This window comes from Pseudomonas sp. 1176_21, from assembly GCF_052850635.1.
In genome coordinates this window covers 55144-170486 of the sequence record NZ_VXCV01000003.1, presented here as the reverse complement: position 1 = coordinate 170486, position 115343 = coordinate 55144, and the positions used below count along the sequence as shown (strand labels likewise).

Below are 115343 nucleotides of genomic sequence, written 5' to 3'. Positions count from 1 at the left end.
CTGAGCGCCGACAAGACCCTGCAAGCCGAACCGACCAGCCAGCCCGGCGCCGACTGACCAAGGAACCGCCATGGCCTTTACCGACCCGTTCATCCGTCGCCCGGTGCTGGCCAGCGTGGTCAGCCTGCTGATCGTGCTGCTGGGGTTCCAGGCCTGGAGCAAGCTGCCGATCCGCCAGTACCCGCAGATGGAAAACGCCCTGATCACGGTGACCACCGCTTACCCAGGGGCCAACGCCGAAACCATCCAGGGCTACATCACCCAGCCCCTGCAGCAGAGCCTGGCCAGTGCCGAAGGCATCGACTACATGACCTCGGTGAGCCGGCAGAATTTTTCGGTGATCTCGATCTACGCGCGCATCGGCTCCGACAGCGACCGGCTGTTCACCGAGCTGCTGGCCAAGGCCAACGAGGTCAAGAACAAGCTGCCCCAGGACGCCGAGGACCCGGTGCTGAGCAAGGAGGCCGCCGATGCCTCGGCGCTGATGTACATCAGCTTCTACAGCAAGGAGCTGAGCAACCCGCAGATCACCGACTACCTGTCGCGGGTGATCCAGCCCAAGCTCGCTACCCTGCCCGGCATGGCCGAAGCCGAGATCCTCGGCAACCAGGTGTTCGCCATGCGCCTGTGGATCGACCCGGTGAAGCTGGCCGGCTACGGCCTGAGCGCCGGCGATGTGACTGCCGCGGTGCGCCGCTACAACTTCCTGTCCGCCGCCGGCGAGGTCAAGGGCCAGTACGTGGTCACCAGCATCAACGCCACCACCGAACTCAAGTCGGCCGAAGCCTTCGCCGCCATCCCGCTCAAGACCAAGGGCGACAGCCGCGTGCTGCTGGGCGATGTGGCACGGGTGGAGATGGGCGCGGAGAACTACGACACGGTCAGCTCGTTCGACGGCACGCCGTCGGTGTACATCGGCATCAAGGCCACCCCGGCCGCCAACCCGCTGGACGTGATCAAGGAGGTGCGCAAGCTGATGCCGGAGCTGGAAGCGCAGTTGCCGCCCAACCTCAAGGCCTCCATCGCCTATGACGCCACGCTGTTCATCCAGGCCTCCATCGACGAGGTGGTCAAGACCCTGGTCGAGGCGGTGCTGATCGTGATCGTGGTGGTGTTCCTGTTTCTCGGCGCGCTGCGCTCGGTGCTGATCCCGGTGATCACCATCCCGCTGTCGATGATCGGCGTGCTGTTCTTCATGCAATTGATGGGCTACTCGCTGAACCTGTTGACGCTGCTGGCGATGGTGTTGGCCATCGGCCTGGTGGTGGACGATGCGATCGTGGTGGTGGAGAACATCCACCGCCATATCGAGGAGGGCAAGACGCCGTTCGACGCCGCGCTGGAAGGCGCCCGGGAGATCGCCATGCCGGTGGTCTCGATGACCATCACCCTGGCGGCGGTGTACGCCCCCATCGGTTTCCTGGAGGGCCTCACCGGGGCCCTGTTCAAGGAGTTCGCCCTGACCCTGGCCGGGGCCGTGGTGATTTCCGGCATCGTCGCGCTGACCCTGTCGCCGATGATGTGTGCCCTGCTGCTGCGCCCGGAGCAGAACCCCAGCGGCCTGGCCCATCGTCTCGACCAACTGTTCGAGCGGCTCAAGCGCCGCTACCAGACGCTTTTGCACGGCACCCTCGAGACCCGGCCGGTGGTGATTGTGTTCGCCCTGATCGTGCTGTGCCTGATCCCGGTGTTTCTGATGTTCAGCAAGAACGAGCTGGCCCCGGACGAAGACCAGGGCATCATCTTCATGATGGCCACCGCCCCGCAACCGGCCAACCTCGATTACCTGAACGCCTACACCGACGAGTTCATCACGATCTTCAAGTCATTCCCCGAGTACTACTCCTCGTTCCAGATCAACGGCTTCAACGGCGTGCAATCGGGCATCGGCGGCTTTCTGCTCAAGCCGTGGAACCAGCGCAGCCGCACCCAGATGGAGTTGCTGCCCGAGGTGCAGGCCAAGCTGGCGACCATCAGCGGCCTGCAGATCTTCGGCTTCAACCTGCCCTCCCTGCCGGGCACCGGCGAAGGCCTGCCATTCGCCTTCGTGATCAACACGCCGAATGACTACGTGTCGTTGCTGGAAGTGGCGCAGCGGGTCAAGGACCGCGCCCAGGCCTCGGGCAAGTTCGCCTTCCTGGACATCGACCTGGCATTCGACAAGCCGGAGGTGGTGGTGGATATCGACCGGGCCAAGGCGGCGCAGATGGGGGTGTCGATGGATGCCCTGGGCGGCACCCTGGCCACGCTGCTGGGCGAGGCCGAGATCAACCGCTTCACCATCGAGGGGCGCAGCTACAAGGTGATCGCCCAGGTCGAGCAGGCCTACCGCGACAACCCCGGCTGGCTGAACAACTACTACGTGAAGAACGAGCAGGGCCGGATGCTGCCCCTGTCGACCCTGATCAGCGTCAGCGACCGCGCGCGGCCGCGCCAGCTCAACCAGTTCCAGCAGCTGAACTCGGCGATCATCCAGGGCTTCCCGCTGGTGAGCATGGGCGAGGCCCTGGAGACGGTGCGCAGCATCGCCCAGCAGGAGGCACCGGCAGGCTTCGCCTTCGACTACAGCGGGCAGGCACGTCAGTTCGTGCAGGAAGGCAGTGCGCTGTGGGTGACCTTCGGCCTGGCGCTGGCGATCATCTTTTTGGTGCTGGCGGCGCAGTTCGAGAGTTTCCGCGACCCGCTGGTGATCCTGGTGACGGTGCCCCTGTCGATCTGTGGAGCATTGATCCCGCTGTTTCTGGGGTGGTCGAGCATGAACATCTACACCCAGGTGGGGCTGGTGACGCTGATCGGTCTGATCAGCAAGCACGGCATCCTGATCGTCGAGTTCGCCAACCAGTTGCGCCTGCACAAGGGGCTGAGTGCGCGGGATGCCGTAGAGGAAGCGGCAGCGATACGCCTGCGGCCGGTGCTGATGACCACGGCGGCGATGGTATTCGGCATGGTGCCGCTGATACTGGCGACGGGCGCCGGAGCGGTGAGTCGGTTCGACATCGGCATGGTGATCGCCACCGGGATGTCGGTGGGCACGCTGTTCACGTTGTTCGTGTTGCCGTGCGTGTATACGTTGCTGGCCAGGAAGGAAATGCCAAGTACGGCGCTGGAATCGAGTTGAACGCATCGCGGGTCAAGCCTGCTCCCACAAGGATCACTGCAACCCTATGGGAGCGGGCTTGACCCGCGTGGATACACTTCATCACCCGTTGGAGCGCAGCCCCCGGCTCATGCCGAACAGGAACAACAGCAGGTCATGGTCCGGTTGCGCCGTGACGACCGGCTTGGCCGTCCGCGGCAGCGGACACTGCGCGCCCAGGTCGATGGAACTGAGCACCTGCGGACGCGGCTCCTCCCACGCGGCGAAAGCCACCGAAGCCACCGCCAACGCCACAAGCAGAAACAAACCTCGTGCTATTTCTAGTTTCATTGCTCTAAACCTTTGACAGCGCTGCCAAACGCCACTTCGTAAAAGTAGAGCAACTTCTTCCAGTCCGCATCGTTCCACGACGAATGGCGGCGCAGTTGCTTCAGGTCATTGGCGGCCGCACGCTGGCAGCTGATGCGCCGACGGCACTTCTCCAGGTCCAGCAAGGCGACCTCGGCACGCGCATCCGCGCCCTCGCCGGTCACCTTCACGAAAATATGCTTGCTGTACAGGCAGCCATGCTGCCAGTGCCCGCGGTGCATGCGCGCCAGGTTGCCGGCCAGGTCCTCGAGCACCCGGTCGTGCAGCACCTCGCCGTGCTGCTCGCGCCCGCCGCCGGCGTACCACAGGTCGATCTCCTCGAAACCGTCCAGCGCCTCGCTGACCAGCAGCGCCCGCCACTGGTGCTGGGCATCGCGCTCCACGCCGCAATAGACGATATGCGGCACCCGCACGCCCAACTGCTCGAAACTGCTCAGGGCAGCGAACTCACGCAATACCGTAGGGCGACCGAAGGGGTGCAGCAGGCTGCGGTAGATATGCCCGACCTGGCGCTTGGCATACAGCAGATGGCCCGTCTCGTCGCTCAGGCGCTGCACGCCGCTTTCGCCGCCACGCCGCTGGTTGGGTGCCTCCACCCATTCGCCCTGGCGCTGCCAGAAGTAATCGAATTGATCCGAGACCGCCGTACCGCCCGTTCCTTCCACAGCCATTCCTTCACCCCTTGCGCAATACGTAAACTCGCCACATCGCATAGAACGGCAAAAAGTCCATTCGTTCCTGAATACGGAAACCTGCGGCCTCGAACTCCTGTTCAACCGTAGCAGCTGGTAACACAAAACGGTTCTGGTAACTGCCATCGGCCTGCCCGTTGTTACGGCGTGCTTCCAGGCGTTTACGCCGCCAGGCCTTGATGTTGCCGTCCACCCACAACGAGATGATCACGCTGTCGCGGCTAACCCGTTGAAACTCCGAGAGAATCGCCTTGCGATGGGCCGCTTCGCCAATGTGGTGGAACAGCCGCATGCAGAAAATGCTGTCTACCGCGTTGTCCGGCAGATCGATGGCGAAGGCTGATGTCTGCAAGGGCCGTACCCGTTTGACCACTTCTGCCGGTTGCGACCCGCAAGCGATCTGCAGCATGGCGGCGGAATTGTCGGCGCCGATGATCACGCGGTTGGCCTTTTCGGCCAGCAGCGGCCAGAAACGGCCGGCACCGCTGGGCAGGTCCAGCACCAGGCCAGGCTCGCCGGCCAGCGCCAGGGCACGCCGGGCCAATTGCTCGTCACGCTGGTGGGACAAGCGGCGGGCAATGCCGTCCTGGTGCTTGTGCAGGTACTGTTGAGCGTGCTGCTCGTCGTACTTTTCGGAAAACTTGAGCTTGATGGGACTGCGCATGGTGCATCTCCTGACTCCAATGCCGCCTACCTTAAGCAGGGCGACGTTGGCGTCAGGTCATGCGAACGTGAAAAAAATGTCAGGTTGCGTCGCTAAGTTACAAGGTGTTTCCGGAGGCCTGCGACCCGTCCGTGCCCAATTTCACATGGAACCGGCAACCATGGGGTTCGGCGGCGCTCAGGCTGACGCTCCAGCCCTGGTCCTCGCAGATCCGCTGCACCAGAGACAGGCCCAGCCCGAGCCCTTCCCCGCGTTTTTCGCCGCCGCGCACGAACGGCTGGAACATGGCCTCGCGATGCTCCTCGGGAATTCCCACGCCGCTGTCCTCGACGGTGAAGCCATCGGGCTCCAGGGTGAGGCGGATGTACCCCTGGTCGGTGTAGTGCGCCGCATTGCGCAGCAGGTTGCCCATCACCGATTGCAGGAACGTGGCGTTGTACAGGGTCGGCAGCGCGCCGGTGTCGTGGTAGGTGAGGGTCAGCCCCTTCTGCTCGATGGTGTCGCGCCAGACGCCGATCAGTTCGTTGCCCACCTCACGCAGGCTTGCCCGCGAAGCGACGGCACCCTCGTCGCGCTGGGCGCGGGCGAGCATGAGGAAGGTCTGCACCAGCTCGCGCATTTCTTCGGTGGCCCGCGAAATGCGTTCGACCTGGGCGCGGGCGCGATTGTCGATGGCCGGGTTCTCCAGCAGCAGCTCGCACGAGCTGGCCAGCACCATCAGGGGCGTGCGCAGTTCATGGCTGACATCGCTGGTGAACAGCCGCTCGCGGGTCAGTGCATCGCGCAGGCGCCCCAGGGTGGCGTCGAAGGCCACCGCCAGTTGCCCCACTTCGTCGGCCGCGTAGTCCGGCGCCAGGGGCGGCGCCAGGCCCAGCAACTGGTCGCGGTGGCGCACCTGGCGCGCCAGCCGGATCACCGGGGCCATCACCCGCCGTGCCAGCACCCAGCCGAGGAATACCGCCAGTGCCAGGCTGAGCACGAAGCCCACCACCACCACGGCGAACAGCACGCGCTCGCGTTCTTCGAAATCGCTCTGGTCCTGCAGCAGCACGTAGTGCCGCCCGTCCACCACCTCGACCATGGCGTGGTACGACAGGTGCTCGCGAAACACTTCGTGAAACCCCGGGGTGAGGTGGCGCAGGTCCTTGGGCAGGTCGAAGTCGTCGCGCCCGCCACTGTAGTAGAACAACTGGTCGGGCCGCGGGCGGTGGCTCCACTCCGATACGCTGTCCATCAGCAGCATGCGCTTGAGGTCGCCCCCCAGTACCGAGGAAATCAGGCGCTCTTCCACCAGGTGCACGGTGGCCACGATGCCGAAGGCGAAGGCCCCGGCCACCAGCGCGCTCATCAGCGCGAAGGCGATGATGATGCGCTGGGCAAGGCTTTGCTTAAACTCCATCACGACCCTCGGCCAGTCGATAGCCAACACCGTGCACGGTATGCAGCAGGGGCTTGTCGAATGGCTTGTCGATCACCTGGCGCAACTGGTGGACGTGGCTGCGCAGGCTGTCACTGTCGGGGCAGTCGTCGCCCCACAGGGCTTCTTCCAGTACCTCGCGGCGCAGCACGTGGGGGCTCTTCTGCATCAGCACTGCAAGCAGCTTGAGGCCGACCGGGTTGAGCTTGAGGAACTTGCCCTGGCGGGTGACCTCCAGGGTGTCGAGGTCGTAGCTCAGGTCGCCGACGTTCAGGCTGCGCCGGCCACCGCCCTGGGCCCGGCGCAGCACCGCTTCGATGCGCGCGGCCAGTTCCGACAGGGCGAACGGCTTGAGCAGGTAGTCGTCGGCGCCGGAGCGAAAGCCCTGCAGGCGGTCGTCGAGCTGGTCGCGGGCGGTCAGCATGATCACCGGGGTATCGCGCCGGGCATCCTCGCGCAGGCGCTTGCACAACGTGTAGCCGTCGATGCCGGGCAGCATGATGTCGAGCACGATCAGGTCGTAGTGCTCGGTGGCAGCCAGGTGCAGGCCCGACAGGCCGTCCTGGGCGCAGTCGACGGTGTAGCCCTTGAGGCCCAGGTAATCGGCCAGGTTGGCCAGGATATCGCGGTTGTCTTCAACCAGTAGAATTCGCATCGGTACCTCTCCCCCGTCCTCGTTTGCCTGCTTGGCAGGCGCAGCTTAAGGCCATCGTCCAGGCCCCGCCAGCGCCGCATGGATTTAATCGCAACTGACATTTTTTTCACCCCAGCTTCACACATAGCGTAGGCGCGCCGGCACACAATCGGCAGTTTCCATTGCCTGCCTGGACCCTGCCATGCCTGCCACTCCCCCTTTGCCCGCGTCCCGCCCGCTTAACCTGTGGATTGCCCTGGGCATTCCGCTGCTGACCGCCGTGTGCCTGATCCTGCTGGAGCTGACCGACCTGGACATGGCCCTGGCCAACCTCGCGTTCGACCCGCAGGCGGGCCAGTTCATCGGTCGTCACAGCTATTTTCTCGAAGACATCCTGCATGACCGCGCCAAGGAGCTGGTCATCCTGTTCGCGGTGCTGGCCATCGTCGGCTTTGCCGCCAGCTTTGTGCTGCAGCGTCTCAAGAGCTGGCGCCGGGAACTGGGTTGCCTGGTGCTGGCGATGGGCCTGTCGACCGGCTTCGTGACGCCGCTCAAGGCCGCGACGGCGGTGCAGTGCCCCTGGAGCCTGAGCGAATTCGGCGGCCAGGAAACCTACAGCAAGCTGTTAGAGGCCCGCCCCGCCACCGACAAGCCAGGGCGCTGCTGGCCGGGCGGGCATGCGGCCACGGGGTTTACCCTGTTTGCGCTGTTTTTTGTCCTGCGTGATCGCAAGCCACGCCTGGCCAAGGCCGCGCTGGTGTTCGCCTTTGGCCTGGGGGTGGTGTTTTCGGTGGGCAGGATGCTGCAGGGCGCCCACTTCTTTTCGCACAATGTGTGGACAGCGGTGTTCTGCTGGCTGATCGGGTTGGGGTGCTACTGGCTGGTGTTGTATCGCAAGCCGTCACTGGCCGCTTCGCCAGCCAGGCTGGCACCTACAGGATTCGCTGAACGTCTGTAGGAGCCAGCTTTGCTGGCGAAGGGTTTCTGCCAGACATAAAAAAGCCCCGCACAAGGCGGGGCTCTTCTTCAAGCGGGTAAGGCTGGCTTACATCATGCCGCCCATGCCGCCCATGCCACCCATGCCGCCCATGTCAGGCATGCCACCGGCAGCCTTGTCTTCAGGCGCATCGGCAACCATGGCTTCGGTAGTGATCATCAGACCACCGATCGAGGCCGCGGCCTGCAGAGCCGAACGGGTCACCTTGGCAGGGTCCAGGATGCCCATTTCGATCATGTCGCCGTACTCGCCGGTAGCAGCGTTGTAACCGAAGTTGCCCGAACCTTGCTTGACCTTGTCGACTACCACGCTTGGCTCGTCGCCGGCGTTGGCAACGATCTGGCGCAGTGGGGACTCGACGGCGCGACGCAGCAACTGGATACCCACGTTCTGGTCTTCGTTGTCGCCCTTGAGCTCGGCAATGGCCTGCAGCGAGCGAACCAGCGCCACGCCACCGCCAGGTACCACGCCTTCTTCGACGGCTGCGCGGGTAGCGTGCAGAGCGTCTTCAACGCGGGCTTTCTTCTCTTTCATTTCAACTTCGGTGCCGGCACCGACCTTGATCACGGCAACACCGCCAGCCAGCTTGGCCAGACGCTCTTGCAGTTTTTCACGGTCGTAGTCCGAGGAAGTCTCTTCGATCTGGGCACGGATCTGCTTGACGCGTGCTTCGATGTCGGCTTCAACGCCAGCACCGTCGATGATGGTGGTGTTTTCCTTGGACAGGGTCACGCGCTTGGCGTTGCCCAGGTGCTCCAGGGTGGTCGACTCCAGGCTCAGGCCGATTTCTTCGGAGATCACGGTACCGCCGGTCAGGACGGCGATGTCCTGCAGCATGGCCTTGCGGCGGTCGCCGAAGCCAGGTGCCTTGACCGCAGCCACTTTCACGATGCCGCGCATGTTGTTGACCACCAGGGTAGCCAGCGCTTCGCCTTCGACGTCTTCAGCCACGATCAGCAGCGGACGACCGGCCTTGGCAACGGCTTCCAGTACTGGCAGCAGTTCGCGGATGTTGGAGATCTTCTTGTCGACCAGCAGCAGCAGCGGGCCGTCGAGCTCGGCAACCATGGTGTCCGGCTTGTTGACGAAGTAAGGGGACAGGTAGCCACGGTCGAACTGCATGCCTTCTACAACCGACAGTTCGTTTTCCAGGCCCGAGCCTTCTTCGACGGTGATCACGCCTTCTTTACCGACTTTTTCCATGGCTTCGGCAATGATTTCACCGATGGAGGTGTCGGAGTTGGCCGAGATGGTACCGACCTGAGCGATGGCCTTGGAATCGGCGCATGGCTTGGACAGGTTCTTCAGCTCTTTGACGATGGCGATGGTGGCCTTGTCGATACCGCGCTTGAGGTCCATCGGGTTCATGCCGGCAGCAACGGCCTTGAGGCCTTCGCTGACGATGGCCTGAGCCAGAACGGTAGCGGTGGTGGTGCCGTCGCCCGCTTCGTCGTTAGCCTTGGAGGCCACGTCTTTCAGCAGTTGGGCGCCCATGTTCTCGAAGGCGTCCTTGAGTTCGATTTCCTTGGCAACCGAAACACCGTCTTTGGTGATGGTTGGCGCGCCGAAGCTCTTGGCCAGAACCACGTTGCGGCCTTTCGGGCCCAGGGTCGCTTTTACCGCGTCAGCCAGAACGTTGACGCCAACCAGCATTTTCTTACGGGCGGAATCGCCGAATTTTACGTCTTTAGCAGCCATGATCGTTTAATCCTTGAATACTTTGGAGTAACGGGAAACCAGCGGATCAGCCTTCGATAACGGCGAGAATCTCGTTCTCAGCCATTACCAGCAGGTCTTCGCCGTCAACTTTCACAGTGTTGCTGCCCGAGTACGGGCCGAAAACCACCTTGTCACCCACTTTCACGGCCAGCGCGCGCACTTCGCCGTTGTCCAGGATGCGGCCGGTACCCACGGCGACGATTTCGCCACGGTTGGGTTTTTCAGCGGCCGAGCCTGGCAGAACGATACCGCCAGCGGTTTTCGATTCTTCTTCGCTGCGACGGATGACGACGCGGTCATGCAGAGGACGAAGCTTCATTGTCGATCTCTCCTGATAGTGGTTTTCATCGGCCGGTATCGTTACCGGCGTGTTGATGCTTTCGGCGTAGCCGATCGTGGACCGCGGGGCGGGCCACGCATGTATTGTCTGGGGCAAATGCCCAGAAACCTTGCGGTGACCCATACATGAGGTCGGCCAAGGCGATTACAAGGCTTGCCGATGAAAATTTTTGCAGGCCGGCGCGCCAAATGAAAAACGGCCCCGAAGGGCCGTTTCATGCTACGCGGGCGAGCGCTCGCGTCACGGGTCACGCTTTTCGTATTCGCCTTCGATCACATTGGGCTGACGCGGTGCGCCGGGCGGCGCATTGAACGGGTCGTCGCCGAAGGCGCGCTGACGCATGGCCTGGGCTTCGGCGCGCTGGCGAAGCTTGTTTGCCAGCAACCGGCGGCTGAACGGCAACAGCACGATCAGGCCGATCACGTCGCTGATGAAGCCGGGGAGCAACAGCAGACCGCCACCCAGGGCCAGCATCAGGCCGTGGAACATGTCTTCGGCCGGCAATTCGCCGCGCTGCAGGCTCGCCCGCGCACGCAGCGCGGTGGCAAGGCCTGCGACCCGCACCACCAGCACACCAAGGGCCGAGCCCGCGATGATCAGCAGCAGCGCCGGGAAAAATCCGATCGCGGTGCTGACCTTGAAAAACACATACAGCTCGAGCACCGGGAAAAGCAGAAACAGCAGTAGAAAAGCACGCATCAAGGGTTCCTCTACGCAAGATGTCCTTGCAGGTACGACCTTAAATGGTTGCTGGCCGTTGCAATTTCAACCCTCGACCGCCTCGCGATCAGGCCACTGTTCGGCGCGGGCCAGCAAAACCAGGGCTTCGCGTACTTGTATCGGTGTATTGCAAGACCTTGGAAACGCCAGCCAGTGCAGCCCCTGGCCGATGCGCAGGTGCATGCCCTCGGTATCGATCCCTACCAGCGAGGCCGGTGCGCTGGCAGGCAGGCCGCTGAGTTCGACGTAGTGCGCGATGGCGTTGGCATGGTCGTCGTTCATGTGCTCGACCATGCTCACCTCGGCCTTGCCGGCGAACGGGTTGGCCAGGGTCACGTCGTCCAGCCAGTGAATCGCGCCGAAGCCGCCGATATAGCGATGGCGCACCGGCCTGAGCACCCAGAAGTCGAAGTCGTGGGCGCTGTGGTACTGGCTCGATTCGGGGAAGTAGCGGTAATAGCGCCCGGCGGCGGCCTCGATGGCCTCGGGGTCGGCCAGCTTGTGGGCCTCGGCCATCACGGTAAGACGACCCACCGCCTGCACGTCCTCGGCATCGCGCTCGCCTACCAGCAGCGAACACTTGGGGTCTTTTTGCAGGTTGTGGGTGTGCTGGGCAATGCGACTGATCAGGATCAGCGGGTTACCGTCGGCGTCCAGGCAATACGGCACCACGGAACCGAAGGGGAAGCCGGGCATCGATTTGGAATGGGTCGAGAGTACGCCACGGTACTCCTTGAGCAGCAGCTCTCTTGCCTGCCTTGCAGCCTTCGCGCTCACGGGGGTGCTCCTGGGAAAGGTGTGATCGCGACAAGCTAATCATTATCAGTGGCGATTGCCAAGGGGCCTGCAGGCGCCGGCCCCTGAATGCGAAAGCGGTTTACCAGGCCACGCCGAAGCCGACGGTGTAGCGCGTCTTGTCCAGGTCGCTGTCGCTGGTGCCGCTGATGATGTCCTTCTCGGCCTTCAGGTTCAGCGATGCCCATTCGGTGACCTTGTAGCGCAGGCCTACCTCGGCATCCAGGCTGTAGTCCGCCACGCCGCCCAGCGGCTTGCCAACCTCGCCGTTGGTGAACAGCTCGACCGACTTGCCGATCAGGTAGCGGTTGTAGTCCCACTTCACGCCCAGCGAATAGAAGTTGTCCTTGCCGCCGTCGCTGTACTCGTAGTCGGTGCGGTTGAGCAGCGAACCCAGCGAGAACGCGCCCAGCTCGTCGTCCCAGAACTGGTAGCCCGGGCCGGTACCGACCGTGCGCTGGCGGGTCAGGTCTTCGATGTGGTCGCGCTTGTAGTTCAGGCGCCCCTGCCAGAACCACTGCTCGGTAATGAAGCGGTCCAGCGCGTATTCGGCGCTCCAGTTGTTGGTGGTGGTCGTGTCGTTCTTGGTCTCGCGGTTGTACTCGCCCTCGGCGTTATGCCGCCAGCGACCGTGACGGGCAGTGGTCTTGAAGTCGACGTCGTAGTCGTCACTGTCGGTCTCGGCGCGCTTGTAGTCCAGCGCCAGGTCGACGTTGCCCTTCCACAGCATGTCTTCGACCAGCGGCTTGGGCTTCATGATCTGCTGGATGCTGGCCAGTTCAACCGCCTTGGGCGCCTCGCCATTGGCCAGGATCACCTGGCCGTCTTCACCGGCCTGCAGCGACTTGGCCTTCTCGCCGGTGTAGGCGTCCTGCTTGACCAGCAGTTCCTGGTCGCTCTCCAGGGTCTTGACCTTCTTCCAGTCCAGCGCGATGGAGCCACCGTATTCGGTCTGCAGCACCAGCTTGCCACCGTCGAAGACCTTGATCTTGCCGCTGAGCCGGTCGCCGTTCTTCATCCATACGGTATCGGCCACCGCAGGGGCGCAGACACCGGTCATCACAAGGCACAACAAGGCTCTAGAATACATAGGCAGTACAGAAACTCGGGTTCGCAGAAAAATCGGGCATTATCCAGATACCCGCCAGCAGAACAAGGACTGACCCAGCCAATGCCGATGAGTTCAATTCGTATTTGTGCGCCCTGCCCCCTTCACTGCCCCGCAACGCCCCGATGAGCGCGGCCTTGACCGACGCGCAGCAGCGCGCAGAAGACCGACGGACGGCGCTCTACCTGGTGCTGGGCCAACTGCCGCCAGGCAAGGTGGTCAGCTATGGTGAACTGGCGGCCATCGCCGGCCTGGGCCGCGCGGCGCGCTGGGTGGGGCGCACCCTCAGCCAGTTGCCGAGCGACACTCGCCTGCCCTGGCACCGCGTGCTGGGCGCCGGCGGACGCCTGAGCCTGGCCCTTGGCACGCCCTCCGGGGATGAGCAGCGGGCCCGCCTGCGGGCCGAAGGGGTGACCGTCCGGAACAATCGTGTGGATATGTTGCGCCATGGCTGGCGCCCGATGGAGCACAGCGGTTAGAGTGCGCGCTTTGTTTTCGCAAACTTGAGGCAGATGTTGGCCCATGCCCCGTAAAACCTGGCGCGCTGCGCTCGCTGCCTATGCCAGCCCGTCGACCCTGGTGCTGTTGCTGCTCGGCTTTGCCGCCGGCCTGCCCTATATGTTGGTGTTCTCGACCCTGTCGGTATGGCTGCGCGAAGCCGGGGTTGCCCGTGAAACCATCGGTTATGCCAGCCTGATCGGCCTGGCCTACGCCTTCAAGTGGGTATGGTCGCCACTGCTGGACCAATGGCGCCTGCCATTGCTGGGCAAGCTTGGCCGACGCCGTTCCTGGCTGGTGCTGTCACAGATCCTGGTGGTCATCGGCCTGGTCGGCATGGGCTTTTGCGACCCGCAGAAGCACCTGTCGTGGCTGATCGCGCTGGCGGTGCTGGTGGCCTTCGCCTCGGCCACCCAGGACATCGCCGTGGATGCCTACCGCCTCGAGATCGCCGGCGACCAGCGCCAGGCCGCCCTGGCCGCCAGCTACATGGCCGGCTACCGGGTCGCCGCCCTGCTGGCCACCGCGGGCGCGCTGTTCTTTGCCGAAGGGTTCGGCTCCACCGGCTTCAGCTACAAGCACAGCGCCTGGACCGGCACCTATGTGCTGTTCGGCGTGCTGATGGTGCCCGCCCTGATCACCAGCCTGCTGATGCGCGAGCCGCCCGTACCCCTGCGTACCCAGCTGTCGGCGGCGCGCTACGGCTTCGGCCACCAGCTGGCCTCGGTCTTCGTGCTGATCATTCTGCTGGTGTCGGTACCGGCGATGTTCACCCAGCTGTACAACACCGATTTCGCCAGCGTGCTGTTCGAAGGCGCCAGCCTGCTCGACCTGCTGCTTGAAGACCGCGCCTTCCTGCGCGCGATCCTCTACATCACCCTCACCACGCTGTGCCTGTCGTCCATGGGACGACGCGGGCTGGCCCCGGTGCTGACCCCGGTCAACGACTTCATCGTGCGCTACCGCTGGCAGGCGCTGCTGCTGCTGGGGCTGATCGCCACCTACCGCATGTCGGACACGGTGATGGGCGTGATGGCCAACGTGTTCTACATCGACCAGGGCTTCACCAAGGACCAGATCGCCAGCGTCAGCAAGATCTTCGGCCTGTTCATGACCCTGTTCGGGGCCGGCATGGGCGGCCTGCTGATCGTGCGCTTCGGCATCCTGCCGATCCTGTTCATCGGCGGTGTGACCTCCGCCGCGACCAACCTGCTGTTCCTGATGCTCGCCGATATGGGGCCGAACCTGCAGATGCTGGTGGTGACCATCTCGCTCGACAACTTCAGCTCGGGTCTGGCGACCTCGGCCTTCGTGGCCTACCTGTCGAGCCTGACCAACCTGAAGTTCTCGGCCACCCAGTACGCCCTGCTCAGCTCGATCATGCTGCTGTTGCCGCGCCTGATCGGTGGCTACTCAGGCGTGATGGTCGAGAAGTACGGCTATCACGACTTCTTCCTGATCACCGCGATGCTCGGGGTGCCAACGCTGATCCTGATCGCCTTGCACTGGCACCAGGAACTGCGGCGCGGCAAGCTGGCCCCCGTGGAGCCCGAGACCACCGAGCGCCCCGGAGCCTAGGCCAGCGACGCCAATTCGGCGTCGTCCTGCAGCACCGTGCGCAACGGCCACAGCGCCAGCAACCCGGCGCAACCTGCCGCCAGGGCGAAGCTCAACAGGCTCGCCCCTGCCCCCAGCATCGCCAGCAAGGCGCCGCCCAGGCCCAGCAAGGCGATGGTGATCATGCCCAGCATCGCCGACACCAGGCCCTTGCTCTGCTCGCTGGAGAACAGCGTCATGCGGTACAGCACCGCGTTGGCGATGCCCAGGCCCAGTGCGTACAGCGACATGCCCGCCACCAGGCTGAACACCGAAGGGTACAGCCAGGTGCCCAGCATGGCCGCGCCCAGGCCGATCAGATACGGCCACAGGGCCTTGCGGATCAGCGCGCGCAGGCTGTAGCGCTCGGCAATGCGGTTGATGATCAGGTTGCCCGCAATCAGGCCGCCGAACACCGGCAATTGCCACAGTGCATAGTCCAGGGTGCTCAAGCCCTCGTCATGAATCAGCAGCACCGGCGACAGACCGATCCAGCCGATCAGCGGCAGGCCCACCAGGCCCAGGGCAGCGCTGCCGGCAACGAAGCGGCGGTTGCCCAGCAGTTGCCCGTAACCGGCCAGCAAGGGCAGCAGGTGGATGGGCTGGAAGGCCAGGCGCGTACCGTCGCGCCGCTCCACCCCCAGGGTTTCAGGCATGAAGCGGTACAGCGCGCACCAGGTCAGCACGGCGAACCCTGCGAACAGTACGAACAGCCAGCGCCACGAGACCCATTCCAGCAGCACGGTGCCTACCAGTGGGCCGAGCAGCGGCGAAAGCAGCGCGATGTTGGCCAGCAGGGCCATCATGCGCACCGCATCCGCCTCGCTGAAGGCTTCGTTCAGGGCCGGGTAGCTGACCGTGACCACAAAGCCCAGGCCAATGCCCTGTAACAGGCGCAGCAGGTTGAACAGCTCGATGCCCTCGACCCAGTAGGTGGCCAGGCAGGCCAGGCAGAAGACGGCGCACCCCCACAGCAGCAGCGGACGCCGCCCGTAACGGTCGGCCAGCGGGCCGATCAGCCACTGCAGCAGCACACCGCCAAGCAGGTAGAGGTTCAGCGCATGGGGGATGAATTCGGGGCTGGCATTCAGGTCGCCCACCACCGTGGGCATGGCAGGCATCACCACGTCGCTGGCCAGGTAGGTCAGCAATTCGAACAACGCCAGGGTCATGGCGAAACAGAATGCCCGGAACGGGGTGATGTTTATCAGCGGGGTAAGCATGGCAAGGCCTGGCAGGGAAAATCAGCCAGCCTGTATGCCAGAAAAGGCAAAGGTCGGACAGTAACAAGAAGTGAACAAGTGTAATCGGTGCACCCGAATCGCGGGGCAAGCCGCGCTCCCACGCGGTAATCACTGTCTCCAGACACATGATGTACCTGTGGGAGCGGGCTTGACCCGCGATGAGCTCGAGGCGTGTTACTGCACGGCCGCTTCCTGCACCACACGGATTACCCGCTGCGGAAACGGGATGTCGATGCCCTCGGCCTTCAACCGGTCGCGCGCATGCTCGTTGAGCATGAACATCACGTCCCAGTAGTCAGCCGTCTTCACCCAGGCTCGCAGCGACACGGTGATCGAGCTGTCGCCCAGTGCCGAAATCACCGCCTGGGGCGCGCCCGGTTCCTGCAGCACCCGCGGGTCATTGGCCAGGTCCAGCAGCACCTTGCGCGCTACCTGCAGGTCGGCCTCGTAGTCCACGCCCACATCGAACACCACCTTGCGGGTCGGCTGGCGGTTGGTGTTGGTGATGATGCCGTTGGACAGGCTGCCGTTGGGCAGGATCACCGTCTTGTTGTCACCGGTACGCAGCACCGTGTGGAAGATCTGGATGCTGTCCACGGTACCGCTGACCCCCTGGGCCTCGATCCAGTCGCCCAGGCGGAACGGACGGAACAGCAGGATCAGCACCCCACCGGCGAAGTTCGCCAGGCTGCCCTGCAAGGCCAGGCCGATGGCCAGGCCGGCGGCACCGATGGCGGCCACGAACGAGGTGGTCTCGATGCCGATCATCGAGGCCACGCTGACCACCAGCAGGATCTTCAGAATGATGTTCGCCAGGCTGCTGATGAAGCCTTGCAGCGCCAGGTCGGCGTTGCGCAGGGCCAGCAGCTTGCCCAGGCGGTAGGTGACCTTGTTGATCACCCACCAGCCGATGGCCAGGGTCAGCAGCGCCAGCAACAGGCGACTGCCGTATTCCATGATCATCGGGATCCAGGTCTGCGAAGTCCTGACCAGCTGATCCACTTCAGCGTTCAAATCCATAGGTTGTCTCCTGATGCCGGGCGGCAAAAAACGGGGAAAGCGTGGCGCCGCAATCGTTTCAGCGGCCGCAGAAACCTCGGACGCCGAAACGGCGCCAAGGTTCCGGGTGCACGGGGATCAGTCGCGGAAGTTGTTGAACTGCAGCGGCATGCCGAACTCCTTGGCACGCAGGGCCGCGATGGCTTCCTGCAGGTCGTCGCGTTTCTTGCCGGTGACACGTACCTGCTCGCCCTGGATGGCGGCCTGGACCTTGAGCTTGGCGTCCTTGATGTGGGCGACGATCTTCTTGGCCAGTTCCTTGTCGATGCCTTCCTTCAGCGTCGCTTCCTGCTTCATCACCTTGCCCGATGCGAAGGCATCCTTGACCTCCAGGCACTGCACGTCGATCTTGCGCTTGACCAGCGCCAGCTTGAGGATGTCGATCATCGCCTCGAGCTGGAACTCGGCCTCGGCGGTGAGGTTGACGGTCAGTTCCTTTTCCTTGAACTCGAAGCTGCCCTTGCCCTTGAGGTCGTAGCGGCGGTCGAGCTCCTTGACCGCGTTTTCCACGGCGTTGGTGACTTCGTGCTTGTCCAGTTCCGATACCACGTCGAACGACGGCATATCCATTCTCCAAAAAAATAAACGCACGCTCATGGGCCCCTGGTCGCAGAGCATGATGGAGCGTGCCGGGTTTGACGGTTAAAATGCGGGTTCATTATAACGGTTGCGAAACGCAGATGAGCAGCACCTGGCATATTCTCGGCGCCGGCAGCCTGGGCAGCCTCTGGGCCTGCCGCCTGGCACAGGCCGGCAAGGCGGTCCGCCTGATCCTGCGCGACCCTGCGCGCCTGCACGCCTACGAGGCGGCGGGCGGCCTGAGCCTGGTACACAACGGCCAGGCGCAGCGCCACGCGATCCCCGCCGAAACCGCCGATGCAGGCACGCCTATCCACCGGCTGCTGGTGGCCTGCAAGGCCTACGACGCGCCCGCGGCAGTGGCGCAGCTGGCGCCCCGACTGGCGCGCAATGCCGAGCTGGTGCTGCTGCAGAACGGCCTGGGCAGCCAGGACGATGTCGCCAGCCAGGTCCCCCACGCACGCTGCATCTTCGCCTCCAGCACCGAGGGCGCGTTTCGCGAAGCCGACTGGCAGGTGAACTTTGCCGGGCATGGCTTCAACTGGCTGGGCGACCCGGCCAACCCGCTGCCGCCCGATTGGCTCGACGACCTGACCGACGCCGGCATCCCGCACCAGTGGACCCCGGACATCCTCACCCGGCTATGGCGCAAGCTGGCGCTCAACTGCGCCATCAACCCACTGACCGTGCTGCATGCGTGCCGCAACGGCGGCCTGGCCGAGCATCACTGCGAGGTGGCCACGCTGTGCGCGGAGCTGGCCGAGCTGCTGCAGCACTGCGGCCAGCCCGAAGCCGCCACCGACCTGCAGGTCGAGGTCGAACGGGTCATCCAGGCCACGGCGGCGAACTACTCTTCCATGTACCAGGACGTGCGCCAGGGCCGACGCACCGAGATCCACTACCTGCTCGGCCACGCCTGCCGCGTTGCCGCCCGCCACGGCCGCCATCTGGCGCACCTTGAACGGCTGCACCGGCGCCTGGTCGAACACCTGAACGCACGCGGGTTGCCCAGCGACTGAGGGCAACGCTACCCTGCCCCTCCACCCACAGGATCACGCCGTCACCATGCCCTTGCGCGAACGCCTGGAAAACCTGCCGGTCGGCCAGAAGCTGCTGGCCGCCCTGCTGGTGCTGCTGATCACCATTCTGCTGGTGGCCAACCTGACCTTCATCAGCGCCGCCTACTGGATCTCCCAGGAGGCCATGGCGCCCCAGGCCCTGCAGACCATCGGCCGCCTGGTATCGCACCCGGAGCTGGCACAGCGCGCCGCCGACTCGCCAGAGGCGGCCAACGACCTGCTCAAGGAACTGGACAGCTACACCCCGCTGCGCGCCGCCGCGCTGTATGGCAGCGACGGCAAGCTGCTGGCGCAGTTGCAGCACGGCGAACCCCTGGCAGTACCCAAGCGCTACCGCAACATCGAAAGCTGGCGCCTGACCGAGTTTCGCAGCACCCAGCTGGTAACCCTGCCGCGCCCCGGCAGCCCGCCCGGGCATCTGCTGCTGGTGGCCAGCAGCGAGCTGCCGATGGCCTTCTATACCGGCACACTGACCGCCAGCCTGGGCATCCTGGTGTTCAGCATCCTGCTATGGATGCTGATTGCGCGGCAGATCAAGCGCCTGATCACCCAGCCGATCTACCAGCTCGAACAGCTCTCGCGCCAGGTAACCCGCGAAGAGAACTATGCCCTGCGCGCGCGCCCCGGCAACCGCGACGAAATCGGCAGCCTGGCCGAGGCGTTCAACACCATGCTGTCGCGCATCGAAGCCCGCGAACAGCAACTCAAGCGCGCCCGCGACGAATTCCAGACCGCCTATGACCAGGCCCAGGGCCTGGCCGAGGAAACCCGTCACACCAACCGCAAACTGGAACTCGAAGTACAGGTGCGCAGCAAGATCGAGCGCAAGCTCACCGGCTTTCAGAACTACCTCAACAGCATCATCGACTCCATGCCCTCGGCACTGATCGCCCTGGACGAACAGCTCTACGTGACCCAGTGGAACCAGGAGGCCAGCGCGCTTTCCGGCACGCCGCTGGACGAGGCGCTGAACCAGCCGATCTTCCTCGCGTTCGAGCCGCTCAAGCCGTTCCTGCCGCAGCTCAAGGAAAGCGTCGAGAAGCACCGCGTGGCCAAGATCGAGCGGGTCACCTGGACCAGGGGCGACGATGCGCGCCACTACGCCCTGACCTTCTACCCGCTGATGGGCGGTGGCGGGCGCGGCGTGGTGATTCGCATCGACGACATCACCCAGCGCCTGTCGCTCGAAGAGATGATGGTGCAGTCGGAGAAGATGCTCTCGGTCGGTGGCCTGGCTGCTGGCATGGCGCACGAGATCAACAACCCGCTGGGGGCGATCCTGCACAACGTGCAGAACATCCGTCGACGCCTGTCCCCCGACCTGCCGAAGAACCTGGAGCAGGCCAGCGAAACCGGCATCGACCTGGGTACGGTCAACCAGTACCTGGAAAACCGCCAAGTACCCCAGTTGCTCGATGGTATCCAGCAGGCCGGCGCACGGGCGGCCAAGATCGTCACCCACATGCTCAGCTTCAGCCGCCGCAGCAACCGCCAGATGGCACCGTGCGACCTGCCGGCACTGATCGACCAGGCGGTGGAGATCGCCGGCAACGACTTCGACCTGACCGAAGGCTTCGACTTCAAGGGCCAGGCCATCGTGCGCCAGTTCGACCCGGCCCTGGGCCCGGTGCCCGGCACCGCCAACGAGCTGGAACAGGTGCTGCTCAACCTGCTCAAGAACGCCGCCCAGGCGATTCACCAGCGCGAAGACGACAGCGAACCGGGGCGTATCATCCTGCGTACCCGGCTCAACCCGCCGTGGGCCGAGATCCAGGTCGAAGACAACGGCGTGGGCATGCCCGAGGCGGTGCGCAAGCGCACCTTCGAGCCGTTCTTCACCACCAAGGAAATCGGCCAGGGCACTGGCCTGGGCCTGTCGGTGTCGTATTTCATCATCACCAACAACCACAAGGGCCAGATGGAGGTGCAGTCGGCGCCAGGTCAGGGCACGTGCTTCACCTTGCGCCTGCCGCTGAGCAACCTGCCGATGCCACCCCCCGGCCCGCCAACGATGGAGTCATGAGCATGGGTTTTCGCTTGTCGAAGATTTACACCCGCACCGGCGACAAGGGCGAAACCGGCCTGGGCGACGGCCGTCGCGTCGCCAAGGACCATCCGCGCATCGAGGCCATCGGCGAGGTGGACACGCTCAACAGCCAGCTGGGCGTGTTGCTGGCAGGCCTGGCCGAGCAACACCTGGACGAGGTGGTCGAAGTGCTGGCGCCGTGTCAGCATCGGCTGTTCGACCTGGGTGGTGAGCTGGCGATGCCCAGTTACCAGGCCTTGAACGAGGCCGAGGTGCAGCGCCTGGAAGCGGCGATCGACCACTGGAACGAAGAGCTGGGGCCTCTGGAGAACTTCATTCTGCCGGGCGGTTCGGCGCTGATTGCCCAGGCCCATGTATGCCGCAGCCTGGCCCGCAGTGCGGAGCGGCGGTGTCAGCAGTTGAATGCGGCAGAGCCGCTGGCGGGGGTGGGGCTGGCGTACATCAATCGGCTGTCGGACTTGCTGTTCGTGGCGGCGCGGGTGATTGCGCGGCGCCAGGGGGTGGCGGAGGTGTTATGGCAGGCTGCGGCCAGGCCATGACGCCGCTTCGCCGGCAAGGCCGGCTCCTACAAAGGTCAGCGCCGTCTGTAGGAGCCGGCCTTGCCGGCGAGGCTTCACTCAGGCCTCAGGCCAGAACGCCCGAATTCCGGCCACGCCTTGGGCGCCGAACTGCCAGGCCCGCTCGCAATCAGCCGGCCCCACGCCACCCAGCACATACACCGGCCGGTTGAAGCCTTCGATCAGCTCGCTGGCCTGCTCCCAGCCCAACGGTACCGCCTCGGGATGCGTCTGGGTGGCCTGCACCGGCGACAGGGTGACGAAATCCACCCCCATCTGCTCGGCCAGCGCCAGTTCTTCGGCGTTGTGACATGACGCGGCCAGCCAGCGCTCCCTGGGGAACGGTCGGCCCTTGGGCGCGTATTTGCGCAACTGCTCGGCCGTAAGGTGCCACCCTGCCGCCGGGAAATCGCCCAGCCACTCCAGCGGCCCCTTGAGCATCAACTGCGCCTTGCCGGCACACAGCCCCACCGCATCCACCGCCACATCGCGGTACTTGGGGTCGTAGCCGTTGGGCGCACGCAACTGCACCAGCTTGATCCCGCCGGCAATCGCCTTCTGGATGCCGCGCAGCAACTGCGGGGCTTCCAGTTCGCCCGGGGTGATCAGGTAGTGGCCAGGCAACCGCGCGGCCGCCACGATGGGCTGGTTGGCTTCAGGGAAGTCGTATTGCGGCAGTTCGCGTGGCGACACCCAGGCCAGTGGCTGGCCTTCGGCGCCATGGGGCTCGCCGGTAAAGCCGTCGACCTCCCACACGTCCAGCAGCACCTGCTTGTCGGGGTAGTCGTGACGCACCTTGATCAAGGGCCGTGCACGGGTCACGACGATGCCCAGTTCCTCGTGCAGCTCGCGGGCCAGGGCGATCTCGACCGCCTCCCCCGCCTCCACCTTGCCGCCGGGAAACTCCCACAGGCCGCCCTGATGCTGGCTGTCGGCACGGCGCGCAATCAGGATGCGCCCGTCGGTGCCACGGATCACCGCAGCGGCAACATGCACCCGCTTCACGACGCACGCTCCGCCAGCGCAGCCTGCTGCCAGGCCTGGAAGGCCGGCCACTGGTAGATGGCCTCGACGTAGGCGGCGGCTGCCGCTGGCAGTTCGACACGGTAGCTGCGCAGGCGCACCGCCACCGGGGCGAAGAAGGCGTCGGCCAGGCTCAGTTCGCCGAACAGGTACGGGCCCGGGGTCTTGGCCACCAGGCGGCACTCGGACCACAGCGCGACGATGCGGTCGATGTCGATCTGCACCTCGAGTGGAATGCTCTCAAGGGCCTGATCGTGGTCCAGATTCATCGGCATGGTGCTGCGCAGGGCGAAGAAACCACTGTGCATCTGCGCACAGGCCGAACGCGCCTGGGCCCGGGCAGCGATGTCGCTGGGCCACAGGTTGGCTTCAGGGTGGCGCTCGGCCAGGTACTCGGCGATTGCCAGCGAATCGGCGATGGTGCCGTGTTCGGACTTGAGCAGGGGCACCTTGCCGGTGGCGGAGTGCGCCAGGATGCGCTGGCGGGTATCGGGCTGGTTGAGGGTGATCAGCAGTTCGGTGTAGGGCACCCTGGCCAGTTCGAGGGCCAGGGCGGCGCGCAGCGACCAGGAGGAATACAGCTTGTCGCCGATGATCAGTTGGTAGCTCATGGGTGGGCTCCATCGGGATGTGCGGGGGCCTATTGCGGGTCAAGCCCGCTCCCACAGGGTTACTGCAATCCTTGAGGGAGCGGGCTTGACCCGCAATACGGTCAGGTACGGTATTCGGCGTTGATCTTCACATACTCATGGGACAGGTCGGTGGTCCAGATCGTCTCGCTGCAGTCGCCACGCCCCAGGTCGATGCGGATGGTGATCTCTTCCTGGGCCATCACGGCCGAGCCCTGGGCCTCGGTGTAGGTGGCGTTGCGGCCGCCTTTGCTGGCGATGCACACATCGTCCAGGTACACGTCGATCAGGCTCACGTCCAGGTTCGGCACGCCAGCACGGCCCACAGCTGCCAGGATCCGGCCCCAGTTCGGGTCGGAGGCGAACAGCGCGGTCTTGATCAGCGGCGAATGCGCCACGGCATAGCCGACGTCCAGGCATTCCTGATGATTGCCACCACCGTTGACCTGAACGGTCACGAACTTGGTCGCGCCTTCACCGTCACGCACGATGGCCTGGGCCACTTCCATGCACACCTCGAACACCGCCTTTTTCAGCGCGTCGAACAGCGGGCCGCGGGCTTCGGTCACTTCAGCCACGTCGGCCTTGCCGGTGGCGATCAGCATGCAGCAATCGTTGGTCGAGGTATCGCCGTCGATGGTGATGCGGTTGAACGACTTGTTGGCGCCGTCCAGCAGCAGGTCCTTGAGCACGGCCGGCGCCACCTTGGCGTCGGTGGCGATGTAGCCGAGCATGGTCGCCATGTTCGGGCGGATCATCCCGGCGCCCTTGCTGATGCCGGTCACGGTGATGGTCACGCCGTCATGCTGGAACTGGCGGCTGGCACCCTTGGGCAGGGTGTCGGTGGTCATGATGCCGGTGGCGGCCTCGGCCCAGTTGTTTTCCGACAGGTCGTCCAGGGCGGCCTGCAGCGCGCCTTCGATCTTCTCGACCGGCAGTAGCTCACCGATCACACCGGTGGAGAACGGCAGCACCGCATCGGCGTCGACACCCGCCAGCTCGGCCAGCCTGGCGCAGGTGCGCTCGGCAGCGGCCAGGCCGGGGGCGCCGGTACCGGCGTTGGCGTTGCCGGTGTTGGTCAGCAGGTAACGCACACTGCCCTGCACGCGCTGCTTGGCCAGGATCACCGGGGCAGCGCAGAACGCATTGAGGGTGAACACGCCGGCAACGCTGGAGCCTTCGGCGCAGCGCATTACCACAACGTCCTTGCGCCCGGGGCGCTTGATGCCCGCAGAGGCAATACCGAGTTCAAAACCTGGAACCGGGTGCAACGTTGGCAAAGGACCAAGACCGACAGCCATGAAAGCGCTCCTAGAAAAAAGGCGCCGGCTCGAGATACCGGCGCTTGAGATGGAACAACGCCGCGACGGTTGGGCCCGTCGCGGCGCGGTGTTCAGATATCAGCAGGGGGCAACGGCGGTGCGATCAGTCGATCTTGCCGTGGCACTGCTTGAACTTCTTGCCCGAACCGCACCAGCAGGGTTCGTTGCGGCCCAGCTTCTGCTCGTTGCGCACCGGCGCTGCGGCCACGGCGACGTCGGCACCCTCCTCAAGCAGCTCGCCCGCTTCCAGGCCAGGGGCCTCGGCGTGCTGGAACTGCATGCGCTGGGCCAGCTCTTCGGCTTCGCGGCGCAGGCGTGCTTCCTCTTCGATCGGGTCTTCGCGGCGAACCTGAACGTGCGAGAGCACGCGGATGGTGTCGCGCTTGATCGAGTCCAGCAGTTCCTGGAACAGGGCAAACGACTCGCGCTTGTATTCCTGCTTCGGGTTCTTCTGGGCGTAGCCACGCAGGTGGATACCGTGGCGCAGGTGATCCATGGTCGACAGGTGGTCTTTCCACAGGTCGTCGATCACACGCAGCAGGATCTGCTTCTCGAAGGTACGCAGGGCATCGGCGCTGGCCTGCTCTTCCTTCTCGTTGTACGCCGCCATCAGCTCGGCCATCAACTTCTCGCGCAGGGTCTCTTCGTACAGGTGGTCGTCTTCGTCCAGCCACTGCTGGATCGGCAGCTTGACCCCGAAATCGCTGGCCAGGGCCGCTTCCAGGCCCGGCACGTCCCACTGCTCGGGCAGCGACTGTGGCGGGATGTGCTGGGCCACGGTGGCATCGAGCACTTCCTGGCGGAACTCGGCGATGGTGTCGCCGATGTTGGTCGCCGCCAGCAGGCTGTTGCGCATGTGGTAGATGACCTTACGCTGCTCGTTGGCCACGTCGTCGAATTCGAGCAGTTGCTTGCGGATGTCGAAGTTGCGACCTTCGACCTTGCGCTGGGCCTTCTCGATGGCGTTGGTGACCATGCGGTGCTCGATGGCCTCGCCGGACTGCATGCCCAGGGCCTTCATGAAGTTCTTGACCCGGTCGGAGGCGAAGATGCGCATCAGGCTGTCTTCCAGCGACAGGTAGAAGCGGCTCGAGCCCGGGTCGCCCTGACGGCCGGAACGGCCACGCAGCTGGTTGTCGATACGGCGCGATTCGTGGCGCTCGGAGGCGATCACGTGCAGACCACCGGACTCGATCACCTGCTGGTGACGCTTCTGCCAGTCGGCCTTGACCTGGGCAACCTGCTCGGGCGTCGGGTTGTCCATGGCAGCCACTTCGACTTCCCAGTTGCCGCCCAGCAGGATGTCGGTACCACGACCGGCCATGTTGGTGGCGATGGTCAGTGCACCCGGGCGACCGGCCTGGGCGATGATCTCGGCTTCCTTCTCGTGGAACTTGGCGTTCAGGACCTTGTGATCGATGCCTTCCTTGATCAGCAGGTTGGACATGTGCTCGGAGGTTTCGATGGTGGCGGTACCCACCAGCACCGGACGCCCGGAAGCCATGCTCTCCTTGATGTCGGCGATGATCGCGGTGTACTTCTCTTCGGCCGTCAGGTAGACCAGGTCGTTGAAGTCCTTGCGCGCCAGCGGCTTGTTCGGCGGGATCACCATCACGTTGAGCTGGTAGATCTGAGCGAATTCGAACGCTTCGGTGTCAGCGGTACCGGTCATGCCGGACAGCTTGTTGTACAGGCGGAAGTAGTTCTGGAACGTGGTCGAGGCCAGGGTCTGGCTCTCGGGCTGGATGTTCAGGTTTTCCTTGGCCTCGATGGCCTGGTGCAGGCCCTCGGACAGGCGACGGCCCGGCATGGTGCGGCCGGTGTGCTCGTCGATCAGCAGGATCTGGCCGTCCTGCACGATGTACTCGACGTTGCGGTGGAACAGCTTGTGGGCACGCAGGCCGGCATACACGTGGGTCAGCAGGCCCAGGTTGTGCGCCGAGTAGAGGCTCTCGCCCTCGGCCAGCATGCCGACCTGGGTGAGCATCTCTTCGATGTACTGGTGGCCGGCTTCGTTGAGTTCGACCTGGCGGGTCTTCTCGTCGATGCTGTAGTGGCCTTCCTGGGTGACCTGGCCTTCGACCTCTTCGATGTGCTGCTTGAGCTGCGGGATCAGCTTGTTGATCTCGATGTACAGCTTGGAGCTGTCTTCGGCCTGGCCGGAGATGATCAGCGGGGTACGGGCTTCGTCGATCAGGATGGAGTCGACTTCGTCGATCACGGCGAAATTCAGCTCGCGCTGGAATTTCTCTTCCATGCTGAACGCCATGTTGTCGCGCAGGTAGTCGAAACCGAATTCGTTGTTGGTGCCGTAGGTGATGTCGGCGGCATAGGCGATGCGCTTTTCTTCCGGCGGCTGGAACGGGGTGACCACACCCACGGTGAGGCCCAGGTATTCATACAGAGGGCGCATCCAGTTGGCGTCGCGGCGGGCCAGGTAGTCGTTGACCGTGACCACGTGCACGCCCTTGCCGGACAGCGCGTTGAGGTACACGCCCAGGGTCGCCACCAGGGTCTTGCCTTCACCGGTACGCATCTCTGCGATCATGCCCTCGTGCAAGGTCATGCCACCGATCAGCTGTACATCGAAGTGACGCATGCCCATGACCCGCTTGCCGGCCTCGCGCGCAACGGCGAAGGCTTCGGGCAACAGTTGGTCAAGGGTCTCGCCTTTGGCCAGGCGCTCTTTGAACGCTGCGGTCTTGGCCCGCAACTGCTCGTCCGTCAGGGCGACCATCTGCTCTTCGAAGGCATTGACGATCTGTACCGTCTTGAGCATGCGTTTGACTTCACGCTCGTTCTTGCTTCCAAAAAGTTTTTTTAACAAAGGCGCAAACATATTGGCAGGATCTTCCACACGTAGGGATGGAGGGCGGCCCCGTGAGTCGCCCGTGCAGCCCTTATGGCCGCATGCGAACGAGCATTCTACCCGGAAACGATGGTGAGGAAAGTGGCGGATTTCCACGATGCTGGCACAGCGCTTTTGACGGGGCTTTTTTACAATAAGGCCTTTTTCGCCAACTTCAACCCATCGTCACATGAAGAATTACCGGCGGGGCGATCTGTTAAGATGGCACCACTGTATTTTTCGGACCCTGCCCATGGCTTTTCGCCCCCTGCCCGCCCGTGCACCCGCCGTGCTTTTGCGTGAAGCGCGACCGCTCAAGGCCCTGTTCAGCCAGGCCCAGCGCCTGGCCCAGCTGCAGCGCCTGGTAGAGAGCCAGTTGCAGCCGGCAGCGCGCGAGCATTGCCATGTGGCCTCCTGGCGCGAGGGTACGCTGCTGCTGATCGTCACCGACGGGCACTGGGCCACGCGCCTGCGCTACCAGCAGAAACGCCTGCTGCGCCAGTTGCAGATGATGGAGGCCTTCAGCAGCCTGACCCGCATCAATTTCAGGGTGCAGCCGGTGGCCGGTGTGGCACCCGCGGCGGGGCACCCGATGGACATCTCGACACGTTCGGCGCAGAACATCCACGCTACGGCCGAAGGGATCACCGACCCCAAGCTCAAGGCGGCGCTGGAGCGCCTGGCCAGGCACGGCAAGGGATAGACGAGCGCACAGCGCTCGCAAACCTGCGACTGCGCTGCAATAAAAAAGGGCCACCCGAAGGCAGCCCCAAAAAATAACTAAAGAAGAGAGAGTTCGTACTTACACTGCCGCAACCGGACGCATGTAAGAGATCGGTGCCGTGCTGGCATCTTCGAACGTCACCACTTCCCACGCATCGGTTTCCTCGATCAGCTTGCGCAGCAGCTGATTGTTCAGCGCGTGTCCGGACTTGTAGCCCTTGAACTCGCCGATCAGGCTGTTGCCCAGCAGGTAGAGGTCGCCAATCGCATCGAGGATCTTGTGCTTGACGAATTCGTCTTCGTAGCGAAGGCCGTCTTCGTTGAGCACGCCATCCTTGTCCACGACGATGGCGTTTTCCACGCTGCCGCCGAGGGCGAGGTTGTGCTTGCGCAGGTACTCGATGTCACTCATGAACCCGAAGGTACGGGCGCGGCTGACTTCCTTCACGAACGAGGTGCTGGAAAAGTCCACGCTGGCACTCTGGGTCCGGTTGTGGAACACCGGGTGGTCGAAATCGATCTCGAAACTCACCTTGAACCCTTCGAAAGGCAGGAAAGTGGCGCGCTTGTCGCCGTCTTCCACTGTCACTTCACGCAGGATGCGGATGAACTTCTTGGCTGCGTCCTGTTCTTCCAGGCCGGCAGATTGAATCAGGAATACAAAGGGCCCGGCGCTGCCGTCCATAATTGGCACTTCGGACGCGGAGAGCTCGACGTAGGCGTTATCGATGCCCAGGCCAGCCATGGCCGAGAGCAGGTGCTCTACCGTGTCTACCTTGGTATCGCCATTGACCAGTGTCGTGGACATGGTCGTCTCGCCGACGTTTTCCGCACGGGCAGGGATCTGCACCACAGGGTCGAGGTCGGCACGGCAAAATACGATGCCGGTATCCACAGGGGCGGGCTTGAGGGTCAGGTAAACCTTTTCCCCGGAGTGCAGGCCGACACCTGTGGCACGGATGATATTTTTCAGGGTGCGTTGTTTAATCATGGCATTGGCCGCTTCAGCGCAAATTGCGAACTGGTATCAACAAAGGCTGAGGATAATAGCAGACCCGGCCTTTGCTGAACACCAATCACCTTCATAGCCCTGATAAATTCCATTAATCGGCCTGACGACGCAGGAAAGCCGGGATATCCAGATAATCCAGGTCGTCCTGCGGGTTCAGCTTCTGTGCCGCAGCGGCCCCGGCGTGAGCCTGGTTGCGCATGACGGTCGGACGCTCCAGATCGCGGTAGTTGACCGAAGGTTGCTCCGGACGGGCCGGTGCAGGGGCTGGGGTCTGTACAGCGGACGCTTGCAGGGTGTTGTCGATGACCTTGACCGGTTTCTCGATCTTGGCACCCAGGCCGGTGGCTACCACGGTGACGTGCAGCTCGTCGCGCATGTCCGGGTCGATGACGGTACCGACCTTGACCATGGCGTGGTCGGAGGCGAATGCCTCGATGATGCTGCCCACATCGGAGTATTCACCCAGCGACAGGTCAGGACCTGCGGTGATGTTCACCAGGATGCCGCGGGCGCCCTGCAGGTTGACGTCTTCGAGCAGCGGGTTGCGGATGGCCGCCTCGGTCGCTTCACGCGCACGGTTCGGACCGCTGGCGCAGCCGGTACCCATCATGGCCATGCCCATCTCGCTCATCACGGTACGCACGTCGGCGAAGTCGACGTTGATCATGCCCGGACGCTTGATGATGTCGGAGATACCGCGAACGGCACCGGCGAGCACGTCGTCAGCCTTGGCGAAGGCCGACAGCAGGCTGGCATCCTTGCCCAGGATGGTCAGCAGCTTCTCGTTCGGAATGGTGATCAGCGAATCGACGCTGTCGGCCAGGGCACGGATGCCCTCGTCGGCGATCTGCATGCGCTTGCGACCTTCGAACGGGAACGGACGGGTCACCACCGCAACGGTGAGGATGCCCATTTCCTTGGCCACTTCGGCGATGATCGGAGCAGCACCGGTACCGGTACCGCCGCCCATGCCGGTGGTGATGAACACCATGTTGGTGCCTTGCAGCACTTCGGCGATGCGCTCACGGTCTTCCAGCGCGGCCTGACGACCGACTTCCGGATTGGCACCTGCACCCAGGCCCTTGGTCACGCCGGTACCCAGTTGCAGGATGGTGCGCGCGCCGATGTTTTTCAGCGCTTGAGCATCGGTGTTGGCGCAGATGAATTCGACGCCTTCGATGTTGCTCTTGACCATGTGATTGACGGCGTTGCCACCGCCGCCACCGACGCCGATCACTTTGATGACCGGGCTTTGCGGGACGTTGTCTACGAGCTCGAACATTTTCCCTCTCCTTTCAGTTCTCTAGTTTTTTGCGCCTACTACTACTGCTTTGAAACTTAAAAGTTGCCCTGGACCCAGCGCTTGAGTCGCTCAAGCACCGGGGCCTTCGGTTCATCGCCATAGCTGTTGCTGCTGATACCGGTCAGGGTCACGCCTTCGGACTGCTTCTGCAGGCCATAGGTCAGAAGGCCCACGCCGGTGGAATAGATGGGGTTGCGCACCACGTCGCTCAGGCCCCGCACGGTGTAAGGCACGCCCAGGCGTACCGGCATGTGGAAAATCTCTTCGGCCAGTTCCACCGCGCCTTCCATCTTGGCGGTACCGCCGGTGAGCACGATGCCGGCCGGCACCAGGTCTTCGTAGCCACTGCGACGCAGTTCGGCCTGGATCAGGGTGAACAGTTCGTCGTAGCGTGGCTCGACCACTTCGGCCAGGGCCTGGCGCGACAGTTCGCGCGGCGGACGATCACCCACGCTCGGCACCTTGATGGTTTCGCCGGCACCGGCCAGCTTGGCCAGGGCACAGGCGTAGCGGATCTTGATCTCTTCGGCGTACTGGGTGGGGGTACGCAGCGCCATGGCGATGTCGTTGGTCACCTGGTCACCGGCAATCGGAATCACCGCCGTGTGGCGGATGGCGCCCTCGGTGAAGATCGCGATGTCGGTGGTACCGCCACCGATGTCCACCAGACACACGCCCAGCTCTTTTTCGTCATCGGTCAGCACCGAGTAGGCCGAGGCCAGTTGCTCGAGAATGATGTCGTCGATTTCAAGGCCGCAGCGGCGCACGCATTTTTCGATGTTCTGTGCTGCATTGACCGCACAGGTGACCACGTGCACCTTGGCTTCCAGGCGCACACCGGACATGCCCAGCGGCTCGCGCACGCCTTCCTGGTTGTCGATCACGTAGTCCTGCGGCAGGGTGTGCAGCACCCGCTGGTCGGCCGGGATGGCCACGGCCTGGGCCGCGTCCAGCACCCGCTCCAGGTCCGCCGCGCTGACTTCGCGATCGCGGATGGCGACGATGCCGTGGGAGTTCAGGCTGCGGATGTGATTGCCCGCCACGCCGACGAACGCCGAGTGAATCCGGCAGCCAGCCATCAGCTGGGCCTCTTCGACGGCGCGCTGGATCGACTGCACGGTGGATTCGATATTGACCACCACGCCCTTCTTCAGCCCGCGCGATGGATGGGTGCCGATACCGACGATTTCCAGGGTGCCATCGGCGGCCACTTCGCCCACCAGTGCAACCACCTTGGACGTACCGATATCCAGCCCGACGATCATTTTGCCGCTATGCGCATTTGCCATGGGTCCTGCCTCTCTCTAATTCTTCGCAACAGCGGGTTGGGCTGTCGTCGGTGCATTCGGTTCCCGCCAGCCAACGGCCAGGCCATTGGCGTAACGCAGATCGATGCGGGCGATGTTCGTGATCTGTTCTTTGAGCGTCTTGTCGTAAATGGCAATGAAGCGGCGCATCTTTTCCACCAGATGGTCGCGCCCCAGCAGCAACTCGATACCCGGCCCGGCGCTGCCGGCACCGGTGGTCAGGAACCAGCTGCCCCGCTCACGCAGTTCCAGCCGGGCGATCGAGAAGCCCATGGGCCGCAACATCTGGCTCAGTACCTGATATTGCTGCATCACTTGCTGCTGCGCCCGCTGCGGCCCGAACAGCTGCGGCAGGTGCTCGTAGTTGGCCAGCTCGCGCGGGGTGAAGGCCTGGCCCTGGTTGTTGAGCAGGGCCTCGTCGCCCCAGCGCGCCACCGGCAGCTGTTCCTCGAGGCGGATCACCACTTCGTCCGGCCACACGCGGCGCACTTCGGCATGCGCGATCCACGGCATCTGCTCGAGCTCGGTGCGCATGCTGGCCAGGTCGACGGTGAAGAAGCTGGCGGCCACGTAGGGCGCGATACGCTGCTGCACGGCCTGCTGGCTGATGTAGCTCAGGTCGCCCTGCACGGCGATCTTGGTGATCGGCCGGTCGGCATACGGCATCAGGCGCTGTGCGCCCTCGTAGGCACCGAACCCGGCCACTACCAGCAGAACCGGCCACAGCAGACGCTTGAACACGCTGAAATTGGCCTTGGGCAGGCGCGCCGACAGTGGCTCCTTGGCCACCATCCGGCTGGCACCGCGCGGCACCGGCTTGCGGCCGGTGGCGGGTTGCTGATGACGTACCATCGCGCCTTGCATGGGCTTAACCTCGCGCCTCGACGCTGGCCGCCAGGATCGCCAGCACCAACTGCTGGAAGTCCAGGCCGGCCGCGCGTGCCGCCATTGGGACCAGGCTGTGATCGGTCATGCCTGGTGCGGTGTTGACTTCCAGAGGCCAGAAGTTGCCCTGCTCGTCCTGCATCACGTCCAGACGACCCCAGCCGGCAATGCCGATGGCGTCGCACGCACGTGCGGTCAGTTCGATCAGTTCCTGTTCCTTGGCAGCGTCCAGGCCGCACGGAATGCGGTACTGGGTATCGTTGGCGACGTACTTGGCGTCGTAGTCGTAGAACGTGTGCGGGGTGCCCAGCGCAATCGGCGGCAGCACCTGGCCGCGCAGCACGGCAATGGTGAACTCCGGACCGTGAATCCATTGTTCAACCAATACTTGCGAGTCGTAGGTGGCAGCGTCCTTCCAGGCAACGATCAATTCTTCGACGCTGCTCACTTTCGCCATACCGATACTGGAGCCTTCATGGGCCGGTTTGACGATCAAAGGGAAGCCCAGTTCCGCGCCCGCAGAAATACAGTCTTGCTCGCTGGCCAGCACCGCGTGATGCGGGGTTGGAATACCCAGGCTTTTCCACACCTGTTTGGTGCGCAACTTGTCCATCGCCAGGGCCGACGCCAGGATGCCGCTGCCGGTGTAGGGGATACCCAGGCACTCGAGCAGGCCCTGCATGCTGCCGTCTTCACCGCCACGGCCGTGGAGAATGATGAAGGCGCGGTCGAGCTTCTCGCGCTGCAGACGGTCGAGCAGATCGTCACCCACATCGATGGCGATCACCTCGACGCCGGCGCTGGTGAGCGCCTCGATCACCGCGGCGCCGGACTTGAGCGACACCTCGCGCTCGGCGCTCTTGCCGCCGTACAGCACGCCGACACGGCCGAAGGCCTTCGGGTCGATGGTCGAGTGCAGCTTGGAGTATTGAGCAGTCATTTGGCCTTCCCTGCGGTGGCAACCGCGCCCGCGAACAATGGGCTTTTCAACAATTGCGGGGCCAGGCCACCGATGTCGCCGGCACCCTGGCACAGCAGGATGTCACCGGCACGCAGCAGCGGCTTGACCAGTGGCGCCAGCTCGATGCCGCGCTCGATGTAGATCGGGTCCAGCTGGCCACGCTGACGGATGCTGTGGCACAGCTGGCGGCTGTCGGCCCCCGGGATCGGCTCTTCGCCGGCCGGGTAGACCTCCATCAGCAGCAGCACGTTGGCATCGGCCAGCACCTGCACGAAGTCGTCGTACAGGTCGCGGGTACGGCTGTAGCGGTGCGGCTGGTAGACCATCACCAGGCGGCGCTCCGGCCAGCCACCGCGCACGGCCTTGATCACGGCCGCCACTTCGGTGGGGTGGTGACCGTAGTCGTCCACCAGCATCACGCTGCCACCGTCGACCGGCAGTTCGCCGTACACCTGGAAACGTCGGCCCACGCCCTGGAAGCCCGAAAGCCCCTGCACGATGGCCTCGTCGCTGATGCCCTCGTCGGTGGCGATGGCAATGGTGGCCAGTGCATTGAGCACATTGTGGTTGCCCGGCATGTTCACCGACACGTCCAGCGGCTCGCGGTCACGGCGCAGCACGGTGAAGTGGGTCTGCATGCCCGACTGGCGCACATTGATCGCGCGCACGTCGGCTTCCTCGGCAAAGCCGTAGGTCACTGCCGGGCGCTTGACCAGCGGCAGGATCTCGCGCACCACCGGATCATCCAGGCATACCACGGCCAGGCCGTAGAACGGCAGGTTGTGGAGGAACTCGACGAAGGTCTTCTTCAGCTTGTTGAAGTCGCCCTCATAGGTCGCCATGTGGTCGGCGTCGATGTTGGTGACCACGGCCACCAGCGGCTGCAGGTGCAGGAAGCTGGCGTCGCTTTCGTCGGCTTCGGCAATCAGGTAGCGGCTGGTACCCAGTTGTGCATTGGTACCTGCTGCATTCAGCCGGCCACCGATCACGAAGGTCGGGTCCAGGCCGCCGGCGGCGAACACCGAGGCCAGCAGGCTGGTGGTGGTGGTCTTGCCGTGGGTACCGGCTACCGCGATGCCGTGACGATAGCGCATCAGTTCGGCGAGCATCTCGGCACGCGGTACCACGGGGATACGCCGCTCAAGGGCCGTCGCCACTTCCGGGTTGGCCGTATTGATGGCACTGGACACCACCAGTACATCGGCACTGGCGGCGTTCTCGGCGCGGTGGCCAAGGAAGATTTCGGCACCAAAGGACTCCAGGCGCTCGGTGACCGGCGAGGCCTTGAGGTCCGAGCCGGAAACCTGGTAACCCAGGTTGAGCAATACCTCGGCAATACCGCACATGCCCACGCCGCCGATACCGACGAAGTGGATGCGGCGGATACGGCGCATTTCAGGTTGCGGGATGGCTTTCTGGCTTTCAACCATGGGCCACCTCCAGGCAGATATCGACCACGGTGCTGGTAGCCGCGGGTTTGGCCAGGCGTCGTGCGGTGCTGGCCATGGTGTCGAGTTTTTGCGGTTGCATCAGTACCTCGTTCAGGCGTTCAGCGAGCTGCGCTGCGCCAGTTGTCGCTTGTGGCATCAGGAAGGCGGCGCCTTCACGTGCCAGATAGTGGGCGTTGTGGGTCTGGTGATCGTCGATGGCATGGGGCAGCGGCACCAGCATCGAGGGCAGACCGGCCGCAGCCAGTTCGCTGACGGTCAGCGCACCCGCCCGGCAGATCACCAGGTCGGCCCAGCCATAGGCGTGGGCCATGTCTTTGATGAACGGCTCTACCTGAGCCTCGATCCCGGCCTCGCGATAGCGCTCGGCGGTAATCTGGTCATGCTGCTTGCCGGCCTGGTGGAACACCTCGGGGCGCAGGGCCTCGGGTACCAGGGCCAGGGCCTGTGGCAACAGTTTGTTCAACGGCTCCGCGCCCAGGCTGCCGCCCAGCACCAGCAGGCGCGCGCGGCGCCCGGCCAGTGGCTCGCGCACAGGCTCCAGGAACAGCTCGCCGCGCACCGGGTTGCCGGTGGTGCGCAGTTTGTCGCTGGCCTCGAAGGTGTTCGGGAAAGCTTCGCAGACTCGGCCTGCCAGCGGCACCAGCAGCCGATTGGCGGTACCGGCCTTGGCGTTCTGCTCGTGGATCACCACGGGCACGCCAGCCAGCTTCGCCGCCACACCGCCCGGGCCGGTCACATAGCCGCCAAAGCCGACCACACACACCGGCTTGATCCGACGGATGATGCGCCGCGCCTGCAGCACCGCCTTGAACAGGGTGAACGGCGCCTTGAGCAGCGACAGCTTGCCCTTGCCACGCAAGCCGGTGACCTGGATCAGGTGCAGTTGCAACCCGGCCTGGGGCACCAGCTCGTTTTCGATACCGCGTGGGGTGCCCAGCCAGTGCACGGTGTAACCGCGTGCCTGGAACTCACGGGCGCAGGCCAGGGCCGGGAACACGTGGCCCCCGGTGCCGCCTGCCATGATCAATACGTTTTTGCCTTCAACGGCCATGTCTTGGCTCCTCGGCAAAATCGCTCTCATCGAATTCATGTTCTTCGCTGCCCAGGTGCGTGCGGCTCTCCCACTCGATGCGCAGCAGCAGGCCCATGCACACGCAGCAGATCACCAGCGAGCTGCCGCCGTAGCTGAGGAACGGCAGGGTCAGGCCCTTGGTCGGCAGCAGGCCGACGTTCACCCCGATGTTGATCAGGAACTGGCCGATCCACAGGAAGGCCAGGCCGTAGGCCATGTAGGCGGCAAAGAACTGCTTGGCTTTCTCGGCCCACAGACCGATGTACATCGCGCGCAGGCTGACGAACACGAACAGCGCAACGGTCAGCAGCGAACCGACCACGCCCAGCTCTTCGGCCAGTACCGAGAACACGAAGTCGGTGTGTGCTTCGGGCAGGTAGAACTGCTTCTGCACGCTGTTGCCCAGGCCCACGCCCAGCCACTCGCCGCGGCCGAAGGCAATCAGGGCCTGGGTCAGCTGATAGCCGGAACCGAATTGATCCGACCAGGGGTCGGTGAAGGTGATCAGGCGCGCCATCCGGTAGGGTTGCGCCTGTACCAGAATGAACACCGCCGCCACCGCCAGCACCACCATCAGGCTGAAGCGGAACAGCCCCACCCCGCCCAGGAACAGCATCGCCGCGGCGGCGCCCATCATCACCACCGTGGCGCCGAAGTCCGGCTCCATCAGCAGCAGGCCGGCCATCGGCAGCAGCACGATGAACGGCTTGAAGAAGCCCATCCAGCTCTCGCGCACCTCGGTCTGGCGGCGCACCAGGTAGCCCGCCAGGTAGATCACCACGAACACCTTGGCGATCTCGGAAGGCTGCACGTTGAAGAAGCTGAAGCCGATCCAGCGCATCGAGCCGTTCACTTCGCGGCCGATGCCCGGCACCAGTACCAGCACCAGCAACCCGAAGGCACCGACCAGCATCATGAAGCCCATGCGCTGCCAGGTGGCGATCGGCACCATCATGGTGACGACGCAGGCGACCAGGCCGATGGCCACGTACACCAGGTGACGGATCATGTGGTAAAGCGGGTTGCCCGACTGCAACGCGGCCACTTCCGAGGAGGCCGAGGTGATCATCACCAGGCCAAGGCCCAGCAGCGCCAGGCAGCCAGCGAGCATGGCGAAATCGAGGTCGATGCCGCGACCGGTGACCAGGGGGGACGGATAAGGCTTGATGATGCCGAAGATCATGCCAGCCCCTCCACGGCCTGGGCGAACAGGCGCCCACGCTCTTCGAAGTTCTTGAACATGTCCAGGCTTGCGCAGGCAGGCGACAGCAGCACGGCGTCGCCTGGCTGGGCCAGCGCGGCGCCCTGCTGCACGGCTTCGTCGAGGCTGCCGACGCGAATCAGCGGCACGCTGTCGCCCAACGCCTGGGCCAGGCGCTCGGCATCACGGCCCAGCAGCACCACGGCGCGGCAGTGCGCCGCCACCGGGGCACGCAGCGCCGAGAAGTCCGCGCCCTTGCCGTCGCCGCCGGCCACCAGCACCAGCTTGCCGTCGATATCCGCACCCAGGCCCTCGATGGCCGCCAGCGCGGCACCGACGTTGGTGGCCTTGGAGTCGTCGTACCAGCTCACGCCGTCACGCTCGCGCAGCCACTGGCAACGGTGGGCCAGGCCGGCAAAGGTGCGCAGGCTGGCCAGCATGGCGTCGAACGGCAGGCCTGCAGCATGCCCCAGGGCCAGCGCCGCGAGGGCGTTGGACTGGTTGTGCGCACCACGGATCTTCAGCTCGCGCACCGGCATCAGGGTCTGGAACTCGAACGCCAGGTACTTCTCGCCGTTCTCTTCGCGCAGCCCGAAGCCCTTGAAGTCGGGCACATTCAGGCCGAACGTCCAGCACGGCACGTTTTCCATCGGCAGCGGACGGCTCAGGGCATCCTGGCGGTTGACCACCACCTGCCGTGCGCCACGGAAGATCCGGTGCTTGGCCAGGTGATAGGCCGGCAGGCCGCTGTAGCGGTCCATGTGGTCTTCGCTGACGTTGAGCACGGTGGCCACTTCGGCATTCAGCTGATCGGTGGTCTCCAGCTGGAAGCTCGACAGCTCCATCACGTACAGCTCGATGGCGTCGTCCAGCAGGTCCAGTGCCGGGGTACCGAGGTTGCCGCCCACTGCCACACGTTTGCCTGCCGCAACGGCCATCTCCCCGACCAGGGTGGTGACGGTGCTCTTGGCATTGGAACCGCTGATGGCAATGATCGGCGCCTTGGCATTGCGCGCGAACAACTCGATGTCGCCCGACAGCTTCACGCCGCGCGCGGCCGCCTGCTGCAGGGCCGGGGTCGCCAGGGCCAGGCCGGGGCTGACGTACAGCTCGTCGGCACGGCACAGGAACTCCACATCCAGTTCGCCACAACGCACTTCCACCTGCGGGTAGTCGCGGCGCAAGGTCGCCAGCTCCGGCGGGTTCACGCGGGTATCGGCCACCGCAAACGCAATGCCCCGGTTCGCCAGGAAGCGAACCAGGGACATGCCGCTCTTGCCGAGGCCGACAACGATGCGGAAGTGGTCAGACGCGATCAGGGACACTCGTTTCTACCTCAGTTTCAGGGTGGCAAGGCCGAACAGCACGAGAATCACGGTGATGATCCAGAAGCGGACGATCACCCGAGGCTCGGGCCAACCCTTGAGTTCAAAGTGGTGGTGGATCGGTGCCATGCGAAACACGCGCTTGCCGGTCAGCTTGAAGGAGGCCACCTGGATCACCACCGACAGGGTCTCCATCACGAACACGCCGCCCATGATGAACAGCACGATCTCCTGACGCACGATCACGGCAATGGTGCCCAACGCGGCACCCAGTGCCAGGGCACCGACGTCACCCATGAACACCTGCGCCGGGTAGGTGTTGAACCACAGAAAGCCCAGGCCCGCGCCGATCAGCGCGCCGCAGAACACGATCAGCTCGCCGGCGCCCGGCACGTAGGGGATCAGCAGGTATTCGGCGAACTTCACGTTGCCCGACAGGTAGCAGAAGATACCCAGCGCACCACCGACCATCACCGTCGGCATGATCGCCAGGCCGTCCAGGCCGTCGGTCAGGTTGACCGCGTTGCTCGAACCCACGATGACGAAATAGGTCAGCACCACGAAGCCGATGCCCAGCGGGATGGTGACATCCTTGAGCATCGGCACGATCAGGGTGGTTTCCACGCTGGTGGGCGCGGTCATGTACAGGAAGATCGCCGCGCCCAGGCCGAACACCGATTGCCAGAAGTACTTCCAGCGGCTTGGCAGGCCACGCGAGTTCTTCTCGATCACCTTGCGGTAGTCGTCGACCCAGCCGATGGCGCCGAACAGCAGGGTGACGATCAGCACCACCCACACATAACGGTTGGTAAGGTCGGCCCACAGCAGCGTGCTCACGCCAATGGCGGACAGAATCAGCGCACCGCCCATGGTCGGGGTGCCGGACTTGGAGAGGTGCGATTGCGGGCCGTCATTGCGCACGGCTTGACCGATCTGGCGAATCTGCAGGGTACGAATCATCCAGGGGCCCAACCACAGGGCCAGCGACAACGCGGTCAGTACACCCAGAATCCCGCGCAGGGTCAGGTACTGAAAGACCGCGAAGCCTTTGTAGAACTGTTGCAGATACTCAGCCAGCAGCAGCAGCATTAATGTTTCTCCCCGCTGGAACCGCACAAGGCCGCCACGACGTTTTCCATCGCAGCGCTGCGCGAACCCTTGATCAAAATGGTGGTGTTGTTGGCCTGCTCGACGCGAACGGCGTCGATCAAGTCAGCTTGAGTGGCGAAATGATGGGCCCCGGTGCCAAATGCCTTGACCGCTTCGGCCATCATCGGGCCCACGGCATAAAGTGCTGCAACCTTGCCCCTGGCGTATGCGCCGACCTGCCGATGCCCTTCCTCGGCCCACTGGCCCAATTCGCCGATATCCCCGAGCACCAGGACGGTACGCCCGGAAAAGCCGGCGAGTATATCAACGGCAGCGCACATGGAGGTGGGGTTTGCGTTGTAACTGTCGTCGATCACGCGCACACCGGTGGGCGCCATGTGCACCACGGTGCGGCCCTTGACCGGCTGCACCGAGTCAAGACCCTCGACGATGCCTTCCAGTGTCACGCCGAAAGCCTGTGCGGCAGCCGCGGCGGCCAGGGCGTTGCTGACATTGTGAGTGCCCAGCAGGTTGAGCTGGACGCGGGCATTGCCCAGCGGGCTGCGCAATTCGAAACCGGGGCAGCCGCGTTCGTCGTGACGAATGTCGGTGGCATGAAAATCTGCGTCGGCATTGGCCAGGGCGAAAGTGATCACAGGGTGATGGCCGGCGCGCTGCTTCCAGATGCCGAAGGCCTTGTCATCCAGGTTCAATACCGCCACGCCATCCTGGCCCAGGCCTTCGAGGATCTCGCCCTTGGCTTCGACGATTTTCTCCGGCCCGCCGAACTCACCCACATGAGCGGTACCGGCGTTGTTGATGATCACCACCTGCGGCCGGGTCAGGCCGACGGTGTAGGCGATTTCGCCGATGCGCGAGGCGCCCAGCTCGATGACCGCCGCCGTATGGTGCGGGGCCAGCTCCAGCAGGGTAAGCGGTGCGCCGAAGTCGTTGTTGAGGTTGCCACGGGTGGCCAGTACCGGCCCGCGGGTGCGCAGGATGCTGGCCAGCATCTCCTTGACCGTGGTCTTGCCACTGGAGCCAGTGATTGCGGCAACCGGCTTGTCGAAGGCGGCGCGATTGAGCGCCCCCAACTGGCCCAGGCCCAGGCGGGTATCGGCGACCACCAGTTGTGGCAGGCTGCTGCCCGGCACTTCGTGCTGCACCAGCGCCGCGACGGCGCCCTTGGCTGCCACTTCGTCCAGGTAATCGTGACCGTCGAAACGCGGCCCGGCCAGGGCGACGAACAACTGGCCAGGGGTGATCGCGCGGCTGTCGATGCTGACGCCATCGAAGGTTGCATCCTGGCCATGCAGGCGGCCCTGCAGCGGCGCTACCAACTGGCTGAGGGACATTGACTCAAGCATTCGGGGCCTCCCAGGCTGCCAGGGCTCTTTCGGCCTCGACCAGGTCGGAGAAGTCATGGCGCTCGCCGTTGATCTCCTGGTAATCCTCGTGCCCCTTGCCCGCCAGCACGATGACGTCGTCGGCAGCGGCGGTGGCAATCAGGTGCGCAATCGCCGGGCCACGGCCGGCGATGAACTCGACGCTTTCACCCCGGGCGAAGCCTGGGCGGATATCGTCGAAAATCTGCTGGGGCGCCTCGCTGCGCGGGTTGTCGTCGGTGACCAGCACGCGGTCGGCCAGGCGCTCGGCCACTTCGGCCATCAGCGGGCGCTTGCCGCGATCGCGGTCGCCGCCGCAGCCGAACAGGCACAGCAGCTTGCCTTGCGCATGGGGACGCAGGGCTTCGAGGACCTTTTCCAGGGCATCGGGGGTGTGGGCGTAATCGACCACCACCAACGGCTTGCTGCCACCGCCCAGGCGCTGCATGCGCCCTACGGGGCCTTCGAGCTGCGGCGTGACCTTGAGAATTTCGTCCAGCGGATGATCCATCGCCATCAGCGTGCCGACCGCGGCCAGCATGTTGCTGAGGTTGAAGCGCCCGAGCAGGCGGCTGCGCAGCATATGCTCGCCCTGTGCCGTTACCAGCACCGCACGCACGCCATCGTCGTCGAACTTCGCTTCGCGGCAGTACAGCGAGGCGGCAGGGTCGACGAGGCTGTAGCTGATCAGACGCGAATCACCCTTCTGCGCCGCCAGCTCACGCCCGAAGGCATCGTCCAGATTGACCACCCGCGAACGCAGGTCGGGCCAGGCGAACAGGCGCGCCTTGGCGGCCTGGTAGGCCTCCATGCTGCCGTGGTAGTCCAGGTGATCGCGTGACAGGTTGGTCATTACCACGATGTCGAAGGCCAGTGCCGCTACCCGGCCCTGTTCCAGCGCATGGGAGGACACTTCCATGGCCACGGCCTTGGCGCCAGCCTTCTTCAGGTCGCCCAGGGTCGACTGCACGGCAATCGGATCTGGCGTGGTCAGCCGGCCACTTTGCAGCTGGCCATAGAAGCCGGTACCCAGGGTGCCGATCAGGCCGCAGTGCTGGCCCAGCAGGTCGAGCGCCTGGGCCACCAGCTGGGTGACGCTGGTCTTGCCGTTGGTGCCGGTCACGCCGATCAGCTCGAGCTGGCGGCTCGGCTCGCCATAGAAGCGCCCCGCGATATCCGACAGCTGGGCAATCAGGCCCTTGACCGGAATCATCGGCACATCGGTGATCGGCAGCACGGTGGTGTTCTGCACTTCATAGGCCACGGCTGCCGCGCCGCGCTTGAGCGCATCGGCAATATGCTCGCGGCCGTCGACACGCGCACCCGGCACCGCCAGGAACAAGTCCCCGGCACGGACCTTGCGGCTGTCCAGGGTCAGTTCACGGATCAACGGGTCGTTGTTGCCGCTCAGGGCAAACAGCTTACTCAATGGCATCGACATCAACCGCGCCCTCCCTTGGCGGGCGCAGCACCGGCCTGCTGCTGTGGAGTAGGAGCCGGCAGGTTGTCTGGCGGCACGTTCATCAGTCGCAGGGTGCCGGACATGACCTTGCTGAATACCGGCGCCGATACCAGGCCGCCGAAGTAGCCACCCTTGCTCGGCTCGTCGATCACCACCACGATGGCATAGCGCGGATCGCTCATCGGACCGAAGCCGGTGAACAGCGAGCGGTAGGCGTTCTCGGTGTAGCCCTTGGAACCGACGGTGGCCTTACGGGCCGTACCCGACTTGCCGCCCACGTGATAGGAAGGCACCTGCGCACGGAACACGCCACGTGGCGCTTCGATGACCTGCTGCAGCATGCCCTGGATGGTCTTGGCGGTATCCTCGGGCACCACCTGGGTGGCTTCCGGGGTCTTGTCCACCTTGAGAATGCTCAGCGGTACCATCTTGCCGTTGTTGGCCAGCGCGGCGTAGGCATGCACCAGCTGCAACGCGGTCACCGACAGGCCGTAGCCGTAGGACAGGGTCGCGGTCTCGGCCTTGCGCCACTCGCGGTGGTTGGGCAGGTTGCCGACACGCTCGCCCGGGAAGCCCAGGCCGGTGTACTGGCCCAGGCCCAGTTGCGACATCACGCGGTAGATGGATTCGCCACCGATATCGAAGGCGATCTTGCTCATGCCCACGTTACTGGAGTTGATCAGGATGCCGGTCAGGTCGAGGATCGGGCCTTCGCTCCTGGACACGTCACGAATGGTGTAGCGGCCCAGCTGCAGGGTGCCCGGATAGACCTCGACTTTGTCCGTCGGCTTCCAGCGCCCACTTTGCAGGGCGGCGCTCATGGAGAAAGGCTTGACCGTGGAACCCGGCTCGAACACGTCGATGATGGCACGGTTGCGCATCGCCGCCGGGAACATGCTGCGGCGGTTGTTGGGGTTGTAGGTGGGCTGGTTGACCATGGCCAGCACTTCGCCGGTCTTCACATCCATGATCACCAGGCTACCGGCCTTGGCTTCCTGTTCGGCAATCGCGTTACGCAGTTCGCGGGTGGCCAGGTACTGCAGACGCAGGTCGATGGACAACGCCAAGGTCTTGCCGGCCTTGGCGTTCTTGGTGACCTGTACGTCCTTGATCAGCCGGCCGCGCCGGTCCTTGATCACCTGCCGCTTGCCGGGCACCCCGGCCAGCCACTCGTCGTAGGCGAGCTCCACCCCCTCGCGACCGTGATCGTCGAGGTCGGTGAACCCGACCATGTGCGCAGCGACATCGCCGGCGGGATAGAAGCGGCGGAACTCTTCGATGCCATACACGCCGGGCACCTTGAGGTCGAGCACCACCTGGCCCTGCTCCGGGGTAAGGCCGCGGACCAGGTAGATGAATTCCTTGTTGGCCTGCTGTTCGAGGCGCTCGGCCAGTTGCTGCGGGTTCTGCTTGAGCGCGGCGGCAAGCGCCGGCCAGCGGTCCTTGGCAGCCTGCATCTCCTTGGGGTTGGCCCACAGGGTGGTAACCGGCGTACTCACGGCCAGCGGCTCGCCGTTGCGGTCGGTGATCAGCCCGCGGTGCGCAGGAATCGGAATGTGACGCAGGCTGCGGGCATCGCCCTGCCCCTTGAGGAAGTCGCGGTCGACCACCTGCAGGTCGACGATACGCCAGGCAATGGCCCCCACCATGATCACCAGCAGGCCGACCACAACGCGGAACCGCCACGGGTAGAGTGCGCCTTCAAGTTTCATCATGGCGCCACCATCCGTACTTCGTCAGCGGCGGGAATGCGCATGTGCAGCTGTTCGCTGGCCAGGTTCTCGATGCGGCTGTGGGCGGTCCAGGTGCTCTGCTCCAGAATCAACCGGCCCCACTCGGCCTGCGCCTTGTCGCGTTCGTTCAGCTCGCCGTACAGGGTATTGAGCAACTGGCGGTTCCAGTGCGCACTGTAGGACACCGCCACCGACGAAACGAGCACGCCAATGAACAGCAGCAGCATCAGGAAGCTGCCGCCTGGCAAAGGCTTGGCGAAAAGCCTGCTCAACGCAGCTTCTCCGCCACACGCATGACCGCACTACGCGAGCGCGGGTTGGCCTTGAGCTCGGCCTCGGAGGCGAACTGCGCCTTGCCATGGACCTTGATCTTGGGCTCGAAGGGCTTGTGTTGTACCGGCAGGTTGCGCGGCAGGTTGTCGGCCTCTCCCTTGGCCAGCTTGCGCATGAACAGCTTGACGATGCGGTCTTCCAGCGAATGGAAGCTGATGACCACCAGACGGCCACCGATCTCGAGCGTGTCGAGGGCAGCCTCGAGCCCGGCTTCGAGGTCGCCCAGCTCGTTGTTGACGTGAATGCGCAGCCCCTGGAAAGCACGGGTGGCGGGGTTCTTGCCCTTTTCCCACGCGGGGTTGGCGACCTTGAGCACTTCGGCGAGGTCGGCGGTACGGGTAAAGGGTTGCTGCTCGCGACGGGCGACCACGGCGTTGGCCATGCGCTTGGCGAAACGCTCTTCGCCGTACTCCTTGAACACGCGGGCGATTTCTTCGGCCGGCGCGGTGGCGATGAACTCGGCGGCGCTGACGCCACGACTCGGGTCCATGCGCATGTCCAGCGGGCCGTCGTTCATGAAACTGAAGCCGCGCTCGGGGTCATCGAGCTGCGGCGAAGACACGCCCAGGTCGAGCAGGATGCCATTGACCTTGCCGGACAGGCCCCGCTCGGCGACTTCGGCGCCCAGCTCGGCGAAACTGCGCTGCACAATGACAAAGCGGCCGTCTTCGGCCGCCAGCGCTTGCCCGGTGGCAATCGCTTGTGGGTCCTTGTCGAACCCCAGCAGCCGACCCTGCGGCCCCAGGTGCTGGAGAATCAGCCGGCTGTGCCCGCCACGCCCGAAGGTGCCATCCAGATAGCAGCCATCGGCGCGTACGGCGAGAGCCTCGACGGCTTCGTCAAGCAGTACGGTGATGTGTTTGAAGCCACTACCTATAGTCACAGGATCAGATCACGCAGTTCATCAGGCATCGCGCCCGGTTGTTGAATGGCCACCAGGTCAGCTGCAGCAACAGCGTTCCAGGCGTCCTCGTCCCACAGTTGGAATTTGTTCAGTTGCCCCACCAGCATCGCCCGCTTGTCCAGCTTGGCGTACTCGCGCAGACGCGGTGGCACCAGGAAACGCCCACTGCCGTCGAGCTCCAGATCCACCGCATTGCCGATCAGCAGACGCTGCAGGCGACGGTTCTCTTCGCGTAACGACGGCAAGGCACGCAGCTTGGCTTCGATCAGTTCCCACTCATCCAGCGGATACACGCACAAGCAGGGATCAACCGCGTCGATCGTCACGATCAACTGCCCGGAACTGCGCGAATCGAGCTCGTCACGGTACCGGCTCGGCATTGCGAGACGGCCTTTTGCGTCGAGGTTGATTGCGTTGGCTCCGCGAAACACGGCTGCACTTCCCTAAATGTTAGCTTTTTTGTGTCTGAAAACCCACTTCATGCCACTTTCCGCCACTTGCGCACACTATAGGAATCCGCCCACCACACCGTCAAGGCGCGCTTATAAGGAAAACCCTTACAGATCGGCGATTTAGAGCAACAAGGCGATACAAAGAGGAGAAACGAGAGGGGTTTTGACGGGGAAAGGCAAATTCACTCAAACGGATAGAGTGCAAAGTTAAAGTGATTTATGAAGAGTAAGATTTTTTTGGTATTACCAGAACACATCTGCTATCGAATCAAGCAGGAAGGGAAAAGGTGGAGAGTCGATCTGTAAGCCGGGTTCTGTCGAGGACAGTCATTCCTCTACGACGGCCATCACTGGACGCCTTTAGCAACCTACCCGGTTCCAACGCGGGCCGCGCCATATGGAACCCTATTTGGTCTTGCTCCGAGTGGGGTTTACCTAGCCACGGACTGTTGCCAGCCGTGCGGTGCGCTCTTACCGCACCTTTTCACCCTTACCGGCACCGAAGTGCTTAGGCGGTTATTTTCTGTGGCACTTTCCGTAGGCTCACGCCCCCCAGGCATTACCTGGCACTCCGCCCTATGGAGCCCGGACTTTCCTCCCCCCTCTTTTGCGGAACAAAAGAAGGCAGCGACTGTCCAATCGACTCTCCGCCGCAAAGGTTAACGGCAGCGGGCCCCGAGAACAAGCGATAAAACAAATAATATCACTATGACATTAGTGGTCTTTCTGTTTTTCCAACGCTATTTGATACAAAACATTCTTCCGCACCCCGGTAATTTCCGCCGCCAGGGCTGCTGCACGCTTGAGCGGCATCTCTGCCAGCAGAAGATCAAGCACGCGCATCACTTCGCTGCTCACGGCCTCTTCGTTCTCCGGGGCGGTCCAGCCCGCCACCAGCACCACGCACTCCCCACGTTGCTGATTGCTGTCGTTTTCGACAAACGCGCGCAGCTCGGCCAGGGGCAGCCCCTTCAGGGTCTCGAAGGTCTTGGTCAGCTCACGAGCCAGCAACGCCGGCCGTTCGCCGCCAAACACCGCCTCCATGTCCTGCAGACACTCCAGAATGCGGTGCGGCGCCTCATAGAAAATCAGCGTACGGGGTTCTTCCTTGACCTGGCTCAGGCGCGCGCGGCGACCTACCGCCTTGGCCGGCAGAAAACCCTCGAAGATGAACCGGTCGGACGGCAGGCCCGCCGCCGACAACGCCGCGATCAGTGCGCAGGCGCCCGGTACCGGCACCACATCGATGCCCGCCGCTCGCGCCTGGCGCACCAGGTGGTAGCCCGGGTCAGAGATCAGCGGCGTACCGGCATCGGAGATCAACGCCACATCGTCGCCGGCCAGCAGGCGCGTGATGAAGCGGCTGCCCTCGTCGCGCTCGTTGTGCTCGTGACAGGCGGCCAGCGGCGTGTTGATGCCGAAGTGCTGCAGCAGACGGACCGAGTGGCGCGTGTCCTCGGCCGCGATCAGCGCCGCCTCGCGCAGTACCTTCAAGGCCCGGGCGCTCATGTCATCCAGGTTGCCAATGGGCGTAGCCACCACGAAAAGCTTGCCGGCAGTGGAATTGGAAGCACCTGGAGCATCGGTCACAGCACACACCTGTAAATAGAGAACAAAGCGCCATTGTAGCCCGTAAGGCGGCAACAATGCGTTACCCACAGCGGCGGCATGCCTGCGCAGGACGACCTATATTGAAGGATTAACGCCAGCAAGATCGCGCCCCGGCCAGCGCTTGGGTACAATTGCAGGTTAATTTGATCGAGTAACAGGATTTTTACATGATCGCTTGCCTGCGGCTGCTCTCAGCCCTCTGCCTCGCTGCCCTGCTGGCAGCCTGCGCCAGTTCGCCCTCGTCCAGCCTGGGTGAGCTGCCGCGCACTCCGGATGCCAGCATCGAGCAACTGCTCGACCAGGCCGCCACCAGCAAGACACCTGAAAAGGCCGCATTGTTGCGCCTGAGCGCCGCTGACCTGGCCTACCACCAGAAAGACTTCGCACGGGCCTCGCGGATCCTCGAGCAGGTGCCGCTAGATACCCTCAAGCCGGCACAGCAAGTGTTCGCCAGCACCCTTGGCGCCGAGCTGGCGATGAGCCGCAACCAGCCCAAGGCCGCCCTCACCGCCCTGAGCCACCCGAGCCTGGCCCGGTTGGACGAACTGCCGCCCGAGCTTCAGGTGCGCACCCGCAGCGTGCACGCCGCCGCCCTGGAAGCCGATGGCCAGACCCTGGCTGCCGCGCAACAGCGCGTCGCCATGGCTCCCCTGCTCAGCGGCGCCGCCGCCAGTGCCAACCACGAGGCCATCTGGAACCTGGTTGCCGCCCTGCCCACCGAACAACTGCAAGGCACCGGCACCGACGTGATGGCCGGCTGGACCAGCCTGGCCCTGGCCGTCAAGAGCGCCGGCACCCTCGAACAGCAGCAGGCCGCCATCGAAAGCTGGCGCAACCAGCACGCCGGCCACCCTGCCGCCGTGCAACTGCCACAGCCCCTGCTCAAACTCAAGGAACTGGCCAGCCAGCCGCTGACCAAGATCGCCCTGCTGCTGCCCCAGGAAGGCCCGCTGGCAGGTGTCGCCCGCGCCCTGCGCGACGGCTTCATGGCGGCGCACTTCCAGGCCCAGCAGGCCGGCCAGAAGCCGCCTTCGGTCGAAGTCTTCGACAGCTCGCGCCTGACCTCCCTCGATGACTTCTACCGCAAGGCCCAGGCCAGCGGCGTCCAGCTGGTGGTAGGCCCGCTCGAGAAGAACCTGGTCAAGCAGTTGAGCGCCTACCCGCAACTGCCGATCACCACCCTGGCACTGAACTACAGCGACGCCGGCCAGACCGGCCCGGCGCAACTGTTCCAGTTCGGCCTGGCCGCCGAAGACGAAGCCCGCGAAGTCTCGCGCCGCGCCCAGGCCGACGGCATGCGTCGTGCCGTGGCCCTGGTGCCGAGCGGCGAATGGGGCGATCGCGTACTCAAGGCCTTCCGCCAGGACTGGGAAGCCAAGGGCGGCACCCTGATTGCCGCTGCCCACGTGTCGCAGCCGGTAGCCCTGGCCCAGCAGATCGCCGACCTGTTCCAGCTGCGCCAGAGCGAAGGCCGCGCCAAGAGCCTGCAGAGCACCGTGGGCGGCAGTGTCTCGGCACAGCCATCGCGTCGCCAGGACATCGATTTCATCTTCCTGGCCGCAACCCCGACCCAGGCCCAGCAGATCAAGCCGACACTGAACTTCCAGTACGCCGGTGACGTACCGGTGTATGCCACCTCCAACGTGTACAGCGCCAGCGGCAACGTCAACGAGTACAACGACATGAACGGCATTCGCTTCTGCGAAACGCCGTGGCTGCTCGACACCGGCAACAGCCTGCGCCAGCAGGTGGTACGCCAGTGGCCGCAAGCGGCTGGCAGCATCGGCCGCCTGTACGCGATGGGTGCCGATGCCTACAGCCTCGCGCCGCGCCTGGGCCAGCTCAAGGCACTGCCGGACAACCGTATCGAAGGCCTGTCCGGTAGCCTGAGCATGAGCGCCAACCAGCGCATCGAACGCCAGTTGCCATGGGCCGAGTTCACCGGCGGTCAGGTCAAGCGCCTGCCGGACACCCCGCGCTGATGCCCGACGGTTCTCGCCAGGCCGCAGGTATCGCGGCCGAACAGCAGGCCCTGCATTACCTTCAGGCGCAGGGCCTGCAGTTGCTGGCGCAGAACTGGCGATGCAAACGCGGCGAGCTTGATCTGGTCATGCTTGACGGCGATACAGTAGTATTCGTCGAAGTCCGCTACCGGCTGCACGCGGGCTTTGGCGGAGCACTGGCCAGCGTCGATACCCGCAAACAGCAAAAACTGGTGCTAGCGGCCCAGTATTTTCTGCAGCAGGAGGCGCGCTGGGCCAACCAGCCCTGTCGTTTCGACGTGATTGCCCTGCAGGGCCGCGGCCACTCGGGCACACCGCTCGACTGGCTGAAGAACGCTTTCGACAGTTGAACCCGCCCCGCTTGATGCATCCGTTACCCACTCAACTTTTTTGCTCTTTGTTTCGCGGGCTGCACAGTCATGTGCCGCAGGGTCTTCAAGACGTTGCGACACGCCCGACCAGCCGCCCCACTTAAGGTCACACAGATGGACATGCAATCCCGAATTCGCCAGCTATTCCAGGCCAGCATCAACACCAAGCAACAGGCGATGGAAGTCCTTGCACCACACATCGAGCAAGCCAGTCAGGTGATGGTCAACGCGCTGCTCAACGAGGGCAAGATGCTCGCCTGCGGCAACGGCGGCTCGGCGGGCGATGCCCAGCACTTCTCGTCCGAACTGCTCAACCGCTTCGAGCGCGAGCGCCCGAGCCTGCCGGCCATCGCGCTGACCACCGACAGCTCGACCATTACCTCGATCGCCAACGACTACAGCTACAACGAGATCTTCTCCAAGCAGATCCGCGCCCTGGGCCAACCGGGCGACGTGCTGCTGGCGATTTCCACCAGCGGCAACTCGGCGAACATCATTCAGGCGATCCAGGCCGCACATGATCGCGAAATGATTGTCGTAGCTCTGACCGGACGCGATGGCGGCGGCATGGCCTCGCTGCTACTGCCCGAAGATGTGGAGATTCGCGTACCGGCCACCGTCACCGCACGCATCCAGGAAGTCCACCTGCTGGCGATCCACTGCCTTTGCGACTTGATCGACAGCCAATTGTTCGGGAGTGAAGAATGACCCCTAATCGCCTTGGCCTGATGGCCCTGACCCTGTGCCTGAGCATCACCGGCTGCAGTTCGGTGATTACTGCCAGCCGCGAAAACCCGATCGAGGACGATCGCGGCACCCGCACCTTCGGCAGCAAGATCGACGACTCGTTGATCGAAACCAAGGTAGCGGTGAACGTGGCCAAGGCCAGCCCGGACCTGGACAAGAACTCGCACATCGTCGTCACCAGCTTCAACGGCATCGTGCTGCTGGCCGGGCAGACCCCGCGCGCCGACCTCAAGAGCCTGGCCGAGCAGACCGCCGGTCAGGTGCAGCGGGTCAAGAAGGTGCACAACGAACTTCAGGTGCTGCCGCCCTCCTCGCTGCTGGCGCGCAACAATGACGCCTGGCTGACCACCAAGATCAAGGCCCAGATGCTGACCGACAGCAACATCCCCGGCTCGCGCATCAAGGTGGTGACCGAGAACGGCATCGTCTACCTGCTGGGCCTGCTGACCCAGCAGGAAGCCAATCAGGCCACCAACCTGGTGCAAGGCGTGTCGGGCGTGCAGAAGATCGTCAAGCTGTTCGAATACATCGACTGACCGCGGCTTCACGCCCTTCGCCGGCCTCGCCGGTGAAGGGCGTGAAGCCGCCGGCGCACCGCAACCCCCACCGACACCCCACAGGAATACCCATGAAGAACGGCCTGTTCGCCACCCTGCTGATCGCTACCTTCGCCACCCTGGCCGGCTGCTCCACCCCAAGCCTGATCACCCTCAATGATGGCCGTGAGTTCCAGGCGGTCGACGCGCCGAAACTCGAACGCAGCTCCGGCTTCTACGAGTTCCAGCAGCTCGACGGCAAACGAACCCGTGTGAACAAGGATCAGGTGCGCACCATCACCGACCTGTAAGCACACAGGCCCAAAAAAAAGGCGACCCCGCAAGGTCGCCTTTTTTCATTTCACCACTTTCAGGCTCGGACGCCCACTTGGCCGCGGCGGCTGCCCGCCACTCGGCGGGCCGTCATCATCCGGCTCGACGCCCTCGTCCTCGAGGTCGTCATCCTCCATCAGTGGAGGCTCGAGCTCGAACACCATGCCTTGGCCATTCTCACGGGCATAGATACCCAGGATGGCGCCGGCAGGCACGTACAGCGTGTGGGCAACCCCACCGAAACGCCCCTCGAAGCTCACAGCTTCGTTATCCATGTGCAAGTGACGCACGGCATTGGGCGACACGTTCAAAACGATCTGGCCATCGCTGGCGAAGCCCTGAGGCACCTGCACCGCGGGGTACTCGGCATTGACCAGCATGTGCGGCGTGCAATCGTTGTCCACGATCCACTCATACAAGGCTCGCACCAGATACGGACGACTGGAGTTCATCAACGGCTCCTTAAAACCTAACGCATATCGCGTTCAGCGGCGGACAGGCTGGCCTTGAAGGCTTCCCGCGCAAACTGACGCTCCATGTAATCGAGCAGCGGCTTGGCTGGCCGCGGCAGTTCGATACCCAATACCGGCAAACGCCACAGTATGGGCAATAGACAACAATCCACCAGGCTTTGCTCCTCACTCAGGAAACAAGGCTTGTCGGCGAACAACGGCGAAACGCCGGTAAGGCTCTCGCGCAGCTCCTTGCGCGCCTGCACGCGGGCAGGCTCCTTGCTGCGCGGGTCGAGAATCAGGTCCACCAGCGAACACCAGTCACGCTGGATACGGTGGATCAGCAGGCGGCTGTTGGCACGCGCCACCGGGTAGACCGGCAACAGCGGTGGGTGCGGGTAGCGCTCGTCGAGGTATTCCATCACCACGGTCGACTCATACAACGCCAGGTCACGATCAACCAGGGTCGGTACGCTGCCATACGGGTTGGCTTCCAGCAGCTTGGGCGGCTGGCGCCCGGCTTCGACACTGATGATCTCGACGCCGACACCTTTCTCGGCGAGAACGATGCGCACCCGATGAGAATAATGATCAGCGGGGTCGGAGTAGCAGGCTAACCGATTGGTCACGCCCATGGGGGTCCTCCTCGCGTGTTGAACTTATGAAATTACAAATGCAAACGCGCCCTGGGGGCCCTCCATACTGCAGAGGGGCCCCAGGGCGCGCGTTAAACTAACAGATTTTACCCTGCGATCAGTGCACGTCCTTCCAGTATTCGCGCTTGAGCAGGTAGGCGAACACGAAGAAGAAGGCCAGGTACAGCAGCACGTAGGTGCCGATGCGCTGGCTCTGCAGCTTGACCGGGTTGGCCGAGTAGGCCAGGAAGGTCACCAGGTTCTTGACCTTCTCGTCGAACTGCTCGTCGGTCAGGGTACCTGATTTCGGCACGATGGTCAGCTGATCGCACGCTTCGTGGGTCAGCGGGGCACCGGTGAGCGGGTCAAACTGCTTCTTGCCCTCGACCACGGTCTGGATCTGCTTGCAACCGACCACCTGACGCCCCTGCAGGCCCACCAGCACGTTTGGCATGCCAACGTTGGGGAAGACCTTGTTGTTCACACCCCAAGGGCGTGACGGGTCCTCGTAGAAGGCCCGCAGGTAGCTGTACAGCCAATCGGTGCCGCGTACCCGCGCCACCAGGGTCAGGTCGGGCGGCGCCGCACCGAACCAGGCCTTGGCGTCGGCCGGCTGCATGCCGATGTTCATGTGGTCGCCGATCTTGGCGCCGGTGAACACCAGCTTCTCGAGCATCAGCTCGTGCGGGATGCCCAGGTCATCGGCGACACGCTCGTAACGCTGGAACTTGGCGCTGTGGCAACCCATGCAATAGTTGGCAAAGGTCCGTGCGCCGTCCTGCATGGCGGCCTTGTCGGTCAGGTCGATGTCGACCTTGTCCAGTTCCACGCCGTGTTCGGCGGCGAAGGTCAGCGAAGGCATCACTGCCAGGAGCAATACTGCAAATAGCTTTTTCATCAGCCAGTCACCCTTTCCGGAACCGGTTTGGTCTTCTCGAGCCTGGTGTAGAACGGCATCAGAATGAAGTAGGCGAAATACAGGAAGGTACATACCTGCGACAGCAAGGTGCGGCCCGGGGTTGGCGCCAGCACGCCGAGCACGCCCAGGATCACGAAGGAGATGCAGAACACCCACAGCCAGGCCTTGCTCATCCAGCCCTTGTAGCGCATCGACTTGACCGGGCTACGGTCCAGCCATGGCAGCACGAACAGCACCGCGATCGCAGCACCCATGGCGATCACGCCCAGCAGCTTGTCGGGTACCGCACGCAGGATCGCGTAGAACGGCGTGAAGTACCACACAGGGGCGATGTGCTCCGGGGTCTTGAACGCGTTGGCCTGTTCGAAGTTGGGTTTCTCCAGGAAGTAGCCGCCCATTTCCGGGAAGAAGAACACGATCATGCAGAAGACGAACAGGAACACCACCACGCCGACGATATCCTTGACGGTGTAGTACGGGTGGAACGGGATGCCGTCCAGCGGAATGCCGTTCTCGTCCTTTTTCTTCTTGATGTCCACGCCATCCGGGTTGTTCGAACCCACTTCGTGCAGCGCCAGGATGTGCAGCACCACCAGGCCGAGAATCACGATCGGCAGGGCCACCACGTGCAGGGCGAAGAAGCGGTTCAGGGTAATGCCGGAGATCAGGTAGTCGCCACGGATCCACTGGGTCAGGTCGCCGCCGATGACCGGGATGGCACCGAACAGCGAGATGATCACCTGGGCACCCCAGTACGACATCTGGCCCCAGGGCAGCAGGTAGCCCATGAAGGCCTCTGCCATCAGCGCCAGGTAGATCAGCATGCCGAACAGCCATACCAGCTCGCGTGGCTTCTGGTACGAGCCGTAGAGCAGGCCACGGAACATGTGCAGGTAGACCACGATGAAGAACGCCGACGCACCCGTGGAGTGCAGGTAGCGCAGGATCCAGCCGTATTCGACGTCACGCATGATGTATTCGACCGAGGCGAACGCCTCTTCGGCCGAAGGGGTGAAGCTCATGGTCAGCCACACGCCGGTCACGATCTGGTTGACCAGGACCAGCAGGGCCAGGGAGCCGAAGAAATAGAAGAAGTTGAAGTTCTTCGGTGCGTAGTACTTGCTCAGGTGATCTTCCCACATCTTGGTGGCGGGGAAGCGGGCGTCAACCCAGTCCATGAACTTACTCATCACGCGTTCTCCTGATCGACGCCGACGACGATGATGTCATCCGACTCGTACGAGTGCGGTGGCACTGGCAGATTGAGCGGCGCTGGCTGGGACTTGTAGACGCGGCCGGCGAGGTCGTAGTGGGAGCCGTGGCATGGGCAGAAATAGCCACCCACCCACTTGGGACCCAGGTCGACAGGCGCCACTTCGGGACGGAAGGTCGGCGAGCAGCCCAGGTGGGTGCACAGGCCGACGAGCACGAGGATTTCCGGCTTGATCGAGCGGTTCGACGGGTCGACGTAGGCCGGCTGCTCCGACGCCTTGGACTCGGGGTCGGAGAGCTCACCGGTGATCTTCTTCAGGTTGCCCAGGATCTCCTCGGTGCGGCGGACGATGAACACGGGTTGGCCGCGCCATTCAGCAATCATCTGCTGGCCGGGCTCCACCTTGGCGATGTTGACCTTGACCGGTGCACCGGCAGCTTTCGCCTTGGCACTGGGAAACCATGACCCTACGAACGGGACCGCAGCCCCCACCGCTCCTGCAGCACCCACCACGGACGTGGCTGCTACCAGGAAGCGGCGCCGGCCTGCATTGACGCCGTCATTGCTCATTCAGTCCTCTCCCATCAGCTTTGTGGCCTGTTGCAACAGGCATCTACTAAGTAAATTTCGAACTGCTAAAAATAAATTTCGAACTGCTAAAAATTTGCCGCATGGTAATGAAAAGACCCATCGAAGACAAGGTTATTACCCGGCATAAAGGCTGTATCCCTTATAGCACTTGACCTGCGTCTATGCGGCAAGTTGTCACACGGGGTCGGCAGCCCCTTTTATTCAAGACATAAAAAAAGCCCGGTTCCACCAGGAACCGGGCTTTTTTTGAACGCCGAAGCGAATTAACGCTTGGAGTACTGAGGACGCTTACGTGCTTTACGCAGACCCACTTTCTTACGCTCGACTTCACGAGCGTCACGGGTAACGAAGCCAGCTTTGCGCAGAGCGCCACGCAGGGTTTCGTCGTAGTCCATCAGTGCACGGGTGATACCGTGACGGATAGCGCCCGCTTGACCGCTGACACCACCACCGATGACGGTGACGTAGATGTCGAACTTCTCGGTGGTTTCGGTGAGTTCCAGCGGCTGGCGAACTACCATGCGCGCGGTTTCACGACCGAAGAAGGTCTCGAGGGAGCGGTTGTTGATGGAGATGCTGCCAGTACCCGGACGCAGGAAAACGCGTGCGGTTGCAGTCTTGCGACGGCCAGTGCCGTAATTTTGAGTCGCCGACATAATGAACTATTCCGTTAAATCTTCAGTTCTTGGGGCTGCTGAGCAGTATGAGGGTGTACAGCGCCCGCATAGACTTTCAGCTTACGGTACATGTCGCGACCCAGCGGGTTTTTAGGCAGCATGCCCTTTACCGCGGTCTCGATCACGCGCTCAGGCGCTTTGGCGATCAACTTCTCGAAGTTGATTTCCTTGATGCCGCCCGGGAAACCGGAGTGGGAGTAGTACATTTTGTCCGAAGTCTTGGCACCAGTAACACGTACCTGCTCGGCATTGATCACGACGATGTAGTCGCCGGTGTCAACGTGAGGGGTGTATTCTGGCTTGTGCTTGCCACGCAGACGGCTCGCGATCTCAGTGGCCAGACGACCCAGGGTCTTGCCAGCAGCGTCAACGACGAACCAGTCGCGTTTTACTGTTTCCGGTTTAGCAGTAAAAGTTTTCATTCTTTATAGCCTCAGGGGCCGTCCCGCAATTTTAAGACGGCAGATCTTACTGAATAGTGCGTACTTTGACAAGGTCAAAGGCAGCCGGATACGGACGCTATCGGGGGCTCGGGTCAGCACGTCCAATACTCGGCAAGATTCTTCGGCGGCGGGGCATCACTTCCACTGCTGAGAGAGGTGCAGAATTATCCAGATTGCAGAAAAAATATCAACCTGCTTTTATGCTTCTTTTGCCGTGGAGATCGTCATGGAGTATCGCCAGCTGGGTCGCACCGACCTCAACGTGAGTGCATTGTGCCTGGGCAGCATGACCTGGGGCGAGCAGAACGACCAGGCCGAGGGCTTCGCCCAGATCGAACGGGCCAAGGCGGCCGGGATCAATTTCATCGATACCGCGGAGATGTACCCGGTGCCACCGCGCCCGGAAACCTACTCGGCCACCGAGCAGATCATCGGCAACTGGTTCAGCCAGCGCGGCGATCGCGCCGACTGGATCCTGGCCAGCAAGGTGGCCGGCCCCGGCAACGGCATCAGCCACATTCGCGACGGCCAGCTCAAGCACAACCGCCAGCACATCGTGGCGGCCCTGGACGCCAGCCTCAAGCGCCTGCAGACCGACTGGATCGACCTGTACCAGCTGCACTGGCCCGAGCGCAGCACCAACTTCTTCGGCAAGCTGGGCTACCAGCACCTGCCCCAGGACCACTTCACGCCGCTGGAAGAAACCCTCGAAGTGCTCGACGAGCAGGTCAAGGCAGGCAAGATCCGCCACATCGGCCTGTCCAACGAAACCCCGTGGGGCACCATGAAGTTCCTGCAACTGGCCGAAAGCCGCGGCTGGCCCCGTGCGGTCTCGATCCAGAACCCGTACAACCTGCTCAACCGCAGCTTCGAAGTGGGCCTGGCGGAAATCGCCATCCGCGAGCAGTGCGGCCTGCTGGCCTACTCGCCGCTGGCCTTCGGCATGCTGTCGGGCAAGTACGAGAACGGCGCGCGCCCGGAAAACGGCCGCCTGACTCTGTTCAACCGCTTCTCGCGCTATTCCAACCCGCAGACCGTCGCCGCCTGCAGCCGTTATGTGGCCCTGGCCCGCGAGCACGGCCTGGACCCGGCACAGATGGCCCTGGCCTTCGTGACCCAGCAGCCGTTCGTGACCAGCAACATCATCGGCGCCACCTCGCTGGCGCAACTGGACAGCAACCTGGCAAGCGCCAGCCTGAAGCTCGGTGACGAGCTGCTGGCCGCCATCGATGCGATCCACCAGGATCAGCCCAACCCCGCCCCGTAAAGCGCTGCAACGGTTCCCGCAGCCCGCTGCGGGAACCGAGGGTAGACACAATCGCCAAAAAATAAGACGATCCAGCCGGTGATTGACCACTCTACCCTATAAGAATAACGACAATGATGTTTACCCAACCTACCGCATCGCTGCGGCGCGTCAGCATCCTGGCCATCGACAAGGTATTCGCATCGACCCTGATGCAGGCCAAGGATTTCTTCCACCTGGCCAGCCTGCGCTATGGCAAGCAACTGGGCCTGGGCCTGCAACCGATGTTCGAAACCCGCCTCGTGAGCCCCGACGGGCTGCCCGTGCAGAGCTTCAGCGGCGTGCAGCTACCGGTGGACAGCGGCCTCGAGCAGGCCGACGTGATCATCCTGCCGGCGTTCTGGGACGACTTCGATGCCCTGTGCCAGCGCTACCCCCAGGTACTGCCCTGGCTGCGCGAGCAGCATGCCCGAGGCGCGGTGCTGTGCGGCGAGGCCAGCGGCGTGTTCTGGCTGGCCGAGGCTGGCCTGCTCGATGGCAAGGAGGCCACCACCTACTGGCGCTTCTTCGGCCAGTTCGCCGAACGCTTCCCGAAGGTGTCGCTGAACCAGGACAAACACCTCACCGATGCCGACAACCTCTATTGCGCCGGCGGCGCCACCTCGGCCTGCGACCTGTACATCTACCTGATCGAGCGCTTCTGCGGGGCCAACGTGGCCCAGGCCGTGGCCCGCGACATCCTCTACGAGGTGCAACGCAACTACACCCCGGGGCGCATGGGCTTTGGCGGACAGAAGCTGCACCAGGACCTGATCATCCTGCAGATCCAGCAGTGGCTGGAGGAACACTTCGCCGACAAGTTCCGTTTCGAGGACGTGGCACGCAACCATGGCATGAGCATCCGCAACTTCATGCGCAGGTTCCAGAGTGCGACGGGGGACAAGCCGCTGCATTATCTGCAACGGCTGCGGATCGAGACGGCGAAGGGCTTGCTGTCAGGGACGCGCAAGAGCATCAAGACCATCAGCTACGAGGTGGGCTATGACGACGCCAGCTTTTTTGCGCGATTGTTCAGGCAGCACACGGAGCTGTCGCCTAACCAGTATCGGCAGCAATTCATGCAGGAGGCCTGAGGGCCTATCGCGGGTCACGCCCGCCCCCACAGGTTCGCTGCAAACCTCTGTGGGAGCGGGCGTGAGCCGCGACAGCAGTGACGCGATTTAAGGCTTGTGTGCCCGCGACAGGAACTCGTGGGACTGCATCTCCAGCAAGCGGCTCAGGGTACGCTGGAACTCGAAGCTCAGGCGCCCGCCGGTGTACAGGTCCTTGAGCTCCACTTCAGCCGAGATGATCAGCTTGACGTTGCGGTCGTAGAACTCGTCGACCATGTTGATGAAGCGACGCGCCAGATCGTCGGTGGCCACGCCCATCTGCTCCACGCCGCTGAGCAGCACCGCATGGAAGATCTTGCCCAGTTCGATGTAGTCGTTCTGGCTGCGCGGGCCGTCGCACAGTTCGCGGAAGTCGAACCAGGCCACGTCGTCGCAGGTACGCAGCGCACGGATCTCGCGGTTCTCGATCATCAGCACGTCGTTTTCCACCGCCTGGGTGCATTCCGGCGTCAATGCGCGAAAGCTCTTGCGCAGGCTTTCGTGGGCCGCTTCATTCAGCGGGAAGTGGAACAGCTCGGCCTGCTCCAGGTGACGCAGGCGATAGTCCACGCCGCTGTCGACGTTGACGATGTCGGTGTTCTGCTTGATCAGGGCAATTGCCGGCAGGAAGCGCGCACGCTGCAGGCCGTCCTTGTACAGGCCGTCCGGCACGATGTTGGAGGTGGCCACCAGGGTCACGCCGTTCTTGAACAGCTCCTCCATCAGGGTGCCAAGGATCATCGCGTCGGTGATATCGGACACGAAGAACTCGTCGAAGCAGATCACCCGCGCCTCGTCGGAGAACCGCTTGGCAATGATGGTCAGCGGGTTCTTCTCGCCCTTGAGGGTCTTCATTTCCTCATGCACGCGCTTCATGAAGCGGTGGAAGTGCGTACGCACCTTCTGCGGGAAAGGCAGCGCCTCATAGAACGTATCGACCAGGTAGGTCTTGCCGCGCCCTACCCCACCCCAGAAATACAGGCCCTTGACGGGCGCCTGCTCTTTCCTGCCGAACAGCTTGCCGAACACACCCGGCTTGCTGTTGTGCGCCGCGACCAGGTCGTCGTACAGGCGCTGCAAGTGACGCACCGCTGTTTCCTGCGCCGCGTCATGGAAGAATTCGGGACGTTTCAGATCTGCTTGATATCGTTCTAGGGGCGTCATAATTCGTTAGCAAGGCAACAAAAGCGGGCCGTCACTGTAGCGACGGCCCCGGGTAATGGCAATCAGACTTGCGATTGACGGTCAGTCCTGCTGGGGCTGCAAGGCAGCGCGCAGGCTCTCGATGGCGGCATCGCGCGCCGTGGCATCGGCGAACTGCGGGCCGTCGGCCACGCACTCGCCTTCCAGCCACAGGCTGAAGCCCAGGCCTTCGTCACGGACATCCAGCGGCTGGCCCAGTTGCAACTGCTTGCTCACCGCGCCGGCCGCCTTGCCATCGGCAAAGCTGCGCGACAGCAGCAACTGCTCGCCGTCGGCTGCCAGGAGGCGGAAGCGGAAGCTGCCGTCCTCTTCACGGAAGCTCACGAAGCGTGCCGCCTTGACCGCCTTCTTCCTGGTTTCACCGCTGACCTGAACCGTGCTGCGGAACGAGCGCAGGCCCACTGCTTCGCGCAGTTGCTCAAGAAACGGCGTGGCGATCCTGCGGGCCTTCTGCGCGCCGGCCAGAAGAATATCCTCCAGGTCCGCCGGGCGGGAAATCAGCTGGTGGTAATGCTCGCGCGGCGCGCTCAACTGGCCGTCGACCAGCTGGAACAGGCGCTGCTTGGCTTCGCCCCAACCCAGCCCCTGCAGCAGTTCGCTGCGGAAGGCTTCGGCTTGCTCGGCGGTGGCAAAGGCCTGGAACAGGGTGAACAGGTGCGAGTTGTCCGGGTCCTTGGCCTCGCCCGGCGCGCGCGAGTCGGTGACGATGCGCGAGATCGCGTCCTTCATCTCCTTGGCACTGGTGAACAGCGGGATGGTGTTGTCGTAGCTCTTGGACATCTTGCGACCGTCCAGGCCCGGCAAGGTGGCCACGCTTTCCTCGATCAGCGCCTCGGGCATGGCGAAAAAGTCCTTGCCCTGGCCGAACAGGTGGTTGAAGCGCTGCCCGATATCACGGGCCATTTCCACGTGCTGGATCTGGTCGCGCCCCACCGGCACCTTGTTGGCATTGAACATCAGGATGTCCGCCGCCATCAGCACCGGATAGCTGTACAGGCCCATGCTCACGCCCGCATCCGGGTCTTCGCCGCTTTCCAGGTTCTTGTCCACCGAGGCCTTGTAGGCATGCGCGCGATTGAGCAGGCCCTTGGCCGCCACGCAGGTCAGCAGCCAGGTCAGCTCGGGGATCTCGGGAATGTCGGACTGGCGGTAGAAGGTCACGCGTTCCGGGTCCAGGCCGCCGGCCAGCCAGGTGGCGGCGATTTCCAGACGCGAGCGCTGGATGCGCTGCGGGTCGTCGCACTTGATCAGCGCATGGTAGTCGGCCAGGAAGTAGAACGAGTCGACGCCCGGCTGCTGGCTGGCGAGGACCGCCGGGCGGATGGCACCGGCATAGTTGCCAAGGTGCGGCGTGCCCGTGGTGGTGATACCGGTAAGGATACGAGTGGTCATGGGTAATCGCTTATCAGGCTTGTATCAGTTCGAAAGGCGTGGCAGCACCAGATCCTTGAGGTCGGTCAGCTTGCCGTGAAAAAAGTGACCGCATTCTGCCACTTTCAGCAGCTCATGGGGGCGCGCCAGTGCATCGGACCAGGCGTAGACGATCTGCGGATCGATCACCTCGTCGGTTTCGGGCTGGATCACGCTCAAGGCACCTGCCTGCGGCAGGCCGTCGGTACCGCCAAGGCGCATCACTGCCGGGGCTACCATGAACAGGTGCTTGAGCGTGACGCCCTGGGCTTCGAGCCGGCCGCCGAGGCTGGCCGCGACGAAGCCGCCGAAGGAGAAGCCCATCAGCGTCAAAGGTAATTCGGGATGTTTTTCGCGCAGCCAGGCTGCAGCGGCCTGTGCATCGTCGACTTCGCCGCTGCCCATGTCATGGCTGCCAGCGCTCTGGCCTACACCGCGGTAGTTGAAGCGCAGGGTGATGTAGCCGGCATCGCGTGCGGTGCGCTGCAGCATCGACACCACCTTGTTGGTCATGGTGCCGCCCTGCACGGGGTTGGGGTGGCACAGCAGGACGATGCCGCGAGGGTCTGCCACGTCCAGGTACAGGGCTTCCAGTTGGCCAACCGGGCCATCGATGAATACGGGGGTTTCGCGGATAAGCAAGGGTGAACTCCGTGACCTCTGGAGGGGTCGACTCGTCTAGCTGATGATTCTGTCTGAGATATTTGCGATCGCTCGCGGTATACAGCGCAGGTCCGAGCCGTTAACGTAAAGCAAAGCCGTTTATAGAGGAAGGACTCGTGGAACTCTCGCTCTTAGTTTGGTTGTTGCCGACCCTGGCCCTGGTAGTGGGTGTAGTCGTTGGTTTCCTGGTCGCCCGCCTCTTGCCCAATGCCGCCCCGAGCAGCACCCAGCGGCAGCTGGACGATATCCAGGAACGTTTTGACAGTTATCAGAGTGAAGTGGTGACCCATTTCAACAGCACCGCGGCGCTGGTCAAGAAGCTGACCCAGAGCTACCAGGAAGTGCAGGACCACCTGGCCGAAGGCGCCAACCGTCTGGCCCTGGACGAACAGACCCGTCAGCGCCTGCTGGCCGCACTGCACTCCGAGGCGCAGGGCCCGCGTGACCGTCTGACCCCGCCCAAGGACACCGAAGTGCCACGCGACTACGCGCCCAAGGCACCGAACACCCCGGGCATGCTGGATGAGCATTACGGGCTCAAGCGCTGATCGCAGCGGCCCCGTCACTGGCATGGCGCGCTCCTTCTGGAGCCGGCCTTGCCGGCGAATGCCACACCCAACCATCTGACACAAAGAAAAAAGGGGCCGATCACCGGCCCCTTTTTTCATCCCCTCACATCAACGATACCAGGGGCCCGCCGCATCCAGCGCCGGATACCTGGCCCGTGCCTGCGCCATCACATCGACCTCCAGCAGCCCGTCATCCACCAGCGCCTGCAAGCTGGCCAGCACCACACTGAAGCGGTCCACCTCGAAGAACTGGCGCAACCGCTGGCGCGTATCGCTGCGCCCGAAGCCGTCGGTGCCCAGCGTCACGTACGGCGCCGGCACGTACTCGGCAATCAATTGCGGCCAGGCACGTACATAGTCAGTTGCGGCAATCACCGGCGCATCTCCCACCAGGCATTGCGCCAGATGGCTGCTGCCACCCAGCCCCAGACGCTGCCCGCGCTGCACATCCCGTGCATCACGCGCCAGTTCGCTGAAGCTGGTCACACTGAACACCTCGCTGGCGATGCCCCAGTCCGCCGCCAGCAGCTCGCTCGCGGCGATCACCTCGCGCAGGATCGCCCCGGAGCCCAGCAGGCGAACCCGCCCCAGGGCATGCTCCACCGGCTGTTCGGCAAACCGGTACATCCCGCGCAACACTGCCGCATGTGCCTCAGGTGGCAGGGAGGGGTGTGGATAACTTTCATTCATCACCGCCACATAGTGAAACTCGTCGCACTGCTCCACCAGCATGCGCCGCGCCGCGTGTTCCAGAATCACCGCCAGTTCGCCGGCAAAGCACGGCTCCCAGGCGCGGCAGTTGGGCACCATGGCCGCCATCACCAGGCTCGAGCCATCCTGGTGCTGCAAGCCTTCGCCGCCCAGGGTGGTGCGCCCTGCCGTAGCCCCCAGCAGCAGGCCCCGTGCACGCTGGTCGGCCGCCGCCCATATCAGGTCGCCGACCCGCTGGAAGCCGAACATCGAGTAATAGATGTACACCGGCAACATCGGCTCGCCATGCACCGCATAGGAGGTGGCCGCCGCTACCCAGGACGACAGGGCCCCGGCCTCGGTGATGCCCTCCTCCAGCAACTGACCATCGCGCGACTCCCTGTAGGAGAGCAGCGAACTGGCATCTTCGGGTTCGTAGCGCTGCCCATGGGGCGAGTAGATGCCGATCTGCCGGAACAGGCTGGCCATGCCGAAGGTGCGCGCTTCATCGGCGACGATCGGCACCACCCGCGGCCCCAGCTCCGGGGCCTTGAGCCAGGCACCGAGCATGCGCACCGCAGCCATGGTGGTGGACATCTCCTTGCCCTCGGCGTGCAGCGCGAAACCGCCCATCACCTCCAGCGCCGGTACCGGCAGCGTGCGCGCCTGGGGCCGCCGCGACGGCAGGCTGCCGCCCAGAGCATTGCGCCGCTCGCGCAGGTAGCGCATCTCCCGGCTGTTTTCGTCCGGCCGGTAGAACTGCAACTGCTCAACCTGCGCATCGCTCAAGGGCAAGTGGAAGCGGTCACGGAAGGCCAGCAGCGCCTGCACGTCGAGCTTCTTGGCCTGGTGCGCGGTCATGCGCGACTCGCCGGCCGCACTCATGCCGTAGCCCTTCTTGGTCTTGGCCAGGATCACCGTCGGCCGGCCCTTGCACGCCTTGGCGGCGGCAAAGGCGGCATACAGCTTGCGAAAATCATGGCCACCGCGTTTGAGCGCGTTGATCTCGGCCGAGCTCATGTGCTCGACCAGGCGCTGCAAGGCCGGGTGCTGGTTGAAGAAGTGTTCGAGGTTGTAGGCGCCGTCATTGGCCCCCAGGGTCTGGAACTGGCCGTCGGGGGTTGCCGCCAGCTGGCGCAGCAGCACGTGCTCGCTGTCGCGGGCGAACAGCGCATCCCATTCCGAGCCCCACAACACCTTGATCACGTTCCAGCCGGCGCCGCTGAACAGCGACTCCAGCTCCTGGATGATCTGGCCATTGCCACGCACCGGACCATCCAGGCGCTGCAGGTTGCAGTTGACGATGAAGGTCAGGTTGTCGAGTTGCTCACGGGCCGCCAGCGTCAGCCCGGCGATGGATTCGGGCTCGTCCATCTCGCCATCGCCGAACACGCCCCACACATGGCGCTGGGCGGTATCGGCCAGGCCGCGGTACTGCAGGTAGCGCATGAAGCGCGCCTGGTACACGGAGTTGAGCGGGCCGATGCCCATCGACCCGGTGGGAAACTGCCAGAAGTCGGGCATCAGCCACGGGTGCGGGTAGGAGCACAGGCCATCGCCTGCGACCTCCTGCCGATAGCTGGCCAACTGAGACTCGCTCAGGCGCCCTTCAAGAAAGGCCCGGGCATAGATGCCGGGCGCCGAGTGCGGCTGGAAGAACACCAGGTCGGCCGTGCGCTGCTCGCCGCCCTCCTCGCCGCGAAAAAAATGCTGAAACCCCACCTCGAAGATCTCTGCGGCCGAAGCGTAACTGGCGATGTGCCCGCCCAGGTCACCGTAGGCATGGTTGGCACGCACCACCATCGCCAGGGCATTCCAGCGCAGGATGCTGGTGATGCGCTCGTCCAGTTCCAGGTCGCCCGGGTAGGCGCCCTGATGTTCGAGCGACAGGGTGTTGCGGTACGCCGAGTACGGCTGGGCACCACGCTCCAGGCCCAGTTCGCGGGCATGCGCCTCCAACTGTTCGAGCAGAAACCGCGCGCGGGCCGGGCCGCAGTGCGCCAGGGTCGACTCCAGCGCCTCCAACCACTCTGCAGTTTCGCCAGGGTCGCTGTCACCGGGCACGCCGTCGCCAGGCACAAGGTTCATCATTGCCACCATTGCATTGACCTCATCCGTGACGGGTTCAGGCACTCGCCTTGAGTGCCTGTTGCACATCGGCCAGCAGGTCGTCGATGTCTTCCAGCCCCACCGACAACCGCACCAGCCCCTCGGAGATGCCGTAATGCGCACGCTCCTCTGGGGTATAGCTGGAATGAGTCATGCTTGCCGGGTGCTGCGCCAGCGACTCGGCATCGCCCAGGCTCACCGCGCGGCTGAACAGTTGCAGGGCGTTCATGAACCGCCGCCCGGCACCGATGCCGCCCTTGAGTTCGAAGGCGATCATGCCGCCCGGCTGGCTCATCTGCTGGCGGGCCAGGGTGTACTGCGGGAAGCTCGCCAGGCCCGGGTAATGGATCAGCTCCACCTGCGGCTGCCCGGCGAGGAACTCGGCCAGCACCTGAGCGTTGGCGCAGTGGCGGTCCATGCGCAGGTTGAGGGTCTTGATGCCGCGCATCAGCAGTGCGGCGTCATGGGGCGAGAGCACCGCACCGGTCATGTCCTTGAGGCCCTGCAGACGTATACGGTCCACCAGTGCCTGGCTGCCCACCACAATGCCAGCAGTGATGTCGCCATGGCCGCTCAGGTACTTGGTGGCCGAATGCACCACCAGGTCGGCGCCCAGCTCCAGTGGCCGTTGCAGGTACGGCGTGCAGTAGGTGTTGTCGACCACCACGGTCGCGCCGTGCTTGCGTGCAATCTTCGCCACGCCGGCGATATCGGCCATGTGCATGTTGGGGTTGGCCGGCGATTCGAAATAGATCACCCGGGTGGCCGGCGTCATGGCCGCCTCCAATGCCTGCAGGTCGGCCATGTCCACATGACGCAGCTTGACCCCGAACTCGCCGATGCCGTGGTGCAGGAACGCAAAGGTGCAGCCGTACAGGGTGTTGCCCAGCAGCACCTCGTCACCGGGGCGCAGCAGCGTCCATAGCGTGGACGTGATCGCCCCCATGCCCGAGGCCAGCGCCAGCCCGGCCTCGCCGCCTTCCAGCGAGGCCATGCGTGCTTCCAGCAGGTTGAGGGTGGGGTTGGAGATGCGGCTGTAGAAATGCCCGGCCTGCTCACCGGCAAAGCACGCAGCGCCGTATTCCACGGTGGGGAAGGTGAACGTCGCGGTCTGGTAGACCGGTGGCACCAGTGCGCCGCCGTGGTCCTGGGGGTCGTAGCCATGGTGAATGGCGCGGGTGGCAAATCCTGGGAGCTTGTTGGAGCCGTGCATGGCAACCGCCTCTTGTGGTTTGTTATAAGCTTATTCCACAGACCGGCTTAAATTTTTCCAAATACGCCTACGAAAAACGCCGTTCACTGACATAAAAACAACAAGAACAGGCTATGGAGGGCAAGACATGCCTAGCGCCATCGACCGTACCGACCGCGCACTGCTGGCCGCGCTGCAAGACAACGCCCGACTGACCGTGGCCGAGCTCGCCGACAGCGTCGCCCTGACCACCTCGCCGTGCTGGCGGCGGGTCAAGCTGCTGGAGGAGTCGGGCTACATCACCGGCTATCAGGCCATCCTGTCACCCAAGGCACTGGGCTTCGGAGTGACCGCCTTCGTCAGCATCATGATGGATTCGCACAGCAAGGAGATGGCCCGGGCATTCGAGCAGAGGCTGATGGATATCCCCGAAATCGTGGCGTGTCACAACATCTCCGGGCGCTATGACTTCCTGCTGGAGATTCTGGCGCGGGATCTGGAGTCGTTCGGCGAGTTCACCCGCGAGGTACTGCAGCGGCTGCCGGGGGTGAAGGAGATCTATTCGAGCTTCTCGTTCAAGGCGGTGAAGGAGAAGCGGGTGATTCCGGTGGCACAGAAGCATATTTGAAGCGGCGTGTCCGCTGGGCACTTCCCCGGCAAGGCCTGCTCCTGCATGGCCTTGCGCTCACCGTAGGAGCCGGCCTTGCCGGCGAAGCGGCCAGCCGCCACAAAAAAGCCCGCGATGGCCTTCACCATCGCGGGCTTTTCATTCAGCAGCAGCGCTTAGATCGCGCCACGCTTGCGCAGCAGTTCCAGTACCTGCTTGACGCCCTCTTCCACGCCAACGCTCTGGGTGTCGATCACCAGGTCCGCATCCTGCGGCACGTCATACGGGAAGCTCTCGCCCGGGATGTTGTCGCCACCGGCCGCGTACAGCCCCTGCGGATCACGCTCACGGCACGCCAACGGCGAAGCCTGGACGTAAACGGTCAGCAAGCGCTCCTTGCCGATCAGCGCCTTGGCCTGTTCACGGCCTTCGGCATCCGGTGCCACGAACGCGGCCAGGGTCAGCAAGCCCGCTTCGTTGAACTGACGCGCCACATGCGCAGCACGACGCCAGTTCTCGGTACGCCCGGCACGGTCCTGCGGCAGGCCTTTGTTCAGGTCATGGCGCAGGTTCTGCCCATCGAGCACGTACACCGCACGGCCCATGTCGAACAGCTTGCGCTCAACGGCATACGCCAGGGTGCTCTTGCCCGCGCCCGACAGGCCGCTGAACAGCACGGTGGCCGGCTGCTGGCCGAAGCGCAAGGCACGCTCCTCGGTGGTCACGTGGGCCTGCCTGCCATGCTGGCCGGTGCTGCCGTGAGGCAGTACCGGTGGCGCGATGATCATGCCCGCGCCCACGGTGCCGTTGGTCAGGCGGTCGATGATGATGAACGCGCCGGTGGTGCGGTTGCTGTCGTAGCCGTCCAGCGCGATCGGAGCGTCCAGGCTCACCTTGACCTTGCCGATCTCGTTGAGCTGCAACGCGCTCGCAGCGCCCTGTTCCAGGGTGTTCACATCGACCTTGTGGGCGATGCTGGCAATCGAGCCCGGCACGTAGCTGGTGGCGCGCTTGATGTCGTATTTCTTGCCCGGCAGCATCGGCTCTTCGGCCATCCACACCAGCATGGCGTCGAACTGGTCGGTCACCGGCGGGACGTTGTCGGCATGCACCAGCAGGTCGCCACGGGAGATGTCGATCTCGTCTTCCATGGTCAGGGTCACGGCCTGGCCCGGGCCGGCCTGCTCCAGCTCACCTTCGTAGGTGACGATGGACTTCACGCGGCTGCTCTTGCCCGACGGCAGCACCACGATCTCGTCGCCCTTGTGTACCACGCCACTGGCCAGGGTGCCGGCAAAGCCACGGAAGTTCAGGTTGGGACGGTTGACGTACTGCACCGGAAAACGCAGGTCGGTGAAGTTGCGGTCGGCCGCCACTTCCACGGTTTCGAGGATTTCCATCAGCGCAGGGCCGGTGTACCACGGCGAACGCTCGCTGCGGTTGACCACGTTGTCGCCCTTGAGCGCCGACATCGGCACGAAGTGCAGGCTGCTGGGGGTCATGTTGATGGCTTCGGCAAACTTCAGGTAGTCGGCCTTGATGCCTTCGAACACGTCCTGGTCGAAGCCCTTGAGGTCCATCTTGTTCACGGCCACGACGATGTGCTTGATGCCCAGCAGCGAAGCGATGTAGCTGTGCCGGCGGGTCTGGGTCTGCACGCCGTAGCGCGCGTCCACCAGGATGATCGCCAGGTCGCAGGTGGACGCACCGGTGGCCATGTTGCGGGTGTACTGCTCGTGGCCCGGGGTATCGGCGATGATGAACTTGCGCTTGGCCGTGGAGAAATAGCGGTAGGCCACATCGATGGTGATGCCCTGCTCGCGCTCGGCCTGCAGGCCGTCGACCAGCAATGCCAGGTCGATGTCGTCACCGGTGGTGCCGACTTTCTTCGAATCGCGGGTAATGGCTTCCAGATGGTCTTCGTAGATCATCTTGGAGTCGTGCAGCAGGCGCCCGATCAGGGTGCTCTTGCCGTCGTCGACGTTACCGCAGGTCAAGAAGCGCAGCAGTTCCTTGCGTTCGTGCTGGGCCAGGTAGGCGAGGATGTCCTCGCTGATCAATTCGGATTGGTGCGACATGGTCTGACCCTAACTTAGAAATAGCCCTGACGTTTCTTGTCTTCCATGGAACCTGCGCCATCGTGGTCGATGACGCGGCCCTGGCGCTCGGAAGTGCGCGTCAGGAGCATTTCCTGAATGATGTCGGTCAGGCTCTCGGCCTCCGACTCCACCGCGCCCGTCAACGGGTAGCAGCCAAGGGTACGGAAACGCACTTTCTTCTTGACGATGCGAGCCTTCTCTTCATCCGAGAGGTGCTCCAGGATGCGCTCGTCATCGATCATGATCAGGGTGCCGTTCTTCTCGATCACTTCGCGCTCGGCTGCAAAGTACAGCGGCACGATCGGGATGCCTTCGAGGTAGATGTACTGCCAGATATCCAGCTCGGTCCAGTTCGACAGCGGGAACACGCGAATCGACTCGCCCTTGTTGACCTTGCCGTTGTACACGTTCCACAGCTCTGGGCGCTGGTTCTTCGGGTCCCAGCGGTGCTTGCTGTCACGGAACGAGTACACACGCTCCTTGGCCCGCGACTTCTCTTCGTCGCGGCGCGCGCCACCGAAGGCGGCGTCGAAGCCGTGCTTGTCGAGCGCCTGCTTGAGGCCCTCGGTCTTCATGATGTCGGTGTGCTTGGCACTGCCGTGGGTGAACGGATTGATGCCCTGGGCAACGCCATCGGGGTTGACGTGGGTGATCAGCTCCAGGCCCATTTCCTCGACCATCTTGTCGCGGAAGCTGTACATCTCCTGGAATTTCCACTGGGTGTCGACGTGCATCACCGGAAACGGCAGCTTGCCCGGGAAGAAGGCCTTGCGCGCCAGGTGCAGCATCACGGCCGAATCCTTGCCGATCGAGTACAGCATCACCGGGTTGTCGAACTCGGCGGCCACCTCACGAATGATGTGGATGCTCTCCGCCTCCAACTGTTTCAAATGCGTCAGCTTGTCGACCATGGCTACTCACGGAAAATCAATCTTATGGACGGCCAGCGGGCCGTGTTCGAGCGGGACACTTTATCACAGCACCCGATTCTATTTAGGCAGGCTAATAGAACGAAACAGTATAAGAATATGCCTTGGCGTTTTAGCCTCAGATCGGGTTCGGGCAGTCGATGAACAGGTGTTCCAGAGCGAATCGACGTGCCAGGTAATCGCCCAGCGCCTGCACCCCGTAACGCTCGGTGGCGTGGTGGCCGGCGGCGATGAAGCTGATGCCGTTCTCGCGAGCACTGTGGAAAGTCTGTTCCGACGCCTCGCCGCTCAGGTACAGGTCGACCCCTGCGGCAATCGCCTGGTCGATGTAGCCCTGGCCGCCGCCGGTGCACCAGCCCACCCGGCGAATGACCTCGTCGCCTTCGATCAGCAGCGGCTCGCGGCCCATCACGTCGCTGACCTTGCGCGCGAAATCCCGCGCCGACATCGGTTCGGCCAGTGAGCCCACCAGGCCCACCACCCGCGGGTTGGCCGGGTCCAGCGGGCCCTCGACGGTGATGTCCAGCTGGCGCGCCAGCTGCACGTTGTTGCCCACCTCGGGGTGCAGGTCCAGCGGCAGGTGGTAGGCCAGCAGGCTCAGGTCGTGTTTGAGCAGGGTCTTGAGGCGGCGCTGCTTCATGCCGGTGATGCAGGGGTTCTCACCCTTCCAGAAGTAGCCGTGGTGCACCAGCACCAGGTCGGCGCCCGCCTCGACCGCAGCGTCCAGCAATGCCTGGCTGGCGGTGACGCCGGTGACGATGCGCGACACCTGCGGGTTGCCCTCGACCTGCAGGCCGTTGGGGCAGTAGTCCTGGATTTTTGCGCTGCCAAGGTAGCGATCGGCTTCCTCGACCAGGGTGCTCAGGGCAACAGCCATGCAAAGACTCCTCAATTCAGCGGTTCAGCGTGGCACAAGGCCTCGTATAATGGCCGCCATTATGAGCCGTCGACCGTTTTTGGGGAAACCGACGGCAACTGCCCGGGGGCGCGGCGCCATGACCGTCATGGCTCAACGTGATTTAGCAGTTCCTGCACGGGCCTTGCCGCAGTATGATCGCGCGCGTTCATCTACTCCCCACTGCGGCATCGGCTCTGGCCACCTCCCAGGATCCATCTCATGTTCAAGGCTCTGCGTTACTTTGCCTGGCCACTGGTCACCGGCGTACTGATCGCCCTGCTGGTCATCCAGCAATTTCCCCAATGGGTCGGCCTGCCCAGCCAGGACGTCAACCTGCAGCAGGCGCCGCAGACCACGCGGCTGATGCAGGGCCCCGTGTCGTATGCCGATGCGGTGAGCAATGCGGCCCCCGCAGTGGCCAACCTGTACACCACCAAGGTGGTCAACAAGACCGCGCACCCGCTGTTCGAAGACCCACAGTTCCGCCGCTTCTTCGGTGACAACCTGCCCAAGCAGCGGCGCTGGGAATCGAGCCTGGGCTCGGCGGTGATCATGAGCCCGGAGGGCTACCTGCTGACCAACAACCACGTGACCTCCGGCGCCGACCAGATCGTGGTGGCGCTCAAGGACGGCCGCGAGACCCTGGCACGGGTGATCGGCAGCGACCCGGAAACCGACCTGGCCGTGCTCAAGATCGACCTCAAGAACCTGCCCTCGATCACCATCGGGCGCTCGGACAACATCCATATCGGTGATGTGGCGCTGGCCATCGGCAACCCGTTCGGCGTCGGCCAGACCGTGACCATGGGCATTATCAGCGCCACCGGGCGCAACCAGCTGGGCCTGAACAACTACGAAGACTTCATCCAGACCGACGCGGCCATCAACCCGGGCAACTCCGGTGGCGCGCTGGTGGATGCCAATGGCAACCTGACCGGCATCAACACCGCGATCTTCTCCAAGTCCGGCGGCTCGCAGGGCATCGGCTTCGCCATCCCCACCAAGCTGGCGCTGGAGGTGATGAAGTCGATCATCGAGCATGGTCAGGTGATTCGCGGCTGGCTGGGCATCGAGGTGCAACCGCTGAGCCAGGAGCTGGCCGAGTCGTTCGGCATGCAGGGCCGGCCAGGCATCGTGGTGGCGGGCATCTTCCGCGACGGGCCGGCGCAGAAGGCCGGCCTGCAGCTGGGTGACGTGATTCTGAGCATCAATGGCGAACCGGCCGGCGATGGCCGGCGCTCGATGAACCAGGTGGCGCGGATCAAGCCCAACGACAAGGTGGCCATCGAAGTGGTGCGCAACGGCAAGCCGCTGAAGCTGATCGCCGAGATCGGCCTGCGTCCACCGCCTGCACCCGCGCCCAAGGAAGAGGACTGACCCCTGGCCGCGCCGGCCTGACGCCGCATCGGCGCAGCACTGCGTGCGGCGGGTGATTGGCACGACCGACTGTTCTGTGACAGCCTTGCACGCAACGCCAGCGATGCCTTTTTTCAAGCACGCACCCCGGCCTGCGTGCACTTTTTCGGAGCAGTCATGACCAATCCCCTGATTCTCGAACCCCAGAAAACCGCCGACGCCTGTGTCATCTGGCTGCATGGCCTGGGCGCCGACCGCTACGACTTCATGCCGGTGGCCGAAGCCCTGCAGGAAGTGCTGCTGAGCACGCGCTTCGTGATGCCGCAGGCACCCACCCAGCCGGTCACCATCAACAATGGCTACGCCATGCCCAGCTGGTACGACATCAAGGCGCTGACGCCGGGTGCACGCGCCATCGACGAAGCGCAACTCGACGCCTCGGCACAGGCGGTCATCGACCTGATCAAGCAGGAACAGGCCAAGGGCGTCGCCCTGTCGCGCATCATCCTGGCCGGCTTCTCCCAGGGCGGTGCAGTGGTTCTGCACACCGCCTATGTAAAGTGGCAGGAGACGCTGGGCGGGGTAATGGCCCTTTCCACCTACGCCCCGACCTTCACCGACAGCACCGTGCTCAGCGCCAGCCAGCAGCGCATTCCGGCGCTGTGCCTGCACGGCGTGTACGACCCGGTGGTCATCCCGTCCATGGGGCGTGCCGCCTTCGAGTACCTGAACAGCTGGGGCGTCACCGTGCAGTGGAAGGAATACCCGATGGAACACGCCGTGCTGCCCGAGGAAATCCAGGACATCGGCGCCTGGCTGATCGAGCGGCTGCGCTAAAAAACGCCTTGTCTGTAGTTGTCGGAGCAATCCACTACGCCGCGCCCGAATCTTGCATTACACTGGCCGGCGTACATTCCTTAACCAATTGATGAGATGACCGTGCTCAAAGCACTCAAGAAGATGTTCGGAAAGAGCGAGGTTGAGCAACTCGCCACCGAAAGCGTTGCTACCGTGCAGCCGCCCGCAGCACCCAAGGCCCCGGCTCCCGCCGCGCCGCTCAAGGCTCAGACCGAAGCCGCCGCGCCAGCGCGCGCCGAAAAGCCGGCGGAAAAACCCCTGGAGCAACCGGCGAGCAAACCGGTCGAGGCCAAGCCGCGCCGCGAGCGCAAGCCAAAACCCCAGGCCAGCACCTGGAAACTGGAAGACTTTGTGGTGGAACCGCAAGAGGGCAAGACCCGCTTCCACGACTTCAAGCTCTCGCCCGAGCTGATGCATGCCATCCACGACCTGGGCTTCCCGTACTGCACGCCGATCCAGGCCGAAGTACTGGGCTTCACCCTGCGTGGCAAGGATGCGATCGGCCGGGCCCAGACCGGCACCGGCAAGACCGCCGCGTTCCTGATCTCGATCATCAGCCAGCTGCAACAGACCCCGCCGCCCAAAGAGCGCTACATGGGCGAGCCGCGGGCGCTGATCATCGCCCCTACCCGCGAACTGGTGGTGCAGATCGCCAAGGACGCCGCCGAGCTGACCAAGTACACCGGCCTGAACGTGATGACGTTCGTCGGTGGCATGGACTTCGACAAGCAGCTCAAGGCCCTTGAGGCACGCCACTGCGACATCCTGGTGGCCACCCCGGGTCGCCTGCTGGACTTCAACCAGCGCGGCGAAGCGCACCTGGACATGGTCGAGGTGCTGGTGCTGGACGAAGCCGACCGCATGCTCGACATGGGCTTCATCCCGCAGGTTCGCCAGATCATCCGCCAGACCCCGCCCAAGAGCGAGCGCCAGACGCTGCTGTTCTCGGCCACCTTCACCGAAGACGTGATGAACCTGGCGCAACAGTGGACCACCGACCCGGCCATCGTCGAGATCGAGCCGGAGAACGTTGCCAGCGAAACCGTCGAGCAGCATGTGTATGCGGTAGCCGGTGCCGACAAGTACAAGCTGCTGTACAACCTGGTGACCGAGAACAAGTGGGAGCGGGTCATCGTGTTCGCCAACCGCAAGGACGAGGTGCGCCGTATCGAAGAGCGCCTGGTGCGTGACGGCGTGAATGCCGCGCAATTGTCGGGCGATGTGCCGCAGCACAAGCGCATCAAGACCCTGGAGAATTTCCGCGAAGGCCGGGTCACCGTGCTGGTGGCCACCGATGTGGCCGGTCGCGGGATCCACATCGACGGCATCAGCCACGTGATCAACTTCACCCTGCCCGAAGACCCGGACGACTATGTGCACCGTATCGGCCGTACCGGCCGTGCGGGTACCAGTGGCGTGTCGATCAGCTTCGCCGGTGAGGACGATTCGTACCAGTTGCCGGGTATCGAGGCATTGCTGGGGCGCAAGATCAGTTGCGAGACCCCGCCGACCGAGCTGCTCAAGCCGGTGGCGCGCAAGCATCACTGAGTCGATTGATGGACAGAAAACGCAGCCCTCGCCGGCTGCGTTTTTTTTTGCGCTGACCGGGCTGGCTCATCGCGGGTCAAGCCCGCTCCCACAGCGACCACAGTAATGATTGTGGGGGCGGGCTCGACCCGCGATAGGGTTGGCGCAATTAAACTATTTGTCCATAATAGACAAAATAGTTCAAATGGAGCGCCGCATGTCTACCCCACGCGTGATCGACCAGCCCCTGGCCCGCCAACTGCTCGCGCAGGTGGACGTGCCGCAGATCCTGCGCAAGCTGTTCCGTGACCTGGCCGCCGGCCAGGCCGTGCAGCCGCCGCAACAGCTGGTGGAGTTCCCGGCCGGCAGGGGCGACTTCATCAACTACGGCGGGGTGCTCGCCGAAGACCGCGTCTACGGCGTCAAGACCTCGCCCTACATCGTGCGCGAAGGCGCGCCGCTGATCACCGCCTGGACATTGCTGATGTCCATGGACAGCGGCCAGCCACTGCTATTGTGCGACGCCGGTGAACTGACCACCGCACGCACCGCTGCCACCACCGCCGTCGCGGTCGACGCCCTGGCCCCCACCAGCGCCAGGCGCCTGACCGTGATCGGCAGCGGCCCCATCGCCCAGGCCCACCTGCACTATGTACGCGGCGTGCGCGACTGGCAGGACATCCGCCTGCACTCGCCAGGCCTCAAGGATAAAAGCGCCGAGCAGCGCGAAGCCCTCGGTGCACTCGACCCGCGCCTGAGCCTGGTGGACGACCTGCAATCAGCACTGCACGACGCCGACGTGATCATGCTGTGCACCTCCTCGGCAAAGCCTGTGATCGACCCGCGCCAGCTGAGCAAGCCGGCCCTGATCACCTCGATCAGCACCAACGCGGTACGCGCCCACGAAGTGCCGCCCGAGTGCCTGACCGACATGGACGTGTACTGCGACTACCGCCTGACCACCCCCGGCTCGGCCGGCGAGATGCGCATCGCCAGCGAGCAGCACGGCTGGCAGGCCGACGCCATCATCGGCGACCTGGCCCAGTTGCTCAGCGAGCAGGCGCCGCGCCCGACCTACCAGCGCCATGCCTTCTTCCGCTCCATCGGCCTGGGCCTGGAAGACATCGCCCTGGCCAACGCCCTGTACCGCCTGCACGGGTGACGCCCGCCCGCGTTTGCGGCACACTCCCAGCGCCCTTCGCCTAGGGCGCTGACACCGCCTGGAGCCCGCCTGCATGCCGACACCGCCCCACGACCCCGCCCTGAGCAACTTTCGCGCGATTGCCGACGCCATCGCCACGCTGTTCTTCCCCCACGCCGAGGTGGTGCTGCACGACCTGCGCAGCCAGAAGATCGACTACATCGCCAACAACCTGTCCAAGCGTGAGATCGGCGACGATGCGGCCCTGGAAGACATGTTCGAGGCAGGTACCGACGAAACCAACATCGGCCCCTACGAAAAGCTCAATTGGGACGGGCAGAAGATCCGCTCGCTCAGCACCGTGCTGCGCGACGCCCAGGGCAAGCCGCAGGCGGTGCTGTGCATCAACCTGAACATCTCGATGTTCGAAAACGCCAAGGCGGCGCTGGACCTGTTTCTCTCGCCCACCCGGCTGATCGCCCAGCCCGACGCGCTGTTTCGCGATGACTGGCAGGAGCGCATCAACACGTTTCTCAACAGCTGGCTGCGCGAGCGCCAGCTGGCACTGAGCAACCTGAATCGCGACCACAAGCGCGAACTGGTGCTGGCCCTGCATGCCGAGGGTGCGTTTCGAGGCAAGAGCGCCGCCAACTACGTGGCCAACGTGCTGAACATGGGCCGGGCCACGGTGTACAAGCACCTCAAGGAGCTCAAGGCCTGAACGAACTCAGGCCTCGGGCAGGCGACGGTCAGTCGCCGTAGATGTCGGACTTGAAGTACTTGGCCTGGATCTTCTGGTACTCGCCATTGGCGCGAATGGCGTCGATGGCCGCGTTCAGCTGGGCGACCAGTTCGGTATTGCCCTTGCGTACCGCGATCCCGGCGCCCTCACCCACGTACTTGGGGTCTTTCAGCTCTGGCCCGACAAACCCGTAACCCTTGCCCTTGGGCGTCTCCAGGAAGCCCTGTTCAAGCGGGATGGTGTCGGCGAACACACCGTCCAGGCGACCGGCCACCAGGTCCATGAAGATTTCCTCGTTGCTGGTGTAGCGCACGATCTCGATGCCCTTGGGCACCAGTTCCGCGGTCACATAGCGGTCGGTGGTGGTCGCGCGCTGCACGCCGATGCGCTTGCCCTTGAGGTTGGCGAAGTCGTCATCGACCTGGCTGCCGTCCTTCATGGCCAGGCGTGCGGAGGTGAAGTAGTACTTGTGGGTGAAGTCCACCGACTTCTTGCGGTCTTCGGTGATGGTGATCGACGACAGGGCGGCGTCGATCTTCTTGACCTTGAGCGACGGGATCAGGCCGTCGTATTCCTGTTCGGTCCACTGGCACTTGACCTGCATCTGCGCGCACAGGGCGTTGCCGATGTCGTAGTCGAAGCCACTGATAGCGCCGTCGGCGGTCTTGAACGCGAACGGTGGGTAGGCAGCTTCGATACCGATGCGCAGGGTCTTTTCAGCGGCGAACGACGGGGCGGCGGCAAACAGGCTCAACGCCAGCGCAGCCAACAGGGATGGGGTTTTCATCAGCGGTCTCTCTCGCTCGTTGTTGGGGTGTGTTGCAAGACAGAGGAAAAAGCGGCGGGCACAAGGCAGCCTGGAACTATTTTGTACTTATAATTCCATACTGGACTTTTGTGTATTAATTTTCAACCGATTCGCGGCACCGCACCGTTGCAGGAGCCAGCCTTGCCGGCGGGGCGTCTACCAACGCCCCGCAGCGTCCGCATCACTCTGGCGCCCCTCGACCCAGCGCGGCCCCTCGCCGGTCTGCTCCTTCTTCCAGAACGGCGCGCGGGTCTTGAGATAGTCCATCACGAAGTCGCACGCCTGGAACGCCGCCTGCCGGTGCGCACTGGCTACACCCACGAACACGATCGGCTCGCCCGGCTGCAATGCGCCGATACGGTGCAGCACTTCGACCTTGAGCAACGGCCAGCGCTGCTCGGCCTCCAGCACGATCTTGGCCAGGGCCTTTTCGGTCATGCCCGGGTAATGCTCCAGGAACATCCCCGCCACCTCGCGACCGTCGTTGAAGTCGCGCACATAGCCGACAAACGACACCACCGCGCCCACCCCGACGTTGGCCGCGTGCATCGCATTGGTCTCGGCGCCGGGGTCGAACGCGGCGGCCTGCACTCGAACGCCCACCTCAGCCCCCGGTCACGGGCGGAAAGAACGCTACTTCGTCGCCGTCGGCCACCGGCTCCTCGAGCCTGCACAACTCCTGGTTGCGCGCGCACATCAGGTTCTGCTCGCCCAGCATCGCGTACCCCTCCCCGCGTGCCAGCAGGGCCTTGCGCACATCGTCGACGCTGTCGAACAGCCCGTCGAGGCGTTCGCCGTCGCTGCCCAGCGCCTCGCGATACCGCGCGAAATACACCACGTCGATGTTCATGGCGCCTCCACCTGGTAGTGCCCGCTCTTGCCGCCCAGTTTTTCCAGCACACGCACGCTGTGGATGGTCATGCCCCGGTCCACCGCCTTGCACATGTCGTAGATCGTCAGCGCCGCCACACTGGCGGCCGTCAGGGCCTCCATCTCGACGCCGGTCTGCCCGGCCAGCTTGCAGCGCGCCACGATATGCACCGTGTCGTCGCCTTCGCCAGTCAGCTCGAGCTTGACGCTGGTGAGCATCAACGGGTGGCACAGCGGGATCAGATCGCTGGTCTTCTTTGCCGCCTGGATGCCGGCAATGCGCGCCACGGCAAACACGTCGCCCTTGGGGTGGCCGCCAGCCACGATCATCTGCAAGGTTTGCGGGAGCATGCGCACCCGCGCTTCGGCCACCGCCTCGCGCGAGGTGACGGCTTTGTCGGTGACGTCGACCATGTTGGCCCGACCTTGGGAATCGAGATGAGTCAGCACAGGGTTACTCCTGATCAGGAGCACCGATTGTAAACCCAGGGGTCAACATTAGGCAGCGGAAAAAACCGGGCGGCGCAAGGCCGCCCGGTGGCAGGGGTTACAGGTGGGATTCGGCGTATTCGGCCAGGACCGAACGCGGCACGCCCTGCAGGGTGATGTGCACGCCGTTGGGGAAGTCCTTGAAGCGCTCGGTCAGGTAGGTCAGGCCCGAGCTGGTGGCGGACAGGTAAGGGGTGTCGATCTGCGCCAGGTTGCCCAGGCAGATCACCTTGGAACCGGCCCCGGCACGGGTGATGATGGTCTTCATCTGGTGCGGGGTGAGGTTCTGGCATTCGTCGATCAGGATCAGGCTCTGCTGGAAGCTGCGACCGCGAATGTAGTTGAGCGACTTGAACTGCAACGGCACGCGCTCGAGGATGTACTCGACGCTGCCATGGGTGTTTTCGTCGTCCATGTGCAAGGCTTCGAGGTTGTCGGTGATCGCCCCCAGCCAGGGCTCCATTTTTTCCGCTTCGGTGCCCGGCAGGAAGCCGATTTCCTGGTCCAGCCCCTGCACGCTGCGGGTGGCGATGATGCGCCGATAGCGCTTGCTGACCATCGTCTGCTCGATGGCTGCGGCCAGTGCCAGGATGGTCTTGCCCGAACCTGCGGCACCGGTGAGGTTGACCAGGTGGATGTCGGGGTCGAGCAGGGCGAACAGCGCCAGGCCCTGATGGATGTCACGCGGTTTCAGGCCCCAAGCTTCCTGGTGCAGCAGTGGCTCCTGATGCAGGTCGAGCAGCAGCAACTCGCTGTCACGGATGCCCTTGACCCAGCCGACGAAGCCCTGCTCGTCGATGATGAACTCGTTGATGTGAACCGCCGGCAGGTTGTCGGCCAGCTGCACGCGGTGCCAGGTGCGCCCGCGCTCCTGGCGGGTCTCGACCTTGTTGACGCGGTCCCAGAACGAGCCGCTGACCGAATGGTAGCCCTTGGGCAGCAACGAAACGTCGTCGACCAGCTGATCGGTACTGTAGTCCTCGGCGGCGATACCGCAGGCGCGGGCCTTGAGGCGCATGTTGATGTCTTTGGTCACCAGCACCACGTCCAGTTCCTTGCGCCGGCTACGCAGCTCGAGCAACTGGTTGATGATGATGTTGTCGTTGAGGTGTTCTGGCAGCAGCCGGTTGGGTTCGGCGCGTGGGGTCATCAGGATCGACAGGAAGCCCTTGGGGCCGCTCTTGCCGCGCTGGATCGGTACGCCCTGCTCGACATCCTCGGGCGTGGCATCGCCCAGGGTCTGGTCGATCAGACGAATGGCCTGGCGGCATTCGGCGGCGATCGTGTGTTTGCCGGTCTTGAGTTTGTCGAGCTCCTCGAGCACGGTCATCGGCAGCGCGACGTGGTGTTCCTCGAAATTCAGCAAGGCGTTCGGATCGTGAATCAGAACATTGGTATCGAGCACGTAAAGGATTGGCTGGTTGGAAGAAACGTTACGTCCTTGATCATCCATACTCGGTCACCTTTGTAGGGGCCAGACGACGCAATACCTGGGCGGTGCTGCGCCGCGAAGTGACCGCCGGTCTCCCCCTGGCCGCGTCGTTACGGTAGGGAAGCTGCGAACAAAGGAGGGGCCATTAGTACGCCACCTGTGCTGCAGGGTTCGGCGGTCTGACTTCTTGATACCGCAAAACCCGTGACGATAAAAAGCGTTTTTACGTTTTTTTGAAGTTTATTTTTCGTTGTGCGGTCAAGCCCTTGGCGTGAGCCGCAAGCACCACTACAGTTAATGATCAAACCCCGATGAACGCCTGGCGATTTTTTCCGACGGGTACCGCCGCGCCCAGCGATTACGGGGTTTCGGCAAATTCCCGGCAGTTGCCCCAGCCAATCCCGCTCTGGGCCGTGTGCTGCAGCAACCAGTCGATCGCCGCCTGGGCCCTGGGCTGGCCGTCATGAAACTGGATCACCCCGCGACGCCACAGCAGCATCAGGCTCAGCACCCGCTGCGCCGACTGCTCGGCATTCAACCCGGCCTGGTCCTGGGCGTCGATATCCCACAACATCACCTGCAGCTGCTGGCCGGCAAAAAACGCCGCACTGTCGGCGCGGCGCTGCCCGTAGGGCGGGCGAAACAGCGGCACGAATGCCTCGGGCAGGCTGCTCTGTACCAATGCCCGGCTGGAGACCACCGAGTCCTGCCAGCCGGTCCACTGCGCATGCGAGCTGTACTGCCAGCCCTGCAGCCCCACGCACTGCCCGGCATACAGTTGCTGCAGCGCCGCGGCCGAGGTCTGGTCGCGGCGCGCCTGCAGGTTCTTGCCCACCACGAAGAACAGCCCGCCAAGCTTCTGCCGGCGCAGGTAGTCGGTCAGCGCCTCGGTAGCCGGCCCGGGGCCGCCATCGAAGCTGAGCACGAACAGCCGGTCGTTGAGTGCCTGGCCATCGCGCTCCTGATCGGAAAACCGCTCCACCTCGCTGGAGGTCTGGGTAAACAGCGCCGCCTTGCGCAATTGCTCGTTCAGGTAGTACTCGTGAAAACGCCGGCTTGGCTGCGCCCAACCGGCGTAGAACGAATCATCTGCAACACTGAACTTGCCCGCCTGCTGGCGCAGGTCCGGCAGGCTGTCGATGGCGTAGCAGAACGAGGCGTCCTGCTCGCAGCTCTGCTGGGCCAGGTCATAGTTGCGCCACAGCCGCTGCCACAGGCGCTGACGCAAGGCATTCAGCGTCACCAGGTTGACCTGGCGAAGGTTCAGGCGCTCGGCCAGCTGCGCCTCGCTCAGGGCCTCGCTGTCATACAGCACGCGGGCAAAGCTGAGGATTTCGGCACGCGAGGCCACATCGAACAGGGCCGGGCTGTCGAGTTGTTCGGGCCACACGCTGCGGTCGAACCGGGCCAGCTCGACCGGGGCAGCGTGCACCAGCGTGCTCAGCAGGCCGGCCAGTAAAAGAAGGGCTATGCGCACGATCACACTCTCCATTTTCTCGCCGCGCACTATAGCGCCAAGCGCCGCCAGGGTCTTGGCTATTGGCGCGATAGCTGGAGATCGGCGCCCCCCGCCCGTAGAATCGACGCCACGATTCAAGGAGCCGACCTCATGCTGACGGTGATCTCACCCGCCAAGACCCTCGATTACGACACCCCGCCCGTTACCCAGCGGCACACCCTGCCGCAATACCTGGACGACTCCCAGGAACTGATCCTGCAACTGCGCGAACTTTCGCCGCAGCAGATCAGCGACCTGATGCACCTCTCGGACAAGCTGGCCGGCCTCAATGCCGCGCGCTTCGGCAGCTGGACCCCGAACTTCACCCCGGCCAACGCCAAGCAGGCGCTGCTGGCGTTCAAGGGCGACGTGTACACCGGCCTGGATGCACAGAGCCTGAGCGAAGACGACTTCACCTATGCCCAGCAGCACCTGCGCATGCTGTCGGGGCTGTACGGCCTGCTGCGTCCGCTGGACCTGATGCAGCCCTACCGGCTGGAGATGGGCACCAAGCTGGCCAACGCCCGCGGCAAGGACCTCTACGCCTTCTGGGGCACGCGCATCAGCGAGTGGCTGAACCAGGCGCTGGCCGAACAAGGCGACGACCTGCTGCTGAACCTGGCCAGCAACGAGTACTTCTCGGCGGTCAAGCGCAGCGCGTTGAAGGCGCGGGTGATCAACACCGAGTTTCGCGACTTCAAGAATGGCCAGTACAAGATCATCAGCTTCTATGCCAAGAAGGCGCGGGGCATGATGACCCGGTTCGTGACCCAGGAGCGCATCGACGACCCCGAGCGGCTCAAGCAGTTCGACGTGCAGGGCTACTACTACAGTGCCGAGCAGTCCAAACCGGACAACCTGGTGTTCCTGCGCGACCACCCGGCCGAGTAGAAAGCATCGCGGGTCCCCCCGCTCCCACCGGGATCACCTGAATCCTTGCGGGCGCGGGCTTGACTCGCGATGGCGTCCTCACAGCCCGCAAGGCGCCAATCCCGTGGCGCCAAAAAACCACCCCCTCTAGCCCTATCGCCAAACGTCATAAGACCGTTCGTAGTTTTCTGACGAAATATCCTGAAATTTTTTTTCATGCTGGCATAAAAACATCCCCCTCCAAGTTTGCCCTACAGACACGGGACGAAACTGCCGTGTGCTATCAAAGTGAAAGTATCGTCAACTGTTGAAATATTAAAAAATCCTTCACGGCGACTCGGGCGAGCCTGGAACTTATCCCCTTGAGGCTCGCTCATACCACCGGTACGGATTATCTCGTGATGGATGTGAGAGATGACGTACATGACAAATGGACAGTATCAGGAAGTTTTGAAAGCACTTTTTTGTCCGCGCAATTGTTCGACAAGATTACGCGTCCAAGCCAGGAGAGAGCACCCTTAAAAATCGTCCTAGTGGTTGATTTCAAAGGATTTAATCCACTTGAAATAACAAGCACAGCAGTACGCGCAGTGGGTACTGCAATAAAGACGGATACCGTCCAGGGCTCACCCCCTAATGTAAATGGCCATTAGCCGCCAACTTGAGTGCCTTTTATTTTTCGCACTCCAATTTAATTTGCCTGCCGGCAGTTAGCGGTTTAACCGTGACACTTCCGTGCACCCTGAATTTGCTGGTCAACCAACCCGGTCTGGCGCTTAGTTGTGCGCCGACATGATAAACACATGAGGTGAATGCGATGCGTATCAGCATCTTTGGTTTGGGTTATGTAGGTGCGGTCTGTGCGGGCTGCCTGTCCGCCCGGGGCCATGAAGTGATCGGCGTGGATGTATCGGCGACCAAGATCGACCTGATCAACCAGGGCAAATCCCCCATCGTGGAACCGGGCCTCGAAGCCCTGTTGCAGCAAGGCATTGCCAACCAGCGCCTGCGGGGCACCACCGATTTTGCCCAGGCCATTCGCGACAGCGACGTGTCGATGATCTGCGTCGGTACGCCGAGCAAGAAGAACGGCGACCTGGGCCTGGAATACATCGAGTCGGTGTGCCGCGAAATCGGTCTGGTACTGCGCGACAAGAGCAGCCGCCACACCATCGTGGTGCGCAGCACCGTACTGCCGGGCACCGTCAAGAACGTGGTGATCCCGATTCTCGAAGACTGCTCGGGCAAGAAGGCCGGCGTCGACTTCGGCGTGGCGGTCAACCCCGAGTTCCTGCGCGAAAGCACCGCGATCAAGGACTACGACCAGCCGCCGATGACTGTCATCGGCGAACTCGACCGCGCCAGCGGCGACGTGCTGCAGGCCCTCTACGAAGAGCTCGACGCCCCGATCATCCGCAAGGACATCGAAGTGGCCGAGATGATCAAGTACACCTGCAACGTGTGGCACGCCACCAAGGTCACCTTCGCCAACGAGATCGGCAACATCGCCAAGGCCTGCGGCGTCGATGGCCGCGAAGTGATGGAAGTGGTGTGCCAGGACAAGGCCCTGAACCTGTCGCAGTACTACATGCGCCCAGGCTTCGCCTTCGGCGGCTCGTGCCTGCCCAAGGACGTGCGCGCCCTCACCTACCGGGCCGGCAGCCTGGACGTGAAGGCGCCGCTGCTCAACTCGCTGATGACCAGCAACGAGTCCCAGGTGCAGAACGCCTTCGACATCATCGAAAGCCACGACAAGCGCAAGGTTGCCCTGCTGGGCCTGAGCTTCAAGGCCGGCACCGACGACCTGCGCGAGAGCCCGCTGGTGGAACTGGCCGAACGCCTGATCGGCAAGGGCTACGAGCTCAACATCTACGACAGCAACGTCGAGTACGCCCGCGTGCACGGCGCCAACAAGGACTACATCGAGTCGAAGATCCCCCACGTCTCGTCCCTGCTCAACGCCGACTTCGAGCAAGTGATCAACCACGCCGACGTGATCGTGCTGGGTAACCGCGACGAGAAGTTCCGTGCGCTGGCGCAACAGGCCCCGGCCGGCAAGCAGGTCATCGACCTGGTCGGCTTCATGGGCAAGCCGACCTGCCCCACCAGCCGCACCGAAGGCATCTGCTGGTAACAGCAGCCACTGCACGGGGTCGCCCCAGCCCCGTGCAGTTCCTTCCCATTCATTCGCTACGGATGCACACCATGCAAAGGCTCAAGCACGGCCTGCTACAGGTCGCCGGATGGCTGTTCTACGTGAGCCTGCTCATGCTGATCGCCCTGGCCTTGCCCAAGACCGTTTTCGACCCCGACTCCAAGGACTTCATCTTCCTCATCGGCGCTGTCGGAATCTGGCGTTATTCCATGGGTGCCACGCACTTCGTGCGGGGCATGCTGTTCCTCTACATCGTCTACCCGATGCTGCGACGCAAGGTGCGCAAACTGGGCAGCGCGGCCGACCCGTCACACGTGTACCTGATGGTCACCAGCTTTCGCATCGACGCCCTGACCACCGCGCAGGTGTACAGCTCGGTGATCCGCGAGGCAATCGACTGCGGCTACCCCACCACCGTGGTCTGCTCGCTGGTGGAAATGAGCGACGAACTGCTGGTGAAAAGCCTGTGGGCCAAGTTCAACCCGCCCGACCGCGTGGCCCTGGACTTCGTGCGCATCGCCGGCACCGGCAAGCGTGACGGCCTGGCCTACGGCTTTCGCGCCATCTCGCGCCACCTGCCCGACGAGAACGCAGTGGTCGCGGTGATCGACGGCGACACCGTGCTCGGCGAAGGCGTGGTGGCCAAGACCGTGCCCTGGTTCAAGCTCTACCCCAATGTCGGTGGCCTGACCACCAACGAATTCTGCGAAGTGCGCGGCGGCTACATCATGAGCGAGTGGCACAAGCTGCGCTTTGCCCAGCGCCACATCAACATGTGCTCTATGGCCCTGTCCAAGCGCGTGCTGACCATGACCGGGCGCATGTCGGTGTTCCGCGCCGCCGTGGTGACCAACCCCGAGTTCATCAAGGACGTCGAGAACGACTCGCTGCAGCACTGGCGCCTGGGCCGCTTCAAGTTCCTCACCGGCGACGACAAGTCCAGCTGGTTCAGCCTCATGCGCCTGGGCTACGACACGTTCTACGTGCCGGATGCGGCGATCAACACGGTCGAGCACCCGCCGGAAAAGAGCTTCATCAAGGCCAGCCGCAAGCTCATGTACCGCTGGTACGGCAACAACCTGCGCCAGAACTCCCGCGCCCTGGGCCTGGGCGTTCGCCGCCTCGGCCTGTTCACCAGCGTGGTGCTGTTCGACCAGCGCGTGTCGATGTGGACCAGCCTGCTCGGGCTCACCGTGGCGCTGATCGCCAGCCTCAAGTTCGGCCCTGCCTTCCTGCTGGTGTACCTGCTGTGGATCGGCATCACCCGCCTGATCCTGACCCTGATGCTGATGTGCTCGGGGCATGCCATCGGCCCGGCCTACCCACTGATTCTCTATTACAACCAGATCGTCGGCGCAATCATGAAGATCTACGTGTTCTTCCGCCTCGACAAGCAGTCCTGGACCCGCCAGCCCACTGCGCTCAAACGCGACCTCGCGAGCTTTCAACAATGGTTCAACACCTGGTCTTCGCGGACCATGACCTTCTCGGCAGCCAGCATCTTCGTCGCTGTGCTGTTCATGGTCGTGTGAGCCGCCGCCCTACGGAATAAACAGGAACATATCGCCATGAATACCGCCGTGAATGCCAATGTCGTGCATGAGTCCGAAGCCCAGCGTCAGCACGCCCGGGTAAAGATCCCCGCCAAGCTGCGCTACCTGGGGGCCAACCGCGAGACCCTCGAAGTCAAGGTCGAGGACCTCTCGGCCGGTGGCCTGAGCTTCTACACCCGCCACCCGCTGAAGGTCGGCGAAGTGGTGCGCGGCCGCCTGCAGTTCGTGGTCGACAACCTGGGCCTGGCCATCGACATCGAGTTCCAGGTGCGCTCGCACAACGTCGCCGACGGTCGTACCGGCGTGCAGTTCCAGAACCTGGAACAGCGCGACATCGCCACCCTGCGCCACATCATCACCTCGCACCTGTCGGGCGAGCTGATCAGCATCGGCGACGTGCTCAGCACCCTGCAACGCGACAACTTCACCAAGGCGCGCAAGCAGAAGGACACCGGCGGCGGCCTGAGCGCCTTCGGCCGCCTGCGTGCGGTCACCTTCAGCCTCGGCGTGTTCGTGGTCGGCGTGGCCGCGTTCGGCTTCATCGCCAAGTCGGTGTACGGCCTGTACTTCGTCAGCCATGCCGAAGCCGGGGTGGTCAGCGTCCCCACCACCAACGTCACCATGCCGCGCGACGGCACCGTGCAGAGCCTGGTGAAGGCGGACGGCCCGGTGGTCAAGGGCGCGCCGCTGGCCTCGTTCAACACCAGCATGCTCGACCTGCTCAAGGGCCACCTGGACGACCAGCAACTGGAGCCGGCGCGGGTCGAGGAACTGTTCGGCAAGCAGCTCAGCGGCACCCTCACCAGCCCGTGCGACTGCGTGGTGGCCAGGCAACTGGTTGATGACGGGCAATACGCGAGCAAGGGCGCAGTGATCTTCCAGCTGATCCCGCGCACCACCAACCCGATCATCGAGGCCCGTTTCAGCTACCGCCAGTTCGACGAAGTGCAACCCGGCACCCGCGTCAACTTCCAGGTGGCCGGCGAAGACGACGTGCGCCAGGGTCGCATCGTCAGCAGCACCAGCCAGAACAGCGACGACCTGTCTTCGGACATTCGCGTGCAGATCAAGCCGGATGCGCCGATGCCCAGCGAGCTGGCCGGGCGCCCGGTGTCGGTCAACAGCGACCGGGGCCCGTCGATGGACTGGCTGATCGACAAGGCCGTGGCCCGTGGGCTTTGAAGAGGACATGCCGGTGACTACCCAACACACCGCGATCCCTGTAGGAGCCGGCCTTGCCGGCGAATCGTGCAGCCCCCTTCGCCGGCAAGGCCGGCTCCTACCGATGGGTGCACTGGCCCTGGCCGTCAGCCTGGCCGGTTGCGCCGGCCTGCCCGACCAGCGCCTGGCCAACGAAGCCCTCAAGCGCGGCGACACCGCCCTGGCCGAGCGCAACTACCAGCAACTCGCCGACCTGGGCTACAGCGAGGCCCAGGTAGGCCTGGCCGATATCCAGGTCGAAACCGGTGACCCGGCCAAGCTCAGGCAGGCCGAGGCCACCTACCGCGCCGCCGCCCGCACCTCGCCCCGCGCCCAGGCCCGCCTCGGCCGTCTGCTGGTGGCCAAGCCCGACAGCAGCGAGGCCGAGCGCCACGAGGCCCAGGGCCTGCTCAAGCAGGCCTTCGCCGCCGGCGAAAGCAACACCCTGATCCCGCTGGCCATGCTCTACCTGCAATACCCGCAGAGTTTCCCCGACCTCGATGCCCAGCAGCAGATCGACCAATGGCGCGCCGCCGGCTACCCCGAGGCGGGCCTGGCCCAGGTGCTGCTGTACCGTACCCAGAACACCTACGACCAGCACCTGGACGAGGTGGAACGTATCTGCAAGGCCGCACTGGCCAGCACCGACATCTGCTATGTGGAACTGGCCAGCGTGTACCAGAAGCGCGCCCAGCCCGAACAACAGGCCGCGCTGATCGACCAGCTCAAGGCCGCCTATGCCCGCGGTGCGGTACCGGCCAGCCGGGTCGACAGCGTGGCCCGCGTACTGGCCGACCCCAGCCTGGGCCAGACCGACGAGAAAACCGCCCAGGCCCTGCTCGAACAGGTCGCACCGAGCAACCCCGCGTCCTGGGTCAGCCTGGCGCAACTGCTCTACAGCTTCCCCGAGCTGGGCGACAGCGACCAGTTGCTGGCCTACATCGACAAGGGCCGCGAGGCCGCACAACCGCGCGCCGAACTGCTGCTGGGCCGCCTCTACTACGAAGGCAAGGCCGTGCCGGCCGACGCGAAAAAAGCCGAGACGCACCTGCAGTCCGCCGCCGATGCCGGCGAAATCAGCGCCCACTACTACCTCGGCCAGCTCTACCGCCGTGGCTATCTGGGCCAGGTCGAACCGCAGAAAGCCGTCGATCACCTGCTGCGCGCCGCCCGTGGCGGCCAGCTCAGCGCCGACTACGCGCTGGCCCAACTGTTCAGCGAAGGTCGCGGCATTCGCCAGGACCTGGTCAACGCCTGGGTGTTCGCGCAACTGGCGCAGGCCAACCCCAGCGAGCAATCGACGGCAATGGCCGGCGAGCTCGACCAGCAGCTATCCGCCCCGCAGAAGGCCCAGGCCCAGCGCCTGTTGCAACAGGAGCGCCAGGCCCGTGGCGCCATGGGCCAGGGCCCCGGCGCCCAGGCCATGCAGGCCCTGCAGGACACCACCGAACAAGACGGCGAGGAATCCCTATGACACTCAACCCGTGGATGAAGGCCGGCCTGGGCCTGGGCTGTGCCCTGCTCTGGTCGTGCCCGACCCTGGCCGCGATGACCGCCGAGAAGAACTTCGGCCTGGAAGTGAAAGTCACCGGCCAGTCCGAGGATGACCGCGACCTGGGCACCCGCTCCGGCGGCGACGTCAACGGCCTGGGCCTGGACCTGCGCCCCTGGGTGTATGGCGAGCGCGGCAACTGGAGCGCCTACGCCATGGGCCAGGCGGTCACCGCCACCGACACCATCGACACCGACACCCTGCGCCAGGCCGACGACGACAGCCAGGTCGAAACCCGCCGCGCCAGCGGCCGCGAGCAGGACAAGAGCTACCTGGCCATGCGCGAGTTCTGGGTCGGCTACAGCGGCCTGACCGCCTACCCCGGCGAGCAGCTGCGCCTGGGCCGCCAGCGCCTGCGCAGCGACGACGGCATGTGGCGCGACACCAACATCGAGGCGCTGAACTGGACCTTCGACACCACCCTGCTGCGCGCCAACGCCGGCGTGGCCCAGCGTTTCAGCGAGTACCGCACCGACCTCACCGACCTGGCCCCCGAAGACAAGGACCGCCTGCACGTCTACGGCGACGTGGCCGCGCAATGGACCCCAGGCCACTGGGTCGGCCTGCGCGCGCACCACACCCACGACGACGGCAAGCTGAAGAACCCGGGCGAGACCCTCGACCCGCTGGACAAGACCCGCAACGGCGACCTCACCTGGCTGGGCCTTGAGGCCAACAGCGACGCCTACAACTGGCGCAACCAGAACACCGTCAACTACTGGGGCAGCGTCACCTGGCTCACTGGCGACCGTGATCGCCTGAGCGCCACCACCCTGGCCAACGGCGACCAGCTGGCCACGCAAAAGCAGAGCGGCGATGTCAACGCCTGGGCCACCGACCTGGGCATCCGCCTGCGCCTGGACCCCAACTGGCAGGTCGGCGCGGCCTATGCCCGCGGCAGCGGCGGCGGTGGCAGCGACGGCTCGGGCAACTTCGAACAGACCGGCCTTGAGAGCAACCGCTCCAACTTCACCGGCACCCGCTCGCGTGTGCACCGCTTCGGCGAGGCCTTCCGTGGCGAGCTGGGCAACCTGCAGGCCGCCACCCTGTTCACCTCCTGGCAACTGCGCGACGACTACGACGCAAGCCTGGTGTACCACAAGTTCTGGCGCGTCGACGGCAAGCAGAACATCGGCAGCAGCGGCATCAACGCCGTGGTCGATGATGACGGCATCAACCGCCCGCTGATCCAGGGCGAAAAAGACCTCGGCCAGGAGATGGACCTGGTGGTCACCAAGTACTTCAAGCAGGGCCTGCTGCCGGCCGCGCTGAGCCAGTCGATCGACGAACCGTCGGCACTGGTGCGCTTTCGCGGTGGGGTGTTCAAGCCAGGCGACGCCTATGGCAAGGAAGCGGACTCGTACATGCACCGCGCCTTCATCGACGTGATCTGGCGTTTCTGATGCCTGGAGTGCATTGACATGAACCTTTACCCGCTCAACACGCTGATCGCCGGCAGCCTGCTGCTGGCCAGCAGCATCGCCCTGGCCAACGGCCTGCCCGTGGCCAGCCCGGCCAAAGAGCTGCAGCACGCCAAGACCTACACCGTCAGCAGCGCGCCGATCGAGCCGTTGCAGATCCCGGCGCCGACCCTGCCCGACCTCAGCGGCTACACCGCCGAAGCGGTGCAGGCCAAGATCCAGCGTGCACGCAAGGGCAAGGTCACGGTACGCCGCATGCTGCAGGAAGACGCCCTCAAGGAGTTCATCGGCGGCGACAACAAGATGGCCGAATGGGTAGCCCGCCAGCACGGCATCCCGCAGGCGATCTTCGTCGATGACGGGCATGTCGACTTCACCGAGCTGAGCAAGCACGTGCCGGCCCAGTACCTGCGTGAAACCGCGCCGGGGGTGTACCTGTCGCGCCTGCCGATCGTGGTGGGGCAAAAGGGCGTGCTCGAGATCGATGCCAAGGTCAAGGAACTGCGCCTGTCCCAGGAAGGCGGTGCGTTCATCGTCAACGACGGCAAGCTGTTCGTCAGCGACACCCGAGTCACCGGCTGGCGCGAAAAGGACAACGGCCCGGCGACCTTCCGCACCCCCAAGGAATTTCGCCCGTTCCTGCTCTCGTGGGGCGGCACCGAGACCTACATCGTCAACACCCGCATGGCCAGCTTCGGCTATGCCCAGAGCAAGTCCTACGGCGTGAGCATTTCGCAGTACACGCCCAACATGGCCAAGCAGATGGGCCGCCCCGAACCCACCGGCTGGATCATCGGCTCCGAGTTCAGCGACATGTGGTACGGCTTCTACTGCTACGAGACCAGCGACTTCGTGGTCAAGGACAACACCTACCGCGACAACATCGTGTACGGCATCGACCCCCACGACCGTTCGCACCGCCTGATCATCGCCGGCAACACCGTGCATGGCACCAAGAAGAAGCACGGCATCATCGTCTCGCGCGAGGTCAACGACAGCTGGATCATCAACAACAAGAGCTACGACAACAAGCTCTCGGGCGTGGTGATCGACCGCAACAGCGTCAACAACCTGATCGCCTACAACGAGATCTACCGCAACCACACCGACGGCATCACCCTGTACGAAAGCGGCGACAACCTGATCTGGGGCAACAAGGTCATCAGCAACCGTCGCCACGGCATCCGCGTGCGCAACAGCGTGAACATCCGCCTGTACGAAAACCTCGCCATGGCCAACGGCCTGGTGGGTGTGTACGGGCACATCAAGGACCTGTCCGATACCGACCGCGACATCGACCTGGACCCGTTCGACACCAAGGTGTCGCTGATCGTGGTGGGCGGTGAACTGGCGGCCAACGGCAGCGGCCCGCTGTCGATCGACTCGCCCCTGAGCGTGGAGCTGTACCGGGTGTCGATGCTGGCCCCGAGCAAGTCCAGCGGCATCAGTTTCTCCGGGGTGCTGGGCGATCGCCAGGACGAGATTCTCGACCTGATGGTGCGCCAGGGCAAAGCCGTACTGATCGACCCGGTCGAACGCCAGACCGACATGGCGGATTGAGGAAACCTGACATGACCCCACACCTGATGAAACTGCTTGGCCTGAGTGCGGCGCTGCTGGCGATCAGCAACGGCGTGCGTGCCGACGAGGTGCAGGCGCCCAGCTTCACCGCCCAGCCGTGCTGCCAACTGTGCCCCGAAGCCCACGATGCCAGCCGCTACACCACCCGCTACCAGCAGAACTTCACCACCCTGGTGCAAGCCCAGGGCGACTGGCTGTTCCGTACCCGCGAAGACCTGCGCACCGAGTTCACCACCACCCCGGCCGGCTACAAACGCCTGCAGCAGGTGCACGATGCCTTCAAGGCGCGCGGCGTGGAACTGGTGGTGGTGTACCAGCCCACCCGTGGCCTGGTGAACCGCAACATGCTCAACCCGGCCGACAAGGCCGCGTTCAACTACGAGAAGGCCCTGCGCAACTACCAGGCCATGCTCAAGCGCTTCGCCCAAATGGGCTACAACGTGCCCGACCTGTCACCGCTGACCAACGAACAGTTGCCGGCCGCGCAGCAGGGCAAGGACTTCTACTTCCGCGGCGACCAGCACTGGACGCCCTATGGCGCCGAGCGTGCGGCAAAAATCGTGGCCGACACCGTGCACAGTATGCCGGCCTTCGCCGACATCCCGCGGCGTGAATTCGAAAGCCACCCGTCCGGCCGCATGGGCAAGACCGGCACCCTGCACAACGTCGCCGGCCAACTGTGCGGCACCAGCTACGCGGTGCAGTACATGGACCAGTTCGTCACCGAGCCCAAGGGCGAGAGTGGCGGCGACGACCTGTTCGGCGACTCGGGCAACCCGCAGATCACCCTGGTGGGCACCAGCCACAGCGGCAAGAACTACAACTTCTCGGGTTTTCTGCAGCAGTACATCGGCGCCGACGTGCTCAACGTCGCGTTCCCCGGTGGCGGCCTGGAAGGTTCGATGATCCAGTACCTGGGCAGCGAAGAGTTCCAGAACAACCCGCCCAAGATCCTGGTGTGGGAGTTCTCGCCGCTGTACCGCCTGGACCAGGAAACCATCTGGCGCCAGATGCTCGCCCTGCTCGACAACGGCTGCGAAGGCAAGCCTGCGCAGATGAGCGTCAGCACCTCGCTCAAACCGGGCACCAACGAGCTGCTGGTCAATGGCAAGAACGGCGTGATCAAGAACCTGGTCAACGGCCGTCATCAACTGGACATCCAGTTCGAAGACAAGTCGGTCAAGACCTTGCAGGCCACCCTGTGGTACCTCAATGGTCGTCACGAGGACCTGAAGATCGAAAAACCCGAAACCTCCGACACCGACGGACGCTTCGCCTTCCAGCTGCGCGAGGACGAGGACTGGGCCAACCAGACCTTGCTCGCGGTGGAAGTGCAGGGTCCCGAAAGCGGCAGCCAGAAGGTCCAGGCCAGGCTGTGTACACGCAACCCGATCGCCGGCGCCGGGCAGCATGCTGCCCAGGCCGGCCTGTGAGGCGCACATGACATCCATCCGCACCCTTGCCACCCCCGCCCTGCTCGCCCTGGCCCTGTTCGGCCCGGCGGTGCAGGCCGGCGGGCTGGTCCCGCCGCAGGGCTACTACGCCGGCATCGAAAAACCCAAGACCAGCCCCAACGACTTCACCTGTGAAGCCGTGCCCAAGCCCTACACCGGCGCGCTGCAGTTTCGCAGCAAGTACGAAGGCTCGGACAAGGCCCGCGCGACGCTGAACAAGGCATCCGAACAGGCCTTTCGCGACTCCACCGCCAGCATCACCACGCTGGAGCGCGGGGTCAGCAAGCAGGTGATGCAGTACATGCGCGACGGCCGCCCGCAGCAGCTGGACTGCACCCTGCAGTGGCTGGGCACCTGGGCGCAGGCCGATGCGCTGATGTCCACCGACTACAACCACACCGGCAAGTCGATGCGCAAATGGGCGCTGGGCAGCCTGAGCTCGGCATACCTGCGCCTGAAGTTCTCCAACGCACAGCCACTGGCGGCGCACCAGGCCCAGGCCGAACAGATCGAGAAATGGTTCGCGCGCCTGGCCGAGCAGACGGTCAAGGACTGGAGCGACCTGCCGCTGGAAAAGATCAACAACCACTCGTACTGGGCCGCCTGGTCGGTGATGGCCACGGCGGTGGCGACCGATCGCCGCGACCTGTTCGACTGGGCCGTGAAGGAGTACCGCGTGGGTGCCAACCAGGTCGATGCGCAGGGCTTTCTGCCCAACGAGATGAAGCGCAAGCAGCGCGCCCTGGCGTACCACAACTACGCACTGCCGCCGCTGTCGATGATCGCCAGCTTCGCCCAGGCCAACGGCGTGGACCTGCGCCCGGAAAACAACGGCGCGCTCAAGCGCCTGGGCGAGCGGGTGTTGTCCGGGGCCAGAGACCCGAGTGCGTTCAAGGCGCGCAATGGCCAGAAGCAGGACATGGACGATCTGAAGATCGACAGCAAATACGCCTGGCTTGAGCCGTGGTGCAGCCTGTACCAGTGCGACGCCGATGCGCTCAAGCGCAAGCACGCGATGCAGCCGTTCAAGAGTTTCCGCCTGGGCGGCGACCTGACGCGCGTCTACGACCCGCAGGCAGAACAGAAGAAGTAGCAACGACCGCAATCCCTGTGGGAGCGGGCTTGACCCGCGATGCTTTTGATCTGGTTCCCCCGCAATTTCAGCGGGGGGTTTGGGGGGCTGCTGCCCCGATTGTGGATAACGACAAGGAGAGATCGGGATGGTGTTCTCGTCCAATGTGTTCCTGTTCCTGTTCCTGCCGATCTTTCTCGGCCTGTACTACCTGAGCGGGCAACGCTACCGCAACGCCCTGCTGCTGCTGGCCAGCTACGTGTTCTACGCCTGGTGGCGGGTGGACTTCCTGGCGCTGTTCGCCGCGGTCACCCTGTGGAACTACTGGATCGGCCTCAAGGTGGGCGCCGCCGGCGTGCGCACCAAGCCGGCCCAGCGCTGGCTGCTGCTGGGGGTGGTGGTCGACCTGGGTATCCTGGGCTACTTCAAGTACGCCAACTTCGGCGTCGACAGCATCAACGCGATCATGACCTCGTACGGCCTGGAGCCGTTCATCCTCACCCACATCCTGTTGCCCATCGGCATCTCGTTCTACATCTTCGAGTCGATCAGCTACATCATCGACGTGTACCGCGGCGACACCCCAGCCACCCGCAACCTGATCGACTTCGCCGCGTTCGTGGCGATCTTCCCGCACCTGATCGCCGGCCCCGTGCTGCGCTTTCGCGACCTGGCCGACCAGTTCAACCACCGCACCCACACCCTGGACAAGTTCTCCGAAGGCTGCACGCGGTTCATGCAGGGCTTCATCAAGAAGGTATTCATCGCCGACACCCTGGCGGTGGTCGCCGACCACTGCTTCGCCCTGCAGAACCCGACCACCGGCGACGCCTGGCTGGGCGCACTGGCCTACACCGCGCAGCTGTACTTCGACTTCTCCGGCTACAGCGACATGGCCATCGGCCTGGGCCTGATGATGGGCTTTCGCTTCATGGAGAACTTCAAGCAGCCTTACATCAGCCAGTCGATCACCGAGTTCTGGCGGCGCTGGCACATCAGCCTGTCCACCTGGCTGCGCGACTACCTGTACATCACCCTGGGCGGCAACCGCGGCGGCACCTTCGCCACCTACCGCAACCTGTTCCTGACCATGCTGCTGGGCGGCCTGTGGCACGGCGCCAACTTCACCTACATCATCTGGGGCGCCTGGCACGGCATGTGGCTGGCGATCGAGCGCGCACTGGGCCTGGACACCAACCCTCAGCGCTTCAACCCGGTCAAGTGGGCCTTCACCTTCCTGCTGGTGGTGATGGGCTGGGTGATCTTCCGCGCCGAAAACCTGCACGTGGCCGCACGCATGTACGGCGCCATGTTCAGCTTCGGTGAATGGCAGCTGTCGGAGCTCAACCGCGCCAGCCTCACCGGCCTGCAAGTGGCCACCCTGGTGATCGCCTACCTGAGCCTGGCGTTCTTCGGCCTGCGCGACTTCTACCGCAATGCCAAGCCCACGGCCAAGGCCAGCCCGGTGGCCGTGCATGGCGACGGCAGCGTGAGCCTGGACTGGGGCCTGTACATGACCCGCGCGCTGGTGCTGCTGCTGTTCGTGGCCTCGATCCTCAAACTCTCGGCGCAAAGCTACTCGCCGTTCCTCTACTTCCAGTTCTGAGCGAGCCGACCATGACCCGATCATTACGCAAACTCTACGCCGTGCTGTTCATGGCCCTGCTGCTGGGCCTGGGCATCTGGTCGCTGGGGGGCCTGGGCAGTTTCCAGCGTACCGCGCAGATGTCCCTGCTCGACGGCAAGCTGGCCAAGGCCGCCGAAACCCACTACGACGCGCAGTTCCCTATCAAGCGCCTGGGCACCAACCTCTGGGCGGCGCTGGACTTCAAACTGTTCAACGAAGGCCGCCCGGGTGTGGTGCTGGGCCGCGAGCAATGGCTGTTCAGCGATGAAGAGTTCAAGCCGGTGGCCGGCAGCGAACAGTTCGAGGCCGAGAACCTCGCACTGATCCGCGGCGTGCGCGACACCCTCAAGCAGCACGGTGTGCAACTGGTGCTGGCGATCATTCCGGCCAAGGCCCGCCTGTACCCGGAGTACATCGGTGAGCAGACGCCCGCCAGCCTGCATGCCGACCTGTACAACCAGTTCCATGCCAAGGCGCGCCAGGCCGGCGTGTTCGCCCCGGACCTGCTCGGCCCGCTGCAGGCGGCCAAGGCCCAGGGCCAGGTGTTCCTGCGCACCGACACCCACTGGACACCACTGGGCGCCGAGGTGGTGGCACGCCACCTGGCCGAAGCCGTGGCCCGCCAGACCCTGCTCAGCGGCACGCCGCAGCAGTTCGTCACCGAAGCCAAAGCCGCCACACCGTACAAGGGCGACCTCACCAACTTCCTGCCGCTGGACCCGTTGTTCAGCCACCTGCTGCCGGCCCCGGACAGCCTGCAGCAACGCACCACCCGCCCTGCCCGGGCCCAGGACCACACCGACAGCGACGACGCGCTGTTTGCCGACAACGAGATCCCCGTGGCGCTGATCGGCACCAGCTACAGCGCCAACCCGCACTGGAACTTCCTCGGTGCGTTGCAGCAGGCGCTGCGCAGCGACGTGGTCAATTACGCCGAGGACGGCCATGGCCCGCTGCTGCCGATGCTCAAGTACCTGCAGACCGACGCCTTCAAGACCAGCGCCCCACAGGTGCTGGTATGGGAGTTCCCGGAACGTTATCTGCCAATGAAAAACGACCTCAGCGCCTTCGATCCGCAGTGGATCGCCCAGCTGAAGCAAACCCGTACCGCCAATCAAGACATGGCCCTGTCGTCCAATCGGACGCAACACTGAGAGGAACTGCACATGACCACCAAGCACCGCATTGCCAAAGCATTCGCCCTGACCGCCGGCATGAGCCTGCTCTCGCTGCAGGCCTGGGCCGGCGCCGACGCCGCACTGTATGGCCCCAGCGCGCCCAAGGGCTCGACCTTCGTGCGCCTGTACAACGCCGGCAACCAGCCGGTGGCCGCCAGTGTCGGCAACACCCAGATCAGCGAAGTGGCCGTCCAGGGCAGCAGCGATTTCAGCTTCATGCCCCAGGGCGACTACAGCGCCAAGGTCGGCAGCCAGACCGTACCGGTCAAGCTGGCGGGCGACCACTACTACACCCTGGTCAACCACGGCAGCGGCCAGCCGCAACTGGTCGAGGAACCTTCGTTCAAGAACAAGCAGAAATCCCTGGTACGCGTGCAGAACCTGAGCGACCAGGCCCTGACCCTGAAGACCGCCGATGGCAAGACCGAAGTGGTCAAGCCGGTGGCGGCCAAGGCGCGCGGCGAGCGCGAGATCAACCCGGTCAAGGTCAGCCTGGCGCTGTATGAAGGCGACAAGAAAGTCAGCGACCTCAAGCCCGTTGCGCTCGAACGTGGCGAAGCGGCCGTGCTGTATGTGACCGGCAGTGGCAGCAACCTGTCGCCGGTCTGGGTCAAGCGCCCTGTGTCCACCCGTTAATCAACTGCCCCTTTCAACGTTCGGAGATTACCCATGATTCCAGTCATCCTGTCCGGTGGTAGCGGCTCGCGTCTGTGGCCCCTGTCGCGCAAGCAATTCCCCAAGCAGTTCCTGGCCCTGACCGGTGAACACACGCTGTTCCAGCAAACCCTGTCGCGCCTGGTGTTCGACGGCATGGACGCGCCCATCGTGGTGTGCAACAAGGACCACCGCTTCATCGTCAACGAGCAGTTGGCCAACCTGAACCTGGACACCCAGGCGATCCTGATGGAACCGTTCGGGCGCAACACCGCGCCGGCCGTGGCGCTCACGGCCATGAAACTGGTCAACGAAGGCCGCGACGAGCTGATGCTGGTGCTGCCGGCCGACCACGTGCTGGACGACCAGAAGGCCCTGCAACGCGCCCTGGCCCTGGCCACGGTGGCCGCCGAACGCGGCGAAATGGTGCTGTTCGGGGTGCCGGCGACCAAGCCGGAAACCGGCTACGGCTACATCAAGTCGAGCCAGGACGCCCTGCTGCCCGAAGGCATCAGCCGCGTGGCACAGTTCGTCGAGAAACCGGACGAAAAACGCGCCACCGAGTTCGTCAAAAGTGGCGGCTACTACTGGAACAGCGGCATGTTCCTGTTCCGCGCCAGCCGCTTCCTCGAAGAGCTGAAAAAGCACGACCCCGACATCTACGACACCTGCCTGCTGACCCTGGAGCGCAGCCTGGAAGACGGCGACAGCATCAGCATCGACGAGGCCACCTTCGCCTGCTGCCCGGACAACTCCATCGACTACGCGGTGATGGAAAAGACCCAGCGCGCCTGCGTGGTGCCACTGAGTGCGGGCTGGAGCGACGTGGGCTGCTGGTCGTCGCTGTGGGACGTGCACGAGAAGGACACCAACGGCAACGTGACCAAGGGCGACGTGGTGGTGCAGGACAGCCACAACTGCATGATCCACGGCAACGGCAAGCTGGTGTCGGTGATCGGCCTGGAGAACATCGTGGTGGTCGAGACCAAGGACGCCATGATGATCGCGCACAAGGACAAGGTTCAGGGGGTCAAGCAGATGGTCAACACCCTGGACGCCCAGGGCCGCAACGAAACCCAGAACCACTGCGAGGTGTACCGCCCGTGGGGCTCGTATGACTCGGTGGACATGGGCGGGCGCTTCCAGGTCAAGCACATCACGGTAAAACCCGGCGCCAGCCTGTCGCTGCAGATGCACCACCACCGTGCCGAGCACTGGATCGTGGTGTCGGGCACGGCCGAGGTGACGTGCGACGAGAACGTGTTCCTGCTGTGCGAGAACCAGTCCACGTACATCCCGATCGCCTCGGTGCACCGCCTGCGCAACCCGGGCAAGATCCCGCTGGAGATCATCGAGGTGCAGTCGGGCAGCTACCTGGGCGAGGACGACATCGAGCGTTTCGAAGACATCTACGGGCGCTCCACGCCAGTGGAGCGCGGGGTGTCGATCAAGACCATCGCGCAGTGATCTGAAGCCCGGAAGGCCCTTTCGCGGGTCAAGCCCGCTCCCACAACGGTCGCCATCGAACCTGTGGGAGCGGGCTTGACCCGCGATGCTTTTATCAGGGTAGGATGATCCTTCATCCGCACCCAAGGCGCCCTCCATGTTCATCGGTATCCTGCTCATCCTCACCTGGCTGGTCCTGCTGCTGCGCTACCCGGCCAAGGCCTTGCCGATCTCCATGGCCGCGCTGCTCGGCCTGGGCCTGGTGGGGCTGTGGGTGGTGTGGCTGGACAACCGCGAGGCCAGCCAGCTGGCCCGCCTGGAACTGCGCCTGGACTACGCCCCCGACGCCTGCCCGGCCGACCGGCCGCTGCGCGTACAGATAAAGAACGCCAACCGCGTGCCGCTGGTCGAGCTGCGCTGGCGCGTGGCCGCCTACGCCCCCGGCGACACCGTCAACCTGGCCGAGAACACCTACGCCGCACCGCGCTACCGCGGCCCCGGCGACCTGCAGCCCGAGGCCAGCTGGCACGACTGCCTGCCCCTGCCCCCCCTGCGCTCAGGCTACCGTCCGCAAACCCTGGAATTTCGTGCCGAACACCTGCAGGGTGGGTTTGCCAACTAGTATTTTTGCCAGTTACCTCAGACACGCCAGCCGGGGTTGAATGGAGCGCACCGGAAATCTTGCAGGAGGCACCACCATGTCACTCAGGCCCGTGACCCGCCTCGACCAGCTCCAGGCGCTGCTCGATGATTGCACACGCCAACGCCCGGCCATGGTCATGGTGGGCTCGGCCAGTTGCCCGCCTTGCCGCACGATGCATCCCGGTGTTGCACGGCTTGGCAGTCAACATCCTCAGGTCGACTTCCACTATTTCAACGTCGACCTGTTCGAGGATCACCCGCAAGAACCGGCCCTGACCTGCCTGTTCCAGAGCCTGTCGCTGCACTACCTGCCTTCACATATCCTGTTGCCCGTCGCCGGCCCCAACCTCGTGGTGTGCGCCACGAGCATCACCCGGCTGATCGACGCCCTGACCGAACACCACATTCTGAGGAGAGCCCCCTTCCATGCCCGTCGTCCTGATCACCGGTTGCTCCAGCGGCATCGGCCGCGCCCTCGCCGACAGCTTCAAGTCCGCCGGCTACGACGTGTGGGCGACCGCGCGCAAGGCCGATGACGTCGCCACGCTGATCAAGGCCGGCTTCAGCAGCCGCCAGCTGGACGTCAACGACGAGGACGCCCTGGTGCGCCTGGCCGACGCCATCGAAACGGCCCATGGCGGCCTCGACATCCTGATCAACAACGCCGGCTACGGCGCGATGGGGCCGCTGCTGGACGGCGGTGTCGAGGCCATGCAGCGCCAGTTCGAGACCAACGTGTTCGCACTGATCGGTGTGACCCGTGCACTGTTCCCCTTGCTGCGACGCAATCGCGGCCTGGTGGTGAACATCGGCAGCGTGTCGGGTGTGCTGGTCACCCCGTTCGCCGGCGCCTATTGCGCATCCAAGGCGGCGGTGCATGCGCTCAGCGATGCGCTGCGCCTGGAACTGGCGCCGTTCGGCATCGGCGTGATGGAAGTGCAGCCCGGCGCCATCGCCTCAAGCTTCGCCAGCAATGCCGGGCGCGAGGCCGAGCAGGTGCTGGCGCAAGACTCGCCGTGGTGGCCATTGCGCGAGCAGGTGCGCGCCCGCGCCCGCGCCTCGCAGGACAGACCGACCCCCGCCAGCGCGTTCGCCCAGGGCCTGCTCAAGGCCGTACAGCAGCGTACCCCGCCCGACCTGCTGCGCCTGGGCAACGGCAGCCGCGCCCTGCCGCTGCTGGCCGGCGTGCTGCCCAAACGGCTGCTGGAAAAGGTGCTGAAGAAACGTTTCGGCCTCGACCGCAGCCTGTGATCTGCCCGGTTTGCGGGGGCCTGCGCCGGCGATAGCTGACCCTATCGCTAACTATAAAGTGCACACCAGAGCATTTTCCAAAGCGTCTCCAAGGCCAAGAATCGCCCTCGTACTGGATCGGCTGCATTGCCACAGCGGCGGCGCGCTCCAGGCAATCAGGGAGAAATCTCCAAGGTCGGAGCACCGCTGCCTGCTGGCAGCCTTTCTCACAAATGCAATCAGGCCCTTTCTGGAGACATTCGTGAAACACCTTAACCTTCCGCGCAAGATCCCCACCCAGGCCCGCTCGCGGATGATGGTCGAAACCATCCTCACCTCCACCGCCAAGGTGGTGGTCAAGCATGGCTACCAGGGCACCAACACCAACCTGGTGGCCCAGCGCGCCGGGGTCAGCGTGGGCTCGGTCTATCAGTACTTCCCGAACAAGGATGCATTGATCGCGGCGTTGCATGAGCGCCATGCGCAGGCCATGAACCGGGTGATTCTGGAGGTCGCCGGCGCCCACGAGGTGGCCGACCTGCCGGCCCACCTCAGGCTGCTGGTGCAAGCCCTGCTGCACCTGCACCAGCAGGAACCGGAGCTGCACCGGCTGCTCGACACCGACCTGGCCAACCTGAGCCGCAGCGTCGACGACCTGCAGCACAAGGCCCGCATCACCCTGTCCATCGAGCGCCTGCTGGACCGCTGGCGGGCCACGCTGGCTCACAGCAACCTGCACCTGGCCGCCTGGCTGGCGGCGCAGATGATCACCTCGATGGTCAAGGCCTACATCCTCGACTCGCCGCAGATGAGCCAGGCGCAGATCGAGGATGCGATCAGCAGCTCGCTGATCGGGCTGTTGTGCCTCCCGCCGGCCATGCCGCTGGCCACCGCCCGCGCACGCGCGCAGCCGCACAGCTCAGCGGCGTAGCGCCTGGCGCGCCTGCAACTGCTCGTAACGCTCCAGCAAGCGCAGCGCCTGCAGGTAGCTGGGCACTTCCACCACCAGGCCATCGACTTCGGCACGCACGTTGCCGCCCTGGGCCGCCGCCTCGAACGCCGCCACCTGCCGGCGCGCCAGTTCGGCGTCCGCGTCAGCGGGGGTGAGGTAGCGATTGGCGACCGCCACGTGCGCCGGGTTGACCACACCCTTGGCCTGGTAGCCGATGGAGCGGGCGAACTGCATGTCGGCTTCGGCACCCTGCGCGTCGGCAAAGGTGTAGGGCGAGTCGATGGCCAGCACCCCCGCTGCCGCGCATTCGAGCAGAAAGCGCGAGCGCGGGTAATACAGCTCGGTGCCGGCGCGGCTGCGCCCGGCGCCCAGGTCGGCCACCATGTCCTCGGTGGCCACCAGCATCGCCTTGATACGCGGGCTGGCGGCGGCGATCTCGATGGCGCGCACCACGCCCAGCGCGGCCTCGATGTTCGGCACGATCAACGTGCTGCCGGCAGCGATGCCATGGCGCCCCTCAAGCTCGGTGATCAACTGGTCCAGCTCGATCATCTGCTCGCGGCGCTCGACCTTGGACATCATCACCACCTGCGGGCGGCCAGCCATCACTGCCGCCAGGTCCTCGTGGCCACAGGTTTCAAACGGGTTGATGCGCACCGCACTGACCCGCCCGCAGGCGCGCCAGCGCTGCAGGATATCCACCGCCAGTGCACGCGCCTCGGGGCGTCGCGCCGGTGGGGTGAAGTCCTCCAGCTCCTGCACCAGCACGTCGCCATCGCCGTCGAGTGCCGCCAGCAACGCGCGCTCGTCGGCGCCGGGAATGAAGAAAAAGGTGCGGCAAAGCGCCAGTGGGTTGTCCTTGGAAACTGCCATGGTTGACGTCCTGTACAGAGAAGAAAAAGAAGAAAAGAAAGCGCCTCAGAGCATCGCCAGGCCGCCGTCCACGGCGATGGTGGTGCCGCTGACGAACGAGGCCTTGCCCGACAGCAGCCAGGCGATCACCTCGGCGGCTTCCTCGGCACGGCCCTCGCGGCGCAAGGCGGTCATGCCGTGCAGCTGTTCGAGCTTGCCGGCGACGCGCGTGGTGTCATCGAGCATCGGCGTGCGGATCACCGCCGGGGCGACGCAATTGACGGTCAGCCCGCGCGGGCCCAGTTCGCGCGCCAGGCCCTTGCTCAGGGTGATTACCGCGCCCTTGCTGGTGGCGTAGCCGAGCGTGCCGGCCAGGCCGCCGCCGCGAATGCCGGCGACGCTGGCCACGGTGCAGATATGCCCGCCGGCGCGCATCAAGGGCACGCTGTGCTGCACCACGCTGAAGGTGGCAAGCAGGTTGACCTCCAGCAACTGGCGCAGGCGCGCCACGCTCAGGTCGTCGAATGCCGTGGTGTCGACCACCCCGGCGCAGGTGGCCAGGCCATCGATGCGCCCGCGCCACCGGGCGATTTCGGCGAACACCGCGGCCACTGCCTGTTCATCGCACAGGTCCAGGGCGAACGGCCGATGGCCTGGGCCCAGCGCATGCAGGGTGCGATCCAGGCCGCCTTCGTCACGGTCCAGGCACGCCACCTGAAAACCCTCCCGTGCCAGCTGCAGGGCGGTCGCCGCGCCAATACCGCTGGCCGCACCGGTGACCACCGCCACCCTGTCTTGATTGGTCATGAACACTGCACTCCCTGAATGGCGATACAGGGCCGCTACAACAACGGCGCCTGAGTGGCGGCCATGCTAAAAGAATGCCTGCCGAACAACTACTCGCATTAAAAACCCCACACACAAGAGCCGTGCCCGTGTACCCGCCGTGGATTGCTCGCATTGCCAGGAATATTAAATATTCATGACCAAAGTTCGTTGTCGGCGGCGAAATGCGAGCAATTCAACGCCACCCTCAAGGCCGCCCCCACAAACGAACCATGGCGTACAACCAGCAGCCAGCAACCCCACGGCAGACAAGCGCTGCAGCGCGAAATCGAGTTTTACGCAAACAAACGCGAGTAGCCTTGCAAGTTCAACTTGCCTAGCATTTGAAACAACTTGAAACCCACTTTCAAGGGACCGAACAAGTTGCCGAGAAGTTTCAAGAACATTTCGCCAACTTCAAACAGAACAAACAAAAGGAAGTGCACCATGAGCCAGAAAGGCTTTGAGACCGTCATTGAAATCAAATACCGCGACACCGACTCGATGGGCCATGTAAGCAGCCCCATCTATTATGACTACATGCAACATGCCTACCTCTGCTACATGCACCACCTGCTGCAACTGCCAAAGAGCGAAAAACTGCCGCACATCATGGTGCGCAGCGAGTGCGACTACCTCAAGCAGGCCATGTACGGCGAAACCCTGGTGGTCAGCAGCGCCGTGGTGAAATTCGGCACCAAGAGCTTCGAGATCGAGCACACCATGCGCCGCCAGGACGATACCCACGAGGTGGTGGCCAGGGCCAAGTCGTACCACGTGATGTTCGACTACGACAAACAGGCCACCGTGCCTGTGCCCCAGGCATTCAAGGATCAGGTCCTGGCTTTCCAGGAAGGCTGAGCCGGCGCTCAGGGACGAACCGTTCGCCGACGCTCAGGCGCCCCGGCGAACCGACTGTAAAGGTACGCTCAATGAAACTCTCCTGGACTCCACAGCAGCTCGCGCTGCTGTCGACCTACCGCGCCATCGGCGTGGAACTGGCCGAGGCGCGGCGCAGCGCCGCCCCCGGTTTCGATCACTACGGCTGGCAACGCCTGTGCGACGCGGGCCTGTGGAAGCTGGTCATCCCGCTCGAATACGGCGGCCTGGGTGAAGACTGGTGGGGCTTCAGTGCCGCGCTGGAAGGCCTGGCCTCGTCGATCCGCACGCCCGAGCTGCTGCTGTCGGTGATTGCCCAGGCCGGCATGGTCCGTGCCCTGATGCTCTACGGCAGCGACGCCCAGAAGGACCGCTACCTGAGCGCGATCCTGGCCGGCGCGCTGAGCGCCACCGGCATCGCCGAACCGGGCACCGGCACCGACGTGCGCAGTATCCACAGCCTGCTGACCCCGTGCGCGGACGGCTACCGGCTGACCGGCAGCAAGTTCAACATCGCCCATGCACCGGTGGCCGACTTCCTGCTGATCGTGACCCGCCTGGCCACCGACTCCAAGCACAACATCGCCCTGGTGATCATCGACAAGGACACCCCCGGCCTGACCCGTGGCGAGCCGGACGACAAGCTGGGCAACAAGCACCTGCCCACCGGCCCGCTGCACTTCGACAACCTGCCGGTGCCGGCCGAACAGGTACTGGGCGAGCCGGGCCGCGGCCTGCAGCAACTGATCAGGATCATCTCGCTGGGGCGTGCGTACTACGGCCTGGTAGCGGCCAACCTGCCAACGCCGTTCCTGGCCGAGGCCATGCACTACGCGGCCAACCGCCAGAGCTTCAACAGCGCCATCGACACCCACCAGTACGTGCAGAAGCGCCTGGTGGACATCGCCATGGGCATGGAGCGCAACCGCTGGATGGTGTACGCCGCGCTCGACCAGCTGCTGGGCAACGACCCCCAGGCGCTGATGAGCTGCTCGATCGCCAAGCTCGGCGCCGCGCAGGACTTCATCCACAGCGCCATCAGCCTGCTCAAGCTGTACGGCAGCCTGGGCTACCACGAAGGCGACATCGCCACCCTGGTCAAGGACGCGCTGGGCTTTGCCAGCGTGGGCGGCACCGAAGAGATGCACCAGAAGAACATCTTCAACCAGCTGCTGCGCCTGACCCAGGCCGGCTGACCCCGCAGCGCCCGCCCCTGCCACCTGCGCGCCCGGCCCCACCCGGCGCGCGGGCATGGCAGCGCGAGCGTGGGCGCCCTTGACCACCCCTTCCTGGTAGAGAACAGACCCGATGCCGATCGAATCGACTTTACTGCACGCAAGCCCTGTCGCCGCCCTGGCCCCGGTGCCCTTCGCCCAACCGTTCGATGACCACCTGGAACAGGCCGGCCTCGACGAGTTGCGCCAGCACCAATTGCTGCGCCTGCGCCAGACCCTGCTGCATGCCTATACCCATGTGGCCTGGTACCGCGAGCAGTTCCATGCACTGGACGTGCACCCCTACGACCTCAAGCACCTCGACGACCTGGCGCACTTCCCGCTGACCAGCAAGGCACAGTTGCGCGACCACTACCCCTTCGGCCTGTTCGCCGTGCCGATGGACCAGGTGCTGCGCCTGCATGCCTCCAGCGGCACCACCGGCCAGCCCACCGTGGTCGGCTACACGCGCAACGATATCGACGTGTGGGCCTCGCTGGTGGCGCGCTCGATCCGCGCTGCGGGCGGGCGGCGCGGCGACCGCATCCATATCGCCTATGGCTACGGCCTGTTCACCGGCGGCCTGGGCGCACACTACGGCGCCGAGAAACTCGGCTGCACGGTGATCCCGATGTCGGGCGGGCAGACCGCACGCCAGGTGCAGCTGCTCAAGGACTTCCAGCCGGACATCATCATGGTGACGCCGTCCTACATGCTCAACATCGCCGAAGAGATCGAACGCCAGGGCATCGACCCGCAGTCGCTGTCGCTGCGCGCCGGGATCTTCGGCGCCGAGCCGTGGGGCGGACAGATGCGCGGCGAGCTGGAACAGCGCCTGGGCATCAAGGCCCTGGACATCTACGGCCTGTCGGAAGTGATGGGCCCGGGGGTGGCCATGGAGCACCTCGACACCCAGGACGGCCCGACACTCTGGGAAGACCACTTCTACCCCGAGATCATCGACCCGGTCAGCGGCGCGGTGCTGCCCGACGGGCAGTTCGGCGAACTGGTGCTGACCACCCTGAGCAAGGAAGCGCTGCCGATGGTGCGCTACCGCACCCGCGACCTCACCCGCCTGTTGCCCGGCAACGGTCGCGCCATGCGCCGCATCGACCGCATCACCGGGCGCAGCGACGACATGCTGATCATCCGCGGGGTCAACGTGTTCCCCAGCCAGATCGAGGAGCAACTGCTCAAGCTGCTGATGTTCAGCCCGGTGTACCAGTTGCATGTCAGCCGCCAGGGCAACCTCGACGTGCTGGCCGTACACGTCGAGCTGCGCCCGGAACACAGCGGCCTGAGCGCCCAGCAGCAACAGGCCGCCTGCCAGCAGCTGAGCCACCAGATCAAGGTGCACGTGGGCATCAGCACCCACATCCAGCTGCACCCGTGCCACACCCTCAAGCGTTCCGAAGGCAAGGCCGGCAACGTCATCGACCTGCGCCGCCAGCCCTAGCGGCGCACCCTCTCTCAAGGATCACGAGGCTCCCCTACTCATGGACATGACCATTGGCGATTTTCTGCTGCGCCGCCTTCAGGAATTCGGCATCCGCCACCTGTTCGGCGTGCCCGGCGACTACAACCTGACCCTGCTCGAACAGGTCGAGGCGCTGCCCACGCTCGACTTCATCGGCAACTGCAACGAACTCAACGCGGCCTACGCGGCCGACGGCTACGCCCGCACCCAGGGCTTCGGCGCGGTGCTGACCACCTACGGGGTGGGCGACCTCAGTGCACTCAACGGCATCGCCGGCGCCTATGCCGAGCGGGTGCCGGTGATCATGGTGTCGGGCATGCCGCCGCTGCACGCGATCATCGACCGGGCCCTGATGCACCACACCCTGGGCGACGGCAACTACGACAACATCATGGTGACCCTGCGCCAGTTCACTGTGGCCCAGGCGCGCATCACCGTGGAAAACGCCGCCATGGAAATCGACCGCGTATTGCAGACCTGCTACCGCGAACGCCGCCCGGTGTACCTGCAACTGCCCAGCGACCTGGCCACCCTGCCGATCGAGGTGCCCGACACGCCGCTGCAACTGAGCGAGCCGCGCAGCGAGCCGGGGCAACTGCAGGCGGTGGTACGGGCGCTGGTGGCACGCCTGGATGCCGCCAGCTCGCCGGTGCTGCTGGTGGACATGGACGTGGCGCGCTTTGGCCTGGTGCCCCAGGTGCTCGAGCTGATCGAGCGCTTCGACCTGCCCTTCGCCTGCCTGCCGCCGGCCAAGGCCATGCTGCCCGAGTCGCACCCGCTGTTCCTCGGCACCTACGCCGGTGCCGGCTCCGCGCCCGGCGTGCGTGCGGCACTGGAGCAATCCGACTGCGTGATCAGCCTTGGCGCACGCTTCACCGACACCAGCACCGCGCTGTTCTCCCACAGCTTCATGGACGGCGCGCTGATCCAGCTGCACGCCTACGCGGCCTCGATCGCCAGGCAGCACTACACCGCCGTGAGCCTGGGCCAGGTGCTCCAGGCGCTGGGCCAACAGGCGCTGGCACGCGAGCGCCGCGCCCAGCGCATCCCGCCGTTCAGTGCCAGCCCGGCGTTCGCCGCGCTGTCGGGCAAGCCGCTGAGCCAGCTGCGCTTCTGGCAGCGCATCGGCCACCTGATCGAAGCCGACGACCTGGTCATCGCCGAAAGCGGTACCTCGTCGGCGGGCATCAGCGGCCTGCGCCTGCCGACCGGGGCAACCTGCATCACCCAGCCGATCTGGGGTTCGATCGGCTACACCCTGCCCGCGCTGCTGGGCAGCCTGCTGGCCGCACCGACACGCCGCCAACTGCTGTTCATCGGCGACGGCTCGTTGCAGATGACCGTGCAGGAGCTGTCGACGATTCTGGCGCACAACCTCAAGCCGGTGATCTTCCTGATCAACAACGATGGCTACACCATCGAACGGCTGATCCTGGGCGAGCATGCCAGCTACAACGACGTGAACCCCTGGCGCTATGCGCAACTGGCCAGCGTGCTGGACACCCGCGAGCGCTCGCGCAGCTTCACCGTGCACACCGAGGACCAGCTCGAAGATGCGCTGGCCCAGGCCGCACAGGCCAACACGCTGGTGTTCATCGAAGTGGTGATGGAACGCATGGACGCGCCCGAATCGCTCAAGCGCTTTGCCCGGCTGTTCGCCGAGTTCGACTACGGGCTGCAACCGGCCAGCCTGCCGGCGATTGCCGGCTGAAGGCCGCGCCCGGGCGAGTCGCTCGCCCGGGCGCGGCAGGGTGCATCAGGCGATGGAACGAACCACGCCGCCATCCACGCGCAGGGCTGCGCCGGTGGTGGCGCTGGCCTGGCGCGAGGCCAGGTAGACCACCATGTTGGCGACCTCCTCGACCGTGGCCAGGCGCTTGATGACCGAGCTGGGGCGGTGCTCGGCAATGAACCGGGCCTCCAGCGTCTCGCTGTCCACCCCCTGCTCCCTGGCCATCTGGCTGAAGTAGCCGCCCACGCCTTCGGAGCGGGTCGGGCCCGGCAGCACCGCATTGACGGTCACGCCGGTACCGGCCAGGGTCTCGGCCAGCCCGCGGGAAATCGCCAGCAGAGCGGTCTTGGTGGTGCCGTAGTGCACCATCTCGGTCGGGATCTGCAGCGCCGATTCACTCGACAGGAACAGCACCCGGCCCCACTCGCGCGTGGCCATGCCCTTGGCGTAATGGCGCGACAGGCGCACCGCGCTCATCACGTTGACCTCGAAGAAGCGCTGCCAGTCCTCGTCGCTGATCTCGAAGAAGCCCTTGGGCTCGAAGATGCCCAGGTTGTTGACCAGGATGTCGGTTTCCGGCTCCTTGGCAAACAGGATGTCCGCCCCCTCGGCCGTGCCCAGGTCGGCCGCGATGCCCTTGACCTTGGCCCCCGGCAACTTGCGCTGGATCTGTTCTACGGCGCGCGTGACACGGGCCTTGGTGCGCCCGTTGACCACCACCTCGGCACCGGCCTCGGCCAGCCCGTGGGCAATGGCAAAGCCGATACCGGCGGTGGAGCCGCTGACGATCGCACGCTTGCCGTGCAAGGAAATATTCATACCTGCGTCCTTTTCTGGATGACATGTGAACCCCGGCGCGGCGCCGGCCGTGCCGGGGCACGGCCGGCGCAGGCCTCATGGGTGCTTTGACCGCTGCCCTCGATCGAGTTCAGCGCTGGCCTGGGCCGGTGGGGCAAATGACTGCCAGCCCCCGCCCAGGGATTTGTACAGGCCGACCATGGCCAGCGACACCGCCGCCGAGCTTTCGACCCACTGCTCCTGGTTGGCCAGCAAGGCGCTCTGCACGGTCAGCACGTTGAGGAAGTCGACCGCGCCCTCCACGTACTGGTTGCGCGCGGTGTCCAGCGCCACCCGGCTCTGGCGCACCGCTTCGTCGAGCAGGTCGCGGCGCAGCTGGCTGGCGTTGTACAGGCGCAGCACATCGTCGATCTCGTGCCAGGCGCGCAGCACCACCTGCTGGTACTGCACAGCCGCTTCCTGCTGCTGCGCCTCGCGCAGCTTGAGCACGCCGGTCAGGCGCCCGCCTTCGAAGATCGGCAGGCTCAACTGCGGGCCGATGGCAAACCGGCGCGAACTCCAGTTGCCGAAGTCCGACAGTTGCAGCGACTGGAACCCCGCGCTGCCCGACAGGCGGATGCTCGGATAGAAGTTGGCCTTGGCCACCCCGATGCTGGCCGTGGCGGCGTGCAGTTGCGCCTGTGCCTGGCGGATGTCGGGGCGCCGCTCGGCCAGTTCCGAGGGCAGGCCCATGGCAAAGCGCTGCGCGGTCTGCGGCATCGGTGCCGGTTGCAGCAGTTCGTTCTGCAGGCTGCGTGGCGGCTCGGCCAGCAGCAGGCTCAGGGCGTTGATCAGTTGCGCCTGGCGGTCTTCCAGGGTGGGCAGGCGCGCCTCGATGGACGCCACCTGCGCCTTGGCCTGGGCCACGTCGAGGTTGGTCGCCACGCCATCGTTCAGGCGCATCTGCGACAGGCGCAGGCTGTGGCGCGACACGTCGAGGTTCTCGCGGATCACCGCCAGGGTGCTCTGCACCGCACGCAGCTGGATATAGTCGTGGGCGGTCTCGGCCAGCAACGACAGCAGCACGCCCTGGCGGTCGTTTTCGGCCACCTCGACGCTGGCGTCGGCGGCCTCCACCTCACGCCGCACCCGGCCCCACAGGTCCAGTTCCCAGGCAGCGGTGAAGTCGCCCTGCCACAGGTTGAAGGCCGACTTGCCGTTCTTGCCGGACGGGTCGTTGAGGCCGTCCTCGCTGTTGCGGGCGCGGCTGTAGTTGCCGTTCAGGTCGACCGACGGGTACTGCTCGGAGGCAATGCTGCTGCGCACCGCGCGGCTCTGCATCAGCCGGGCGGTGGCCACCTGCAGGTCCAGGTTGCGTTCGACCGCGCGCTGTACCAGTGACGACAGCTGCGCATCGTTGAACTGCTCCCACCAGCGCGCCTGCAGCGGTGTCGCCTCGGGCTGGCTGGGGCCGGCCTTGTCCTGCAGGGTCGGCCAGGCCGACGGCGCGGTGGAGCGCGGCGCTTCGAAATCGGGGCCCAGGCTGCAGGCGCCGAGGGTCAGCGTGGCGCCCAGCAGCAAGGGCGAAGTAGCCTGTGCGAAGTTCATCGAGCGCTGACCTCGTTGCCGGCCTGGGCCCTGGCCGGGCTCTGGGTATCGATTCTGGCGATCACCGACATGCCCACGCGCAGGCGGCTGAGCAATGGCTGGTCGGCGTCGAGCACGATCTTCACCGGGATGCGCTGCACCACCTTGGTGAAGTTGCCGGTGGCGTTGTCCGGCTTGACTGCGGCAAAGGTCAGGCCGGTGGCCGGGGCCACGCTCTGCACATGGCCGCGCAGCTGTTCACCGGCAAAGGTATCCACGCTCACCAGCACTGCCTGGCCTGGCTGCACGTGGGTCAGCTGGGTTTCCTGGAAGTTGCCGACCACGTAGGCCTGCGCCAGCGGCACCACCGAGAGCAGCCGTGCGCCCGGGTTGACGTAGGCGCCCACGCGCACGGCGCGCTCGCCGACCATGCCGTCGATGGGTGCGACGATCTGCGTGTAGGACAGGTCCAGGCGGGCACGGTCCAGCGCGGCCTCGGCATGCTTGAGGCCGCCCTGTGCTGCCTCCACCTGCGCGGTGAGAATGTCCACCTGCTTGCGTGCCGCGGCCAGCGCAGCACGGGTGTTGGCCAGGCGTGCCTGGGCCTGGTCGACCCGGCTGCGCGCCTGCTGGGCGTTCTGCACGGTGCCGGCGCCCTGCTCGGCCAGGCGGGTGTGACGGGTCAGTTCATGGTTGGCGAACGCCAGCGCCGCCTCGTCGGCAGCCACCGTGGCCTGGGCCTGGGCAATCAGCGAAGCCTGGCGTTCGAGGGTGGCGCGGGCGTTCTGGTACTGCGCGCGGGACATCAGCAACTGCGCGTCGGCGGCGGCCAGCGCCGCCTGGAAGTCGCGGTCGTCGATCTGCGCCAGCACCTGGCCGGCCTTGACCTGCTGGTTGTCCTCGACGTGGACCGCCTTGATGAAGCCCGACACCTTGGGCGCCACCACGGTGTAGTCGGCCGTGACGTACGCATCGTTGGTGGACTGCGTGCCGCCGCTGCCGAACAGCGCGGGCAGCGCCACATAGGCCAGGCCGGCGACGACGATCACCGCCACGGCGATCAGGGTGAGTCTGGAAGTTTTACTTGAGGTCATGTCTTTCTCTCTCGACGGGACTAGGCCACTGCACGCGGCGGGTAGATCCGGGTAGGCACAAAGGGAATCAGCACGATCAGCGCCAGTGCCAGCAGCGCCATGCACAGGTAAAGGTCGGCCGAGGTCAGCACCACGGCCTGCTCATGGATGCGCCTGGCCAACCCCGGCGCATCGCTGGCGGCCAGCGGCGAGTTGCCCAGGTTGTCCACCAGCATGTTGGAGTGGAAATGCCGGCGCACCGTGGTCAGGGCCTCCAGCACCCCGGCGGCCACCACCGAAGCCAGGCCCTTGATGGTGTTGAACCAGGCCGAGGCGAACGGGCCGTCCTGCGGGGTCATGCCGCCGGTGGCGAGCATCAGCAGCGGGATCACCGCCATCGGCTGGCCGAAGATCTGGAACAGTTGCAGCACATAGAAGTTTTCGCGCACCCACTGCGAGGTGATCTGCGTGCCGCCCAGGCACGACATGGCGAGCATGCCCAGGCCGATGGCCAGCACCCAGCGGCAGTCCACCGCGCGGATGTTGCACAGCGCCGCGGTCAGCGGCAGCGCCAGCAGTTGCGGCAGCGCCACCAGCAGCATCACCGGGCCGCTGTGCACGGGCCGATAGCCCTGGACCTGGGCCAGGTAGTTGGTGGGGATGATGATCACGGCCGACAGCACCACCAGCACCCCGCCCAGGGTGATCAGGGCGTGGGTCAGATTGCGGTTGCGCAGCATCTGCAGCTTGAAGAACGGCAACGGGTGCGACCATTCGTTGATCATGAACAGCACCAGCAGCACCACCCCGCCGCCCAGCAGCCAGCAGATCAGCGGCGAGTTGAACCAGCCCATGCGGTCGCCCTGGGACAGGCCGATCACGATCGAGCAGATGGCCGGCAGCCCCAGCAACAGGCCGCGCCAGTCGAACTGCTTGAAGCGCTCCAGGCGCAACGGGTCCTGCGGCAGGCCCCAGGCCACGCAGCCCATGGCCACCAGCGAGGGCAGGATGATCTGCCAGAACGCCCACTGCCAGCCGACATACTCGGTCCACATGCCCGCCAGCGGCAGGCCCAGGCTCGGCCCGAAGGTCGCGGTCAGGGCGTAGCCGGCCAGGCCGTAGAGCTTGATGCCGGGGGGCAGAAAGCGCAGCGCCACGCTCATCAGCATCGGCGGCAGCGCGCCCCCGGCAAGGCCTTGCAGGGTGCGCAGCAGCATCAGGCTTTCGAGGTTGGGTGCAAACGGGCAGAGCAGCCCCAGTACGGCAAAGGCGCCGATGGCACACAGGGTGAAGCGGCGCAGCGAGAAGGTCACCGAACACCAGGGCGCAAAGGCCATGGCCGACACCGAGGTGGCCGAGTACAGCGCCACCAGCCAGGCCCCTTCGTCGGCGCCGATGTGCATCCCGCCACGGATGTCGGCCAGGGCCATCTTGGTGACCATCTCGTTGAGGCCGGCGCACAGCACCGCCAGCAGCACGCCGACCAGGCCCACCACGATACGCAGGCCGAAAGCAGCCGGGGCGGCCGGTTTGGCAGGCGCCGCGGCGGGCGCCGGGGTGGCCCCCAAGGGCGCCTGGGCCGCCAGCGACGTCATGGCCGGCCCCCGCCCACAGGCGCTGAAGCACGGCAGAAAAAAGGCACACACATGGCAGGAGGACTCCGGGTAGTTAAGTACCCGGCAAGTCTATGGAGGCCAATAGATGACGAAAACTGACATATTCGCAGTTTATTGCTGCGTCAAACGCAATCCACAAAAGTCGCGCTAACGCGTACCTGCCCCGGGCTCAGGCGTAGTGCCTGGAGCAGCATTCCTTGAGGGTCTGGCGCAACCAGCGGTGGGCGGGGTCGTTGTCGAAGCGCGGGTGCCAGGCCTGCATGATGGTCACCGCCTCCAGCGCCATCGGGATGCGGAACGAGCGCAGCGGCAGGCCGAGCCGGGCCACGCTCATCAGCACGTGCTCGGGCAGCGCCAGCAGCAACTCGGAGTCGGGCAGCGAGAACATCGCCGAATGAAAGCTCGGGGTGATCAGCGCCACGCGCCGCTGCAGGCCCATGCCGGCCAGCGCCGCATCGATCGGGCCGGCGGCGCGGCCACGGCGCGACACGCTGATCTGCTCGTAGCCGGCGAAGCGCTCGGGGGTGATCTCGTCATCGAAGATCGGGTGATCGACCCGCGCCAGGCCGACGAAGGTGGTGGAGAACAGGCTCTGCACCTTGATCTCGGGGCCGAGGTTGCGCGTGGCACTGATGTACAGGTCCAGGCGCCCGTCGCGCAGTGCGGCGTCCTCGTCGCCGCCCTCGCCTTCGGGCACGAAGCGCAGCACCGTGTGCGGCGCCTGTTCGCGCATGGTTTCCAGCAGGGGCGCGGCAAAGGGCGCGATGAATACATCGTTGGCGCGCAGGTTGAAGGCCCGTTCCAGGCTCTGCAGGTCGACCTCGTCACTGGAACTGAACACCTGGTTGGCCTGCTCCACCACACTGCGCACCTGACTGCGCAGGGCCATGGCCTTGGGCGTGGGCACCAGGCCGCGGCCGGCGCGCACCAGAATCGGGTCACCCACCGCATGGCGAATGCGCGTCAGGGTACGGCTCATGGCCGCGGGGCTCAGGTTCATCCGCCGCGCCGCGCCGACCACACTGCCTTCATCGAGCAGCGCATCCAGCGCGACCAGCAAATTCATATCTGGAAA

General features: G+C 64.4%; 106 protein-coding genes and 1 other RNA gene (2 of these 107 only partly in view). 44 read left to right on the top strand and 63 right to left on the bottom strand.

What is annotated here, in order from left to right:
• Positions 1-57, top strand: partial view of an efflux RND transporter periplasmic adaptor subunit gene (locus FW760_RS08940; RefSeq protein ID WP_043862098.1) — the 3' portion only. 1095 nt of this gene lie to the left of the window's left edge; the window shows 57 of its 1152 coding nt (coding positions 1096-1152); the start codon falls outside the window, past its left edge; its stop codon occupies positions 55-57.
• Positions 58-70: 13 nt separating this feature from the next.
• Complete coding sequence (locus tag FW760_RS08935) at positions 71-3118, top strand: multidrug efflux RND transporter permease subunit (RefSeq protein ID WP_043862097.1); 3048 nt, start codon at positions 71-73, stop codon at positions 3116-3118.
• An 81-nt stretch (positions 3119-3199) separates the two neighbouring features.
• Here FW760_RS08935 and FW760_RS08930 read toward each other — a convergent pair whose 3' ends face one another.
• The 5 genes from FW760_RS08930 to colR form a co-directional block, all read right to left on the bottom strand.
• Entirely contained in the window at positions 3200-3427 is a 228-nt protein-coding gene (locus FW760_RS08930; protein ID WP_043862096.1) for a hypothetical protein, read from the bottom strand.
• Positions 3424-4137, bottom strand: coding sequence for a lipopolysaccharide kinase InaA family protein (locus FW760_RS08925; RefSeq protein ID WP_116052217.1), 714 nt, complete (start codon positions 4135-4137; stop codon positions 3424-3426). Before FW760_RS08925 ends, FW760_RS08930 begins: the two co-directional genes overlap by 4 nt.
• Positions 4138-4141: 4 nt before the next feature.
• A complete protein-coding gene (locus FW760_RS08920; RefSeq protein ID WP_043862094.1) occupies positions 4142-4822 on the bottom strand; it encodes a class I SAM-dependent methyltransferase in 681 nt (226 codons plus the stop codon).
• A 97-nt stretch (positions 4823-4919) separates the two neighbouring features.
• Positions 4920-6221 carry a sensor histidine kinase gene (locus tag FW760_RS08915; protein ID WP_446443728.1) on the bottom strand — a complete coding sequence of 434 codons (1302 nt, stop codon included), beginning with the start codon at positions 6219-6221 and terminating at the stop codon, positions 4920-4922.
• On the bottom strand, positions 6211-6894 hold the full coding sequence (colR, locus tag FW760_RS08910) for a two-component system response regulator ColR (protein ID WP_043862092.1): 684 nt from the start codon (positions 6892-6894) through the stop codon (positions 6211-6213). The genes FW760_RS08915 and colR overlap by 11 nt, the downstream gene beginning before the upstream one ends.
• A gap of 181 nt (positions 6895-7075) precedes the next feature.
• On the opposite strand from colR, the gene FW760_RS08905 reads away from it, so the two are divergent.
• Positions 7076-7831 carry a phosphatase PAP2 family protein gene (locus tag FW760_RS08905; RefSeq protein ID WP_054914826.1) on the top strand — a complete coding sequence of 252 codons (756 nt, stop codon included), beginning with the start codon at positions 7076-7078 and terminating at the stop codon, positions 7829-7831.
• Between the two features lie 87 nt (positions 7832-7918).
• Here the strand turns inward: FW760_RS08905 and groL are convergent, their stop codons facing one another.
• From groL to FW760_RS08880, 5 genes are all read right to left on the bottom strand, one after another.
• A complete protein-coding gene (gene groL / locus FW760_RS08900; protein ID WP_043862090.1) occupies positions 7919-9568 on the bottom strand; it encodes a chaperonin GroEL in 1650 nt (549 codons plus the stop codon).
• Between the two features lie 46 nt (positions 9569-9614).
• The gene (locus FW760_RS08895) at positions 9615-9908 is read right to left on the bottom strand and encodes a co-chaperone GroES (protein WP_009050540.1); all 294 of its coding nucleotides are present in this window, start codon (positions 9906-9908) and stop codon (positions 9615-9617) included.
• A 261-nt stretch (positions 9909-10169) separates the two neighbouring features.
• Positions 10170-10628, bottom strand: a complete 459-nt coding sequence (locus tag FW760_RS08890) for an FxsA family protein (protein ID WP_054914827.1) — start codon at positions 10626-10628, stop codon at positions 10170-10172.
• Positions 10629-10694: 66 nt separating this feature from the next.
• Positions 10695-11426: a HugZ family pyridoxamine 5'-phosphate oxidase gene (locus FW760_RS08885; RefSeq protein WP_088515535.1), complete on the bottom strand. Its 732-nt coding sequence runs from the start codon at positions 11424-11426 to the stop codon at positions 10695-10697.
• 100 nt (positions 11427-11526) lie between these two features.
• Positions 11527-12534, bottom strand: coding sequence for a DUF481 domain-containing protein (locus tag FW760_RS08880; protein ID WP_446443727.1), 1008 nt, complete (start codon positions 12532-12534; stop codon positions 11527-11529).
• 143 nt (positions 12535-12677) lie between these two features.
• Between FW760_RS08880 and FW760_RS08875 the strand changes: the two genes are divergently transcribed.
• Both FW760_RS08875 and FW760_RS08870 read left to right on the top strand, forming a co-directional pair.
• Positions 12678-13031, top strand: a complete 354-nt coding sequence (locus FW760_RS08875; protein ID WP_043862086.1) for an MGMT family protein — start codon at positions 12678-12680, stop codon at positions 13029-13031.
• A 43-nt stretch (positions 13032-13074) separates the two neighbouring features.
• Positions 13075-14628, top strand: coding sequence for an AmpG family muropeptide MFS transporter (locus FW760_RS08870; RefSeq protein WP_043862085.1), 1554 nt, complete (start codon positions 13075-13077; stop codon positions 14626-14628).
• On the opposite strand, the gene FW760_RS08865 is transcribed toward FW760_RS08870, so the two are convergent.
• The 3 genes from FW760_RS08865 to FW760_RS08855 form a co-directional block, all read right to left on the bottom strand.
• Positions 14625-15869: an MFS transporter gene (locus FW760_RS08865; RefSeq protein ID WP_116052220.1), complete on the bottom strand. Its 1245-nt coding sequence runs from the start codon at positions 15867-15869 to the stop codon at positions 14625-14627. The genes FW760_RS08870 and FW760_RS08865 overlap by 4 nt on opposite strands.
• 195 nt (positions 15870-16064) lie before the next feature.
• Complete coding sequence (locus tag FW760_RS08860) at positions 16065-16910, bottom strand: mechanosensitive ion channel family protein (RefSeq protein WP_043862083.1); 846 nt, start codon at positions 16908-16910, stop codon at positions 16065-16067.
• 117 nt (positions 16911-17027) lie between these two features.
• Positions 17028-17513, bottom strand: coding sequence for a YajQ family cyclic di-GMP-binding protein (locus tag FW760_RS08855; protein ID WP_043862082.1), 486 nt, complete (start codon positions 17511-17513; stop codon positions 17028-17030).
• 116 nt (positions 17514-17629) lie between these two features.
• On the opposite strand from FW760_RS08855, the gene FW760_RS08850 reads away from it, so the two are divergent.
• The 3 genes from FW760_RS08850 to FW760_RS08840 are packed head-to-tail and all read left to right on the top strand — an operon-like array spanning position 17630 to position 21193.
• A complete protein-coding gene (locus FW760_RS08850; RefSeq protein ID WP_116052221.1) occupies positions 17630-18547 on the top strand; it encodes a putative 2-dehydropantoate 2-reductase in 918 nt (305 codons plus the stop codon).
• Positions 18548-18593: 46 nt separating this feature from the next.
• Complete coding sequence (locus tag FW760_RS08845; RefSeq protein WP_043862080.1) at positions 18594-20630, top strand: sensor histidine kinase; 2037 nt, start codon at positions 18594-18596, stop codon at positions 20628-20630.
• Positions 20631-20632: 2 nt separating this feature from the next.
• Positions 20633-21193, top strand: coding sequence for a cob(I)yrinic acid a,c-diamide adenosyltransferase (locus tag FW760_RS08840; RefSeq protein WP_043862079.1), 561 nt, complete (start codon positions 20633-20635; stop codon positions 21191-21193).
• 78 nt (positions 21194-21271) lie between these two features.
• Here FW760_RS08840 and FW760_RS08835 read toward each other — a convergent pair whose 3' ends face one another.
• From FW760_RS08835 to secA, 4 genes are all read right to left on the bottom strand, one after another.
• Positions 21272-22216, bottom strand: a complete 945-nt coding sequence (locus FW760_RS08835; protein ID WP_043862078.1) for a Nudix family hydrolase — start codon at positions 22214-22216, stop codon at positions 21272-21274.
• Complete coding sequence (locus tag FW760_RS08830) at positions 22213-22845, bottom strand: glutathione S-transferase (protein WP_088515537.1); 633 nt, start codon at positions 22843-22845, stop codon at positions 22213-22215. The genes FW760_RS08835 and FW760_RS08830 overlap by 4 nt, the downstream gene beginning before the upstream one ends.
• A 101-nt stretch (positions 22846-22946) precedes the next feature.
• Positions 22947-24164, bottom strand: a complete 1218-nt coding sequence (gene argJ / locus FW760_RS08825; RefSeq protein WP_116052222.1) for a bifunctional glutamate N-acetyltransferase/amino-acid acetyltransferase ArgJ — start codon at positions 24162-24164, stop codon at positions 22947-22949.
• 124 nt (positions 24165-24288) lie between these two features.
• Positions 24289-27024 (bottom strand): preprotein translocase subunit SecA, encoded by a 2736-nt coding sequence (secA, locus tag FW760_RS08820; RefSeq protein WP_054914834.1) that lies wholly within the window; start codon positions 27022-27024, stop codon positions 24289-24291.
• A 262-nt stretch (positions 27025-27286) separates the two neighbouring features.
• Between secA and FW760_RS08815 the strand changes: the two genes are divergently transcribed.
• The gene (locus FW760_RS08815) at positions 27287-27736 is read left to right on the top strand and encodes a DUF721 domain-containing protein (RefSeq protein ID WP_054914835.1); all 450 of its coding nucleotides are present in this window, start codon (positions 27287-27289) and stop codon (positions 27734-27736) included.
• Between the two features lie 99 nt (positions 27737-27835).
• Here the strand turns inward: FW760_RS08815 and lpxC are convergent, their stop codons facing one another.
• The 18 genes from lpxC to rsmI form a co-directional block, all read right to left on the bottom strand.
• Entirely contained in the window at positions 27836-28747 is a 912-nt protein-coding gene (lpxC, locus tag FW760_RS08810) for a UDP-3-O-acyl-N-acetylglucosamine deacetylase (RefSeq protein ID WP_043862073.1), read from the bottom strand.
• 112 nt (positions 28748-28859) lie between these two features.
• Complete coding sequence (ftsZ, locus tag FW760_RS08805; protein ID WP_043862072.1) at positions 28860-30050, bottom strand: cell division protein FtsZ; 1191 nt, start codon at positions 30048-30050, stop codon at positions 28860-28862.
• Positions 30051-30106: 56 nt separating this feature from the next.
• Positions 30107-31360 (bottom strand): cell division protein FtsA, encoded by a 1254-nt coding sequence (gene ftsA / locus FW760_RS08800; protein ID WP_043862071.1) that lies wholly within the window; start codon positions 31358-31360, stop codon positions 30107-30109.
• Between the two features lie 15 nt (positions 31361-31375).
• On the bottom strand, positions 31376-32242 hold the full coding sequence (locus FW760_RS08795; RefSeq protein WP_043862070.1) for a cell division protein FtsQ/DivIB: 867 nt from the start codon (positions 32240-32242) through the stop codon (positions 31376-31378).
• Positions 32243-32246: 4 nt separating this feature from the next.
• Positions 32247-33203 (bottom strand): D-alanine--D-alanine ligase, encoded by a 957-nt coding sequence (locus FW760_RS08790; RefSeq protein WP_043862069.1) that lies wholly within the window; start codon positions 33201-33203, stop codon positions 32247-32249.
• A complete protein-coding gene (murC, locus tag FW760_RS08785) occupies positions 33200-34654 on the bottom strand; it encodes a UDP-N-acetylmuramate--L-alanine ligase (protein WP_043862068.1) in 1455 nt (484 codons plus the stop codon). The genes FW760_RS08790 and murC overlap by 4 nt, the downstream gene beginning before the upstream one ends.
• On the bottom strand, positions 34647-35726 hold the full coding sequence (gene murG / locus FW760_RS08780) for an undecaprenyldiphospho-muramoylpentapeptide beta-N-acetylglucosaminyltransferase (RefSeq protein WP_058540879.1): 1080 nt from the start codon (positions 35724-35726) through the stop codon (positions 34647-34649). The genes murC and murG overlap by 8 nt, the downstream gene beginning before the upstream one ends.
• Entirely contained in the window at positions 35716-36930 is a 1215-nt protein-coding gene (gene ftsW, locus FW760_RS08775) for a putative lipid II flippase FtsW (RefSeq protein WP_054914837.1), read from the bottom strand. The genes murG and ftsW overlap by 11 nt, the downstream gene beginning before the upstream one ends.
• A complete protein-coding gene (gene murD / locus FW760_RS08770) occupies positions 36927-38273 on the bottom strand; it encodes a UDP-N-acetylmuramoyl-L-alanine--D-glutamate ligase (RefSeq protein ID WP_116052223.1) in 1347 nt (448 codons plus the stop codon). The genes ftsW and murD overlap by 4 nt, the downstream gene beginning before the upstream one ends.
• Positions 38274-38279: 6 nt before the next feature.
• Positions 38280-39362, bottom strand: coding sequence for a phospho-N-acetylmuramoyl-pentapeptide-transferase (gene mraY, locus FW760_RS08765; RefSeq protein ID WP_043862064.1), 1083 nt, complete (start codon positions 39360-39362; stop codon positions 38280-38282).
• The gene (locus FW760_RS08760; protein WP_116052224.1) at positions 39362-40729 is read right to left on the bottom strand and encodes a UDP-N-acetylmuramoyl-tripeptide--D-alanyl-D-alanine ligase; all 1368 of its coding nucleotides are present in this window, start codon (positions 40727-40729) and stop codon (positions 39362-39364) included. Before FW760_RS08760 ends, mraY begins: the two co-directional genes overlap by 1 nt.
• Positions 40722-42188: a UDP-N-acetylmuramoyl-L-alanyl-D-glutamate--2,6-diaminopimelate ligase gene (locus FW760_RS08755; protein ID WP_043862062.1), complete on the bottom strand. Its 1467-nt coding sequence runs from the start codon at positions 42186-42188 to the stop codon at positions 40722-40724. The genes FW760_RS08760 and FW760_RS08755 overlap by 8 nt, the downstream gene beginning before the upstream one ends.
• Positions 42188-43921 carry a peptidoglycan D,D-transpeptidase FtsI family protein gene (locus FW760_RS08750; RefSeq protein WP_162484872.1) on the bottom strand — a complete coding sequence of 578 codons (1734 nt, stop codon included), beginning with the start codon at positions 43919-43921 and terminating at the stop codon, positions 42188-42190. Before FW760_RS08750 ends, FW760_RS08755 begins: the two co-directional genes overlap by 1 nt.
• Positions 43921-44214 (bottom strand): cell division protein FtsL, encoded by a 294-nt coding sequence (gene ftsL / locus FW760_RS08745; RefSeq protein ID WP_043862060.1) that lies wholly within the window; start codon positions 44212-44214, stop codon positions 43921-43923. Before ftsL ends, FW760_RS08750 begins: the two co-directional genes overlap by 1 nt.
• Positions 44211-45158, bottom strand: a complete 948-nt coding sequence (gene rsmH / locus FW760_RS08740) for a 16S rRNA (cytosine(1402)-N(4))-methyltransferase RsmH (protein WP_446443726.1) — start codon at positions 45156-45158, stop codon at positions 44211-44213. The genes ftsL and rsmH overlap by 4 nt, the downstream gene beginning before the upstream one ends.
• Positions 45155-45610 (bottom strand): division/cell wall cluster transcriptional repressor MraZ, encoded by a 456-nt coding sequence (mraZ, locus tag FW760_RS08735; RefSeq protein ID WP_043862058.1) that lies wholly within the window; start codon positions 45608-45610, stop codon positions 45155-45157. The genes rsmH and mraZ overlap by 4 nt, the downstream gene beginning before the upstream one ends.
• 308 nt (positions 45611-45918) lie before the next feature.
• Positions 45919-46278: RNase P RNA component class A (rnpB, locus tag FW760_RS08730), an RNA gene on the bottom strand.
• Positions 46279-46345: 67 nt separating this feature from the next.
• Complete coding sequence (gene rsmI / locus FW760_RS08725) at positions 46346-47221, bottom strand: 16S rRNA (cytidine(1402)-2'-O)-methyltransferase (RefSeq protein ID WP_043862057.1); 876 nt, start codon at positions 47219-47221, stop codon at positions 46346-46348.
• A 188-nt stretch (positions 47222-47409) separates the two neighbouring features.
• Between rsmI and FW760_RS08720 the strand changes: the two genes are divergently transcribed.
• The 5 genes from FW760_RS08720 (at position 47410) to FW760_RS08700 (ending at position 51210) form a co-directional block, all read left to right on the top strand.
• Positions 47410-49224, top strand: coding sequence for a penicillin-binding protein activator (locus FW760_RS08720; protein ID WP_116052225.1), 1815 nt, complete (start codon positions 47410-47412; stop codon positions 49222-49224).
• Positions 49224-49595, top strand: a complete 372-nt coding sequence (locus tag FW760_RS08715) for a YraN family protein (RefSeq protein WP_043862055.1) — start codon at positions 49224-49226, stop codon at positions 49593-49595. Before FW760_RS08720 ends, FW760_RS08715 begins: the two co-directional genes overlap by 1 nt.
• A 135-nt stretch (positions 49596-49730) precedes the next feature.
• Positions 49731-50324 (top strand): phosphoheptose isomerase, encoded by a 594-nt coding sequence (locus FW760_RS08710; protein WP_043862054.1) that lies wholly within the window; start codon positions 49731-49733, stop codon positions 50322-50324.
• Complete coding sequence (locus FW760_RS08705) at positions 50321-50899, top strand: BON domain-containing protein (RefSeq protein ID WP_043862053.1); 579 nt, start codon at positions 50321-50323, stop codon at positions 50897-50899. The genes FW760_RS08710 and FW760_RS08705 overlap by 4 nt, the downstream gene beginning before the upstream one ends.
• Before the next feature lie 92 nt (positions 50900-50991).
• Positions 50992-51210 carry a YgdI/YgdR family lipoprotein gene (locus FW760_RS08700; RefSeq protein WP_043862052.1) on the top strand — a complete coding sequence of 73 codons (219 nt, stop codon included), beginning with the start codon at positions 50992-50994 and terminating at the stop codon, positions 51208-51210.
• A 45-nt stretch (positions 51211-51255) separates the two neighbouring features.
• Here the strand turns inward: FW760_RS08700 and FW760_RS08695 are convergent, their stop codons facing one another.
• The 7 genes from FW760_RS08695 to rplM form a co-directional block, all read right to left on the bottom strand.
• The gene (locus tag FW760_RS08695) at positions 51256-51684 is read right to left on the bottom strand and encodes a ClpXP protease specificity-enhancing factor (protein WP_043862051.1); all 429 of its coding nucleotides are present in this window, start codon (positions 51682-51684) and stop codon (positions 51256-51258) included.
• Between the two features lie 17 nt (positions 51685-51701).
• Complete coding sequence (locus FW760_RS08690) at positions 51702-52319, bottom strand: glutathione S-transferase N-terminal domain-containing protein (protein ID WP_043862050.1); 618 nt, start codon at positions 52317-52319, stop codon at positions 51702-51704.
• A gap of 118 nt (positions 52320-52437) precedes the next feature.
• The gene (locus tag FW760_RS08685; protein WP_043862049.1) at positions 52438-53217 is read right to left on the bottom strand and encodes a cytochrome c1; all 780 of its coding nucleotides are present in this window, start codon (positions 53215-53217) and stop codon (positions 52438-52440) included.
• Positions 53217-54428 carry a cytochrome b gene (locus FW760_RS08680; protein ID WP_043862048.1) on the bottom strand — a complete coding sequence of 404 codons (1212 nt, stop codon included), beginning with the start codon at positions 54426-54428 and terminating at the stop codon, positions 53217-53219. Before FW760_RS08680 ends, FW760_RS08685 begins: the two co-directional genes overlap by 1 nt.
• Positions 54428-55021: a ubiquinol-cytochrome c reductase iron-sulfur subunit gene (petA, locus tag FW760_RS08675; protein WP_043862047.1), complete on the bottom strand. Its 594-nt coding sequence runs from the start codon at positions 55019-55021 to the stop codon at positions 54428-54430. Before petA ends, FW760_RS08680 begins: the two co-directional genes overlap by 1 nt.
• Before the next feature lie 284 nt (positions 55022-55305).
• The gene (gene rpsI / locus FW760_RS08670; protein WP_043862046.1) at positions 55306-55698 is read right to left on the bottom strand and encodes a 30S ribosomal protein S9; all 393 of its coding nucleotides are present in this window, start codon (positions 55696-55698) and stop codon (positions 55306-55308) included.
• Positions 55699-55712: 14 nt separating this feature from the next.
• The gene (rplM, locus tag FW760_RS08665) at positions 55713-56141 is read right to left on the bottom strand and encodes a 50S ribosomal protein L13 (RefSeq protein WP_043862045.1); all 429 of its coding nucleotides are present in this window, start codon (positions 56139-56141) and stop codon (positions 55713-55715) included.
• A gap of 247 nt (positions 56142-56388) precedes the next feature.
• Here rplM and FW760_RS08660 point away from each other — a divergent pair, with 247 nt between their 5' ends.
• Together FW760_RS08660 and FW760_RS08655 are read left to right on the top strand one after the other, a co-directional pair.
• Entirely contained in the window at positions 56389-57429 is a 1041-nt protein-coding gene (locus tag FW760_RS08660) for an NADP(H)-dependent aldo-keto reductase (RefSeq protein WP_043862044.1), read from the top strand.
• Between the two features lie 215 nt (positions 57430-57644).
• Positions 57645-58541 (top strand): GlxA family transcriptional regulator, encoded by an 897-nt coding sequence (locus FW760_RS08655; protein ID WP_167400212.1) that lies wholly within the window; start codon positions 57645-57647, stop codon positions 58539-58541.
• A gap of 87 nt (positions 58542-58628) precedes the next feature.
• On the opposite strand, the gene zapE is transcribed toward FW760_RS08655, so the two are convergent.
• The 3 genes from zapE to FW760_RS08640 form a co-directional block, all read right to left on the bottom strand.
• Positions 58629-59723: a cell division protein ZapE gene (gene zapE, locus FW760_RS08650; protein ID WP_043862043.1), complete on the bottom strand. Its 1095-nt coding sequence runs from the start codon at positions 59721-59723 to the stop codon at positions 58629-58631.
• Between the two features lie 81 nt (positions 59724-59804).
• Positions 59805-61154, bottom strand: coding sequence for a tryptophan--tRNA ligase (locus FW760_RS08645; RefSeq protein ID WP_043862042.1), 1350 nt, complete (start codon positions 61152-61154; stop codon positions 59805-59807).
• Positions 61155-61178: 24 nt separating this feature from the next.
• Positions 61179-61814: an alpha/beta hydrolase gene (locus FW760_RS08640; protein WP_054914842.1), complete on the bottom strand. Its 636-nt coding sequence runs from the start codon at positions 61812-61814 to the stop codon at positions 61179-61181.
• A 137-nt stretch (positions 61815-61951) separates the two neighbouring features.
• On the opposite strand from FW760_RS08640, the gene FW760_RS08635 reads away from it, so the two are divergent.
• Positions 61952-62383 carry a YhcB family protein gene (locus tag FW760_RS08635; protein ID WP_043862040.1) on the top strand — a complete coding sequence of 144 codons (432 nt, stop codon included), beginning with the start codon at positions 61952-61954 and terminating at the stop codon, positions 62381-62383.
• A gap of 129 nt (positions 62384-62512) precedes the next feature.
• On the opposite strand, the gene mdeB is transcribed toward FW760_RS08635, so the two are convergent.
• Positions 62513-65194 (bottom strand): alpha-ketoglutarate dehydrogenase, encoded by a 2682-nt coding sequence (gene mdeB, locus FW760_RS08630; RefSeq protein ID WP_446443784.1) that lies wholly within the window; start codon positions 65192-65194, stop codon positions 62513-62515.
• A gap of 25 nt (positions 65195-65219) precedes the next feature.
• Positions 65220-66416, bottom strand: a complete 1197-nt coding sequence (locus tag FW760_RS08625; protein ID WP_043861022.1) for a methionine gamma-lyase — start codon at positions 66414-66416, stop codon at positions 65220-65222.
• Between the two features lie 127 nt (positions 66417-66543).
• Here FW760_RS08625 and FW760_RS08620 point away from each other — a divergent pair, with 127 nt between their 5' ends.
• Positions 66544-67023, top strand: a complete 480-nt coding sequence (locus FW760_RS08620) for an Lrp/AsnC family transcriptional regulator (protein ID WP_043861021.1) — start codon at positions 66544-66546, stop codon at positions 67021-67023.
• A 155-nt stretch (positions 67024-67178) separates the two neighbouring features.
• Here FW760_RS08620 and cysN read toward each other — a convergent pair whose 3' ends face one another.
• The 3 genes from cysN to FW760_RS08605 all read right to left on the bottom strand — a co-directional run bounded on the left by cysN (position 67179) and on the right by FW760_RS08605 (position 70907).
• A complete protein-coding gene (gene cysN, locus FW760_RS08615) occupies positions 67179-69080 on the bottom strand; it encodes a sulfate adenylyltransferase subunit CysN (protein ID WP_123752848.1) in 1902 nt (633 codons plus the stop codon).
• Positions 69081-69094: 14 nt separating this feature from the next.
• Complete coding sequence (gene cysD / locus FW760_RS08610) at positions 69095-70012, bottom strand: sulfate adenylyltransferase subunit CysD (protein WP_058540870.1); 918 nt, start codon at positions 70010-70012, stop codon at positions 69095-69097.
• A 136-nt stretch (positions 70013-70148) separates the two neighbouring features.
• A complete protein-coding gene (locus FW760_RS08605) occupies positions 70149-70907 on the bottom strand; it encodes a Nif3-like dinuclear metal center hexameric protein (protein WP_043861018.1) in 759 nt (252 codons plus the stop codon).
• 240 nt (positions 70908-71147) lie between these two features.
• Here FW760_RS08605 and algW point away from each other — a divergent pair, with 240 nt between their 5' ends.
• The 5 genes from algW to FW760_RS08580 all read left to right on the top strand — a co-directional run bounded on the left by algW (position 71148) and on the right by FW760_RS08580 (position 76531).
• Positions 71148-72305 (top strand): Do family serine endopeptidase AlgW, encoded by a 1158-nt coding sequence (algW, locus tag FW760_RS08600; RefSeq protein ID WP_043861017.1) that lies wholly within the window; start codon positions 71148-71150, stop codon positions 72303-72305.
• Positions 72306-72461: 156 nt separating this feature from the next.
• The gene (locus FW760_RS08595) at positions 72462-73121 is read left to right on the top strand and encodes an alpha/beta hydrolase (RefSeq protein WP_043861016.1); all 660 of its coding nucleotides are present in this window, start codon (positions 72462-72464) and stop codon (positions 73119-73121) included.
• A 102-nt stretch (positions 73122-73223) separates the two neighbouring features.
• On the top strand, positions 73224-74690 hold the full coding sequence (gene rhlB / locus FW760_RS08590; RefSeq protein WP_078479565.1) for an ATP-dependent RNA helicase RhlB: 1467 nt from the start codon (positions 73224-73226) through the stop codon (positions 74688-74690).
• A 196-nt stretch (positions 74691-74886) separates the two neighbouring features.
• Positions 74887-75831, top strand: coding sequence for an ornithine cyclodeaminase family protein (locus tag FW760_RS08585; RefSeq protein ID WP_043861015.1), 945 nt, complete (start codon positions 74887-74889; stop codon positions 75829-75831).
• Between the two features lie 73 nt (positions 75832-75904).
• On the top strand, positions 75905-76531 hold the full coding sequence (locus FW760_RS08580; RefSeq protein WP_078479513.1) for a helix-turn-helix transcriptional regulator: 627 nt from the start codon (positions 75905-75907) through the stop codon (positions 76529-76531).
• 28 nt (positions 76532-76559) lie between these two features.
• On the opposite strand, the gene FW760_RS08575 is transcribed toward FW760_RS08580, so the two are convergent.
• The 6 genes from FW760_RS08575 to FW760_RS08550 all read right to left on the bottom strand — a co-directional run bounded on the left by FW760_RS08575 (position 76560) and on the right by FW760_RS08550 (position 81628).
• A complete protein-coding gene (locus FW760_RS08575) occupies positions 76560-77339 on the bottom strand; it encodes an ABC transporter substrate-binding protein (protein ID WP_327781315.1) in 780 nt (259 codons plus the stop codon).
• Between the two features lie 177 nt (positions 77340-77516).
• On the bottom strand, positions 77517-77963 hold the full coding sequence (gene moaE, locus FW760_RS08570; RefSeq protein WP_123752851.1) for a molybdopterin synthase catalytic subunit MoaE: 447 nt from the start codon (positions 77961-77963) through the stop codon (positions 77517-77519).
• A 1-nt stretch (position 77964) separates the two neighbouring features.
• A complete protein-coding gene (locus FW760_RS08565; RefSeq protein ID WP_078479511.1) occupies positions 77965-78210 on the bottom strand; it encodes a MoaD/ThiS family protein in 246 nt (81 codons plus the stop codon).
• Positions 78207-78680 carry a cyclic pyranopterin monophosphate synthase MoaC gene (gene moaC / locus FW760_RS08560; protein WP_058540865.1) on the bottom strand — a complete coding sequence of 158 codons (474 nt, stop codon included), beginning with the start codon at positions 78678-78680 and terminating at the stop codon, positions 78207-78209. The genes FW760_RS08565 and moaC overlap by 4 nt, the downstream gene beginning before the upstream one ends.
• A 97-nt stretch (positions 78681-78777) precedes the next feature.
• On the bottom strand, positions 78778-80172 hold the full coding sequence (locus FW760_RS08555; protein WP_043861009.1) for a PhoH family protein: 1395 nt from the start codon (positions 80170-80172) through the stop codon (positions 78778-78780).
• Between the two features lie 337 nt (positions 80173-80509).
• On the bottom strand, positions 80510-81628 hold the full coding sequence (locus FW760_RS08550) for a polysaccharide deacetylase family protein (protein WP_054914928.1): 1119 nt from the start codon (positions 81626-81628) through the stop codon (positions 80510-80512).
• A 132-nt stretch (positions 81629-81760) separates the two neighbouring features.
• On the opposite strand from FW760_RS08550, the gene yaaA reads away from it, so the two are divergent.
• The 17 genes from yaaA to FW760_RS08465 all read left to right on the top strand — a co-directional run bounded on the left by yaaA (position 81761) and on the right by FW760_RS08465 (position 102215).
• Complete coding sequence (yaaA, locus tag FW760_RS08545) at positions 81761-82540, top strand: peroxide stress protein YaaA (RefSeq protein WP_043861008.1); 780 nt, start codon at positions 81761-81763, stop codon at positions 82538-82540.
• Between the two features lie 796 nt (positions 82541-83336).
• Positions 83337-84653, top strand: coding sequence for a nucleotide sugar dehydrogenase (locus tag FW760_RS08540; protein WP_043861007.1), 1317 nt, complete (start codon positions 83337-83339; stop codon positions 84651-84653).
• A gap of 62 nt (positions 84654-84715) precedes the next feature.
• The gene (gene alg8 / locus FW760_RS08535) at positions 84716-86206 is read left to right on the top strand and encodes a mannuronan synthase (protein WP_370409113.1); all 1491 of its coding nucleotides are present in this window, start codon (positions 84716-84718) and stop codon (positions 86204-86206) included.
• A gap of 36 nt (positions 86207-86242) precedes the next feature.
• Positions 86243-87409 carry an alginate biosynthesis protein Alg44 gene (locus FW760_RS08530; RefSeq protein ID WP_043861005.1) on the top strand — a complete coding sequence of 389 codons (1167 nt, stop codon included), beginning with the start codon at positions 86243-86245 and terminating at the stop codon, positions 87407-87409.
• Between the two features lie 103 nt (positions 87410-87512).
• A complete protein-coding gene (algK, locus tag FW760_RS08525) occupies positions 87513-88901 on the top strand; it encodes an alginate biosynthesis TPR repeat lipoprotein AlgK (protein ID WP_054914850.1) in 1389 nt (462 codons plus the stop codon).
• Complete coding sequence (locus FW760_RS08520) at positions 88898-90382, top strand: alginate export family protein (protein WP_058540863.1); 1485 nt, start codon at positions 88898-88900, stop codon at positions 90380-90382. Before algK ends, FW760_RS08520 begins: the two co-directional genes overlap by 4 nt.
• An 18-nt stretch (positions 90383-90400) precedes the next feature.
• Positions 90401-91960: a mannuronan 5-epimerase AlgG gene (gene algG / locus FW760_RS08515; protein WP_043861002.1), complete on the top strand. Its 1560-nt coding sequence runs from the start codon at positions 90401-90403 to the stop codon at positions 91958-91960.
• A gap of 11 nt (positions 91961-91971) precedes the next feature.
• A complete protein-coding gene (locus tag FW760_RS08510; protein WP_043861001.1) occupies positions 91972-93414 on the top strand; it encodes an alginate O-acetyltransferase in 1443 nt (480 codons plus the stop codon).
• A gap of 7 nt (positions 93415-93421) precedes the next feature.
• Complete coding sequence (locus tag FW760_RS08505; RefSeq protein WP_058541092.1) at positions 93422-94528, top strand: mannuronate-specific alginate lyase; 1107 nt, start codon at positions 93422-93424, stop codon at positions 94526-94528.
• 127 nt (positions 94529-94655) lie between these two features.
• Entirely contained in the window at positions 94656-96113 is a 1458-nt protein-coding gene (locus FW760_RS08500) for an MBOAT family O-acyltransferase (protein WP_058540860.1), read from the top strand.
• Positions 96114-96124: 11 nt separating this feature from the next.
• Entirely contained in the window at positions 96125-97288 is a 1164-nt protein-coding gene (locus FW760_RS08495; RefSeq protein WP_043860999.1) for an alginate O-acetyltransferase, read from the top strand.
• A 12-nt stretch (positions 97289-97300) separates the two neighbouring features.
• Complete coding sequence (locus FW760_RS08490) at positions 97301-97948, top strand: alginate O-acetyltransferase AlgF (RefSeq protein WP_116052232.1); 648 nt, start codon at positions 97301-97303, stop codon at positions 97946-97948.
• Between the two features lie 33 nt (positions 97949-97981).
• Positions 97982-99433, top strand: a complete 1452-nt coding sequence (locus FW760_RS08485) for a mannose-1-phosphate guanylyltransferase/mannose-6-phosphate isomerase (RefSeq protein ID WP_043860997.1) — start codon at positions 97982-97984, stop codon at positions 99431-99433.
• 136 nt (positions 99434-99569) lie between these two features.
• On the top strand, positions 99570-100034 hold the full coding sequence (locus tag FW760_RS08480) for a hypothetical protein (protein ID WP_043860996.1): 465 nt from the start codon (positions 99570-99572) through the stop codon (positions 100032-100034).
• 76 nt (positions 100035-100110) lie between these two features.
• The gene (locus tag FW760_RS08475) at positions 100111-100590 is read left to right on the top strand and encodes a thioredoxin family protein (protein ID WP_147303843.1); all 480 of its coding nucleotides are present in this window, start codon (positions 100111-100113) and stop codon (positions 100588-100590) included.
• Positions 100481-101305, top strand: a complete 825-nt coding sequence (locus FW760_RS08470; RefSeq protein WP_054914855.1) for an SDR family oxidoreductase — start codon at positions 100481-100483, stop codon at positions 101303-101305. The genes FW760_RS08475 and FW760_RS08470 overlap by 110 nt, the downstream gene beginning before the upstream one ends.
• A 241-nt stretch (positions 101306-101546) precedes the next feature.
• Positions 101547-102215: a TetR/AcrR family transcriptional regulator gene (locus FW760_RS08465; RefSeq protein WP_446443725.1), complete on the top strand. Its 669-nt coding sequence runs from the start codon at positions 101547-101549 to the stop codon at positions 102213-102215.
• Here FW760_RS08465 and FW760_RS08460 read toward each other — a convergent pair.
• Entirely contained in the window at positions 102204-103109 is a 906-nt protein-coding gene (locus FW760_RS08460; protein ID WP_446443724.1) for an HpcH/HpaI aldolase/citrate lyase family protein, read from the bottom strand. The two genes, FW760_RS08465 and FW760_RS08460, sit on opposite strands and share 12 nt — an antisense overlap.
• A gap of 45 nt (positions 103110-103154) precedes the next feature.
• Positions 103155-103895 carry an SDR family NAD(P)-dependent oxidoreductase gene (locus FW760_RS08455; protein ID WP_088515553.1) on the bottom strand — a complete coding sequence of 247 codons (741 nt, stop codon included), beginning with the start codon at positions 103893-103895 and terminating at the stop codon, positions 103155-103157.
• Between the two features lie 465 nt (positions 103896-104360).
• Here FW760_RS08455 and FW760_RS08450 point away from each other — a divergent pair, with 465 nt between their 5' ends.
• From FW760_RS08450 to FW760_RS08435, 4 genes are all read left to right on the top strand, one after another.
• Positions 104361-104774 carry an acyl-CoA thioesterase gene (locus FW760_RS08450; protein WP_043860990.1) on the top strand — a complete coding sequence of 138 codons (414 nt, stop codon included), beginning with the start codon at positions 104361-104363 and terminating at the stop codon, positions 104772-104774.
• A 71-nt stretch (positions 104775-104845) separates the two neighbouring features.
• Positions 104846-105988 carry an acyl-CoA dehydrogenase family protein gene (locus tag FW760_RS08445; RefSeq protein WP_078479507.1) on the top strand — a complete coding sequence of 381 codons (1143 nt, stop codon included), beginning with the start codon at positions 104846-104848 and terminating at the stop codon, positions 105986-105988.
• A 112-nt stretch (positions 105989-106100) separates the two neighbouring features.
• Positions 106101-107462 (top strand): phenylacetate--CoA ligase PaaK, encoded by a 1362-nt coding sequence (paaK, locus tag FW760_RS08440; RefSeq protein ID WP_116052233.1) that lies wholly within the window; start codon positions 106101-106103, stop codon positions 107460-107462.
• 40 nt (positions 107463-107502) lie between these two features.
• The gene (locus FW760_RS08435) at positions 107503-109194 is read left to right on the top strand and encodes a thiamine pyrophosphate-binding protein (RefSeq protein WP_116052234.1); all 1692 of its coding nucleotides are present in this window, start codon (positions 107503-107505) and stop codon (positions 109192-109194) included.
• 45 nt (positions 109195-109239) lie between these two features.
• Here the strand turns inward: FW760_RS08435 and FW760_RS08430 are convergent, their stop codons facing one another.
• The 5 genes from FW760_RS08430 to FW760_RS08410 all read right to left on the bottom strand — a co-directional run.
• Positions 109240-110034 carry an SDR family NAD(P)-dependent oxidoreductase gene (locus FW760_RS08430; protein WP_043860986.1) on the bottom strand — a complete coding sequence of 265 codons (795 nt, stop codon included), beginning with the start codon at positions 110032-110034 and terminating at the stop codon, positions 109240-109242.
• Positions 110035-110109: 75 nt separating this feature from the next.
• Positions 110110-111600 carry an efflux transporter outer membrane subunit gene (locus FW760_RS08425; RefSeq protein ID WP_054914860.1) on the bottom strand — a complete coding sequence of 497 codons (1491 nt, stop codon included), beginning with the start codon at positions 111598-111600 and terminating at the stop codon, positions 110110-110112.
• Positions 111597-112673: an HlyD family secretion protein gene (locus tag FW760_RS08420; RefSeq protein ID WP_054914861.1), complete on the bottom strand. Its 1077-nt coding sequence runs from the start codon at positions 112671-112673 to the stop codon at positions 111597-111599. The genes FW760_RS08425 and FW760_RS08420 overlap by 4 nt, the downstream gene beginning before the upstream one ends.
• Positions 112674-112693: 20 nt before the next feature.
• The gene (locus FW760_RS08415; protein ID WP_043860983.1) at positions 112694-114247 is read right to left on the bottom strand and encodes an MFS transporter; all 1554 of its coding nucleotides are present in this window, start codon (positions 114245-114247) and stop codon (positions 112694-112696) included.
• A 190-nt stretch (positions 114248-114437) separates the two neighbouring features.
• Positions 114438-115343, bottom strand: partial view of a LysR family transcriptional regulator gene (locus FW760_RS08410; RefSeq protein ID WP_043860982.1) — the 3' portion only. 6 nt of this gene lie beyond the right edge of the window; the window shows 906 of its 912 coding nt (coding positions 7-912); its start codon lies off the right edge, out of view; it ends in the stop codon at positions 114438-114440.

Bases quoted from the DNA above. Each gene is read 5' to 3' on its own strand.
- FW760_RS08925 (WP_116052217.1), bottom strand. From the start codon at position 4,137: ATGGCTGTGGAAGGAACGGGCGGTACGGCGGTCTCGGATCAATTCGAT.
- FW760_RS08505 (WP_058541092.1), top strand. From the start codon at position 93,422: ATGACATCCATCCGCACCCTTGCCACCCCCGCCCTGCTCGCCCTGGCC.
- FW760_RS08755 (WP_043862062.1), bottom strand. From the start codon at position 42,188: ATGTCGATGCCATTGAGTAAGCTGTTTGCCCTGAGCGGCAACAACGAC.
- FW760_RS08470 (WP_054914855.1), top strand. From the start codon at position 100,481: ATGCCCGTCGTCCTGATCACCGGTTGCTCCAGCGGCATCGGCCGCGCC.
- FW760_RS08895 (WP_009050540.1), bottom strand. From the start codon at position 9,908: ATGAAGCTTCGTCCTCTGCATGACCGCGTCGTCATCCGTCGCAGCGAA.
- FW760_RS08455 (WP_088515553.1), bottom strand. From the start codon at position 103,895: ATGACCAATCAAGACAGGGTGGCGGTGGTCACCGGTGCGGCCAGCGGT.
- FW760_RS08540 (WP_043861007.1), top strand. From the start codon at position 83,337: ATGCGTATCAGCATCTTTGGTTTGGGTTATGTAGGTGCGGTCTGTGCG.
- FW760_RS08425 (WP_054914860.1), bottom strand. From the start codon at position 111,600: ATGAACTTCGCACAGGCTACTTCGCCCTTGCTGCTGGGCGCCACGCTG.
- FW760_RS08700 (WP_043862052.1), top strand. From the start codon at position 50,992: ATGAAGAACGGCCTGTTCGCCACCCTGCTGATCGCTACCTTCGCCACC.
- FW760_RS08890 (WP_054914827.1), bottom strand. From the start codon at position 10,628: ATGCGTGCTTTTCTACTGCTGTTTCTGCTTTTCCCGGTGCTCGAGCTG.
- FW760_RS08645 (WP_043862042.1), bottom strand. From the start codon at position 61,154: ATGACCACTCGTATCCTTACCGGTATCACCACCACGGGCACGCCGCAC.
- FW760_RS08705 (WP_043862053.1), top strand. From the start codon at position 50,321: ATGACCCCTAATCGCCTTGGCCTGATGGCCCTGACCCTGTGCCTGAGC.
- FW760_RS08845 (WP_043862080.1), top strand. From the start codon at position 18,594: ATGCCCTTGCGCGAACGCCTGGAAAACCTGCCGGTCGGCCAGAAGCTG.
- FW760_RS08510 (WP_043861001.1), top strand. From the start codon at position 91,972: ATGACCCCACACCTGATGAAACTGCTTGGCCTGAGTGCGGCGCTGCTG.
- FW760_RS08790 (WP_043862069.1), bottom strand. From the start codon at position 33,203: ATGACTGCTCAATACTCCAAGCTGCACTCGACCATCGACCCGAAGGCC.
- FW760_RS08585 (WP_043861015.1), top strand. From the start codon at position 74,887: ATGTCTACCCCACGCGTGATCGACCAGCCCCTGGCCCGCCAACTGCTC.
- lpxC (WP_043862073.1), bottom strand. From the start codon at position 28,747: ATGATTAAACAACGCACCCTGAAAAATATCATCCGTGCCACAGGTGTC.
- mdeB (WP_446443784.1), bottom strand. From the start codon at position 65,194: ATGGTGGCAATGATGAACCTTGTGCCTGGCGACGGCGTGCCCGGTGAC.
- FW760_RS08875 (WP_043862086.1), top strand. From the start codon at position 12,678: ATGAGCGCGGCCTTGACCGACGCGCAGCAGCGCGCAGAAGACCGACGG.
- secA (WP_054914834.1), bottom strand. From the start codon at position 27,024: ATGTTTGCGCCTTTGTTAAAAAAACTTTTTGGAAGCAAGAACGAGCGT.
- FW760_RS08920 (WP_043862094.1), bottom strand. From the start codon at position 4,822: ATGCGCAGTCCCATCAAGCTCAAGTTTTCCGAAAAGTACGACGAGCAG.
- colR (WP_043862092.1), bottom strand. From the start codon at position 6,894: ATGCGAATTCTACTGGTTGAAGACAACCGCGATATCCTGGCCAACCTG.
- FW760_RS08495 (WP_043860999.1), top strand. From the start codon at position 96,125: ATGACCCGATCATTACGCAAACTCTACGCCGTGCTGTTCATGGCCCTG.
- cysN (WP_123752848.1), bottom strand. From the start codon at position 69,080: ATGTCGCACCAATCCGAATTGATCAGCGAGGACATCCTCGCCTACCTG.
- algW (WP_043861017.1), top strand. From the start codon at position 71,148: ATGTTCAAGGCTCTGCGTTACTTTGCCTGGCCACTGGTCACCGGCGTA.
- FW760_RS08430 (WP_043860986.1), bottom strand. From the start codon at position 110,034: ATGAATATTTCCTTGCACGGCAAGCGTGCGATCGTCAGCGGCTCCACC.
- FW760_RS08715 (WP_043862055.1), top strand. From the start codon at position 49,224: ATGCCCGACGGTTCTCGCCAGGCCGCAGGTATCGCGGCCGAACAGCAG.
- FW760_RS08500 (WP_058540860.1), top strand. From the start codon at position 94,656: ATGGTGTTCTCGTCCAATGTGTTCCTGTTCCTGTTCCTGCCGATCTTT.
- alg8 (WP_370409113.1), top strand. From the start codon at position 84,716: ATGCACACCATGCAAAGGCTCAAGCACGGCCTGCTACAGGTCGCCGGA.
- FW760_RS08490 (WP_116052232.1), top strand. From the start codon at position 97,301: ATGACCACCAAGCACCGCATTGCCAAAGCATTCGCCCTGACCGCCGGC.
- FW760_RS08880 (WP_446443727.1), bottom strand. From the start codon at position 12,534: ATGTATTCTAGAGCCTTGTTGTGCCTTGTGATGACCGGTGTCTGCGCC.
- FW760_RS08580 (WP_078479513.1), top strand. From the start codon at position 75,905: ATGCCGACACCGCCCCACGACCCCGCCCTGAGCAACTTTCGCGCGATT.
- FW760_RS08935 (WP_043862097.1), top strand. From the start codon at position 71: ATGGCCTTTACCGACCCGTTCATCCGTCGCCCGGTGCTGGCCAGCGTG.
- murG (WP_058540879.1), bottom strand. From the start codon at position 35,726: ATGGCCGTTGAAGGCAAAAACGTATTGATCATGGCAGGCGGCACCGGG.
- FW760_RS08575 (WP_327781315.1), bottom strand. From the start codon at position 77,339: ATGAAAACCCCATCCCTGTTGGCTGCGCTGGCGTTGAGCCTGTTTGCC.
- FW760_RS08905 (WP_054914826.1), top strand. From the start codon at position 7,076: ATGCCTGCCACTCCCCCTTTGCCCGCGTCCCGCCCGCTTAACCTGTGG.
- FW760_RS08530 (WP_043861005.1), top strand. From the start codon at position 86,243: ATGAATACCGCCGTGAATGCCAATGTCGTGCATGAGTCCGAAGCCCAG.
- rpsI (WP_043862046.1), bottom strand. From the start codon at position 55,698: ATGTCGGCGACTCAAAATTACGGCACTGGCCGTCGCAAGACTGCAACC.
- FW760_RS08420 (WP_054914861.1), bottom strand. From the start codon at position 112,673: ATGACCTCAAGTAAAACTTCCAGACTCACCCTGATCGCCGTGGCGGTG.
- FW760_RS08860 (WP_043862083.1), bottom strand. From the start codon at position 16,910: ATGGATTTGAACGCTGAAGTGGATCAGCTGGTCAGGACTTCGCAGACC.
- FW760_RS08930 (WP_043862096.1), bottom strand. From the start codon at position 3,427: ATGAAACTAGAAATAGCACGAGGTTTGTTTCTGCTTGTGGCGTTGGCG.
- algG (WP_043861002.1), top strand. From the start codon at position 90,401: ATGAACCTTTACCCGCTCAACACGCTGATCGCCGGCAGCCTGCTGCTG.
- FW760_RS08605 (WP_043861018.1), bottom strand. From the start codon at position 70,907: ATGGCTGTTGCCCTGAGCACCCTGGTCGAGGAAGCCGATCGCTACCTT.
- FW760_RS08565 (WP_078479511.1), bottom strand. From the start codon at position 78,210: ATGAACATCGACGTGGTGTATTTCGCGCGGTATCGCGAGGCGCTGGGC.
- FW760_RS08485 (WP_043860997.1), top strand. From the start codon at position 97,982: ATGATTCCAGTCATCCTGTCCGGTGGTAGCGGCTCGCGTCTGTGGCCC.
- FW760_RS08415 (WP_043860983.1), bottom strand. From the start codon at position 114,247: ATGACGTCGCTGGCGGCCCAGGCGCCCTTGGGGGCCACCCCGGCGCCC.
- argJ (WP_116052222.1), bottom strand. From the start codon at position 24,164: ATGGCTGTCGGTCTTGGTCCTTTGCCAACGTTGCACCCGGTTCCAGGT.
- petA (WP_043862047.1), bottom strand. From the start codon at position 55,021: ATGAGCAATGACGGCGTCAATGCAGGCCGGCGCCGCTTCCTGGTAGCA.
- FW760_RS08750 (WP_162484872.1), bottom strand. From the start codon at position 43,921: ATGAAACTTGAAGGCGCACTCTACCCGTGGCGGTTCCGCGTTGTGGTC.
- FW760_RS08795 (WP_043862070.1), bottom strand. From the start codon at position 32,242: ATGCAAGGCGCGATGGTACGTCATCAGCAACCCGCCACCGGCCGCAAG.
- FW760_RS08475 (WP_147303843.1), top strand. From the start codon at position 100,111: ATGTCACTCAGGCCCGTGACCCGCCTCGACCAGCTCCAGGCGCTGCTC.
- FW760_RS08865 (WP_116052220.1), bottom strand. From the start codon at position 15,869: ATGCTTACCCCGCTGATAAACATCACCCCGTTCCGGGCATTCTGTTTC.
- FW760_RS08870 (WP_043862085.1), top strand. From the start codon at position 13,075: ATGCCCCGTAAAACCTGGCGCGCTGCGCTCGCTGCCTATGCCAGCCCG.
- FW760_RS08680 (WP_043862048.1), bottom strand. From the start codon at position 54,428: ATGAGTAAGTTCATGGACTGGGTTGACGCCCGCTTCCCCGCCACCAAG.
- FW760_RS08660 (WP_043862044.1), top strand. From the start codon at position 56,389: ATGGAGTATCGCCAGCTGGGTCGCACCGACCTCAACGTGAGTGCATTG.
- mraY (WP_043862064.1), bottom strand. From the start codon at position 39,362: ATGCTGCTGCTGCTGGCTGAGTATCTGCAACAGTTCTACAAAGGCTTC.
- FW760_RS08445 (WP_078479507.1), top strand. From the start codon at position 104,846: ATGAAACTCTCCTGGACTCCACAGCAGCTCGCGCTGCTGTCGACCTAC.
- rplM (WP_043862045.1), bottom strand. From the start codon at position 56,141: ATGAAAACTTTTACTGCTAAACCGGAAACAGTAAAACGCGACTGGTTC.
- murC (WP_043862068.1), bottom strand. From the start codon at position 34,654: ATGGTTGAAAGCCAGAAAGCCATCCCGCAACCTGAAATGCGCCGTATC.
- groL (WP_043862090.1), bottom strand. From the start codon at position 9,568: ATGGCTGCTAAAGACGTAAAATTCGGCGATTCCGCCCGTAAGAAAATG.
- FW760_RS08520 (WP_058540863.1), top strand. From the start codon at position 88,898: ATGACACTCAACCCGTGGATGAAGGCCGGCCTGGGCCTGGGCTGTGCC.
- algK (WP_054914850.1), top strand. From the start codon at position 87,513: ATGGGTGCACTGGCCCTGGCCGTCAGCCTGGCCGGTTGCGCCGGCCTG.
- FW760_RS08625 (WP_043861022.1), bottom strand. From the start codon at position 66,416: ATGCACGGCTCCAACAAGCTCCCAGGATTTGCCACCCGCGCCATTCAC.
- FW760_RS08555 (WP_043861009.1), bottom strand. From the start codon at position 80,172: ATGGATGATCAAGGACGTAACGTTTCTTCCAACCAGCCAATCCTTTAC.
- FW760_RS08830 (WP_088515537.1), bottom strand. From the start codon at position 22,845: ATGAGCTACCAACTGATCATCGGCGACAAGCTGTATTCCTCCTGGTCG.
- FW760_RS08450 (WP_043860990.1), top strand. From the start codon at position 104,361: ATGAGCCAGAAAGGCTTTGAGACCGTCATTGAAATCAAATACCGCGAC.
- ftsW (WP_054914837.1), bottom strand. From the start codon at position 36,930: ATGATCTTCGGCATCATCAAGCCTTATCCGTCCCCCCTGGTCACCGGT.
- cysD (WP_058540870.1), bottom strand. From the start codon at position 70,012: ATGGTCGACAAGCTGACGCATTTGAAACAGTTGGAGGCGGAGAGCATC.
- FW760_RS08460 (WP_446443724.1), bottom strand. From the start codon at position 103,109: ATGGCAGTTTCCAAGGACAACCCACTGGCGCTTTGCCGCACCTTTTTC.
- FW760_RS08710 (WP_043862054.1), top strand. From the start codon at position 49,731: ATGGACATGCAATCCCGAATTCGCCAGCTATTCCAGGCCAGCATCAAC.
- FW760_RS08815 (WP_054914835.1), top strand. From the start codon at position 27,287: ATGGCTTTTCGCCCCCTGCCCGCCCGTGCACCCGCCGTGCTTTTGCGT.
- FW760_RS08480 (WP_043860996.1), top strand. From the start codon at position 99,570: ATGTTCATCGGTATCCTGCTCATCCTCACCTGGCTGGTCCTGCTGCTG.
- FW760_RS08690 (WP_043862050.1), bottom strand. From the start codon at position 52,319: ATGGGCGTGACCAATCGGTTAGCCTGCTACTCCGACCCCGCTGATCAT.
- paaK (WP_116052233.1), top strand. From the start codon at position 106,101: ATGCCGATCGAATCGACTTTACTGCACGCAAGCCCTGTCGCCGCCCTG.
- FW760_RS08840 (WP_043862079.1), top strand. From the start codon at position 20,633: ATGGGTTTTCGCTTGTCGAAGATTTACACCCGCACCGGCGACAAGGGC.
- ftsZ (WP_043862072.1), bottom strand. From the start codon at position 30,050: ATGTTCGAGCTCGTAGACAACGTCCCGCAAAGCCCGGTCATCAAAGTG.
- FW760_RS08855 (WP_043862082.1), bottom strand. From the start codon at position 17,513: ATGCCGTCGTTCGACGTGGTATCGGAACTGGACAAGCACGAAGTCACC.
- FW760_RS08695 (WP_043862051.1), bottom strand. From the start codon at position 51,684: ATGAACTCCAGTCGTCCGTATCTGGTGCGAGCCTTGTATGAGTGGATC.
- FW760_RS08915 (WP_446443728.1), bottom strand. From the start codon at position 6,221: ATGGAGTTTAAGCAAAGCCTTGCCCAGCGCATCATCATCGCCTTCGCG.
- FW760_RS08435 (WP_116052234.1), top strand. From the start codon at position 107,503: ATGGACATGACCATTGGCGATTTTCTGCTGCGCCGCCTTCAGGAATTC.
- FW760_RS08685 (WP_043862049.1), bottom strand. From the start codon at position 53,217: ATGAAAAAGCTATTTGCAGTATTGCTCCTGGCAGTGATGCCTTCGCTG.
- FW760_RS08720 (WP_116052225.1), top strand. From the start codon at position 47,410: ATGATCGCTTGCCTGCGGCTGCTCTCAGCCCTCTGCCTCGCTGCCCTG.
- FW760_RS08595 (WP_043861016.1), top strand. From the start codon at position 72,462: ATGACCAATCCCCTGATTCTCGAACCCCAGAAAACCGCCGACGCCTGT.
- zapE (WP_043862043.1), bottom strand. From the start codon at position 59,723: ATGACGCCCCTAGAACGATATCAAGCAGATCTGAAACGTCCCGAATTC.
- FW760_RS08850 (WP_116052221.1), top strand. From the start codon at position 17,630: ATGAGCAGCACCTGGCATATTCTCGGCGCCGGCAGCCTGGGCAGCCTC.
- ftsA (WP_043862071.1), bottom strand. From the start codon at position 31,360: ATGGCAAATGCGCATAGCGGCAAAATGATCGTCGGGCTGGATATCGGT.
- FW760_RS08760 (WP_116052224.1), bottom strand. From the start codon at position 40,729: ATGCTTGAGTCAATGTCCCTCAGCCAGTTGGTAGCGCCGCTGCAGGGC.
- FW760_RS08620 (WP_043861021.1), top strand. From the start codon at position 66,544: ATGCCTAGCGCCATCGACCGTACCGACCGCGCACTGCTGGCCGCGCTG.
- yaaA (WP_043861008.1), top strand. From the start codon at position 81,761: ATGCTGACGGTGATCTCACCCGCCAAGACCCTCGATTACGACACCCCG.